Below are 114,657 nucleotides of genomic sequence, written 5' to 3' on the forward strand. Positions count from 1 at the left end.
CTGTTCTCCTGCGTCAGGTTGTTTCTTTTCCGGCGGAGGTTCATCAGGAGTTTCGGGAGCGGATTCTTGCGCCGCCGGCTCGGATTCTTGCGCGGCATCGGCGTCCGCCTCGGATTCAACACCATGGGCAAGCGCGTCGGATTCCGCGGTGCCCCCGATGTATTCATCCTCATAGGGATCGACCTCATAATCATCCTCGATTTCGAGGTCGTCGGCATTTTCGGTTTCGTCGGACTCGGACGCACCGCCATCATCCGGGGCATCTTCGCCCCCGGTTGCGGCGGCGGTTGCCGCGGCGCCGGCGGCTTCGTCATAAACGCTCGTGTCTTCGGGCGTGGTTGTGGCGGAGTCCGCCTTGATGCGTTTTTTGGCGGGCGCGGGCGCGTCCTCGAGCGCGCGCTTGATCTGATCCTCGACCCCCTCGCGGGCGCGCTTGAAGTCGCGCAACGACTTGCCCAGTCCGCGCGCGAGCTCGGGCATGCGTTTGCCGCCGAACAGAACCAGTATCAGCACGAAGATGAGAAGCATCTCCGGGCCGCCTACATCGAGAAACGCAAGGACTGGTGTTAAGGTGGGCATGATTAGGTAAAATGGAAACATGGCATTCCTGTCGGGCGTTTGTAACGAAAAACAAACGCCCGGTTCGCGGAGTGCCGGGAAAATCAGCCCACGTCAACCTCGACCACAAAACTTTGTGTCTGCCCCGGCATGACCCAGTGCATGCCCACGCCATGGGTCGGCGCATTCGGCGGCCCCATCCACGGCTCGACGCAGAAGTAGGGCACCTTGTCATCGAGAGTCCATGTCACAAAAAGCGAGTCAGGCTCGGGCACTTTGCTTGTGCCGAGCTTCACGCTGACTTGTCCCGGTTGTGTTTTCGGGCCAAACGTCACCGTGTTGTCTGTCAGCGCGGTGTGAAACGTATCGAGCAGCACCGGGTTCGCCATAGATTCCTCCGCCTTGAACTTGGGGCCGGGCTCGACGAGTTTTCCATCGGTGAAATCCTGCTTCATCGTTTTTCCGGCGGGAATGCGAATCGCGTAATCCCCGCGCGCGAGGCCCTCGTTCCAGGGAAGCGTGAAATAGAAATGGTGCCCGGCGCTCCATGGAAGCGGCTGCGTGTCGAGATTGCGCAGGGTGTATTCGCAGGAAAGCTTGAGCGGCTCGAAGCGATAGCTGACGACAAACTCGTAGTCGAACGGATAACTCGCGCGGTTTTCGTCATCAAGGATGAGCTGCGCGGCGAATCCGCGCTCATCGCAACGCAGCACGTCGAATTTGCTCTGGCGCGCGATGCCGTGGATGGGCATTGGCCGGCGCACGCCATCGGCGGCCTTCCAGAAATGGATGTCGCCGTTGTCAAAAGTGCGCCCGCAAAACGGAAAGAGCACGGGATTGCCGCCCTTCACGACCGCGAAGTCATTGAGGTCGGTCATCTCGGGCCAGTAGAGCACGTCGCGCACCGTGCCGTCGCCAAGCGTAACATGCCAGTTCATGAGGCGCGCGCCCATTTCGGGCATGCCGAGAAACGTCGAGTTGCCAACCTGCCAGCGCGTGAGTTCTTTGCCGAGATAGGGGACTTTTTCCATAGTCCTACTTGTTACGCCCGCGGCATGACGGCTGGCAAAATATTTCTGTAAAAAAATCCTCTTTTTCCTTCTACAAATATGCGGCACGGGGCTTGCGTTGTGCTGCGCGGCCACACAACATTCGCGACACGTTCATGCTTCGCACCCTGATCACAGCTCTCCTCGCAACACTGGCGCTCGCAACCGCCTGTCCCGCGCTCACTAACCGATCGTCGAAACCCGAGACACCCAAGACGCCTCCACACAAGGCCGTCGCAGCCACCACCGACGGCGGAAAAACTCGCGTTATGGTGATCGATGTTCGGGGCGCGATCGACGAACCGGTGCTCTACATATTGCGTCGCGGCCTCAAGGAGGCGGAGGAAAACAAAACCCAAGTCGTCGTGCTCAACATGAAAACGCCCGGCGGCGCGGCCGGTGTTGCGATGGAAATGATGGAGGCACTGTCAAAGTTTTCCGGCGAAACAATCACCTACGTGAACGACGAGGCCATCTCCGCGGGCGCGTTTATTTCCGCCGCAACGGACGAAATTTGGTTCGCTCCCGGCGGCGTCATCGGCGCGGCCGCCGCCGTCAACTCCGACGGGCAGGACATTCCCGAAACGATGCGCCTCAAGATAAACAGTTTCTTTCGCGCCAAAATCCGCGCCGCAACGGAAGCGCACTCCTATCGCGGCGAAGTCATCTCGGCGATGATCGACAAGGACTACGAGCTCATCATCGACGGACAGACCCTCAAGGCCAAGGGCGAGCTCCTCTCGCTCACCGCCACCGAGGCAATGAAACGCTACGGCAGTCCGTCCGAACCGCTTCTCGGCGCGGGCATCGCCAAGAGCATCGATGATCTGCTCCAGCAAAAATACGGCTCGTCTAATTTCAGCATCACCCACCTCGAAGTCACTTGGTCGGAGCGCCTCGCGCAATGGCTCAGCATGGTCAAGCCGCTCCTCCTCGGCCTTGGAATGCTCGCGCTGTTCATCGAATTCAAAACACCCGGTTTCGGTTTCTTTGGCATCGCGGGAATTGTGCTCATGGCGGTTGTGTTTCTCAGCAGCTACGCCGCGGGACTTTCCGGATACGAACCCATGATCGTTTTTGTGATCGGGTTTGCGCTTGTTATATTTGAACTGATCTTTTTTCCCGGAGTCATCGTGCCCATGGTCACCGGCCTGCTCATGATGCTGGGCTCGCTTGTTTGGGCCATGGCGGACTTCTGGCCGGGCGACCCGATCTCGGTCGCGTGGACAACCGACGCACTCGTCGCCCCGCTCGTCAATCTCGGCATCGGCCTTGCCATCGGCGGCGTCCTGATTCTCGCGCTTTTGCGCTACATGCCCAAAAGCTGGTTCTGGGACCGCATCGAACTTGCCAGCGAAATCGCAGGGGCCGCGCAAATCGCCGGCCTTGATCCCGAGGCCGCCGGCGTGCTCGGCGCGCTCGTGGGCCGGCGCGCGCGAGTCACCACGCCGCTGCGCCCGTTTGGGCAAATCGAAATTGACGGAAAAATCTACGAGGCGCGGCTCCCGCTAGGCTCCGCCGAACGCGACACCGTCGTCATCGTGCGCGGACACAATGACTTTTCGCTCGATGTTGAATCCGTCGATAAATCAGGGGGAGGCAACGCATGACGCTCATCGTCACCCTCTTTCTAATCGGGCTGGTTTGCCTGTGCTTTGAAGTCATCACGCCCGGGGGAATACTCGGCGCGATCGGCGGCATCTTCATGCTCATCGGCTGCGTGCTCGTCTGGAGCACCTATGGCGCGACTGCCGGCCTGACCGCAATCGTCGCCGTTCTTATTTTGGCCGGCATTCTCGTTTACATCGAAATCTTCGTGCTTCCAAAAACGCGAATCGGCCGCGGCATTTTTAACAACTCAGCAATCACGGGGGCAAGCCAGCCCCCGCCCGCCAGCGAGAAGGATGTCGTCGGTCGCGAATGCGTCGCCCTCACCACGCTCGCCCCCACCGGCTATGTGCTCCTCGACGGCAAACGCTACGAGGCGCGCAGCCTCAGCGGCTACATCGAAAAAGACGCTCTCCTGATCGTTTCATCACTCGACACTTTCACACTGCAAGTAACCAAAAAATAAACACACACACAATGCAATCCATCGGTATTCCCATCCTCATTGTCCTGATCGTAATTGGCATCATCCTGATCGCCATTATCGGCTCATTCTTCTCCGTGTGGCTGCGCGCCCTCCTTGCCAAGGCGCCCGTCAAAATGTTCGGCGACCTCGTCGCCATGCGCCTGCGCCGCGTGCCCTACGCGCTCATTGTTGACGCCCGCATCACTGCCAAGAAGGCTGAAATCGAGATTCCCGTTTCCGACATTGAGGCTCACTACCTCGCGGGCGGCAACGTTGTCCCCACTGTGCAGGCCCTTATCGCCGCGCAAAAGGCCAACATCAAGCTCGACTGGCGCCGCGCCTGCGCCATCGACCTCGCAACCAAGGGCTCCGGCAAATCCGTCGTCGAGGCTGTGCGCACTTCCGTTGATCCCAAGGTCATCGACTGCCCCAATCCCGACCAGGGACGCGTCACCATCGACGGCGTCGCCAAGGACGGTATTCAGGTGAAAGTCCGCGCGCGCGTGACCGTGCGCACCAACCTCGATCGCTTCGTCGGCGGCGCGAAGGAGGAAACAATCATCGCCCGCGTCGGCGAGGGCATCGTCAACACCATCGGCTCGGCCGAGTCCTACAAGGCCGTGCTCGAATCGCCCGACTCCATTTCCAAAAACGTGCTCGCCCGCGGTCTCGACGTCGGCACCGCGTTCGAAATCCTCTCCATCGACATCGCCGACGTTGACATTGGCGAGAATATCGGCGCCAAGCTTCAGGAGGCTCAAGCCATGGCCAACAAATCCATCGCGCAAGCGCAGGCCGAAATCCGTCGCGCCGCCGCCGTCGCGCTCGAGCAGGAAATGAAAGCCAAGGTGCAGGAGATGCAGGCCAAGGTCGTCGAGGCGCAGGCAGAAGTCCCGCTCGCCATGGCCGACGCCTTCCGCAAAGGCAACCTCGGCGTGATGGACTACTACCGCATGCAAAACGTCCAAGCCGACACCGACATGCGCTCCACCATTGCGAAACCCGAACAGAAGAAATGACCGGAAGTAGCGAGTAGCGGGTAGTGCGTAGAAAGACCACTGCTCGCCACCTGCGGGCGCAGCCCGTCGCTGACATCCTACTCGCTACTCACTACCCGCTACTCGCTACTAAAAAATACCATGCTCGACTGGCTCCTTAAAAATCCGCAGATCGTAATCTTCCTCCTTTTCGGTGTGATCGCGCTCTTTGGACGCGTTGCGCAGATGCAGAAAGAGGCAAAGGAAAAACGCGAACGCCAGATGCGCTCCGGCAGGCAGCCGCCGGAGCAGTCGCGTTCGCGCGATGATGTCGCGGAGGAAGCCGAGCGCACGCGCCGGCTTCAGGAGGAAATCCGGCGCAAAATCCTCGCCCGCATGGACCGCGCCCAAACCCCGCAATCCATGCCGCGCGGATCAGCGCCGCCCCCCTTCCCCGCGGACAGGCAAACCGCCGCCGCCAAACCGCCGCCAATTCCCTCCGAGTCCGCGCAACCGGCATTCAGCGAATCGTCCGGCGCCTATCAATCCGCAATGGACAGGCTCGCGGAAATGCAGGCAACCGCCGCCGCCGCCAGCGCAAACATGGAAGAGATTTCCGCATCGCAGGGAACAAGCCATGTCACATCGCCGGCGGTCAGCGAGGCACTCGCCTCCCTGCGCGACACAAACTCTCTCCGCAAGGCATTCATCCTCCGCGATATTTTGGACAAACCCGTCGGGCTGAGGTGAGAAACTCCCGGGACGGGGCGGTTTGCGTTCAGCAACCCCCGCCGCGCGCGCCCTGCTCCGCCGGTGTTTTTCGCACCATCCGCAGCATCGATTCGTCGGGATTGACTCGCGCCACATCCGCGAGATCGACCCACGCCAGTTCCTTCGACTCGCTCGTTATCACAAGCGGTTCGTCCGGATCCGCCTCGACCAAAAAGCGCACATCGTAATGCCAGTGCTCCGGCTCCTCGCCACGGCCGGGAATGCGATGCCGGTCCACGTCGAAAATTTTCACCGCGCCGTCCGCGTCCGTGACAAGTCGCAATTTTGTCAGCCCCGATTCCTCGCGCGCCTCGCGCATCGCGACCGAGGCGAGATCAAGCTCTCCATCGGCGTGTCCGCCAAGCTGCAACCACATGCCGAGCTTGCGGTGATGGGTGAGCAAAGTGCGCCGTCTCGCCGCATCCACAATCCACGCCGAGCCGGTCAAATGACCAGCGAGCAGCGAGCGTTCCGCGCAGTTTTCGTGCGCCTCGACAAACCGGATCATGTCAGCCGCCATCGCCGCCTCGTGCGCGTCGATTCCAGTGGACGCATGGGCCCCGAGCATTTTCAAAATCGGCGCGCGCTTCATCGTCAGCTTTTCTTGTCGTTGGCCCAAAGACTCTCCGCCTCGAACGCCGGCGCGTTTGCAATCAGCGGCCAGATTTCATCGACCGAGTTTGCCACCGAATAAAGCGTGCACATTCCCGGTCGTTTGAAGTTTTCACGCACCATGCGTTCAAAGAAGCGGAGTAGGTCGTCGTAGAATCCGTCCTGGTTAAAAATCACGACGGGTTTTTGCGACAGATTCAGGGAGCGCTCCGTGAGCACCTCGCTCAGTTCCTCCAGCGTGCCGATGCCGCCGGGCAGCGCGAGAAACGCATCCGCGCGCTCGGCCATGATGCGTTTGCGCTCGCGCATCGTCTTCACGACCACGAGCTCGTCTGCCTCGCGATAGGCGAGTTCGCGCTCGATCATAAAATCCGGAATGATGCCGGCGACGCGCCCGCCGTCACCCTTCACCGTCCGGGCCACCGAGCCCATGAGCCCGGCGTTGCCGCCCCCATAAATCAAATCCCACCCCGCCGACACCATCGCATGGCCGATTTGCTCGGCGGCGGCATAATATTTCGGATCAAGTTTTGCGCTCGAGGCACAATACACACAGAGGAGTTTTGACATGACATCGGACATGCCTGCGAAGAAAACCCTTCGGCGGCGCGCCCCGCAAATCAAAATATGTAGCCAAGCGTCGTCGTGATGCGCTGGAAGTAGCGAAGATCGCTTGCGAGCAACTTGTTGTATTCCAGTTCAACGCGCGTGGTGATGTTGAACGTGTTCGTTATCTTTCCCGTCAGCCCCGCGTTGAAATTGTATTTCTGGTCATTGGTGTCGCTGGTATTTAACACGGCGATAAAATCCTGTGTCAGCGAAAATCGCCTGTTGATGGTCCAGCTTACGTCCTGAAAAACATTTATCACCGCCGATGTGTCATTGGGAGTCTTGGCGGCGCCACTGCTCGGGCTCATGTATTCCCTGTGCCGCATGGCCGCGTCCAGGCCCGAGGCGATCACGAGCTGTTTGCCCGAAAGCACATTGTAACCCATGCCAACACCCTGCTCCACATCGCTGCCAACAAGCGTTATCCGGTTGCGATCATAGCGGGTGTTGCTTTGAAAAAAGAGCCGTCCCGAAAGAGTGCGCCTGAAACGGAGATTGGACGAAATCGAATCGGCGGTGCGCGCGTCATTTGTTTCACCATAGGTGTATCGATTCAGGAAACGCGTTTCGGTCTTGGGCGTGCGCCGGTTGTTTTCTGTGCGCAAATAGATGTCCAGCTTGTCAACGCGCCCCGTCTGGCTGGTCAGGCCAAACTCGATGCGGTTGACCCACCCGGTGTCGTCAACCTTGGTGGAACGGGTCTTTTTTGCGTTGGCACGCAAGTCTCTGAAATCAATGGCCGAGAAACTTGCCTTCGTTTTGTCGATGGCCGGTTTTTTCGGGGTCGTTTCCGCCGTCTTCTTTTTCTCCTCGGCAGCCTTGGCCTCGGCGATGCGCTTCTCCTCGGCGGCCTTGGCGGCAAGCGCGGCTTTTTGCTCGGGCGTCAGCTCAACCTCCACGCTGGCCTTGGTTGTCGCCACAATGATATCGCCAAGAATATCCGACTTGAACGTGATCATGCCGTCGATGTTCTGGACAAGTTTGCCCTTGAGCTTGTCGCCGTTTGCCAGCGTCAGGACATCCGCGCGCACGACCGCGCCCGTTGTGCAAAACAGGACGGCAAAAATGGCCAGCATGCGCGAAAAAGAAACCATGTCGTTCGTGTGACAATGCTTCGAAGTGAATGTTTGAAAAATCTCCACGTCTTGGAAGCAACGTCAAGCGCTACGGCTGAAATATTTACGCGCGGCAGCGCCGGAATAATCGCGCGACGACCGCGCAAGAGCGGCGCGGGGCGAACTTGGAGCTTGAAGAGGGCGGACGATTCCGCGCACTTTTGACGTTCATCCACATCCTTTCAACGACAACAAACATACTCACCCACTATGGCAGGTCTCGGAAAATTCCTTAAACAAGCACAGAAAATGCAGCGCCAAATGGAGTCGCTCCAAGCGCAGCTCGAAGCAAAGGAACTCGATTTCACGCACGGCGGGGGCGCGATCAAAATCAAGGTCAACGGCGCGGGCAAATTTCTCGCGCTCGACCTCGACCCCGAATTCCTGAAGGAGGACGCCAAGTTCGTCGCCGACACAATCCTCGCCGCAGTGCAGGACGCCGCCAAGCAGGCAAAGGATTTTAACGACGAGGAGGTGAAAAAAATCACCGCCGCAATCCAGATGCCCGGAATGATGTAACGCCGCGCCGCCGCCGCTCGCCGCGGCCGACGGGTTCACCAGCGCGAAGCGCGTATAATGACTCCCGCATTTGAAAAATTGCAAAGGCAGCTCAAGCAACTGCCCGGGCTCGGATTCCGGTCGGCGGAACGGATTGCGCTGCACCTGCTCGTTGAAAAACCGGAGCAACTGCCCGGGCTCGTGGGCGCGCTCGAGGAGGCCTCGCGCTCGGTGAGGCGTTGCGCGCGTTGCGGCAATCTCGCCGAGGGTGACGGCGACGAGGCGCTGTGTCCGATCTGCGCCGACGACCGCCGCGACCATTCAGTGGTGTGCGTAGTCGAGCATGTTCCCGACCTCGTGGCGATGGAGCGCTCGGGCGCGTATCGCGGCGTGTATCACGTGCTCCATGGGAAACTCTCGCCAATCTCAGGCGTGGGCCCCGAGCAACTCAATTTCGCGCCGCTGCTTGAGCGCGTAAAAAACGGCGAGGCGCGCGAACTGATCCTGGCATTGTCAAACGATGTCGAGGGCGAGGCGACGTGCCACTACATCACGCAGCATTTGCCCGCGACCGATGGCGCGGAAATCGTAAAAACAACACGCATCGGTTTCGGCCTGCCAAGCGGCGGCGGCGTTTTGTATGCGGACTCGATAACGCTCAAAAGCGCGCTCGAGGGCCGTCGCGAGTATTTGTGATGCCCGCGTTCGGGCTGGATTCTTTGAGAATCAGCCGTCCGCTTTTTTGCTTTTTGCATCCTCGCTGAAATGTCCGCTTTCAGCGGCGCGCACAAAACCCTCCGTCACGCTCTTCAATCCCTCCCAGCGCCTGCGGATGTTCTTGGCCTCGGTCGCGCTCACTTGCTGGTCAGCGGACGCGCTCGCGATTTCATAGAGCATGTCGGCAAACTCCTGCACAATCGCGTTGGTCGCGGGGATAAGATTTGTCCCCTGCGCTTGGGGAAGCGCAGGGGCGTTCTTGATATAAAAACCGTTCGCCTGCTCGCACACCCATTGGGCGATGCGCGTGTCGCCATGCGGCGCTGCCTGATTGCGCGTCGCGGCCAAAAGTTGCGCCACTCGATCCAGCGGATTGTTTGACGAATTGGTGTTGGCTCCCTGCGGCACAGTCTCCGTCCAGCGGTAAATCAGCGAAAGCGACAGACCCATGTCCGCGGCAATCTGCTTGGCACTCGTTGTTTTCAGGACTTCTTTGAGGACTTCGTAGGACTGCATGGAAATAATGTAAAAATGATATTTTTTGCAGGATTGGGCAATATTTGAGTCACCTCAAACGTAAATTTTTTATAACAAGTCAAAATGTGCGCGTATTTTGTCCCAATGTGCGCGCCGATTTCTCATTTTTAGCGTGCTTCCCAGTTTTGCACACGATAACTTGAGTTACTTTTTTCCATGAATATCCACGAATACCAAGCAAAAGCCCTTTTTGAAAAGTTCGGCGTCCATGTCCCCAAGGGCGTCGCCGCCAAATCCGCAGCCGAGTTTGACTCCGCGCTCGCCCAGCTTCCCGAGGGCAAAATCGTCGTCAAATCGCAAATCCACGCCGGCGGACGCGGCAAGGGCACCTTTACCGACGGCTTCAAGGGCGGCGTAAAACTTTGCCAGTCGCGCGCCGAGGCGAAGGAAATCGCCGGCAAAATGCTTGGCAACACGCTCGTCACCCTCCAAACCGGCCCCGCCGGGCGCAAGGTGCAGACCGTTTATTTCACCGGCGCCGATTCCATCAAAAAGGAATACTACCTCGCCATCCTCCTCGACCGCGCCACCTCGCGCCCCGTCATCGTCGCCTCCACCGAGGGCGGCATGGAAATTGAAAAAGTGGCGCACGAAACGCCCGACAAAATCTTCAAGGTCTTCATCGATCCCGCCTACGGCCTCGCCGATTACCAAGTGCGCGAACTCTGCTTCAAGCTCGGCTTCAACCCCGCCGAAATGAAAAACGCCTCCAAACTCATCCGCCAGCTCTACACGATGTTCTGGGAGTGCGACGCCTCGATGGTCGAGATCAACCCCCTCATCAGCACGCCCTCCGACGAGGTTTACCCGCTCGACGCCAAGGTCTCTTTCGACGACAACGCGCTCTACCGCCACCCCGAGATCACCGCCCTGCGCGACCTCAACGAGGAGGACCCCAAGGAAATCAAGGCCTCCGAGCACAACCTCAGCTACATCGCGCTCGACGGCAACATCGCCTGCCTCGTCAACGGCGCCGGCCTCGCCATGAGCACGATGGACATCATCAAGCACTACGGCGGCAACCCCGCCAACTTCCTCGACGTCGGCGGCGGCGCCTCGAAGGAGCAAGTCATGGCCGCCTTCGAGATCATCCTCACCGACCCGAACGTGAAAGGCATCCTCGTGAACATCTTCGGCGGCATCATGGACTGCGACGTCATCGCGCACGGCGTGGTCGCCGCGGCGAAGGAGATCGGCCTCACGCTCCCCCTCGTCGTCCGCCTCGAGGGCAACAACGCCGACGCCGGCAAGGCCACCCTCGCCGCTTCCGGCCTCACTATCACCTCCGGCACCACCATGGCCGACGCCGCCCAAAAGATCGTCGCCCTCGTATCCGGGAAATAACAAATGCGGAATGCGGAGTTCGGAACGCGGAATTAAAAAACACCGCGCTCCCTTCTCCGCACCGGAGCAGTGGCTCCCCCATTCCGCATTCCGCACTCCGAAATCCGCATTCAAAAAAACCTTATGCTTAAAATCAAAGACATCGCCTTCACAGCGTATCCCGTGACGGACGTCTCCCGGGCCCGCGCATTCTACTCCCGGGTTCTCGGCCTCAAGGAAACCATGGCATACGAATTCGGCCCCGGCAAATGGTGGATCGAATACGACATCGGCCACGGCACGCTCGCCCTCCACAATATTATGGAACCCGCCCCCGAAGGCAAAGGCGCCAACATCGCCCTCGAAGTCGAGAATCTCGATGACGCGCTCACGCACTTCAAAACGCTCGGAGTCGCCCCGCACGAGATCAAGCCCGGCACCGTCATCATGGACAGCCCCGCCTGCCGCTTCTTCTTCATCAGCGACCCCGACGGAAACAACATCAACATCCACCAATGCAAACATCCCGCGCATTGATCGCGGCACCCTCCTCACAACCATGAGCATCCAAATCTCCGACATCGCCTTCATAGGCACACCCGTCACCGACATGAAAGCGGCCCGCGCCTTTTACGAAGGCGTGCTCGGCCTCGTTCCCTCCCACGTCTTCGAGTGGGACGGCAAATCGTGGATCGAATACGACATCGGCCCCGGCAAAAACACACTCGCCATCACCGACAGCGCGCCCGAGTGGAAACCCTCGGCCGCCGGCACCGTGGCCGCGCTTGAAGTCGCCGACTTCGACGCCGCCATCGCGCACCTCAAGGCGAACAACGTCACCATCCTCGGCGAGCCCTTCGAAACGCCCGTTTGCCACATGGCGCACATCGCCGATCCCTCCGGCAACACCATCACCATCCACCACTGCAAAAAAGGACATCACTGATATTAAATGCGGAATTCGGAATACGGGGTGTGGAAATAAAAAACACGCACACGAATCCACGCCTCCGCGCACCGCATTTCACCATCCACACTTCACCCTTCACTCTTTCCAAAAATGGCTATCCTCATCAAACCCGACACCAAAATCCTCATCCAAGGCATCACCGGCTCCTTCGGCGGAAAACACGCCAAGCTCTCGCTCGACTACGGCACGCAAGTCGTCGCCGGCGTCACCCCCGGCAAAGGCGGGCAAGTCTTCGAGCACAACGGCCACAAAGTGCCCGTCTTCAACACCGTCGCCGAGGCCGCGGCTAAAACCGGTGCGACTGTCTCCGCGGTGTTCGTGCCGCCGCCCTTCGCGGCCGACGCCATCCTCGAATGCGCCGACGCCGGGCTCGACCTCGTCGTCGTCATCACCGAAGGCATTCCAATCAAGGACATGGTCCGCGTTAAACGCGCCATCGCCGGAAAGAAAACCCGCCTCGTCGGCCCCAACTGTCCCGGCCTTGTCTGCCCCGGCCCCGGCGAGCAATCACACGGCGGCTGCCGCATCGGCATCGCCCCCGGCTACATCAACAAACAAGGCCACGTCGGCGTCGTCTCCCGCTCGGGCACCCTCACCTACGAGGCGGTTTATCAACTCACCGAAAAAAACATCGGCCAAAGCACGACCGTCGGCATCGGCGGCGACCCGGTCAACGGCACCTCGCACCTTGATGTCATAAAAATGTTCGCGGCCGATCCCGACACGCACGGCATCATCATGATCGGCGAAATCGGCGGCAACGCCGAAGTCGAGGCCGCCCGCTGGATCAAGGCCAACTGCGACAAACCCGTCGCCGGCTTCATCGCCGGAGCGACCGCGCCCGCCGGACGCCGCATGGGCCACGCCGGCGCGATTGTCGGCGGAGCCGAGGACACCGCCGCGGCCAAGATTGCGGTCTTCAAGGAATGCGGCATCGAAGTCGCGGAAACCCCCAGCGACATGGCCGACGCCCTCCTCCGCGCCGCCAAGGTCAAAGGCGTGACACTGAGCTGACGCGCGCCGGCTGCCCAGCCCGTGAGATTGATGCGCACTTCCAGGCTTCGGGTGATCCATATCTTTTTGTTATGTTTTGTGGCTTTGGTTTGTTCACCTTGCCACTTACCATGAATCGTTTTGGGGCTGAACTTTTCCTTCGCCACCTAATGCGCTCAAAAACACGGGGAGGCTGTCGGTGCCACTTGACCATTGCCACGCTCAAACCATCATTGCCATCTTCGTAGGCACCCGCTTTCTCGTTGGATGCGAACTCTGTTAATCCAAGTAACTTTGCCATGAAAAGAAATTCCCGCCCCCATGCATTCGCAATCGCCATTATTTTCACTATTCTTGCCGCGCCGCTTTCGCTTGCTCCACTGCGGGCCACAATAGCCACCAGCCTCGACAGTTTCACGGAGTGCGAGCCTCCCCAATCCATCTATTACCCCCTGCTTGGCTCCGGCACGTTTGTTTCGGAAGCCTATGCCGGCAGCCAGACGGATCAATCCACTGGTGTCATGCGCATGGCTTTTCGCTATCGCAACGACGCCACCGCACAAGGCACTTGGTGGGACGGCGACGGCAACACTGCGAATACCGACCGCCAGCGATCCGAAGTCAAGGGCCTCGGTGCAAATCAACGAAACAAAGAAACCTTCGAATACTCCACCACATGGCGTTGCAATCCGGATCTCGTAACCACGGGAAGTTTTTTCCATTTCTTTCAACTTAAATCAATCGACGGCTCCAACGACGGTCGCGACACCCCGCTCGTCGCCGTGGGAATCGTTGCCACGGGCACCGCCGCCGTGAGCTACAGCTCGGGCAAAAACAGCAAACACACCGTCGTGCGCGAATTTCCCTACACGCCCGGCACATGGCAGACCATCACCCTTCGCGTCACCACCTCCGGCTCCGACCAGACCACCGGCGCCGTGCGAGTCTCTGTCGATGGCGACGCTTTCACCGGCACAAGCGACATCTCCCTCTACCGCGACCAAACCTTCGTCTACCAGCCAAGATGGGGTATTTATCGAGGCATTTCCTCCACTGCCGCCGACACCGCCCTCGGCGACGCCTACATCGAACACCTCTACCCGACCGCCAATCGTTACTCCGAGAACAGCGCGCCAAGGATAGTCTCTTTTCGACCCAAGGCTGCGGTAGCTGGCTCCATCCTCAGCATCTATGGCATCGGGTTGAACAAGTCGGCAGTCATCACCATCAACGGCGTGACGGCACCCGTCGTTCCAGCGGGCAACACCACAGGCTTCTATATCATGGTTCCGGACAACGTGACCGGCGGTCCCGTTGTCGTTCGGACAGACAGCGGCATTTTCGTCGCCCAAGAACAATTCACACTCAATACAACCACGCCCGCGCCAATCGTGACCGACGTCTCGCCTCTCGACGCAAAAACCAACGATACCATTACCATCACCGGCACAAACCTGACCGACGCCACTGCCATCATCGGCGGCGTGATAGCGCAGTCGCGCACCATCCCCAAGGACTCAACACTCACGGTCACCGTTCCCGCTGAGGCGACTTCCGGCACGATTGTTGTCTCGACTCCCGGCGGCACCGTCACCGCCACACAAACCCTCAACCTCTCGCCAATCATCACCGATGTTTCGCCCACATCCGCGAAAACCAGCCACCCCATCACCATCACCGGCGTAAACCTGACCGGAGCCTCCGTCACCATCGGTGGCGTGAAGGCCAATGTGGCGAACAACTCCAACACGACGATCCGAGTCACTCTCCCCTACAATGCGATCAGCGGCCCGATTGTTGTCACAACACCCAACGGCTCCGTCACCGCCGCGCAAACATTCACACTCATTCCCACTCCGTCCGTGAACCGCATCTCGCCGGCGTTCGCGCAAATCGGCGATACCATTACACTCCACGGCACAAACTTGGGCAGCGTGACCACCGTCACCATCGGCGGCGTTGACGCGCCTGTTATTTTCAACGACGGCACAACCATCAAAACCACCGTCCCCGCCGGAGCGGCCCATAGCAATATTGATATCAAAGACTATGACGGCGCACATGTTTTTTGCCCCTCCTCCATCGTCATCATCACCGATGAGCCCTCCATCACCATCGAACCCCACACCGCCCTCGTCACACTCGCTGGCACACCGGGTGTCAGCGGCACTGACAACGGCCCCGCCTCCAACGCTCTTTTCGCCGCCCCAAATGGACTCGTCACTGACAGAGCCGGAAATCTCTACATCGCCGATACTGGCAACCACGTCATCCGCCGTCTCGCGCCCGACGGACAAGTCACCACCCTTGCCGGCACTCCCGGTCTCAGCGGTGCCACTGACGGCCCTGCCGCCAACGCCCTCTTCAACTTTCCTAGGGGCCTCGCCATCTCCCCGGACAACACTACGCTCTACGTCGCCGACCCAGGCAACTTGACCGCCCGGGCTATCAATCTAACCACCAACCAAGTCATCACCATTGCGAGTATCGAACTCTACCCCTATGGACTCGCCACCGATCCCGCTGGCAACCTCTACATCTCCGACCTCCTCGGCCCCCCGGCCAGCAGATCCATACCTTTAACATCATAAAAATCGCCGCCAACACGGGTGCCCAAACCACCATCGGCGGCAGCTCCCGCTTCAAATACTCAATGGGACTTACCGCCAGCCCCGACGGAACCACACTCTACGGCACTGCTCAAAACCTCGGTGCCATCTATGCCATCAACCTGGCGACCCACGAATTAACACTCGTTGCTGGCGATTTTAACCAATACGGAGCCGCCGACGGCGCGCCCGACGAGGCGCGCTTCGCCAGCCCGGCAGCCCTTGTCACCGACGCCGCCGGCAACCTCTACGTCACCGATGCCGCCAGCAACCTGATCCGCAAAATTACCGCGGACACCCGCACAGTCACCACCCTCGCCGGTGCCCCCTGGATTAAAGGCTCACTCGACGGCTCCGGCACGCATGCCCAACTCAATACCCCCGCTGGCATCACAATCTCCGACACCGGCGACATCTACGTAGCCGACACCAACAACCACACCATTCGAGTCCTCCAGATCGGCCCCGCCATCATCACGCAACCCACCAGCCAGACAGTGCACGCCGGCTCCCCCGCAAAGCTCACTGTCGTCGCCAGCGGCGCACCCACCCCGGCTATCAATGGTTCCGCGACGGCACCGCCATCACCAGTGCGACCACTGCCACCTACAACATCCCCAAAACCACCACCGCCAACACCGGCACCTACACCGTAGTCCTCACGAATATCATGAACACTGTGACAAGCGCCCCCGCAACCCTGACCGTGACCTCGCCGCCCTCCACCGGTGACAACAATAGCGGTGGCGGTGGTGGTGGCGCATCAAGCATCTACTGGCTGGCTGCAATAGCCGTGATGCTGGGCCTGCGCTTGCGCCGCTACACAAGATAACACAAATAATTCTTGTCTGTCGCCGCCGATTACATCGCTTTCGCATTCACACCACCTTTATCATTTTACATCCCATGAACCGACGCCAAGCCCTCAAAACCATCGCGGCAACCGGCACGCTCGCCGCCCTTTCCCGCATGATGCCCTCCGCCCGGGCCAACTCGGCATCTGAAAACTCAAACCCAAAATCCGACATGTCCCCCGCCCTCCGCCACTCCGTCTGCGCATGGTGTTACATCAAAAAAAATCCGCTTCCCGAATTCGCCCCCGCCGCAAAAAACGTCGGCATCGAATCCATCGAGCTCCTCAACCCCGACCAATGGCCCGTCGTCCAAAAACACGGCCTCGCGTGTGCCGTCGCCAACGGCCCAAAATCCAGCTCGATCAAGCGCGGCTTCAACCGGCGCGAACACCACGCCAACCTCGTCCCCGATTTCCTCGCGCGCATCAAGGAATGCGCCGCCGCCGGCATCCCCAACCTCATCTGTTTCTCCGGCAACCGCGACGGCCAGTCCGACGAGGAGGGCCTCGAAATCTGCGCCGAGGGTCTGAAGAAAATCGTCTCCGCCGCCGAGAAGGCGCGCGTCACGATCATCATGGAGCTCCTCAACAGCAAGGTGAACCACAAGGACTACCAATGCGATCACACCGCCTGGGGCGTTGAGCTGGTCAAGCGCGTCGGCTCCGAGCGGTTCAAGCTCCTCTACGACATCTACCACATGCAAATCATGGAGGGCGACGTGATCCGCAACATCCGCGAAAACGCGCAATACATCGCCCACTACCACACCGCCGGAAACCCCGGCCGCAACGAGTTCGAGCCAACCGACACGCAAGAACTCAACTACCCCGCCATTATGCGCGCCATCCGCGACACCGGCTACCGCGGCTACATCGGCCAGGAGTTTCTCCCCAAGCGCGATCCGTTAACATCCCTCGCCGCCGCGGTGAAAATTTGCACCGTGTAATAAAAAAACTCCGCGCTCGCGCCCATCAATTCTCCATTAATAACCAATAGTTCATTCCACCAAACACATCATGAAAAAAATCCTCATCCTCCTTTGCGCCATGACTCTCGCCGCCGTGCACACAAACGCCGCCGAAAAAAACATCGGCCTCCAAATGTATTCCCTTCGCACCGAGATCGCCAAGGACTTCAGCAACATCGACACCATCATCGCCGCCATCGCCAAGGCCGGCTACAAATACGTCGAAACCGCCAACTACAGCGGCGACGGCAAAATCTACGGCATGGAGCCCGCCGTTTTCGCCGAAAAACTCCGCGCCCACGGCCTCCACGCGCTCTCCTGCCACGTCCAAAAACGTTTCAAAAAGACGCCCACCCGCGCCGAGCTCGACGAAGCACTCTCGTGGTGGGACAAGTGCATCGCCGACCACAAGGCCGCCGGCATGAAATACGTCATCATGCCCTCCATGCCCAGGCTCACCAAGGTCGAGGACATCCAGGCCTTCTGCGAATACCTCAATAAAATCGGCGACAAGTGCAACGCCGCCGGACTCAAATTCGGCTACCACAACCACGCCTTCGAATTCGAAACCAAGCTTCCCAACAAGCTCACCAAGTATGAATACATGCTCCAAAACACCGACCCCGGAAAAGTCTTTTTCGAAATGGACGTTTACTGGACGGTCATGGGCCGTTTTTCCCCCGTTGAACTTTTCAAGCAATATCCGGGTCGCTTCCTCGTCCTGCACATCAAGGACCAAAAGGAACTCGGCCAAAGCGGCATGGTCGGCTTCGAGGCCATATTCAAAAACATCGACGGCTCCGGCGCCAAATACCTGATTGTGGAAGTTGAAAAATACAACATGCCCCCGATCGAGTCCGTCACCGCCAGCCTCAAATACCTCAACGACGCCCCCTACGTTAAGGCCGACTACTCGAAGTAATTAAAACCCGCACCGGGAACGCCTCGGCGTTCCCGGCTTCACGTTTCTTATTTGCCACAACAAAAACCCACGCGGAACATTTCCCCGCATCCACCACACACCATCTCCCGCATTTTCAGCCCTTCAGTCCTTCAGCCTTTCAGCCCTTCCCTTCCACCATGACCCGACGCCAAGCAATCAAAACCATCGCCGCCACCGGCGCGCTCACCGCCCTCTCCCGCATCGCGCCGCAAGCCCGCGCCGCCACCACCCTTCCCGCCCGGAATTCCTTCCACCACTCCGTCTGCCCCGGCCCCTACCTCAAGAAAAACGCGGATGATAAACGCCCCGGACGCCTGCCGCTGCCCGAGTTTGCCCAAGCCGCGAAAAAACTCGGCATCGAGTCCATCGAGCTCACCGGCCCCGAACAATGGCCCGTCATCCAAAAAGCCGGACTCACCTGCGCCGTCTCAACCTTCCCCAGAAAAGTCACCTCGTTGATGCGCGGACTCAATCGCCGCGAACATCACATCGAAATCGTTCCGGCCTACCTCCAGCGCATCCGCGAATGCGCCGACGCCGGCATTCCCAACCTCATCTGTTTCTCCGGACGCCGCGACGGACAATCCGACGAGGAGGGCCTCGAAATCTGCGCCGAGGGTTTGAAGAAAATACTTCCCGCCGCCGAAAAAGCCCGAGTCACACTCATCATGGAGCTGCTCAACAGCAGGACCAAGGGACACGTTGACTACCAATGCGACCACACCGCCTGGGGCGTCGAGCTGGTCAAGCGCGTGGGCTCCGAGCGCTTCAAGCTCCTATACGATATTTACCACATGCAAATGATGGAGGGTAACATCATCCAAACCATCCGCGAAAACCACCAATACATCGCCCACTACCACACCGCCGGAAATCCCGGTCGCAACGAATTTGAGCCCGGCGACATGCAGGAACTCAACTATCCGGCCATCATGCGCGCGATCCACGACACCGGTTTCCGCGGCTACGTCGGCCAGGAATTCTCCCCCAAGCGCGACCCGCTCACCTCCCTCGCCGCCGCAGTAAAAATTTGCACGGTGTAAACTTGGGAGCGCCGAGCCCCAGCTCGGCATGGGGCGCCTTCGGCATCACATGATCCGCAACATCATTGTTTTTTGCATTCTCTGCCTCGCTTGCCAAGCAACCGAGCCGAAGCCCCTGCTTGTTGTCGCCACGTATTACGCTTGGGGTGGCGACACTCCAGACGGAGGAAGTCCATCCTTCGTTCTTTACGACGACGGCACGATTATTTGCTACCACAAGCCTGCATACGGCGAATGGCCCCAAATTGAGAAACTCTACACCACCCGCAAAGTCGTTGATGCAAAAAAGAAAAGTGAAGAGCTCCTTTCTTTCGATCTTTCTGCTGCAAAATCCGATTACGCACTCACTGCGGCAACCTGCCAAAACGAAACCATCATTTGGACACCTGCGAAAAAAATCAAAATCTACGGGGAATGGAAAGAGCCTCGAAGATTTGACCCTAGCATGAAAAACAATCCAAAATTTGCCGGCCTGATCAAACGGGAAAACGAACTCTGGAAAACGTTGCCTGATGGAATTCGCCAAACCCTGTTGAACATCGAAAAAGAAATCCTTATCGCGGGCACGCCTTGGCTCCCGGAAAAAATCGAAATCATACTCAGTTCATACGAACATTCCCCTGCTAAATCCGTCAACTGGCCAAAAGATTGGCCCAGCCTAAATGATAAATCCACCATCAAACACTCAGATTCCAATTACCGCATTCTTTTCCCAACAAAAAGACTGGCCGAGTTGGAGACATTCCTCGCATCGCGGGAAATCAACGGCCCTGTTTTAATCGATGGACGAAAAATGTCCGCACTCTATCGCTTCCCGCTTCCCCTTGATGCACTCTGGACACCCGAACCTTTAGAATCATTTCAAGAATAGTCCGTTCATCTTTGCCTCTTGTAGTCCCCGCGTTTTCCGCATTTCAACAACGGCACAAACGCATGACCAAATCCGCCAACACGCCTGACCGCGCCACTGCCTCCGCCATTTCGCACACTGCGCGCGTGCTCGATTCCCTCCGTCCCGGGCTCCACGCCGACACCGCGCTCCGCAATTATTTCGCCTACTGGCACCGCCTCGGTCCGCGCGAAAAACGCGCCATCAGCCGCGCCACCTTCGCCTATTTTCGATGGTTCGGCTGGCTCGACCGCAAGGATTCTCCGCAAAAACAAATCGCCGGAGCCCTTGATCTCCAATCCCGCTTCGACAACAACCCCGCCTCGATCAAAACCGAGGCCATCGCCGCGCGCGCCATTCCCGAATGGTCGCGCGACGAGGTCGCATGGCCCGCCGAAACCCTCCGGCTTCTCCAGCACGATCCCGTCCTCTGGCTCCGCGCAAAAACATCCGGCATCGACACGCTCGCCGCGCAACTCGGCGACTGCGAGCCCGCCTCAAACACGCCCGTTCCCGCGCCCGACGCGTTTCGTTACACCGGCAGGCAGGATCTTTTCCGCACACCGCAATTTCACGAGGGCCTCTTCGAAATCCAGGACCTCGCATCACAACTCACCGGCCACGCCTGCGCGCCAAAACCCGGCCAAACTTGGTGGGACGCCTGCGCCGGCGAAGGCGGCAAGACGCTCCACCTCGCCGAGCTCATGCAAAACAAGGGCATGCTCTGGGCGAGCGACCGCTCCTTCCGGCGCCTACAATCACTCAAGCGCCGCGCCGCGCGCGCAAAGGTTTTTAACTACCGCGCCGCCGCGTGGGACGGCTCCGCCAAGCTTCCCACCAAGACCAAGTTCGACGGCATCCTGCTCGATGCCCCTTGCAGCGGACTCGGCACCTGGCAGCGCAACCCGCACGCGCGCTGGACAACTACGCCCGACGACGTCCGCGAACTCGCCGCCGTGCAAACGCAGCTCCTCGCCAATGTCGCGGGTTCGCTCAAACCGGGCGGACGCCTCATCTACGCCGTCTGCACGCTCACGCGCAGCGAAACGACCGCCATCGCCGACGCCTTCACCACCGCGCACGCCGATTTTGAGCCCGCGCCCGTTTTTGCCGCCTCCGGCAATCCGTCCGCGCAAACCACCCTCTGGCCGCACGAGCACGACTGCAACGGCATGTTCATCGCCGCATGGCGAAGGAAATAATTTTTCCCGCGCGTCCCCTAAAACGCCGGCATCCTTCGCACGCATCCACGCGCATTTCCACAAAGTGTGTTATGTGATTGCGCCGGATTAAAACAGAATCGTTTAATTGCGCCCACAATGAGCCGGGAAGGCAAAATCACATCCGATGAAAAACGTCCGCTGGCAGGATCGCTTCTGCTGGCGCATCCGTCGTTGAACGACGGCATTTTCAGGCGCTCCGTGATTCTGCTCCCCGCGCACGATGAAAACGGCTCCATGGGCATCGTGCTCAATCACCCGCTGCGCAAACGCATGGCGGATATCAGCAACGACCTGGCGTTCAGCCCGCTGGCCGATGTGCCCGTTTACCAAGGCGGCCCGGTGGCGAGTGACAAGCTGCTCATCTGCGCATGGCGCATGCACCCGCAAGGGCTGGGGTTTCAACTGATGTTCGGCATCGAGCCGGACAACGCGATCAAGCTCCGAGAGGAACAGGGCATGGAATTGCGCGCGTATTACGGTTACGCGGGCTGGTCGGCCGGACAACTGGAAGGCGAGTTGCGGCGCGACACCTGGGTTGTCACTCCGCTCCTGCCGCACCTGCTGGTCAACGAGGACGGCGGCGAATACGACGAGAGCATGTGGCGAAAAATCCTCGGCGACATGGGCGACGAATGGCGCCTCGCCGCCGGCGAGCCCGACGACCCCGCGTTGAATTAAACTCGCGCGGGACACCGCTTGCGCCGCCCCGCGCGAACGCAACATGTCCTCACTTGCCGGCTGCCACCAAGTGCGTCGAAAGAAACGCGGCGATCTCGTTCATGAGTTCCTCATTGAAAAATCCGCGCAATCCATGCCCCGCGTCCTGAACCCGCCGCAATACCGTTGGAACGCCGGCCGACTTCAAGGCGTCGTTGAGGCGTTCGCTTTGCGAAATGGGCACGCGTGTGTCCTTCGTGCCATGGCAGATCAAAAAGGACGCGGCTCCCTTGCCCGCATGCGTGACGGGGCTCGCGGCAACCGCCACATCCCGTTTTTCCGCCAGGCTGCCTCCGAGCAGTTTCACGCGGGTCTCGTAAGCAGGCTCCCACATTTCCTTCGCGGTGAAATCCGCGGGGCCATAAAAATCCACCACTGCTTGAACACGACTGGAGGTTTTCAGGTTTTCGCCAACGTCAAATTTCCGAACATCTCCGGTCACTCCGAGCAGAGCTGCGAGGTGCCCGCCCGCCGAGCTTCCCCACGCGGCAAAGCGATTGGGATCGAGATTATATTCCCCGGCACGGGAGCGCAGCCAGCGCACCGCCGCCTTGCAGTCCTCGATTTGGGTGGGAAAAGGCGCGGCCGAGGTGTAACGATAATTGATGCTGGCGATTGCGTATCCCCGTTTCGCGAAATCCATCCGCAGGGGAAAGCATGATGTCTTGCTCCCCTTTTCCCAGCCGCCGCCGTGAATCCAAATGATCAGGGGAAACGGTTTTTTCGCGCCGGCATTTTTCGGAACATAGAGATCGAGTGTCTGGCGTTTGCCGCCCCCGGTCACGTAAGGCATGTCTCGATAAGCGGTGACATCGGGCGGTGTCGCGCCGGCCTTTTGCGCGGACAAACCGGCGGGGGCGCATATTCCCGCGATCAATGCCGCGGCGATTACAGGGACGGCTCGTTTCGATTTCATGGGGATCGGGGTAACGCCGATGGTTTACGCGCCCGTGTTACCGCGCGCCGCGACCCAGTCGATGATCATCCTGTCGTTGTCGCCCGCGCGCCAGACGAGGCTCAGGAATTCCTGCGGCAAAATATCGTGCTGCATGAAAAACCGGCGGTCGCCGCCGCAGCAATACATGAGCGACGACGGCAGTTCGCCGCGCAGCTTCGCGCGCGCTTTCGGCATCAGGCGCGGCAGCCATTCGATTCCGTCGACGGCGTCGGTTTTCGCGGGCATCGAGTCCATGTCGAGCACGACCGTCGACCGCTTGCCGCCCTGCGCGTTCAGGAAATAGTCGCGCCGCACGAGTTCGATGCCGAGCGCGATGTCGTAACCGGGCTGCCCGTCGTAGTTGTTATGATCCTCCGCGTAGTCATACATGTTTTGCGCCGTGATTCCGTTGGCGGAAAGAAACGCAAGCTCGTCGCCGGAAAAAAACGCATCCGTTCCGCGCCGGCCCTCCGCGTAGAGCGAAACCGCCTTGTCGTAAATCGCGCGAAATTGTTTGGAGAAGTCGTAGTGTTTCATGGGAGTCTGGATAAATTGTTTTCCGAAAAATAAAAGACAAACCAAACGATGCCTCCCTTGTTTTGGATTTTGCCACGGGCGCCGGGTTTGTCAGCCGGCCCGAGACTGAGGTGTTGCGGATTTTCGATTCGCGTTTTCAGATTTTGAAAATGCCGCCGCTCCCCACAATCGTCCACCTCGATGCCGATGCGTTTTTCGTGTCGGTCGAGCAGGCGCTTGACCCGTCGCTCAAGGGGAAAAAAGTCGCGGTCGGCGGGCGCGAGCGCGGCATCATTTCATCGGCGAGCTACGAGGCGCGGGCATGCGGCGTTTACACGCCGATGCCAACGGCGCGCGCGCTGAAGGTCTGCCCCGATTTGATTCTTGTGCGCGGCTGCGGCAGATACGGCGAGTTCTCGCGGCGGCTTTTTGACTTGTGCGAGGAACTCACGCCGCTGGTCGAGCGCCGCTCAATCGACGAGGGTTACATTGACCTGACTCCGTGCGGTTTCAAAACGCGGGAGGCCGTCGTCGCGGCGGTGTGCAGATTGCAAAAAAAAATCACCGACACGATTGATGTGTCGGTGTCGTTCGGCCTGGCGACAAACAAACTAGTCTCGGCCCTTGCGAGCAAACTTTACAAACCGCGCGGTTTCATCGTCGTGGCCCCGGGCGACGAGGCGGCGTTTGTCGCGCCGCTCGCCATCGGCAAGCTGCCGGGCATCGGCCCGAAGACGGAAAAGGCGCTCAAGGAGCAGGGCATCGCGCGTGTATCCGACGTGCTGGCCCTGCCGGAGAGACGGTTGCAGGCGATCTTCGGCGACGGATGGCGCGACATGCTCGCGACGTGCCGCGGCGAGGACGACAGTCCGGTCGTCACGGAATTCGAGGACGCGAAATCCTACTCCCAGCAAGAAACCTTCGCGCGCGACATCGGAGATTTTGCCGAGATCGAACGTGTCGCCAAGGGAATGATCGACGCGCTCATGCGCGAGATTCGCGCCGACGGCAAACGCGTGCGCACAATCACCGTGAAGGTGCGCTATCCGAATTTCGAGCAGGCCTCGGCGGGCCACTCGCTGCCGCAATCGACCAACCTGGAGCAACCGGTTTACCCGTGGGTCGCGCCGCTGTTGAAACAGGCGTGGCAGAAACGCCGCGCGCCCTTGCGCCTGGTGAGCGTGAAGCTGTCCGGCGTGGACAACGGCCCCGAGCAGATGGATTTGTTCGGGGCGCAAACCGACGAAAAACGCCAGCGCCTCGCCGGAGTCGTCGACGCGCTCAACGCCGCCACGCGCCGCCACGGCACACCGGCCGTGATGCACGGCAGCCAGCTGAAAAAACCGTGACCGCGGGCTTCGCGACGCCGCTTCCGCGCGGTGCGCCCTCATCAAAACAGCCCTGTAACCCAATCCCACAATTGGTTCATCACAACGGCCATCGTCGCGCCGAGAAACACAAGATAAAACACGCCCGCCACGAGCACCGCGTGCCCCAGCATCACAAACACGCCGTCGCGCCCGATGAGCCCGCTCGCCACAAACATGATCGCCCACGCCGGAAATGTGTTCGAAAACGGCACTGGCAGCGGCAGCAGCAAATACACCCCCGCGAGCAACAACCCGAACACATGAAGGCGCTCGCGCGCCGGCGTGGCGAGGATCACCGCGGCGCGCCCCGGATGCAGCCAGCGCTCGATGCCCTTTGATATTCGCGCCGAAAAACGCACGAGCTTGTCGTGCACCGACGGCGAAAAACGGGCGTTGAGAATTTTTTCCGAGAACCGCGGCTCGCGCCCGCGCAAAAGCGAAATCGCGACCACCACAATCGCGAACCCAAATGGCGCCGATACGGGAATCGGATTGGGAACGGTGAAAAGCAGTGCGAGCAAAATGATGAGCAGCAGCGGCGCATGCGCGCCAAGCACGCCGACCATGTCTCGAAACAACATCGGCTTGCCCGCAAACACATTGTGCAGATAGGCCAGTTGCTCGGACAACTTGGCGTCCTTCGGAAACGGCGGATGCCGCGCAGCCTGCGGTTGTTCTGCGGATGCCTCGCTCATGCCGTGGTCAACGAATGCGCGCCAAAAAAAAACGCGCGTCCGCCCCGGCGGACTGATAATCGCCGGTTCGTTTGCGCGCGCGCATCTGTGGGTTCCGTGTTTTCACGCGTTGCCGCGCGCGGCACGCCAGATTGCAAGGCAGCTGTCGAGCAAGGCCGCCAGTTCGCCCAGCGGCACCATGTTGGGACCATCGCTGATCGCCTCGTCGGGATTCGGATGCGTTTCGAGGAACAGTCCGTCCGCGCCGGCGGCGAGCGCCGCGAGCGCAAGCGGCCGCACAAACTCGCGTTGTCCCCCGCTTTTGCCCCCGCCCGCGCCGGGCAGCTGCACGCTGTGCGTGGCGTCAAAAATCGCGGGCAGCCCGTTGGCCTTCATAATCGCAAATGAGCGCATGTCCACGACGAGGTTTTGATAGCCGAATGTCGTGCCGCGCTCCGTTTGCCAGATTTCGCGCCCAGGATGTTGCGCGTTTTTTTCGCCGCGCAGCTTTGCGACCACATGCGCCATTTCCTGCGGCGAAAGAAACTGCCCCTTCTTCACATTCACCACGCGTCCCGTTTCGGCGGCGGCGGCGAGCAAGTCGGTCTGGCGGCAGAGAAACGCCGGTATCTGCAACACGTCGCACACCTCCGCCACGGGCCGCGCCTGTTCGCGCTCGTGGATGTCGGTGAGCACGGGAAACCCGTATTCGCGTTTGATGAGCGCGAGCAAACGCAACCCCTCGTCCATGCCGGTGCCTCGCGGACCGGAAATCGATGTGCGGTTGGCTTTGTCGAACGACCCCTTGAACACGATTCGCAAATCGGGCCGTGCCTTTTGCATGCGGGTCAATTCCTCCGCGACCGCGCGGCAAATACCCTCGCTCTCAAGCGAGCACGGTCCGGCAATGAGCAATAATTTTTCAGGATCAAAAATCATGACCACAAACCTCGGAGCAACTTGGGAAAAAATGCAAGAGCCGAGCCGCGGCAGGCGGGTGGATGCGCCGTTTTGAGCGTTAGAGCCAATTCGCCAACCGCCCCACCCTTCGCACCACTTCGCGGAAAAGCGCGCTACCAGCCGGCGCGCAGCAAGTCGTCAATATTGTCCGACTCGGCGCTGATGTCCGTGAAAAGCCATGTTGAAAGGTAACGCTCGCTGCACGAGGGCACGATCACGACGATCAGCTTGCCTTTGTTTTCAGGGCGTTTAGCGACTTCCAGCGCCGCCCAAATCGCCGCTCCCGAGGAAATGCCCACGGGGATGCCATCGGTGGTGTTCACCTCCTTCGAGATGGGCGCGGAATCGGTGTCCTTCACGCGAATGATTTCATCGTAAACTTTTGTGTTGAGCACGGCGGGCACAAACCCCGCGCCCAAACCTTGCAGCTTGTGCGGCCCGGGCCGGCCTCCCGACAAAACAGGCGACGCATCCGGCTCGACCGCGATTATCTTCACGCCGGGTTTGCGCGACTTGAGCGTCTCGCCGATGCCGGTGATCGTGCCGCCGGTGCCGATGCCCGCCACGACAATATCGACCTCGCCATCCGTGTCGCGCCAGATTTCCGCCGCGGTCGTTTTGCGATGAATCTCGGGATTCGAGGGATTGGAAAATTGCTGGAGAATCACACTGTTTGGAATCTTCGACGCGAGCTCCTCGGCCTTTGCAATCGCGCCCTTCATTCCCTTCGGCCCCTCGGTGAGCACCACGCGCGCGCCAAGCACTTTCAAGAGCTTGCGGCGCTCGATCGACATCGTCTCGGGCATCGTGAGAATGAGCTTCAGTCCCTTGGCGGCGGCGACAAACGCGAGCGCAATGCCGGTGTTGCCCGAGGTCGGCTCGATGAGCACACTGTTCTTGTTGATGCGCCCGCTCTTGAGCGCGTCGTCGATCATCGCAAACCCGATGCGGTCCTTGACGCTGGCAAGCGGATTAAAAAATTCGAGCTTGAGCACGATGTCCGCAAGCGCGCCATGCGCCGCCGCAGTCCGGTTAAGGCGGACGAGCGGAGTGTTTCCAATGGTCTCGGTGATATCGTTGTATATTTTTTTTGCCATGAGTATGTTTTCCAGAGCAGCCGCCGGCGCGGAAGATTTTATAAAAAGGACGCAACGTCCAAATGTTTATAAAAAGTAAATTTCAAAATTGATTATTATTTATATAAATGAATACTATTAATCAAACGGGACCACCATACACTCAAAACGTGATCTGCGCGCGTGTCAGGATCACTTTCTCCCCTTTTTTAAGAACGGTGCCGGTGGGCGCGGCGAGGCCGCTGTCCTTGGGATCGGTTTGATTGTAGTCGACCGAAAACCGCACGGCCCTTGTCAGATACCAGTTAAGCCCCACGCCCCACGACGCCGCCTCCGTGGCGCTTTCCGCGGGGTTGGCGAGAATCGGAAAAACATCGTTGTCGACGTCGATGTGATCATAGCGAGCAACCAGCTCGAACGCTCCCCATGTGCCGCGCTCCACGCTGAACGGACGCGCGGGAGTGACGCCGTCGTAGCTGGCATTTTCCCCCGTGAGCACCCAGCCCGACGTGACCTGCCAGGCCTTGTTTGTGATTCGCATGGCGTCCTGCCCGGCGTTGGGACGAACGTGCGTCGTGGATGTTACATACTCGGCGAGGAGCCCGAACGGGCCGTAATAATAATACGCCTGCGGCGAAATACGCCAGATTTCGCCGGTGTGCGTTGGAAGCGATGTGTCGTAATTGCCCGCCCCGTTGTCCGACGCATACGTGAAAAGCGTCTGCTGCCCGCTGGTGCGGTATCCGGCGGTGAGGCCCTGCCTGGTATTCTGCCGCCCGTGGCTGCCTGCGATGCCGATGCCGAGCCCCGCAAGCGGCGAGTCTTTTAACGATTTAAATGGATGCGCAAAAATCCGCGCGTAGACATCCTTGTCGTCATCGGAATCAGTGTTGTCCTGATTGCTGCGCCCGTCGCCCACGCCATTAAAAACGCCCACTTGATAGTCAAGCGCGCCGCCAAAAAAACTGCCGCCGAGCTGCACGCCGATGTCACGGCTCGGCGCGATCTGCGCGATAAACGACGGCTCGGTAAGCGCCGCCCATGCGTCGGACTGCAACCGCGCGAGACCGAAAGGCGCCTTAAACTTGCCGATCTTCAGTTGCGCCGAGGGCGCAAAATCAATCGCCACGTTCGCATCCATCAAAGTGAAACTGCTGCCGCCGTATTCGGGGACGAATTGGAACCGGAAAATATTGGAAAATTGCCCCTCGAGCATGACGCGCGCGCGCCGCAGCACAAAGCTGTCGCGCCCCTTCGCGCCGCCGTCGCCATACCAGCGCGAATCGGCCTGCATGAGCCCGCGCAAACGCAGGCGGTTGGAATCGTCCGCCGATGCCAGCGTGAATCCCTTGTCGTCCACAATGACCTTCGCCTTTGCCGTGGACTCGGCGGAGGGTTGTGCGGGAGCTGCTTGCGAAGCCGCGGCCGGTTGCGCGGCGACTTGTTGCGTTACCGCAGTCTCCCCCTTGCGCAATGCCTGCTCGCGCTCGAGCACCTGCAACTTCTGATCGAGCGCGTTGATCATCGCCCGCAGTTGTTTGATTTCCTCGTCGCGCGAATCCGCGAACGCTTGCGAAGGCCCAAAAACGGCAACTGCAAAAAATGCGAGCACCAACGCGCACGACATGCCAAAAATCGATTGTTTTCTGAGGGAGGTAATCATTTGTGATAAAACGAATTTTAGTTTGGTGGAGAATAATAACGATGTCACAACACCACTCGCAAGCCATCGTGCGCGGGAGCGACGTTTTTCGGCAACTGCGATATCAGCTCCTCGTGACCGACCAGATGCGTAAGGTGCGTCAAATAGGTTTGCGGCGCGCCGATTTGCCGCGCCACGGCGACGGCCTCGGCGGTCGTCATGTGCGAGGGATGCGGGCACGGACGCAACCCGTCCAGCACCACCACGTCGGCGCCTCGCGCCAGTTCAATTGCCGCCGGCGGCACCTCCTTGCAATCCGTGTAATAAACAAACTTTCGTCCGCTGCTGCGCTCCGTGAAAACCAGGCCGAGCGTGTTCAGCGCGCCATGGGGCAACGGCACGCTTTCGATCACGCCTTGCGGCAATTCCATTTTCGCGGGCATTTCCCTTAAATCGAAGGCGGCGTAACCAACGGCGGCGGGACGGTCGCCAATCGCATAGGGGAAAATGCTGCGTATCCGCGCCATCCCGTCCTCGCGCGTCGTGTAAACCGGCAGCGCCGTGCCGCCGCGCAAATCGCAAAACCGCCGCAAATCATCCATGCCGGCGATGTGGTCGGCGTGGCCGTGCGTAAGGATGAAAAAATCCATCCGGTTGATGTTTTCCCGCAGGCACTGCACGCGAAATTCCGGCGACGCGTCCACCTGCACATGCAGCCCGTCCATGACCACATGAATGCTCGAGCGCGCGCGCCGGTCGCGCGGATCATCCGACGTGCAAACCTTGCAATCGCACGCGATCATCGGAACCCCCTGCGAGGTGCCTGTGCCTAGAAAAATGACTTCCATGCGTTCAACGCAGTTCGCCAACCCGAAAACAGTCAAGCCTCCGCACGGCGCCCCGCCCCAAAAAGAATCACGTCACTTTATATTTCAGCAACAGCGTGTCGGACGAAAGCCGTTCACAATCCAGCAAGGCCAGCTTCACATCAACCGCCTGCGTTGTCAGTGGCACGCCCGCGCCAAAAATCCGCGGCTCCACGGTCAACCAAACTTCATCGACCACGCCCGCGGCCAGAAACGCGCCGTAGATTTGTCCGCCGCCGAGCAGCGCGCATCGCTTTTTCCCCCGCGCCTTCAGTCCCGCGATAATTTTTTCCGGCGACTCGCGGGAAAACTCCAGCACGCCGGAAACGCTCCCCCACGGGTCTGTCGCGCCCGATCGCCGGGTCATTATTATTTGCAGGCGGCCGTCGTCCTTGCGCCCGCGTATTGCCTTTTCGGACACACGAAAGGTCTCCCCGCCCATCACGCTGCAGTCAAACCCGCGCAGCACCTCGCGGAAATACTGCCGGTCCGCCGCCGAGGCAAACGTCGCCCCTTTCACATCATGAAAAGTGATGCGCCCGTCCAGCGATTGCGCCGCGATTAAAATGACCCTCAAAGACATGCCCGCAACGCTGCCAACCCGCGCGCTTTTGCACAAGCGCGCGTTTTCGCGCCCCGCTTTTATCGCCAAAAACACTTTTACCTCCCCTCTTGTTTTCCACCGCGTTTTTTCCCAACATGTGCGCAATCATGTTTCAACCGACCAAATTCATCCGCGCCGGCCTCCTGCTCGCGTCCATCATTTTTGCGGTCAATTTCGCGCCCGCGCAAAGCCTCAACGTCGAAGTCGCCAACATGCGCCAGGAGCTCATCCGCCTCCGCGAGCAGGTCGGCGAACTCCAGCTCGAGGTCGAGTCGCTCCGGCGCGAAGTCAGCGAAACGCGCGCCTCGGCCGCAGCCGGAAAGCAAAGCTACGCCACCGTCAACCAGCTCCACGACGCCATCGCCGAGATCAACCGCCTCATCAAGGACTCCGGCGTCGCGACCAAGGCAGACACACTCCGCACCGTCAGCACGCAAATGGACAAGCTCGTCAAGCAAACCAACGACGCGCTCAACACCATGGCCAAAAACATCAACAGCGGACGGCGCACCGGCAACAACGCACCCGCCACCGTGCCCACGTTCTCCGACAACTATCCGAAGGACGGCATCAGCTACACCGTCCAGCCCGGCGACAACCTGAGCGTCATCGCAAGAAAAACCGGCGCCAAGACCAGCGACATCATCAACGCAAACCGCATCGCCGATCCCACCAAACTCATGCCCGGCCAGAAACTTTTTATTCCCGGCGCCAAGGAACCCGCCCCGGCCTCCCCCGTCGCCCCCGCGGTCAACTAAAACATATTTCGCAACCCAATTCATTTTAACATGGCTCCCAAAAAAAATCGTTTAGGCCGCGGACTCGGCATCGGCGGACTCATCGCCAAGGCCGCCCCGAAAAATCCGCCCGCTGCAACCGCGCCGGCAAAAACCGCCGCGCCGGCATCCACGGCGCCCGCCGCGCAACACCAAGGCATTCCCGGGTTCATCGAAATCGCCGTCACCAGCGTCGTCCCCAGTCCCACGCAAGCCCGCCAGGACATCACGCCAAACGAATTGCAGGAACTCGCCGACAGCATCCGCGCCGAGGGGCTTCTCCAGCCAATCGTCGTGCGCAAGCAAGGCGACAAATACCAGCTCATCGCCGGCGAGCGCCGCTGGCGCGCGTTCCAGATTCTCAAGCTCAAGACCATCCCCGCGCGCCTCACCACCGCGAGCGACACCTCCGCCGCCGTCCTCGGCCTCATCGAGAATCTCCAGCGCGAGGGCCTCAACCCGATCGACGAGGCGCAAGGTTACGCCAGCCTCATTCGCGACTTCAAACTCACCGCCGAAATCGTGGCCGACCGCGTCGGCAAAAAACGGCCCACCATCGCAAACGCGCTCCGGCTCCTCCAGCTCGACGCCGAGCTGCAGGGCTATGTCGCCACCAACCGCCTCAGCGTCGGACACGCCAAGGTGCTGCTCGGTGTTGACGATGCCGCGCAACGCGCCTTGCTCGCCCGCCGCGTCATCGCGGAGGCGCTCAATGTCCGCGACACCGAGCTGCTCGTTCAAAAACACAAGCACGCCGCAGCGGCAACCGGCAAGGGCGCGGCCAAAAACAAAACCGCGCCCGCCGACGCCGCCACCGTCGCGACCATCGAGCGAAAACTCACCTCGCATTTCGGCTCGCGCGTCGCCGTCCACCACACCGCCAAAAAGGGAAAAATCGTGATCGAATACGCCGGCAACGGCGACCTCCAGCGCATCCTCGAAAAACTCGGCGTGGAAGCCTGAAAAAATTAGAAAGTAGAGATTAGGAATTAGAAAACCAAACACCGGCGAACCCAAACGACACTGTGGCGCGAAAGCGCCCCGCTTCCTAATTTCTAACTCCTACTTTCTACTTTTTCACCATGCCTGACGCGCCCGACACACTTCTCGAAGCCACGCAGGCATACGGTGCCAAGGTGTTCAAACTGCGCATGCCCTTTGTCGGCGAGCTGCGCAAGTATTCGCTCGACAAGTTCAAGCACGACCTGATCGCGGGCGCCACGCTCACACTTGTTTCGATTCCGCAGGCAATCGGTTTCGCGCTCATACTCGGGCTGCCGCCCGGCCCCGTCATCACCTCTGTTGTTATCGGCGGTTTCATTGGCTCGCTTTTTTTCACGTCGCGTTACCACGTTTTCGGCCCCACGAGTTCGATCAGCCTTATCACCGCGGCGACCATCACGACCGTTATCGCCGCGAATCCGGGACTGGAACTTTCCGCCATCCAGCTCGCCGTGCTAATGGCGTTCATGATCGGTGTGATTCAGTTTCTTGCGGGACTGTTTCAATTTGGCGAGGTCACTCGATTCATTTCGCTCGCCGTCGTCGTCGCCTATGGCACCGGCATCGGCCTGCTCCTCATGTCGAGCCAGCTGCATCATCTCTTCGGACTTCCCTCGGCGCGGGGCGGCACCTTCGGCGCCAATATTTGGGGCGTGGTCAAGGGCATTGCCCAGGGGCATGCGTCATGGATTCCGCTCGTTATAGGACTCGCCACATGGCTCGTCTTTGAAATCTTGAGCCGCTTGAAACCCAAATGGCCCGAGGCGCTTTTCGGCCTCGTGATAATGGGCTTCGCCGGATGGATATGCTCGCGCGCCATGGGCACCGTGCCCTTTGCCCTCATCAGCGGCGAGGGCGCGCTCGCCGCGCAACTCCCCGCCTTTGCCGGACTGCATATTTCCGCCGCGGAGGTTTCCGTCATGCCATCGCTCTTCGGCACCTGCGTCGCCATCGCGATCCTCGGCATGCTCGAGGCCACGTCGATCACCAAGAACCTCGCGGCCAAAAGCGGCCAGTCCGTCGAGCCGCGACAGGAACTCGCCGGCATGGGCGCGGCCAACATCGCCTGCGCGCTCTTTAGCGGAGTGCCGGGCTCGTCGTCGTTCGCCCGGTCCGCAACCAACTACCAGAGCGGCGCGGCCACGCAGTTGGCCTCCATGTTCAGCAGCGTCATCGTGATCGTCATCGTGCTCTTCATCACGCCCGCGTTCGGTTACATCCCCGTCGCCGCGCTCGCCGCGCACCTCATTCGTGTCGGCCTCAAAATGATCAACCCCTCGCAAATCCGCATTGCGTTTCGCTCCACCCGCGCCGACGCGATCGTGTTCGCGCTCACGCTCCTTTCCTGCCTCTTCCTCCAACTCGACACGGCGATCTACATCGGCATCGGCGTTTCGCTCGCGCTCTTCCTTCGCAAGGCCAGCGCCCCCTCGCTCGTCGAATACACCTTCACCGAGGAGGGCGCGCTCACCCAGCTCGAGGAGGGCGAAAAACGTCGCAACGACGCCATCTCCATCGTGCACGTCGAGGGCGAGCTCTTCTTCGGCGCCGCCGATCTCTTTCAGGAGCAAGTGCGCCTCATGGCCGCCGACAGCAACATCCGCGTCGTCATCTTGCGCATGAAAAACGCGCGCCACCTCGACGCCACCTCGGTCATGTCGCTCCTCCAGCTCCACGAGTATCTGCAAAAAACGCACCGCCACCTCATCGTCAGCGGCATCAATCCCGACGTGGAGGACGTCCTGGTTTCAAGCGGCGCGATCAAGGAAATCGGACGTGAAAACGTCTTCCCCGCCGAGGCCAACCTCACCGCCAGCACCAAGAAGGCGCTTCTGCGCGCCTCGCACCTCCTGCAAACCGACTCCCCCGACCTGCGCCTTTTCTACGACAAACGCCGCGAGCAACTCAAGGCGGCCAGCACGCCCGGCAACCCCGCAAACGGCCCTTCCCCGACAAGCGATTATTCGATTTGAAATCGCATCAGCGATTGTTCCACGGCATTCGAGCGAGCAGGATGCCCATCCCGCATGTGTCGGTGATTCCCGCAAAAATCAGCCCCGCGCCAACAAACACTGGCAGCGCAATCCACGCCGGATGGACAAAATACCCAAGCGCCGCGCCGATGAACACCAGCGCGCCCGCGGCAATCCGCACCTGCCGCTCCAGCGAAATCGCCTTGCGCCCGCGAACGAGCGGCAGTCCGGCCGACTCCCAAGCCGCAACGCCTCCGTCGAGAACGCAGGTTGCCGCGAATCCGTTCGCCGCCAGTTTTTCAGCCGCCTTCCGCGCCCGTCCTCCCGAGCGACAAATCAACACGCACGTATCCTTGCCCTCGGCAAGTCTCGCGATGATTTCGGCATCCAGCGAGGAAAGCGGACTCAGGATTGAGCCCTCGATATGCGCCTGATCAAATTCGGCGGGCGTGCGCACATCGAGGAGAAGCGATGTTGTCAGTTGGACGTCATTCGGCGCGACGGCCCGCGAGCCGGATGCGCTTGACGCCGAATTGGCGAAAAAAGCTTTCATGGGCCGCAGGGTGAAACTTGGTTGCGATATGTTCAATCAAACCGATGCAAACAAATTATAAAAAAACTCAATACTTTCACCAAATAACGAAGTTTCGAAATCACATCACCCGTATCAAAATCATATACAACGCGGTGCCGGTGAATATGCTGATGAGCGGATTGCGTTTCCAGAAATGCAGCGCGGCGGTCACGACCACACCCACGACCACTGGGATCGCGCGCGCGATGTCATGCCACTCGACATCCTTCAGGCAATACGCGACGAGAATCACCATTGTCATCGGCGGAATGTAGCGCTGCAGATACGCGATTCCGGGAGAGGGCGGCCGGTTTCGGAAAAATAGAAACGGCACAAGTCGTGTGAAAAGCGTCACCCCGGCGGCCACACAGGTCGCAATAATGACTTGGGTCATGTTCAGCATGGCTCAACCCGCTTTCTGAAAATCATGATGCCCGCAACCGCCAGCACGAACGCGAGGATGAGCATGTGCCGCGGCCCGGCGATGAGGATCGCAGCTACCGCGCACACGGCGGCGATTAGAAACGGCAGTTTGTTGGCGCAATGTTTCCATTGCTCGACGAGCAATACCGTGAACAACGAGGTAAGCGCAAAATCGACGCCCTCAAAATCAAACGGAATCGCCGCGCCGATGAAATAACCCGCCAGCCCGCCGAGAATCCAATAGAGCTGGTCGAGGAGCGTGATGTAGAAATACGTCTTCGGCCGGTCGAGCGACGCGGGCACGTTGACGGTGCTGAGCAATCCGAACGTTTCGTCCGTGAGCCCGAAAATCAAGTAGGGCGTGTAGGGTTTGGTGCCCTTGAATTTTTCAAGCAGCGAAAACCCGTAAACCATGTGGCGCGAATTGATGAGAAACATGGCGATGGCGATATCGAGATAGCCGGCGCCGGCGGCGAACATGCCGGCGATGGCATATTGCGCCGCGCCCGCGTAGATCAACACGCTTGTGAGCAGCACCACATACCACGGATATCCGCAATTGTGCACAATCAACCCGAACGCGCAGCCAATCGTGGAATAGCCGAGCAGGATCGGAATGGTGGTTTTTGCGGCAAAGGATTTTTCGGACATTGAGTGAAAACATCCATGTCCTCCAAATCGCGGCGAAAATTCAAACATCAAAATTATTCCGCATCAAAACTCGGAACCGCGAAGCCGCATGCCGCGATTTTCGATTCTTCAAATATTGCCCGGCGTGTTTGCCATGATGCGTGTGAAAATTTACACATTTTTTCGGTTTGTTACATTCTGCGAATGAAGATTACCGCCGGAGTGAAAACTCCGCTTGTTTTCTTCAAACAAAAAAGCAACTTTTCATGACTCTTCCCGTCTAGCCGCTATTCGCATTTTTCTCACGCATGAATATGCGAGGTTTTTTTGAGTAATTTTTCCCAATGTCCCTAAATCGTTATCTCAGTTGCTACAAATCAGTTATATTTAGCATCGCGGTCGCCGCGATGTTCTCCCTCGTCGGGTGCGGCGGAAAAACCAAACAGGGGGACTCGGCAAAATCGGGTCCCAAGGGAGGCGGTCAAATTCGCATGCAACCGGTCGAGGTTGCCCAAATCCAGCGGCGCGATCTTGTCGAAACGCTCAATCTCGTCGGCTCGCTCGCGGCCAATGAAACCGCGCAAATCCGAGCCGAGATCGCCGGCCAGATCCGCGAGGTGCTTTTCGACGAGGGCCAGTTTGTGAAACAGGGACAGTTGCTCGTGAGGGTGGACGACGCCGAACTGCGCGCCCAGCTCGCCCAGTCCGAGGCCAAGCGCGCCCTCGCCTCGCAAAACCTCAAGCGCATCCAGAGCCTCGTCGCCCAGCAACTCATCTCCGAGGCCGACGCCGACCAGGCCCGCTCCGACTTTGACGCCGCAACCGCCGAGGCCGAATACCTGCGCGTGCGCGTCAGCAAAATGGAAATCAAGGCGCCCTTCGACGGCATCGCCGGCGCGCGCACCGTTTCACCGGGCGATTACGTGACCGCGTCGGTCACCGCCACGGCAATCACCACAATCGACGACTTGAGCCGCCTGAAAATCGAATTTCAAGTGCCCGAGCGCTACAGCTTGCGCGTAAAACCCGGCACTAAATTCCGCGTGCGCGCCCGCACGACCGAGGGCGAGGCGCAGGCGGATGGCGAGGTGTATTTCGCATCGGTCATCATCGACCGCGCCACGCGCTCCACGCAGGTCAAGGGTTACCTCGACCAGATGATCGATGGCCTCCGCCCGGGCATGTTCGTCAACATCGAGCTCGAGCTTTCCACGCACAAAAACGTGCTCGTCGTGCCCGAGGGCGCCATCCTTGTCACCGCGTCCACCGGCCCGCAAATCGTCGTCGTGCGCGAACGCGGCGGTGAGTATTTCGCCGACTTCGTGTCCGTCGAAATCGGCCTGCGCACTCGCGGACTCGTTGAGATCAACATAATCAAGGAGGGCAACAACAAGGCGCCCGTCGATGAAAACTCCCGCGTCGTCGCCTCGGGCGTGGGCGCGTTGATTCTTTATCAGGATGGCAAGCTCGATCCCCGCCCGTTGCGCAAGGAATTCAGGCTCGGAGGGGACGAACTATGATTCTGTCCGACACATCCATCAAGCGTCCCGTCGTCAGCCTGGTCGCCTCGATTTTTGTCGTGTTGCTCGGCGTGCTCAGCTTCATGAGCCTGCCCGTGCGCGAATACCCGATGACCGACACCGCCGTCATCTCAGTGCGCACAAGCTACCGCGGCGCCTCCGCCGAGGTCGTCGAGACCAAGATCACCGAGCCCATCGAAAAGGAGTTGGCGAGCATCGACGGCATCCGAAACATCCAGTCCACCTCGCAGGAGGAAAGCTCGCGAATCACCATCGAGTTCAACCTGGACCGAAACATCGACGAGGCCGCCAACGATGTGCGCGACCGCATGAGCCGCGCGCGCCGGCGCCTGCCCGACGACATCGACGAGCCGATCATCACCAAGGCCGACCCCGACGCCACGCCCGTCATCACGCTCTCCTTCAACTCCGACCGCTATTCGCGCCTTGAGCTCGTCGAGCTCGTCGAACAGCTAGCCATCCAGCGCATCCAGACCGTGCCCGGCGTCGGCTCCGTGACCGTGCGCGGGCCGCGTTTCGCGATGCGCATGTGGATTGATTCCGACCGGCTCGCCGCCTACGAGCTCACCGTCGCCGATGTGGAGGCGGCGCTGCGCGCGCAAAACGTCGAGGTGCCCAGCGGGCGCATCGAATCGAGCGCGCGCGAGTTTCCCCTGCGCATGGAAGGCCGCATGCAGGAGGTCGTGGATTTTGAAAACCTAGTCCTCGTCACGCGCGGCGATTATCAGGTTAAGTTTTCCGACATCGGCCGCGTCGAGCTCGGGCCCGAGGATTACCGCTCCGAGACTTACTTCAAGGGGCACCTGACCGTGAGCGTCGCCGTCGTGCGCCAGCCCAACGCCAATCTGCTCGACGTCGTCAACGGCGTGAAGGCCGTGATCCCCGCCGTGCGCACCGACCTGCCGCCCGGCGTGAACGTGCAGGTGGCGTTCGACAACTCCACCTTCGTCGAGCGCTCCGTGAAGGAAGTTTACAAGACGATCCTCGAGGCCTCCGCGCTCGTCATCCTGATCATCTTCCTCTTCCTGAGAAACTGGCGCGCCACGCTCGTGCCCCTCGTCGCGATTCCCGTCTCGATCATCGGCACGTTCACAGTGATGTCCATCCTCGGCTTCTCGATCAACATCCTCACGCTGCTTGCGCTCGTGCTCGCGGTCGGCCTCGTGGTGGACGACGCCATCGTGGTGCTTGAAAATATTTACCGGCGCATGGAGCACGGGGAGAACGCGATCCACGCGGCGATCTTTGGCACGCGCCAAGTGGCGTTCGCCGTCATCGCCACCACGCTCACGCTCGCCGCGGTGTTCCTGCCCGTCGCGTTCCAATCCGGCCAGACGGGGCGTTTGTTTTACGAGTTCGGCATCACGCTTGCCGTCGCCGTGCTCGTGTCGGCGTTCGTCGCGCTCACGCTCACGCCCATGCTTTGCTCGCGGGTGCTGCACCCCGTGAAAGTTGTCAACGGCGTCAAGAAACACGGCTGGCTCTACGACAAAACCGAGCCGTTCTTCGTCTGGTTCAACAAATGCTACGAACGGCTCCTGCGCGTTGCCACGAACAACAAAGCGCTCGTGCTTCTCGCCGCGCTCGCCTTCTCCTGCGCGGGATTCTGGCTTTACACAAAACTCCAGCGCGAACTCACGCCCGCCGAGGATCGCGGCGTGTTCACCGCCCGGCTCATCTCCCCCGTCGGCTCCACCGCCGAATACCTGCGCCTCTACTCCTACGATATGGAGCAAATGGTCCTCAAGGTTCCCGAAATCGACCGCACCTATCACCGCACGGGCGACGGCGGGCGCGCGTGGATCTACACCACGCTGGTTCCTTGGGAGGATCGCAAACGCAAGACGCAGGATGTCAGCGCCGATCTGCGCCGGCAGTTCGCCCGCGAAGTCACCGGAGGCCAGGCCATCGTCAGCGCCGTGCGTTCATTTGGCGGCGGACGCGGCGCGGCGGGCGTGACCATGGTTCTGCTCGGGAGCGAATTCAACGAGCTGCAACGCCTCGGCGCGCTCTTCGTGAAGGACATGCTGGAAAGCGGGCATTTTGTGCAGCCGCGCGTGGATCCCTCGCCGACCAAACCCCAGCTCCAGTTGCGCATTGACCGTGCCAAGGCGGCCGACATGCGCGTGAAAGTGAGCGACATCGCGACGACACTCGAATCACTCCTCGGCAGCCGCCGTGTCACCGAGTTCCAGCGCGGCAACCAGCAGTATTACGTTGTCGTGCAAATCGAGGACGCCAAACGCGCCACGCCCTCCGACCTCGCGCGCCTCTATGTGCGCTCGACCGAGGGCAACCTTGTCCAGTTGAGCAACCTCGTCAGCTGGACCGAGGACACCGTCGCGGAAAGCTACCGCCACTTCGACCGCATGCGCTCGGTGGTCGTCTCCTCGCAACTCTCGCCGGGGTTCACAATCGGCGACGCGGTTGATTACCTCAACGCGAGGGGCGCCGATCTCCTCACGCCCGGCTACACCATCGCGTGGGACGGCGAGACGCGCGAATACATCGAGAGCGGAAACGACACCTACATGCTCTTCGGCCTCGCGCTCCTGTTCACATTCCTGATTCTCGCCGCGCAATTCGAGTCGTGGATCCACCCCGTCACAATCTTCAGCGGCGTCGTGCTCGCCATCGCGGGCGGGCTGATGGTGCTCTGGTCAACGCGCTTCTGGTTCGCCACCCCGATGACGGACAACCTCTTCTCGCGCTTCGGCCTCATCATGTTGATCGGCCTCGTGGCGAAAAATGGCATTCTCATCGTCGAGTTTGCCAACCAGCTCCAAATCGAGGGCAAGGACGCGTTCACGGCGGCGTTCCAATCGGCCACGATCCGCTTCCGTCCGATTCTGATGACCTCCATCGCAACGATCCTCGGCGCGGTGCCGATCGCGTTTGCGACCGGCGCGGGCGCGGAAACGCGCAACCCGATGGGCATTGTGGTCGTGGGCGGGCTTACGCTTTCGACGGTGATCACGCTCTTTGTGATTCCCGTGCTCTACATTTTGCTGGACCGCATCTGCGTGAAAGTCACCGGCAAATCGAGCGCCTACGGCCTCAAGCGAGCCGAGGAAATCGACCGCGAAACCCGGACGATTGGCTCCGGCGTCCACGAATTCGAGCACGCCGAAAAACAGTGATTCAAAAATCAAAAATTGATTTTCGTTTTTGAACAAGGGGGCGCAACACGCGCCCTTTCTTGTCGATTGATGCGACCTTGCACAAACGCGGCGCTTGTGAAATGAACGCCTGTTTTCAAATGACCGATTCTGGCGACACACCTGATGCAAAACCAACCGGCCCGTCCGGCGATCCGCGGCCCAAAACCGTGGTGCTGCAGCAATATGCGGGCATCGGCGACCTGATCTGGCACATTCCCTATTTTCGCGAAATCGCGCGGCAAAGCCGCGGTGGCAAGGTATCCGTCATCTCCCAGCCATCCTCGCTCGCGCGCGAAATCCTGTCCGTCGAGCCGTGGCTTGACGAGGTGATCTATTATGATCACCGCCGCCGCAAAAACGACCGCGCAACCAAGCGCAAACATGGCGGACTCTCCGGCATGTGGAAAATGGCGCACGAACTTCGCGAGCGGCACTTTGACCGCGCAATGCTTTTCACGCACAGGCCGAATCGAGCCATCATCGCCTGGCTCGCCCGCATTCCGCGCCGCACTGCCTATGGTTTCGGCTGGCTGCAGCGCCTCTTTCTCAACGAAGGCCCATACATCAAGCCCTACAAGGGGCCGTCGCTCGAAGTGTATAAAAACGCCACCGCATTTGCCGTCGCGCATGGCGTGTGCGACGGACCGATCGTGCCGCGCATGACCATCCCCAACGAACTGGTGGAAAAGGCGCGCGAAGTCGTCGCGCGACTGCCGCGGACATTCTACGCATTCTCAATCGGAACATCGGAACCCGACAAACAATGGGGACTGGACAACTTTGCCGCGCTCGCCACTGAGATCGCCAGGCGCGGCCAGGGTGTGCTGCTCTCCGGCGGACCAAATGAGGATGCCTTTGCGCGCGCAATTATCGAAGCCGTGCCGGAAACGCTTCGCGGAAACATCATGCAACTCACGCATGCGCCCATTTTGGAAAGCGCCGCGGCATTGAGTTTGGCGCGCGCATGCATCGGCAACGACACAGGCGCCGTCAACATGGCCGCCGCCTGTGGGCGTCCGGCAATTGTCGTGCTCGGCGCCCGCAAACGGATCGACCACGATCCCTTGGTGCGCATGCTCACCGCGCCAACGGTGGCGGACATTTCCGTGGCCGACGTTCTCGCACAAATGGAAAAACTTGAATCGGAACAAACCAAGTGACCTCCCCCGTAACCAACACCCGGCCAGATGCCGCGCCTGGCTCGATCTGCATCGTCCGGCTCTCGGCGCTGGGTGATGTCGTGATGGTCGCGCCGCTGATAAAAATGATCCGTCGCGAATGGCCATCGACGTCAATCACATGGATCATCGGCAAGGCTGCCCACCCCGCCGTGGCCTCACTGGAGCGATTGGGCGTCGAGTTTGTTGTCATCGAAAAACCGCGCGGCATCGGCGACTACCTCGCGCTTCGCAGGCAAATGAAGGGACGCTGTTTCGACGCGCTGTTTTGCCTGCAAGCGAGCTGGCGCGCCAATTTCATCTATCCCTGCATTCGCGCGCGCCGCAAAATCGGCTACGGCAAGGGCGCCAGGGACATGCACTCGCTCTTTGTTCGCGAAAGCGTGCCCGAACCGTCCGCGCCCCCGCATATCGCGGATCGCTTTTTGCAATTTGCCGAGGCGCTCGGCGGAAATCTCAACGACGCGGACACCAAAGGCCCGTGGGGATTGGAGCCACCGCCGGACGCTCAGGCATGGGCGCAAACCGCGCTCCCCGCCGGACGCTGGCTCGCCGTTTCGCCCTGCTCCAGCAAGGCCGAGCGCGACTGGCCCGCCGAATCCTACGCGGAAGTCATCAACGCCACATGGCGCGCGCACGGCCTGCCCGCGGTTTTGCTGGGCGGCCCCTCCTCGCGCGATCGCGCCATGGCGGACGCCATCCGCGAAAAACTCGCTCCCGAAACCCGCGTGATCGACCTAACCGGACAAACAACCGTGCCGCAACTGCTCGCGGCGCTCAGCCGTTGCGCCGCCCTGCTCGCCCCCGACACCGGCGCGGTTCATATCGCGCGCGCATTTGCCCGGCCTGTTGTCGGCCTGTATGCGGTGGCTCCCGCGAGCCGCACGGGACCGTATCGCGCCGCGGAGTTTTGCGTGGACAAATTCGCCGAGGCCGCGCGCCTCGTGCATGGTCGCGATCCCGAAACCTTGTCTCGAAGCGCGCGTGTCCACGACCCACGCGCCATGAAACTCATCACCCCGCAAGAAGTGCTGCGCCAAATCGACCGTGCGCTGGCGCAGGTTTGAACTCGCACCCGCGCTCCATGCTTCCAAAATAAACACGATAAACTCTGCATCCTCATCCAAATACTCACATAAAAATCATGAGAATCTTTGTGGTAAACCTTCCCCACCGCACGGACAAGCGCGCCGAAATACTCGCGCAAGGCGAAAAATACAACCTGCCCCTTGAAATCTTCGATGCAGTGAACGGGAACGCCATTTCCGACGAGGAGATCAAAAAAATCGTTTATGATTACCCGGCCTGCCACATGACCAAGGGCGTCATAGGCTGCTCGCTCAGCCACCTGAAAATATACAAAAAAATGTGCGACGAGAACATCGATCTCGCACTTGTGTTGGAGGACGACGCCCTGCTTATGGATGACCTCCCGCTCGTCCTCGGCGAATTGGAGAAAATCGACAAAAACGAAGTTCCGAAAATCTACTTCGTCTCCTCGCAATATTACAAACAGTCATCCGGTCAAAAAATTGCCGGTGGTTACGCCATCCGGGATTACATAGACGGCGGAAACAGCCACGCCTATGTGGTGAACCGAAAGGCGGCCGAGTCGCTCCATGCAAACCTGTGGCCCATCAAGTGGGAGGCCGACAAATGGTATTATTTTCTGGAAATGGGACTGGTTTCGTTTTCCTGCGTTGTCCCCCATGTGGTCGGCGTCGATGGCGTGCCGGAAAAATCCGACCTCTACACCGAGCGCGCGCTGACAAACAGAAAACGCCGCCACTATTTGAACGGATTAAAGCATGTGGTTCGCCGCCGACGCCGCCTTGTCAAAATACTTTGGAAAATATTCAGAAAACCGTTTGTGAAAAAAAGTTAATATAGTTTTTACTGTTGCGGGGTTCCGTCGCAGGCAAGCGTAAGATAAAAATCAAAAATAGATTATGACATCCTCCATTCCGTGTTTTCTGGCAATCAATGACGCGTATGTCAGGCACGCCTGTGTCATGATCGCCTCGGCGGCGTGCAATTCCAAATCCCTTCTCAAATTTTATATATTAAACGCCTCGCTGTCCGCCGAATCAAAAAGCGAAATCGAATCAGTCCGGAAAATTCACAACTTCGAGGTTGAATACGTCCGGATAGACAAGCGTCTCATTGAGGACGTGCAGATAAGGGATGAGCATATAACCATTGAGACATGCTACCGTCTTTTGATTCCGACCATATTTCCCGAAATGGAGAAGGCTATATACTTGGACGCGGACATGGTGGTGCGGCACGATCTGGCGGAGTTATGGGCGGAGGATGTCGGGAGTTTTTACGCGGGTGTCGTGGAGGATTTCATTCATGTTAAAATAAAAAACTACGACTCCATCTTTCCGTCGCGGCGCTATTTCAACGCCGGTGTGCTCCTGCTCAACCTGCGGAAAATACGGGAGGATATTCCCTTTGCCCGGTTTGTCGAAATTGAAAGCCGCCACCGGGATTCGCTCAGGCACCAGGACCAGGATGTGCTGAACATCGCGCTCGGAAACAATGTCAAATACCTCCCGTTGAAATGGAATGTTACGTTTCTCTACTTCAATCCGCGCCGCAGATTTCCAAAAACACTCGGCTTCACAAAGACGGAGGTCATCGCGGCCCGGGAGGATCCGGCGATCGTGCACTATATCGGTTCATTGAAACCGTGGCGCGTGCCTTGCGGGTTCATGGCGCCGCCTTATGTGAAAGAGTATTTCAAGTATTTGGACATGGTCACGGGACGAAAAAATTACGCAGAGGCCGTTAAAAAATTTCCCCGCGTGCGCGACTTTTTTTCATACTGGTGGCGGCATCCGTTTTTTTTCATGCGCCCCAAAACCTACGCCCTCATGAGGGCGCGACGGAAGTTTCCCATTGAAAGTGTTTAAAATCCCGGCATATCCGGCATGCCTCCATTGCACATGAATTCAAAAAAAACAATCCGACTGGCTCTCCTCGTTGACGAGTATTTTGGCGCCCTTGGCACCGCCTTTGGCGGCTACGGGTTTCTAGCCCGGCGTTATGTGGCCAAATACCTGCCCTGCGAGGATATTCAGGTGGACGTTTTGATACGGCGAAAAAAGAGCCTGCTATTCGCAAAAAAAGATGTCGTTGACGGCGTGAATGTCTGGCATCTTCCCCGCTATGCTTGGCTGGCGAGGCGCTGGTTGAGAAAACAGAACTACGATGTTTATTTGAGCATAGAACTCACATCGGCCTCCGCCCGGATAATGAAGATCGCCCCCGATGGAAAACTGATCCTTTGGATTCAGGACCCCCGGCCCAAAGCCAGGTGGGATGATGAAATCGGCACGATGAGCATGATCAAGGATCCCTGTTTTTATGACAGTCGCATCGCGCCACTGGTCAACCGCCTAAACGACGAAAACCGGCTTGTTTGGATTTCACAGGGACGCTCGCTAGTGCCGCTCGCAAAGGAGCTTTATGAAATCGAACAGGATTTTAATGCGCGCTATCTTCCCAATCCCATCGAAATTGATTGGGATTTCGATCTCGAACGCTGTTCCAAGAAAAACAATATAGTGTTTTTGGGACGCTTGGAGGCTCAAAAAAGAGTCTGGCTCGTCTGCGAGGTCGCGAAACGGATGCCTCAATATAATTTTTATATACTGGGTCAATTTTTCCGCCACAGGGAGGAAAACGAGGCGACCGTGGAAAAATACAAGCGCGAGGAAATCCCCAATTTGCACTGGGCCGGTCATTTGGATGGTGCCGAAAAAAATGAGCTTCTGCGGACAAGCAAAATTCTCATCAACACCTCCATTTGGGAGGGTATTCCAATCTCATGGCTGGAGGCCCTGTCTTACGGAACGCTGCTCATGAGCAATCTCGATAATGAAAATCTGGTCAGCCGTTTCGGCGTCTGTTCGGGACAAAATCTCGGCGACGGCTTTGACGGCATCGACGCCTATGTTTCAGCCATTGAAAAAATAATGACAGACGAGGCCTTTCGCCGCGAGCGGGCCGCCGCCGCGATCGCATATGTCAGGGAAACGCACAGCGTCGAACGCTTTGTGCGCGACATGAGGGAAGTTGTTACAGAGGCGGCACGTAGAAAAATTGATAAATAAGGTTTCAACCGGTTAAAAATCGTTTGTTTCAATTTTGAACGCACAGCCACAAACGGTTGTCAAAGTTTCGCGTATATGCCAGGTGGTGAAAATTTACTTGTTCGGTTTTTGAAAGAGCCAACTCAGGTTCGCATTAAATGTTGCTATCATTAACATGGCCCAGAACGAGCTTCCTTTTATAACATATGTGATAAATTTGGACCGCTACCCGGATCGGTTCACCGCCATGTCGGCCGCGCTGGCCCGGGAGGAAATCCCCTGCGAACGCATACGGGCCATTGATGGTCGCTCCCGTGTTTTTACCGAAGCCGAAATCGATCTCAAGGCCTACGAGAAAAACCACGGCAGACCGCCGGGCATTGGCGTCGCCGCCTGCTACATGAGCCACCTTTCGGCTTACAAAGCGCTGCTGGACACATCGTATGAATTCGCCCTGATATTCGAGGACGACATGGTCATCCACCCCGGACTCAGGCAGTTGGTGATCGATTCCATCAAGATTAAGGACTCATGGGACGTGCTGAGGTTTGCGGGGTTCCACTCCGGCTTTCCGGTGCGTCGAAAGATGATCAACGCCACCCATTCGATGTGCTATAATTTCACCTCAAGAACCGGCGGCGGCTGTTATATGATAAACCGGAAGGCCGCGAAGAGTTATCTGGGGCAGATGCTGCCCATCACGGTGCATATCGATCACGAATATACCAAGTCGTGGAAATACAATCTTCGCATATTTTCCGTTTATCCCGCCCCGTGCGTCGATGCTGGATTGCCAACATCCATTGAATATGCTGCCGCAAAAAAACTAAAGAGACGGTGGTATAAAAAATTTCCCACATTGTGCTACAGGTCGAAAACCGCCCTGCGCCAAATCTGGCACGGCATCACGCACGGATATTGTTTTCCGGGAAAATAACTTCAACGACATAGTCGTTGTCGCAGCTAAATAACGTTACATTTAGTTGTCCTGAATTCTGACACCTTTTATAAACCCAATTTCCCAATCCCCGTGACGTTCCCATTCGCAAAAACAAAAAAATGCGTTTTCCCTTAAAATATGCAGCAATGCGTCGGGCTTGTCATTGTGGAACTCTATAACAACCACGTCTATCTTGCTTAATACGCCGCATCCGGCCAAATGCGGTATAATATCATATTCCGCACCTTCGCAATCGACCTTCAAAAATATTCGCTCCTTGCCGAAATGACTCTCGATTATTGGGACAAGGGCAGTTCGGGCATCCTCAATCATGATGTTTTCCAACGTATATTCGGAGAAGCACCCGTCGAAAGTGGACTTTGATGATACCGACATGGCTTGGTCCAGATTGAATTTCACTTGCATGTGCTGTTTCCTGTCACCCAATCCGAAGTTATAAGGATTTATCTTGTCTCTCAGGCCGGCGTTAAGACTTAGATTTTCCTTAAAAAACTCAAATGTAGGCCCAAGAGGTTCAAACGCATACACCTTTCTTACGTTGGACTTGGAGGCCAGATACAAACTGGAAATGCCCACATTGGCTCCTATGTCCAGGCAAATATAACTATTGTCTGGATCAAAAAAATTATATTTTTGAAAATATAAATTTTCGACAACGATCAGGGGTAGGTTTTCAAAACAGTTTTTAATTTTTAGGCCGGAAAGTTCCACGTATTTTGAATTCACCGTGCCACCCATTGCCAGGATTTTGTTCACCAATTCCTCACGCTGAAATCCTTCCGATTCCTTGGAAAGGAGTTTTTTCAGCGACTTGTAGTTTATGTATGCGTAATAAGGGAAAAGAAATATTCCCTTTATGTAATTTATAATTTTTTTCATATTGTAATATCGATAAAGTTGGTGACTGTAAAAAGTTTTTCCGTGCTTTTAATATTATAAAAATATTTTACTAAAATTAATTGAGACTAGCGTCATTCTTTTGAAAGCATACTCAAATATTCCTGCAATACGCTCATGAATCTTAGCATTTCCTCCGGTTGGATGTCCCCGATGTTTGCGATGCGGAAGGTTTTGGCGCCGGATACTTTTCCGGGATAAATGGTAAAGCCCCGCGCCTTGGCAAAGTCATGCATGCCCTCAAAGTTATACCGCGGATGATCCGGCTCGATAATTGTCGTGATAAGACGCGACTGGTGCTCTTTCTCCAGCAACAGGCCCAGGCCCATTTTTGCACGGACTCCATCAGGATATTCCAACATGCCGTGTATCTTTCATAGCGGCGCTGAATGGTTTCATTTTTGGCCTCAATAATGGCCTGGCGCAATGCGTAAAGTGTCTGAACGGGCGGCGTGAACCTGGTTTGGCTTGTTTTATTAAAGTTGATATATTGATCGTAGAGATTGAGGTAGTAGTTGCGCATCGGGATTTGCCTCGTTTTTTTGAGTTCCTCCCTGTTGCAAATCACAAAACACACGCCCGCCATTCCCTGGATGTTTTTGTTGGAGGTGGACGCCATGAAATGGATGTTTTCCTTTTTCATATCAATGGGCAGTCCCGCATACGCGCTCACTCCGTCAACAATTGTTATAATGCCATGCTTTTTACATAACGCGCCAATGCGTTCCATCGGGTTCAACAGCCCCGTCGTTGTCTCGTGATAAACCACGGCCAGGTGGGTGTATTTTTCCCCGCTTAGCGTGCTTTCCAGTTTCTGCAAATCAAGCGGTTCGTATGGGGGGGAGGCAAAATCGGTGTGACGTATGCCGTAAACCTTTGCAATTTTTGCCATGCGCTGCCCGTAGGCTCCATTGTTTATTATCAGCAGATTTCCGTCATCAGGCACGCAGGATGAAATCATGGCCTCGTCGGCGGCGGTGCCGGAGCCTCCAAAAATCACCGTTTCATATTCGACAACATCACCCACGATCTCCGTGAGCTCCCGGCAAATCCACTTCATTAGATCTCCAAACTCTTTTTCCCTGGGGCAAATGTCTGCCACGACCTGCGCCCGTTTAACCGAATCAGTGGTGGTTGCCGGTCCTGGGTTCAAGAGCACTTCTCGCCGAATGCCTCGCAATGATTCATTTTCCGTTATGCGCGGCAACACCTCCTTTTGCGCGCGCTCAAGATGCCGTTCATCATCAATTTCGCACCAGGCGAGATAATTTATTTTTCGAACCGAAATGTTTGTTGTCTTTGAAACCGCCACCAATGCGGCCTCATACTCCATCATGGGTTGTTCGGCGCGATGGGTTTTAGCATGGTCGCACATGCGGTCCAATGCCTCCTTGGAAAGCTTGGAGATGCCGACCAGTTCTCCATGGATCTCGCCAAGCGAGGTTTTGTCCTTGGAGAGATTTGCGAGTTTGCCGCGGGCGTCCGTCTGAATATAAACTTCATCACCTGATGACGTGGGCCCGGATGCCAATATTACATTTTCCCCGGTGTCATTGCACAGGACGTGCAGCCCCATGTCGTCATAAACCAAATCGGATTCGAGCAGAAGAAAATCCCCGGTGACCAAGCCGGCGCACACCTCCAGCGTTCCCATGCTGCCTGTCGTGGCGTAGTTCTCATTTTTAACCGTCACGATCGAATTATACTTTTTGGCAAGTTCCTCATACCAGTGCGCGCAATGTCCGGTTCCTATGATTATTTGCTCCACGCCGCAGGCTATTAATTTTTGCACCGACTTTTCCACGATGTATGAACCGTCCAAGGACAGGAAGCCCTTGGGCTTGTCGCTTGTTTTGTCCTTTAAGCGCGAGCCCAGTCCGCCGCCCAGTATTACCGCTTGTTTTATCATGATGATGATCTGAAATGTTTTTTATTTCCCTTGTATATATGTAGAAAACCTCTTGGCGACCTCGCGCGGCTTTGTTTTTGGGCGCTCCAAATTTTCAAGCGTTCCCTGCGCGATTTTTGCATGGATAAACATCATGCCGCCGTTTGCATTCCAATCCGCCAGGAGTGATTGCAACTCATCCTTCGTCGCGACCGTTTTGACCGTCTTGTAACCGCAGGATTTTGCCAGCCCCTCATAATCCATGTTGCAGGACACGTTGAACTGGCCGCCCGTTGACTCATGCGCCTGGTTGTCGAATACAATATGGCAGAAGTTTTTCGGTGCATAATATGCGTTCACCGCAAGCGCCCCCATGCGCATCAACAGGGCGGAATCCCCGTCGAAAACAACCACCTTTTGGGACGGCTTGGCCAGGGACAGGCCCAGCGCCAGCGAGGATGCGCAGCCCAACGAGCCCACCATGTAAAAATTATTCGCGCCGTCCTTGATTTGAGAAAGCTCCCGCCCCGTAAACCCGGTTGTCGCTATGAAGGCCGTGTCGCCGGCGCATGTATTCAACACCGTTTCAATGAGCTCCCCGCGCTTGGGCAAACCGGCGTTGGGCTCATTGTTTTTATTCAGCAAAACCTTTGAAAATGTGTTTTTCCGGACAACAAAAAAGAACGACTTGTTGGCGTTTATATAATCATCCGCCTTTTCCAGTTGTTTTTGCGCCTCCTCAAAATCAGCGGACAAATAATCCCAGTCTATCTCCATCGTCGCGAGCATCGCCTCGGTGATCCGGCCCATGAGCTCGTGCTGTGGCTCGTCGGGTATTCCCTGCTCGCCGCGCAGGCTCACGAAACCCAATACGGGAATATCGAACACCTTGTTGAGGGAGGTGAGCGGCGAGACTGCGTTTCCCAGTCCCGAGTTTTGCATGAGCAAAACGTTTTTTTTCCCCGCAAGACTCGCGCCCGCGCAGATCGCGGCGGCATCACCCTCGTTGGCAGCCATGACGTATTCGCATTCGTTGATGGCGTAATTTATCAAATCCTTTAAAAACGAGCAGGGCACGCCGCTATAGAAGGTATAACCCTTTTGCTTCAGAAAATTGCCATATTGTCGAGTATCCAGCATTTTTGCCTCCTATTTTGTCCCGGGAATAAGTTCCAGAATTTGTTTCACCGACATGCAGTATTTGTCGGCCTCAAGGGATCGCCCGTTTTTTAATATACACTTTGCCGTTTTAAGCATTGCGGGATAGGAGGAGCGAAGGAGGTGGTTTGCATAAATCACAATGGTCGCGCCCCATCGCTGAAGCTCCTTTTCGGTTATTTGATTATACGTGGTGGGAACCACGACAATCGGAACGGTCTTGTAGTGAGCCCTGAACAAGCGGCAAAACGACTTTATATCCCGGCCCGATTTTTCCTTGCTGTGAATCATGACGCCGTCGGCCCCCGCCTTCACATACGCGAGCGCCCTCGCCAGCGCATCCTTGACGGGGAAGCCGGCAATGAGACTTTCGAGTCTCGCAAAAATCATAAAGTCCTTTGTTACCTGCGCCTTTTTCCCCGCGCTTATTTTTTCGCAAAAATCACCAACCGGGGCAAGCTGTTGGATGGCGGACGTGCCCAGGAGTGAATTCTTTTTCAACCCCGTCTTGTCCTCGATAATAATCGCCGAGATGCCGTTTCGCTCCAGCGTGCGAACGGTGAACACAAAATGATCGGGCAATCCCCCCGTGTCCCCGTCGTATATTATGGGCTTGGTGGTGCACTCCAGTATATTTGTCAAATCCTGCAATCTTGTGGTCAGGTCCACGGCCTCGATGTCCGGTTTTCCCTTCGATGTCGAATCCGTCAAACTGGAGGACCACATGCCGTCGAAATATTGTTTTCCGTTTTCCTTTTCGATCTCCACATTTTCAGCGATAAGGCCGGAAAGCCCCGAGTGCACCTCCAGGATGCGGAGAAACGGCTTGGCCTCCAGCAAGCGGCGGAGCATTCCGAGCCTGATTTCCGGGGTCGTGCCCACGGTTTTCATATTCTCGACAAGCTGCGATGAGTTTATGCCCTGCGTGTAGGGAATTTCTATGACCCGGCGGCCCGCCTTTTTCATAAAGGCGATAACGCGCGCCCGCTCCTCGCTCATGCGGCCCTTCTTCCAGTCGTCGCCATGAATCACATAATCGAATTTGTATTTTTTCAGGTTGGGAATGTCGCTCCAGTGCTCCTGGGGCAAGACGCGCGCCACTCCCTTTATGTTTTCCACCACGCTTTTTCGCTGGTCGAATGTCAGATAGGGCAGGCGCTTGTGGGTTAAGATGGCCGAGTCGGTGAGCAAGCCCACCGTCAGCTCCCCGTATTCGGCCGCTTTTTTTATAATGTTAATAATTCCAGGATGAATAATATCCCCGGTGATGCTCAGATATATTGTTTTCATTTTTATAAAATGCTTTCGACGTCGTTGATGGTTCGCCGTGCCGGTTTGTCGATTATTTGCGCTCCTTCAGCCACCGCAGGTGCCCGGAATCTCCGACAGGCGTCATATAATCGGGCCCATACCAGTCCCTCAGGTATTGGTCATAATTATGCGGCGCCGGATAACTGCCGCCCTCAAACTCCACGGTTCCGAGCGGGAAAAAATCCTTATATGGTGTCGTCGGAATCTTGCGCAGCGTCGCGTAACCATAATATTCCGCGTCCGGAGTCGAGAGCTTCCGCATTTGCGCCTCAAACAGTTTGTAATGCAGGCGGCCCGAAAACACGCGCACGGGTTTTAGCAGAACACTCGCGCGCTTGCTTTTTTTCATCATTTCGCGCGTCGGGTAGGGATATCTTTGGAACGGGAAAATATCCAGAAACGGATGCTGCCCCCTGACTCGCCGGCAGCCCAGGATTCGATACTCCTTGTCGCCCATCGAGCCCGTGTCGACAATGCGAGGCGAGCCGTGGTGGTGGCTCCAGTGCGTTTCCCTCGACATATAGACGGCATCGGCGGGAAATGCCGCCGATGATTTTTGCAATATTTCATTGATGCGCGGGTAGTCCTCCATGCGCACGCCAATATCAATGTCATCGTCCCAGGGAATGAATCCCTTGTGGCGAACCGCGCCGAGCAGCGTGCCGCTTTCGAGCCAGTAGGGGATGTCGTGTTTCTTAAATATTGCGTCGGTCGCCTGAAGTATTTTGAGCAGCCGGAGCTGGACTTCCCTGAGCGTTCGGTTCGCCTTTGTGTTTTTGTTCATCCGTGGATTATTTTCAGTGTTTTTGCGCGCCAGCGTCATGCTCGCAGCACGCGTTGCAACCCGCGATGGAGCCCGGGCCGCTTCCCGGCACAAAACCAGACCGAAGCAAATTGATGCGCGCCGCACTGGACGGCTCGGCGACCACGAGCATGTCGGGTTTCGCGCCGTTGTCCAAACCGGTAAAATGAAAATTTAAAAAATACATTGGAGAAAAACAAAAATCAGAAGGGTCCAATGAATTACAAGCCCGCCAATTATGAACTCAAGAGCAAAGGCCATGGCATAAACAATTCCCCTCGTTGATTCACAGGACGAAAATCGCCATGCGCCAAATCTGGAGCGGCATCAGTCACGGCTATTGTTTTCCAAGGAGAGAAACCCAACCTCGCGCTTGACAACATGCCAAACAGCCGCATCTCTCGACGACGTTCATCAATGACTCTCTCCGTCAACAACGCTCTCGCCAATCTCGTCGCCCTCGTGGTCGTCGTAGTAGTCGTGCGTTGCGCACGCCAAGAGGGCCGTTGGTAAACACAACCACTTTTGCCCCCTCTGGCGTGATCGCCGGAGGGGGCTTTTTTTGGCTCCGCGACGGTGAAGCGAACAGGGGCGGGTTTCTTTCTCCAACCAAATGAAACCAAAAACACCGCTCACCACCATGACCAAAAAGAAATACACAGGCGCCACGCTCCTGACCGCCTTGCTGGAACGCCAGGGCATTCGCCAAATGCCCGGCATACCCGGCGGCGCGATTCTGCCGTTCTACGACGCACTCCACACAAGCCCCATCCAGCATATTCTCGCCCGCCACGAGCAGGGCGCTGGCTTCATTGCTCAGGGAATGGCGCGGGTCACCGGACGCGCCGCGGCCTGTGTTGCCACTTCCGGCCCCGGCGCGACCAACCTCATCACCGCCATCGCCGACGCGCGCCTCGACTCGATTCCGCTCGTCGCCATCACCGGCCAGGTCGCGCAATCGCTCATAGGCACCGACGCATTTCAGGAGGTCGACTTCTACGGACTCACCGTCCCCATAACAAAACACAATTATCTCGTGCGCGATGTCCGCGAACTCCTCCACATTGTTCCCGAGGCGTTCACTCTCGCCGAATCCGGGCGCCCTGGCCCCGTCGTGATCGACATTCCCAAGGACGTGCAAATCGCCGCCATCGAACTTTCCGATGACGAACTCCCCGCGCCCGGCGGATGCCGCCCCACCCCGCCGGCAAAGGACGCCGAAATCGACGCGCTCGCGCGCATGCTCGCCAAGGCGCAGCGCCCCGTGCTTTATCTCGGCGGAGGCATCATCGCGGCCAACGCCTCCGCGCTCGCGCACGAACTCGCCAAACGCCTCGACGCGCCCGCCGTCAGCACGCTCAACGCCCTCGGCGCAATCCCCGCCGACAGCCCGCACAACATGGGCATGCTCGGCATGCACGGCACTCGCGCCACCCACACACTTCTCGATGAATGCGACCTGATCATCGCCATCGGCGCGCGTTTCGACGACCGCGCCACGGGCAAGGTCGCCGAGTTTTGCCCGCGCGCCGCCATCGCGCACATTGACATCGACCGCGCCGAGTTCGGCAAAATCAAACGTCCGCATCTTTCCATCGAAGCCGATGCCGCCGAAGTCCTCCAGCGACTGCTCGCGCATCCGCTCCTTCACGCCGAGCCCGGCACTCCCCGCGCTTCCGGATGGCTCGCCCGCGCCACAGCGCTCCGCGATGCGCATCCGCTCCGTCATCCTTCGCGCGAAACCGCGCCGTTGCATCCGGTGAACATCTGCCGGTTCCTCGCCGAAACGCTTCCGAGCGATGCGATCATCGCAACCGACGTCGGCCAGCATCAAATGTGGGTTGCGCAAGCCTATCCATTCCGATCGCCGCGCACACTGCTCACCTCCGGCGGACTCGGCACGATGGGTTTTGGCCTGCCAAACGCCATCGGCGCGGCGTTTGCCGCGCCCGGAAAACGCATCGCCTGCGTCAGTGGCGACGGCTCCCTGCTCATGAACATTCAGGAGCTCGCCACGCTCGCCGACCACGAACTGTCCGTCGCCGTTCTTGTTTTCAATAACGCGCATCTGGGCCTCGTGCGCCAGCAGCAGGAGCTGTTTTATGGACGCCGCTACGAGGCGTCGCGCTTTGAGACCACGCCCGATTTCGCCGCGCTTGCGCGCGCCTTTGGCATTCGCGGACACAGCATCGCCGCCAATTCCGCCGATCCGCTCGGCGACATCGCCGCCGCGCTCGCCCAGCCCGGCCCCTGCCTGATCGACATCCCGATCATCGCCACCGAAAACGTGCTTCCCATGGTTCCTCCCGGCGCTGCCAACAACCAGTCAATCGAGCATGCCGGGGCCATGTAAGCATCCAGTGGAAGTGCAACCTGTCGGGTTGCACTTTTCGAAAACAGTAAACCAACCGTTCCAATCGCTGAAAACACCAAGTCACAATTAACATGAACGCCTCCACTATCGCACAAACACACATCATCGACCTCCGCGTGCGCAATCATCCCGGAGTTATGTCGCACATCACAGGCCTCTTTGCGCGCCGCGCATTCAACCTTGAGGCGATTCTTTGCGTGCCCGTCTCCGGGAACGACGAAAGCCGCATGCTTCTCCTCGTAAACGACACGCCCAAGCTCGAACAAATCGAACGCCAGCTCGCCAAGCTCCACGACGTGCTCGCCGTGCGCCAGCGCACCGATCTGCCGCCCGATTATTTCGAGCGCCTTGGAAAAAGTATCTGAGGCAGACACCTAAATTTCCCCGCGCACGCCCTTCATGGCGGAACGGTTTCACCATCACAATTCCAGCGTGAAATCGTGCGCAGGCTCGTCGAGCCGCATGACATACCAAAGCGAGCAGGTTTTGACTGCGACGGTTTTGAGATCGGCGTTGGAGCCCGCGCGACCGTGATTCCCTCAATCTTCGTCTTTAGTTGGGGTCAGCAAAAACCCATTTTGCGAGCATCATTTTGAGGCGGTGGATTTCTGAGGCGACTTCGCGCGTGTCGATGGGATACTTGCCAAGCGTATCAACGATGCGCCTACCATCGGCATCCCGGATGCCCTTGGTCGCGAGAACTCGCGGACAAACATAAACAGCATCCGCAGTTCCGGACGCCCCGTCCATTTCGGGCTTCTATTTTTCCTTACGACCCGTCAGCGTTCGCCTTTCACATTCAGTATTCCGAAATCAAAACTCCACAGTCCAAATGACCTTTAACAACCGCATCGCACTCGTCACCGGCGCAGGCCGCGGCATCGGCAAAGCCATCGCCGAAATGCTCGCCAAGAACGGCGTCACAGTTATCTGCGTTTCCAAGTCGCCCGAAAGCTGCGGCTCGGTCGCCGCCGCCATCACCGCCGCCGGCGGCAAGGCCGAGGCCGTGCCCGTTGATGTGTCCGACGGCCCCGCCGTCGCCAAGGCAGCCGAGGCGCTCCTCGCCAAATACGGCAAAATCGACATCCTCATCAACAACGCCGGCATCACCCGCGACGGCCTCATAGCCCGCATGTCCGAGGACGACTGGAACGCCGTCATCCAGACCAATCTCTCCAGCTGCTTCCACTGGTGCAAGGCCATCGGCTGGCCCATGTGCCGCGCCCGCCATGGTCGCATCGTCAACATCGCCTCGGTCGTCGGGCTCATCGGCAACGCCGGCCAGGCCAACTACGCCGCGGCCAAGGGCGGCATGATCGCCATGACCAAGTCGCTCGCCCGCGAATTCGCCAAGCGCAATGTCACCGTAAACGCCGTCGCGCCCGGTTTCATCCAAACCGACATGACCGCCGCCCTAAGCGAAGAAGTTCAAAAAGTCGCCGTCGCCCAAGTTCCCATGCAGCGCATGGGCACCCCCGAGGACGTCGCCAATGTCGTCGCGTTCCTCTCCAGCGAAGAAACTGGCTACATAACGGGCCAAGTTTTTACGGTTGACGGCGGCATGGCAATGTGACCCTTTACCAAACCTCAGTAATCTAACTAACATGGCCGATCAAAAAACCATCGAACAACGCGTTAAGGAAATTATCGTTAACCAGCTTAACGTTAATGAAGAGCAGATCACTCCGCAGGCATCCTTCTTGGATGACCTCGGTGCCGATTCCCTCGACACAGTCGAGCTCATCATGGCTTTCGAAGAAGAGTTCAAGGATGAGATTAAGGGAGAAATCCCTGAATCCGACGCCGAGAAGCTCCAGACAGTCGGTCAAGTGATCGACTATATCAAGAGCAAGGCTGGAGCATAAACTCCTTCGCAATCAGTAAATTATAACTAAATCGACGTTTTGCCGGAACCTCACAAGTTCCGGCAAAACGTTTTTTGCATACCCCGCAAACCGCAAAAACGCACTTTCCCTGCATTTTTGATTTCCCCGTTGCGCCCCAACGCCCACACTCACCGCTCCATGCGAATCACCCTCGTCCATCCCGCCGGCTTTAATTTTGTTCCCGGCCAGCCCGATATCACCACGCTTGCCAACCGCATGGCGCCCATAGGCATCCTTTCGCTTGCCGCCTGGCTCGAAAAACACGGCCACAACGCCACTGTGCACGACTGCCTCGGCCCCCGCGCGCCGCGCACCCTCGAGGCCAACGCCGACGCCATCCTCGCCACAAACCCCGACATGGTCGGGTTTTCCGCCACCACCGCCGGTTTCATGGATGCCGCCGATATCGCCGCCATCATCAAATCCCGTCGCCCTGAAATCAAAACCATCTTTGGCAACGTCCACGCCTCCGCCATCGGCCCCAAGCTCCTTAAACATTTCCCCGAAATCGACTACCTATGCGTCGGCGAGGGCGAAGGCCTCATGCTCGACCTCGTCGAAGGCCGCGCCCTAGCTGAAATCCCCAACCTCGCCTACCGCGACACCTCCGCCCCCGACGGCATCCGCTTCAACCTCCGTCGCTCCCGCATCCAGGACCTCGACTCGCTCCCCTTCCCCGCCTACGAAAAACTCGACGGCTTCCCCTCAGGTTATCACCTGCCGCTTTTTTCCTACATAAAACGTTGGGGTGCAACCATGATCACCTCGCGCGGCTGCCCATACACCTGCTCGTTTTGCGATCGCACTGTCTTTGAGCGACTCCACCGCTACAATTCCGCCGCCTACATCTACGACCACATGCGGCACCTTCGCGATCACTTCGGCGTTTATCACATCAATATTTACGACGATCTCTTCACCGCGCACAAAAAACGCGTTTACGAACTCTGCGAGCTCCTCATCAACAAACCGCTCGGAGTCGGCTTCAACTGCGCCATCCGCACCGGCCACGACGACCTCGAAATGCTGAAACTCCTCAAGCGCGCCGGCGCGCTCATGGTTTCGCTTGGCGTGGAGTCCGCCGATCCCGAAATGATGCGTCGCCACAAAGCCGGAGTCACCCTCGATGCCGTCCGCGAAACCGTTGATCGCATCCACATTGCCGGCCTTCGGGCCAAAGGGCTCTTCATTTTCGGCCTCCCCGGCGAAACCCCCGACACCGTCCGCGCCACCAGCGACTTCATCCTCTCGCTCGATCTTGACGAGATGAACATGACCAAGTTCAGCCCCCTCTACGGCGCCCCCATCTGGGATGAATGCGCGAGCGGCGCCGAGGGCGCGTTCACCGAGGACTGGCGGCTGCTCAACTGCCTCAATTTCACCTTTATCCCGAAAGGTTTTTCGAGCCGCGAGGAAATGGACGCCCTCTACAACTGGCACATCCAGCGCTACTATAACAGCAAACCCTACCGCCGCCGCTTCGCGAAACACATCTGGCAGCACCGCTGGAGCCTCTGGCACCTCGTCACCCACCTGCCCCGCACCGTGCAGGCCGCCCGCTATTTCTACGCCAACCGCGAAAAACTTGAGGCGATGAAAAAGGATTTTCCCCTGCACCCGCGCCAGCCGGTCAACCTCCGCGCCACACTCGGCCCCGAGTTGCAGGCGGACTTGAATGCGTGATTTTACAACGCGATGAAAAAATTTTTATTTCCAAGCTTTACAACGTCCCAACGCTTTCTCTTACTTCGCGGCTCTTCACTACTGGAAACAACGCTCAGGTGGTGGAATTGGTAGACACACACGTTTGAGGGGCGTGTGCCGTGAGGCGTGCAGGTTCGAGTCCTGTCCTGAGCACCAGTTGAAAACTGAAAAAACCGCTAACCAAGCGGTTTTTTTGTGTCCGCTCCCCGCCACCGCGGGCTCGGCACACACTTTGCGTATTTCGCACCGATTTCATCGCGCCTTCACACGCACTTCACGCGCCAAACGCATGCTCTGGCGCAATGAACACCGACACACCGCAACCGCCGCAAATCTCCCGCGCCTCCCAAGACGCACTCGTCACAATCCGCAACTGGTTCGCCAAGCGCGCGCTCTTTTTCAAAATCATCCTCATCGGTTTTCTCGCGCTCGTCCTGCTCATACCGCTCGGGCTCGTCAGCGACACCCTGTCTGAACGCCAGTCGCGATATGCCGAGGCGGTCGCGTCCATTGTCGCGCCTTGGGGCGGCTCGCAACGCATCACGGGGCCCGTTCTCGCCATACCCTTCACGCACAAGGTGGAAACCGAGGAGTGGGTTGTCAGCGGCACGCATCGTTTCAAGGAAAAGAAATCCCATGAATGCACCGTCGTCGCCTATTTCCTGCCCGACCATCTCAACGTCAAGGGCACGATCGAGCCATCCGCGCGCAAACGCTCCATTTACACCGCGCACGTGTATTCCGCCCTGCTCCAAATCTCCGGAAAATTCGCCCGCCCCGATTTTAATTTCCCCGGCTACAAGGATATCACGCCACAGTGGGACCAGGCCCGCGTCGGATTTCTCATCAACGACCTGCGGGGCGTTCGCGAATCGCTGACACTCGCGTGGGATGACGAACGATTCGCCATGCAACCCGGCGACGGGATCTACGCCGAATCCGGCCTGCATGCGCAACTCTCCGCGCAAGCCGCGCAAAACGGCGGCGATTTTTCACTCTCGCTCACGCTCAACGGCAGCAACGCCTTTGAAATCACACCCCTGGCGCGCAGCACAAAAATGGCACTCAACTCGCCCTGGCCCGACCCGAGTTTCTGCGGCGACTACCTGCCCGTAACGCGCAATGTCACACCCGAAGGTTTCGAGGCGCGTTGGGAAACCTCTTTTTACGCGCGAAAAGCCCCGCAGCAATGGACCGGCAATCAAAACACCATCCCCGCGCGCGAACTGGCCAAGGGGTCCTTCGGCGTCCGCATGATGCCCGCGATCAGCGCTTATCGCATCGTCGAGCGATCCATCAAATACGGCGTGTTGTTCATCGCACTCGTTTTCACCGTTTTCTTCCTGTTTGAAATCGTCGCGCGCGTCCGCCTCGGCGCCCTGAACTATCTCCTCGTTGGCGCGACGCTTTGCGTGTTTTTTCTCGGACTGCTCGCCCTTTCCGAATTCGTCGCGTTCGGCTTGGCCTATGCCGGCTCCGGCGCGATCGCCACACTCATGATCGGGTTCTATTGCGCCCGAATTTTACGCAGCGCAAAACGCGCGCTCGCCGTCGGTGCCATGCTCGGCGGCGTGTATGCGTATCTGTATTTTGTCCTGCGCATGGAGGATTTTTCCCTCATCGCCGGAACCGCGGCGCTGTTCGCCGTGCTCGGCGCCGTCATGTATGCCACGCGCAATCTCCGCAACGGATCGCGCGCCGGCCGGGACGACTCCGCGTGAAAACGGATTTTTCGAAATTCAAATTTGAAACCTGAAATTCTTTGAAATCGAACGCGTCGGGGTATCTTCTTCCATCAAACACATCCGCACACATGCCGCCCGCATCCTCCGAATCCACCACTCTCATGATCGGCACAACCACGGTCGCCTCGCGTGACGAGGCCGACGCCCTTGCGCGCGGCCTCGTCGAGTCGCGTCTCGCCGCGTGCGCGCAAATCGACGGCCCCGTGACCTCCGTTTATCACTGGCAGGAAAAACTCGAAACCACCGCCGAATATCGCCTCACAATCAAGTTCCTCTACGCCAACGCCACCGCGCTCGAAACATGGCTCCGTGCCCATCATCCCTATGAAACGCCGGAGTGGGTCGCGGTGCGCGCTGAAATCGTTGCAGAAAAATACTTGTCATGGGCGCGCTCGAACTCCACCTTCTTGCCTCTTTAACAACTCTCAAGCACTTTTCATAACGTCATGTCACAGCACAAAAGTCTCCAAGGTTCCAGCGGTATCGTTGTCAAGCGCAACGTGTTAAAGCGTTTTGAGCGCGTCGAGCTGCTCAAGAAGCGCGGTCAGTGGAAGGAAGGCGACCGCGTTCAAGGTCTCCGCAAAACCAAGCCCGACGTCTAATCACGGGGCCATTTTTCCTTTCTGCACTTTCCGAGGCAGGCGACAAACATCGTCTGCCTTTTTTGCAAACCAGACCCGTTTTTTGGCGGCATCGCCACCGCAAAGCCCCTTTCCACGCAACCAATCCAGTCCGCGCATATCGTGAACACCGACACCTCAGCAGTCGCAGCCGAACCCACCGGCGGCCCGGCCAAAAAGCCCAATATCGTCAAGCGCCTCTACAACTGGGTGCTGCACTGGGCCGACACCAAATACGGACTGCCCGCGTTGTGCGCGATCTCGTTTGTCGAATCGTCGTTTTTTCCGATCCCGCCCGACGTGCTGCTGATCGCCCTGTGCATGGGCGCGCCGAAGCGCGCGTTTAAGTTCGTCTTTTATTGCGCGCTTTTTTCGGTGCTCGGCGGAATCCTCGGCTACTACATCGGCTACGCGCTCTACGAGGAAGTGGGCCGGCGCATCATCGAATTTTTCCACTACCAGGAAGCCTACGCCTACGTGGGGAAACTCTACGGTGACAATGCGTTTCTCGCCATCCTCACCGCCGGCTTCACTCCCCTGCCCTACAAGGTGTTCACCATCGCCGCCGGCGTGTTTCACGAACAAGTAGGCCTGATGACGCTCATCACCGCATCCGCGCTCGGACGCACCGGGCGCTTCCTCCTCGTCGGCGCCGCGATCTATTTCTTCGGCCCGCCCGTGAAACGCCTCCTCGACAAGTATCTGGAAATTTTCTGCGTGATTTTCATGGTGCTGCTCATCGGCAGCTTCTTCATCGTGAAGTGGCTCGCCAAATAAACCGCTCCCACTCGACCAAACGCCTGACCGGAACTAACGGAGTGTGAGGGCGCCATCCTGTTAATCGCGCTAATCCTGTCTTCCAAAAATGATCCTCCGCTGCCAGCCCGGTTATGAACTTTTGCTCGAACGCGAATTGCGCCCGCATGGTCTCGCAATGGGCGCAAACGGCGGCGGCTGGCTTGCAACGGCAAACACTCAGGAAACTGAAAACGCATGCCCTGATCTCTGCTTCGCCCATTCCGCGCTTCTCGCCCCGAGGGAAATCACCGGTGAATCCGTCAACGCACTCGCCGCCCGTATCGCGGAATATTTTCTCGAATCCGCGCGCACCGAACGCTTCGACGCGCAATGGCCGCTCGCCTTCGATTGCGCCGCAAACCTCGACGGACTCGGGCGCCGCGCCGACGCCGTCGAAAAAGCATTCAACGAGCTCCTGCGCAAACGCATGTCGCGCGTCGCAAAACTCGCCGCACTGCCCTCCCGGCTCTCCCCTTTCAGCCCTTCCCCGCTTCGCGGCCTCTTTGTATATTTCACCGACTTCCAGCGCGCGCACGTCGCCCGCGAAAGCATCAGCTACGGCCAGCGCCGCATGGCCGACGATCCGCTCGCGCCCTCGCGCTCCTACCTGAAAGTCGAGGAGGCCTACGGTGTCATCGGACGCGAACCCGCGCCCGGAGAAACCGTCGTCGATCTCGGTGCCGCGCCCGGCGGCTGGAGTTACAGCGCGGCCAAGCGCGGCGCGCGCGTCGTTGCCGTTGACAACGGCCCGCTCAAAGCCGGCGCGCTCAACAACCCGCTCATCACGCACCTGCAGCAAGACGCGTTTCATTTCGATCCGACCCAGTCGGACGCAACCTCAAATGCCCCCGCCGACTGGTTGTTTTGCGATCTTGTCGAGGATCCCCGCCATGTGCTCGAAAACATTCTTCTACCCTGGGTTGAACGCCGCTGGTGCAAACACTACATCGTAAACCTCAAGTTTGGCCGCACCGACCCCGTCGCGCTCTTGAGCGAGGCGCGCGCGCGCATCCCCGCCGCGCGCATCCGCCACCTCTATCACGATCGCGAGGAGTTCACACTCGTCGCATCCCTGTAGAGGCGCATCGCGCGTGCGCGTGCCTATGGCTCATACCGATATCCCACGCCGTGCACGGTGATGATCGCCACCGGCTCGTCGGGTTTGCGCTCCACCTTTTTGCGCAACTGCGCCACATGCTGGTCGAGCGTGCGCGTGGTGCCGTAATACTCGACGCCCCACACCGCGTTCAGCAGCGCGTCGCGCGCGAGCACCTCGCCGGGATGCGCCGCGAATATCTCCGCGAGTTTCATTTCGCGCGCCGTGAGAGACTCCTCGTTTTTTCCGAGCGTCACCGTGAATTTTTTCCGGTCAACAAGCGCATCGCCGAGCTTGAACACGGCGGGCAAATCGGCCGCGGCGTCCACCGTCGCCGAATCCAGCCGCGCGCGCCGCAGCAACGCCTCCACGCGCGCGATCAGTTCGTGCACGCCGAACGGCTTTGTCATGTAATCGTCCGCGCCGAGCTTGAGTCCGACGACCTTGTCGATCTCCTCGCCCTTGGCCGATAAAAACAGCACGGGCACGCGGGCGTCCTTGGCGCGGATTTCGCGGCACACATCGTAGCCGCTCATCTTGGGCATCATGATGTCGAGGATGACGAGATCGTATTTGCCCTGCGGATACAACTTGAGCGCCTGCGCGCCGTCGCCGGCCGCGGTCACGTCGTGCCCCTCGCTTTCAAGCGTGGTCATCAGCCCGAGGCGGATATTCGGATCATCTTCAGCAATGAGTATTTTTGCTTTCATAGATAACAATTCACTCCTTCGGATTCACCACACGCCCCATGAACAAAATGCATCCGGTCGCATTATCCTGAATCAAAAATATGAATGGATGATCTGCGCGGAAAACAGGTGGCCCCGCGCGACTATCGATACCTAAAAGAACGACATCCAAGCCACTGCTTGCCGCCGCTTCCGTGCCCTCTTCGCTAACATCCACAAAAGCCGATTGAACAATATCGGAAATGAAAATTTCTTTTGTCCCATTCATTCCACTGAAATCAGCGGCTCTGGAATTGAACGCATCTCGCAATCCAATGCTTTTCAGTGGTTTAACAAGCGAACTCGGGCCAAAGTTCATTTTAAATCGAGGCATAAGCAACCGCACTTTTTGTTCTTTCACTTGCCTTCGCCACTCCATTATTTGCGCTGACGAAAGCTTCTCTTCGATTTCAGCCAATCCTTGTTTTGATTTATCAATGGGTAAAACGATCAGCATCGACATTGTCCTGCCGCGGTAACGAAGTTCGATTATTTGAGAATCCTTGGTTCTCACGTATCTGAAAGTATCAGTTTGCCGCATCAGCGGCACCTGGGCGTCGGCATCATTCCACGTATAAAATGGTTCGCTCCTTGTGTCTGCCGCCTCAAACGGATTCCTCCATTTTCCCTTAAAATAAACGGCGTTGCTAAGCACCAATCGGGTATGCGGCGGCAGCGGATTATCTATGATATTGGTTATCTTTCCCTTTGTCGCGTCACCCACCCATTGGTTGATCCGCTCACGCGCGTTTGGTTCGTCATTCACAAAATCCACGGGCGTGATTTCCACACCATAGTTTTTTCTCACGAGCGAAAGATAATCCACAAGCAGCGGCGCGCCTTTTTGCGGCCATAGGGAATTGGCGATGTTCAGTTGCACGTTCCCCGAGGCATTTACACCGTCGAAATGTTTCAGCAAAGCCGCGAACGCCGAATGAGTTTCCGTCTGCGAATCGGGGAAGCGCAGCACTTTTTGCATTTGCGCAGCGGTGTCGCCTTTTGCACCGGCATAAGTCATGGCCAGCGCCGACGAAACGCTGAATGGCGAGAAAAACAAATTACCCTCGGTGTCCCTCAGCTGCGCATAAAGATCGCACGCAAAATCATTGCTGGAGGACGCAAGCGCAGCAGCAGACCTCGGCAGCCTCTCCGCGGACACTGCAAGCGTCAGCGTAAAACCAACGGCGATGTTGAGAATCAAATGGTGGAGTTTCATGGGGATTTTGATGTTATATGGTTGTTGTTTTTTTGCGCGACGGCCATGTCGATGCTGCGGATTCCGGTAGCCATGACCAGCCAGCGCAATGGCTTGAAATACATGAAAGGGATTTTCACGTTTTTAAGAAAAAGCCTCACGCGAATCGGCAGCGTTCGCAAAAAATAACTCCGGTTCGGCGCGCGCTTCTTTTCATTGAGAATTTTGCTCAGTGTGAGCGCGCTGCCCATCGCGTGGCTGATGCCTTCCAGCGAACTCGGGCTGATGAATCCCGCGGCCTCGCCGATCAGGAATCCGCCGTTTTTTCCGGCGCGACAGTCGAACAATCCCGAAGGCCGCAACACCATGCACGCCTCCGTTTTCAGGGGCTCGCCAAAGTGAAAGCCAAATTGTTTCGCGCGTTCCTTCAGTTGCTCGAAACGCTCGCGACAACGCTTCTGAGGAAACGCGCCGCCGAATATAAAATGCTCATTTTTGGAAAGTCCCCACGCGTAACAATCGGTCGTGTCCGGGTCGAAGATGCACGAATAAAACGGCTCCGCGTGCTCGTCGCGAAACCATTGCTGGATCGCAACGTAGTGCCGGATGTTTTGCCTCGCGCCATACAATGCGCTTCGCACGGCGGATGACGCGCCATCGGCCCCCACGACATGAGTTGCGTCGGCCTTAAAATCCACACCGCCTTGATGAAAAGTGACGCGATATCCGGCTTCGTTTTTGACGAGCGATTTGAAACTGGCGCCCTTTCGCACCTCGACGCGCGCCGGAATCAAACCGACCAGCCATTGGTCGAAACGATGACGGTCGAGATTGAGATAAAACCGCTGGTAGTAGCGAGTCTGGCGCGTGTCCGTGTCGATGGTTTTGACCGCAAAAATCTGCGGACTGACGAGCACATGCGACGGCAGTGTGAGCCCGAAGCGCGCGAGGACATTTTGCGCATCAGGCGCGAGAAGTCCGCCGCAAGGTTTTTTGAAACTCCGGTCCTCGTCATCCGTTTTTTTGTCGATTGCAAGAACCCTCAAATGCGGCCCCAACAATCGCGCCAGCGTCGCCCCCGCCGGACCGAGGCCGACGATAATGATGTCGTAGTGTGACGATGGTGTGTCGCGCCGGCTCATTCTACATTATACATTTTTCATTCTGCATTAGCTCGCGCGCAGCGTGAGCGTAAACTCGCTTCCGCCGCCTTTGCGCGGGGAGCAAGTAAGGTCGCCGCCGAGGCCGCGAGCGAGCTGGCGGGCTATGCTCAGGCCGAGACCCGAGCCGCCTTGCGACGCGGTGAGCGTGTCGTCAACGCGGTGAAACTTGTCGAAGATTTTTTCGCGGTGCGACGACGGGATTCCCGGGCCGCGATCGGCGACGGTTATGCTTAAGGCGGCATGGGCATCCCGCCCATGTTTTGCCGCCCCGGTCACGGGCTGGAAACCCTGGCTACTCACCAGCACCTCGCCGCCGCCCGCGGCGTATTTGCAGGCGTTGTCGAGCAGGTTGATGACAATTTGCTCGACGGCATCCAGGTCGGTTTTCACCACGCACGGTTCGTCGGAGATTTCCCGCTCCAACTTTATGCCCGCCTCGGCGAGTCGCGGCGCGTGCCGGTCGAGGAGGCGGTTGAGCTCGGTGTTCAAATCGTGCTCCGCGAGATCAAATTTTTTGCGTCCCTGTTCGAGGCGCGAGAAATCGAGCACGTTGTTGACGAGTCGGGCGAGGCGCTGCGTTTCGCGCGAGATGGTTTGCAGCGACTCGGCGCGCCTGTCCTCGTCGCGGATGCGACCCTGCTCGAGCAGCTCGGAATAGAGGCGGATCGTGGTGAGCGGTGTTTTGAATTCGTGCGACACATTGGCGACGAACGATGTCTTTTGCGCCGACTCCGCCGCGCTGAGCCGCGCCTGTCGCATGAGAAGCGAACCGCCGCCGATGATCGTTAGGATGAAAAAGCCGATCAACAACGCGCTCGCGAGCAGAAACGCGCTTGTGTTCAAGCTGCCCAATTCGCCGGCCATCGCAAAACCCGCAACGCGCCAGCCGGGCAGCATGAGCGGTTGCGAGTAGGCTTGCTCCGCCGTGGTGTCGGCGTTCATGCCGACCTGCGCAATCCGCGCCCCGGTGTCCTTGAACAGCACATAGGCCTCGTCCGGCTCGATGACTTGGGGCAAAATTTCCCGCAGGCGCGACGCGATGGCCTCAAGGTTGACTTCGACAACCAGCACGGCGCCCTGCGTGGTGAACCTCCAGCCGAACAGGTGCAACACGCCCGCCTCGTCACGCCATGGAGCCCAGCCGGTGAGTTCGGGGGGCGGCGTGGCCGCGTCAAAAATCGCCGGGATTTGCATGTCCATTTTTTTTGACCCGAGAGTGGCGGCATCGCGCGAAACCGTCGGAACCGGCACAACGGATTCCGAAACCTTGGCCTGCGACATGGCGGCGCTGCTGGCGCTATTGGTGCGAGTGGCGCGGGCGCGTTTGTCCGCCGCAACAGGCGGGGCGATTATTTTTTCATCCACCGCCACGGTCATGCTTTTTTCAAGTTGGATTTCCTCAATCGCCTCCACTTCGGAAATAGCGGACAGCGGCGGCGGTGTCGGCTCAATCCGTTTTGCGACGTTCACATTGTAATTTGCCATGCTTTGCATGGCGACGCGCGCGGTTTGATAGCTACTGGCATTGCCTTGCAGTTTCCCCTCGGAAAATGGAACAGGGATGTCGTCCTTCGCAACGGACGCGCCCGCGGCATTGGTTTCTTTTTTTGTGACAGAAAACTGTTCCAGTGAGATCGTCGAATCCATGTGGAAATCCCCCGCGGCTGTCGTTGCCGGTTGTGATTTCGCCGCGATGCGCGATTGCGTTGTTTGCCGCGGGCTTGGCTGCGCAACCGAGACACGCCAGGGCGCGGTGGCGAGCCACGCGACGACGGAATCGTTTCGCGCGCCCCAGCGAAGGACGCCGCCGCTATTCGCGTAATACACATCGTGCACGAGCGGGTTTGTGCGGCGCCAGTTGTCGAGGTAGTTGCCGGCGTTCGACGAGGGCGCGTCGAGCAGGGTTGTCATGAGGCCGCTCTGCACATCGCCCAGGACCAGGTCGATGTTTTCAGCGATGAGACGCGTGCGCGCCTGCACCGCCGACTGGCGCGCCGCCACGGCCGCGGAAGCCTGCTCCCGAATGTGAACCTGCTCGCGCCCGAGAAGCCAGAGCGCCGCCGCGCCCACGACCAGCGTGGAAATGATGAGAAGCAGCCAATAGATAAAAATGCGTCGTGTGGAGGCGGTCATGGGGACGGGCGCGGTTGCGACTGGTCGTTCATGCTGGTGAAAGGCGATGCATTGAAAAGGATGAATATCATTCGTTGGCGGCGGCGCGGCGCGGATTGCGGGCGACGTTTGCGACACCCTTGCGCGCAAGATTTTCTTATCGGCATGATGCTGGAACACCGCCGACGCCTTTTGAGGCAGGGCGAACCGTCCCGGTGAGCCGGAAATGTTGCGGCTCACCCTGAGGGTTCGCCCTACCAAAACACATCACTTCGAGTCTTTCGACTTCGGCGCGTTTGTGCCAGTGCTGGAAGCGCCGTCGATCGCGTTGCCTTGTTGCATGGTCACTGAATTGTAGGAGGCGCGGTATTTTTTGCGGTCGGCGTTGGCAATTCCCTCCGACTGAATCCGAACCGCCTCGGCGGAGTTCGACTTGGCAAGATCCAAGACCTCCTTGTTGCCGTAGGTGACGGCAAACTGTTCCATCATCAACGACTCCTCGCTCAAGAGTTTCGCTGCCTCGTTGATTTTCCCGGCGTCGGCAAAGACGACCGCTTGCGCCTTGGCCTCGGCGAAACGATTGTCGGCATATTCCGCCTGCACTTTTAGGTTGGCCGACTTCACAATCACAGTCTCGTCGTCGCTGAAACGCGCGCGGGTGGCCGCCGTGAGCGTGGCGGGTTTATTGGCGACGGCATCCTCGAAGGCGATGCGCGCGCGGGCGATTTCGCGCTCGGCTCCGGCGCGGGCGCGGGGCGTTTCGATTTCGACAAGCGCGTATTTTTCCTGCCCGCCGTAAATCTGGTTGAGCGTGAGCTCGGCGTTTTGTCCGCGAATGCTGCCCTCGCGTCCGACAAAGCGAATCGGGCGCACGCCCTCGGGAAACTCGATTGTGACGACGGCCTTGCGCGCCACGATGCTGAGCACGTCGCCGAGCTCGGCGTCGAAGATTTTTGCCAGATCGCGCGCATTCTCGGCGAAGTAGGTGTTGCCGTCGCTCTTGAGCGCAAGGCGCGCCATGAGGTCCTCGTCGTAACCGAGACCGAGTCCGATCGTGGTGACGGAAATTCCCTCCTTCACTAGCGCGGCGCCGAGGCGTCCGAGCTCCTCGGGCGTGCGAGGACCGGAGTTGGCCTGCCCGTCAGAGAGAAGGATGATGCGATGCACGTAGCGCGAGTCCTCGATGTTGCGGCGGATTTCCGACGCGCCCTGGCTCACGCCGGCGAAGAGCGCGGTGGTGCCGCGAACATTTATCTCGCGAATGCGACGCTCAAGTTCGGAGCGATTGGAGCCGACGCGCACGGCGGGGATGAGCGTCTCGACCCTGCTGTCGAAAGTGACGAGTGAAAAGATGTCGCCGTTGTCGAGATGGTTGAGCGCCTCGATCGCGGCGGCCTTGGCCTGCTGGATTTTTTCGCCGCCCATGGAGCCGGAGCGGTCGAGCACGATGGAAAGGTTGACCGGCGGGCGCTCGCCGGTGCGCGGCAGGCGGCAGCCGTCGATTGCAATTTTGACAATGGCGCGGTCGGCGGTGTCGGCGGGAAGAACGGAGCGGTCGAGTTCGACGCGAAGTTTTATCGGCTCCGAGGACGGAGCCGAAAGGGCTGAAGGACTGAAGGGCTGAAAGGCTGAAACGAACAGCGCGAGAGCGACGGCTGTGATGGCGAATGGTGATTTGTGTGTGGCGGGTGTTTTCATGACGCCGCAAGAAAACCACAAATCGCGCCCGCGTGTGTCAGCGGAGCGTCAGGAAATTGTCAGGGATTTGTCATGAAACCCAAAACACGCATCAAAAAATGACACGCGGTTTGGCATGTGCGAATCACACCGCGGGGGCGGGATCGGGTTTCACCGTCTTGGGTTTGGCGGGCGATCGGTAGAGCCAGAGGCCGGCGATGAGAAGCAGGACGATGGAAGCCCACGCCAGCACACTATTGACCGCGCCGACAAACGGGGCGCTCGTTGTCACCTGCCCGGTTCCGAGCGGCACCACGGTGCCGTCTTTCACGACGAGTTGCGTGCCTTCGGCGGCGCTCAAATTGTGCACGGTGATGACTTTCCCAAGCGTCTCGGTCCTCGTGGTGGTGGTGCCGTCTGGCGCGACGGTCACGGTTGTGCGGGTGGAGGCTGGTTGCAGTGAAAACGCCATGGCGGCGATTTTCCAAACCAGCGAAACCGAGGCCACGGCGAGACAGAGAATGGCGATGAACTTTTTCATAAATGTTTTCAGATTGATTTTGGGCGAGGGAGACTCGTCGCGCACCCGATCAAACCGGTGTCAGGCGCTCCGGGTCCCAACATGCGCATAATAAGACAGACTGCACGAAAAATATCGAAAGCCATCCGCTTGCGTCACAACAACCGTCCCTGCGAAAACCTCAATTCCGCGCGAGTGCCGCGTTCGCCATCCTTGCGATTTGCGATTGTTGCGACGCCGCCGTGCAAATGCGCGATTTCACGCACCAGGCTGAGGCCCAGTCCCGTGCTCTTCACTCCCGAGCGCGGACGCGCAAGCGAATAGAATTTTTCGAACAATCGCCCCGCCGCGTAATCCGGAATCCCACTGCCATTGTCCTCAACGATTGCGACGATTTCGTGCGTTTTGGCATCCGTTTCCACTCGCAACACCACACGGCCGCCCGCCGGCGTAAACTCGATCGCGTTTTGCAACAGGTTGCCAAGCGCCTGCGCGAGCAGGGCGCGGTCGCCCCTCATCGGCGCGGGCGCGGGCGCGTCAATCAAAAGCTCCACCCCGCCGGTCTGCGCCGCGGGTTGAAACACGGCGAATGTCTCGCGCGCAACCGATGCCAGGTCAAGCGCGACCATTTTGGCGTGAGCCTTGCGCGCCTCGAGCGACGCGAGTTGCAGGAGTTGGTCCACGATGCGCTGGATGCGTCCGGCCTCGGTATTGATGTTGCCGATGAAACGCGCGCGCTCCGCCTCAGGCGGATTTTCGCCCAGGATTTCCGCCGCGCCACGGATGGCGGAAAGCGGCGATTTGATTTCGTGCGTGAGCGTTTGCACGTAGCGCTCGACGTAGGCTTTGCCTTCGATCGCAGCGCGCATTTCCTCGAACGCCTTCCGGAGTTCGCGCACTTCGCGGCCCTCAAAATTGGCGAGTTTCGGCATTTTTGCGGAGCGGCCATCGCGCACAGCGCGCGCATATTGGGTAAGGCGCGTGATCGGCGCCGTCACCCACATCGAAAATGCGATGCCGAGCAACAAAATCATGCCGCCGCCCGCCAGCCCGGCAAGAACCACGCGTTTGCGAGCGGCGCTCACCAGTTCATTAATGCTGTCGGCGGGCTTGCCGAGCGACACAATGCCGATGAGCCGCGAGCCGTCCCGCGACCGGATGGGCGCGGCCATGTAGAGCATGAGCGAATGCGGATCACCCTTCACCTCGTGCGTGGCGCGCGCGCCGTATTCGCCGCGCAGGGTCAGGATCACGTCGCGCCATTCGTTGCGGTAGCTTTTTCCCTCGTCGCGCCCCTCGCGCGAATCGTAGAGCACGATGCCGTCGGCGTCGGTCACGTAAACGCGGGCGTTCACTTGCGTCTTGTTGAGCGAATAAATCAGCGCGTTGAACCGGCGGCGAAACGCGCCGTCGAACATCGTTTTTATTTTCGCGGGATCAAGCGTGTCGTCCCTCGTTTCGCTTTCAATGACGGACGCGAGTATGTTGACGCTGTCCACAAGCGCCTCCTCCATCGACTCAAGATAACGCGGCGCAAGCTCCGAAAGGTTGCGGTTGATCAGATAATAAAACCCGCCTCCCACAACGAGCAGATACGCGAGGAGAATGTAGGTGCGGATCGTCATGACGCCGTCATACCCTCAACGAATACCCCATGCCGCGATGTGTCTGGATCGGATCGATTTCCGGCGCGGCCGCGCGCAATTTTGCGCGCAGGGTTTTGATGTGCGCATCGACCGTGCGGTCGAGACTCGCGCCGGGGTCTTCCCACGCGCGCGTCATGAGTTCGTCGCGCGAAAACACGCGCCCCGGACGCGAAAGCAGTGTTTTGAGCAAACGATATTCGTAGCGAGTCAGGTCGAGTCGCGCGCCGTTGTAACGGATTTCGCAACGCTCGCTGTCGTGCGCAAAACCGGTTTCACGCCGTTCGGCCTGCTGGAACGGCGCCGCGCTTGATGACGGCGTCGATGAGACCGGCGCGGGCGGCGCCATGTTTGCGCGCCGCAAAATGGCCTTCACGCGCGCGCTCACTTCGCGCGGACTGAACGGCTTGGTGACATAATCGTCGCCGCCGATTTCGAGCCCCACGATGCGATCAACCTCCGAGCTGCGCGCCGTCAAAAACAGCACCGGCATTCGCGGCGAACGCAGCCGGATGATTTTGCAAAGTTCAAACCCGTTCGCATCCGGCAGCCCCACGTCGAGAATCACGAGGGCAAACATTCGGGAGCCGAGCTCATCAAGCGCCTCGCTTCCCGTTGCGCGCCACACCGGCTCGAAGCCCTCCGTGCGCAACGCATACACAAGCGTGTCGGCGATGGCCGGCTCGTCCTCGACAATCAAAATATTGGCGGGAGGCTGCATGTTTCGTGCAATGGGGCTGTCGCAAAAAACGCGGGAATCATCGGCCCCTGCGTTTCTCGCGCCTCGCCGCGGTTATATTTTTGCCTCCTCGCTCAAGCGCGCCACGACCGCGGGCAGCAGCGCGTGCTCCGCGGCGTGCACCCTGGCTTCCAGCGACTCAAGCGTATCCGTTTTTTCAATACGCACAGCCGCCTGGTCAATGATCGGGCCGCCATCGACCTCCGCGGTCACGTAATGAACCGTGCAGCCGGTAATCTTCACACCGCGCCGCCATGCCTGCCCGATGCCATCGAGCCCGGGAAAACTCGGCAGCAGGCTCGGATGCAGGTTGATAATCCTGTTCGCGAACGCGTCGATGAACCGCGGCTTCAAAATGCGCATGAACCCCGCGAGCACGATCAAGTCGGGTTCGCATGCGTTGATGGCCTCAATGTAACGGACCTCGCCCTCATCGTCGAATTTCGTCTTGAACGGACCGGGGTCTAAAAATGAGGCGGGCACGCCGTATTTGGCTCCGTGCGCGAGGATGCCCGCGTCCGGCTTGTCCGAAAAAATCCGCACGACTTCGGCGCGGCCGAGCTGCTTTTGTTGCAGGGCGTTGAGAATGGCCTCGGCATTGCTGCCCCGGCCCGAACCTAAAATGACGACTCGCATGTTGCCGCGCAGTGAAACAGATGCCGCGCGGGCGACAAAGCGTTTTTTATGAAATCGCTCCAACGCCGTCGAAGCGGAGCACGACGCGTGATTCGCGGCGCGTGGCTTCGAGGTCGAGAGTGAATCGCGCCTCCCAGTCGTTTTGCTCGTCGGTGTCGGCGAGCACTTGCGCAATGCTCGCGCCGTCGTCTCCGAAATACGTGTGCTTCGCGGCGCGGCCCTCGGGATCGAGACGGAAGCGTCCGCGCGCGTCGAAATACGGGGCGAATTGCCGCTCGATGAAACGCGTCCTCGAAGGTGGCACAGACATTCCTGTCTGTGCGGTTTGGAAAGTTTGCGCGAGGGTTGTTTCGCCGTCGGCACAGACAGGAATGTCTGTGCCACCTTGCCAGGCCATTCGTTCCGCCGCCGACTCGTAATCGCGCGCGGCCACGTCCTGCAAAAAGCCGAGGATCGCCGCGCGCGCCAAACGCCGCAGCGCAGCCGCGTCGCGCGTGATATCGAAGTTCGACGGGCGCGCGGGTTTGCCGCCCTTGTCATCCGCGTCCGCAACCGCGAAATTCGGATCGCGCATCTTTTCCCACTCCTCGAGCAGGCTGCTGTCGATGCCGCGGATCAGTTCATAAAAATACGTTTCCATTTCGCGGACATCCTCGTTCTTGGCGGTGTCGGGAACGGTTTGCGCGAGCACTTTATACACTTGCGAGAGATGTCGCAGCAGCAGGCCCTCGCTGCGCTCGATGCCGTAATCGCGCACGTATTCGGCGAACGACTGATAGCGCTCATACATCTCGCGCGCAATGGACTTGGGGCGCACGTTTTCGTTTTCCACCCACGGGTGCGCGGCGGCAAAGGCGTTGAATGTGTCGTATAAAAATTCGCGCAACGGCTTCGGGTATTCAAGTTCGTCGAGTTTCGCCATGCGCTCGTCGTAGGGAATGTCGGCGGCCTTCATGCGCGCGAGCTCGTCGGTTTTTATCCGGTCGAGCTGGCGGCGCAAAATGATCTCCGGATTCTCCACGATGCTTTCGCAGAGCGTGAGCACGTCGAACGCATAGTCGGGCGATTCACGGTCGAGCAGCGGCAGTGTGTCGAGCAGGTAGAGCGAGAGCGGCTGGTGCAGCGAAAAATCGTCCTGCAAATCGACGTTCACACGCAGTTTTTTCCCATTCGCGGGGCGCGCATCCCCCGGAATCCACTCGATGATTTTGCGCTCGAGCAGCGCGCGAAACAACTGCCATGCACGGCGGCGGTGCGCTTTTTTGCGCACGTCGGGCTCGTGCGAGTCATTGATGAGCCGGCGCATCACGCGGCAGCCGTCGGCGTCGCGACTGAGGACGTGCAGCAGCATGCCGTGCGAAACGGCGAAGCGCGATTGCAGGCCCTCGGGCGGCGCGGTCATTAGTTTTTCAAACGTCCCGGCGTCCCAGCCCGGCGTGCCCTCGGGCGCTTTTTGCTTTGGCGCGTTTTTCTTTTTGCCGCTGGATTTCGCCGCCTTTTCCGCGGCGATTTTGTTGGCGATCACATGCTCGGGCGCCTGCACAATCACGTGGCCGGTGTCGTCAAAACCCTTGCGCCCGGCGCGGCCCGCGATCTGGCGGAAATCACGCACGTTGAGGATGGCGGCTTTTTGCCCGTCGTATTTCCAGAGTTTGGTGAAGAGGACCGTGCGGATGGGCACGTTGATGCCGACGCCGAGCGTGTCGGTGCCGCAGATGAGTTTCAGCAGGCCGCGTTGCGCGAGCTGCTCGACGAGGATGCGGTAGCGCGGCAGCAGGCCCGCGTGGTGCACGCCTATGCCGGCGCGCAGCCAGCGTTTCATGTCGCGCCCGTAGGGGCTGTTGAAGCGGACGTTTTCAAGCGCGGCGGCGAGCGCGGCCTTTTCATCGCGCGTGCAAATGTTGGCGAGGCTCGTCAGGTCCTGCGCGGCCTCGGATGCCTCGCGCTGCGTAAAATGCACGAGGTAAACCGGCGCGCGTTTCAGCGCGAGCAGATCGGCGACACGCTCGGTGAGCGGCGTTTCGGAATACTCGAATTGCAACGGCACCGGGCGGCTGTCGCTGCGAACCGTGACCGCCGGCGCGCCCGTGAGTTTCACCAGCGCTCGCTCAATCGCCTCGGTGTTGCCGAGCGTCGCCGACATGAGCAGGAAACGCGCGCGCGGCATCAGGAGCAGCGGCGTTTGCCAGGCGACGCCGCGCTCGTTGTCCGAGTAATAATGAAACTCGTCCATGATCACGGCGGCGACCGACTCCGCGCGTTCGCCGCCGGCGAGCGCGATGTTGGCGAGGACTTCCGCGGTGCAGCAGAGCACGGGCGCGGACGGGTTCACGCTCGCGTCGCCCGTCATCATGCCGACGTTTTCGGGGCCGAAGTCGCGGCAGAGCGCGAGGAATTTCTCGTTCACGAGCGCCTTGATCGGGCAGGTGTAAACCGAGCGGCGCGGCGCGACGGGTGTGTGCGCGCAGAGCTCCTTGAAATGCAGCGCGGCGGCGACGAGCGACTTGCCGGAGCCGGTGGGCGTGGCGAGGATGACGTTGTTGCCGGCGAACAATTCCAGAATCGCCTCCTCCTGCTCCGGGTAAAGCGTCATGCCGCGCGCGGACATGGCGTCGAGAAACCGCTCCATGACGGCGTCGTTGGAGCTGTGCGGCGGAAGAGGTGTGAGCGGTGCGTTTGACAAAACGGAAAAAACAAAGACGCAGCTAGCCGCCGCGCGCAACGCCGCGTTTCACACAACTGATATCGCGCGAATGTTTCGCGCCGCCCTATTGCGAATTAAGCGTCACGGAGGCGTCGCATTTTTTTGCGACGCCCCTGCGCGACAATGTTGCCTCACTTGCCCTTGCCGAGCAGGTAGGCCGGGTTGAGTTTGTGCAGCGACTTGGGAACGAACATGCCGTCCTTGCGGATCAACTTGCCGTCGAACCAAATCTCGCCGCCGCCGTATTCGGGGCGCTGCATGCACACCATGTCCCAGTGAACTTGGGACTTGTTGCCATTGCCGCAGTCCTCGTAGGCGTTGCCCGGCGTGAAGTGGAACGAACCCGCGATTTTCTCATCGAATAGAATGTCGCTCATCGGGTTCAAGATGTGCGGATTGAAGCCGAGCGCAAACTCGCCGATGTAACGCGCGCCCGCGTCGCTATTGAGAATTTCGTTCAGGCGCTTGGTGTTGGTCGATGTGGCCTCGACGATTTTGCCCTTGCTGAAAACAAGACGCACCTTGTCGAACGAACAGCCGAGGTAAACCGTGGGCACGTTGTATTGGATGACGCCCTCGACGCTGTCCTTGACCGGGCACGAATACACCTCGCCGTCGGGAATGTTGCGCAGGCCGCCGCATGGCACCGCGCCAATGCCCTTGATCGAAAACTTCAAGTCGGTGCCGGGGCCCTTGATGTGCACGCGGTCGGTGTTTGTCATGAGTTTCACGAGCGCGTTCATGCCCGGAATCATGCGCGCATAGTCGAGCGTGCAGACGCGGAAATAAAAATCCTCGAACGCCTCGGTGCTCATGCCCGCCTGTTGCGCCATCGCGGAGGTGGGCCAGCGGAGCACGACCCATTTGGTGTTGTTCACGCGATGCTGGAGCACGGGACGCATGAGCCGGGCGACCAGTTGCGCGCGCTCGGGCCGCACGTCGGACGCCTCGAAAATATTGTCGGAACCGCGCAGCGCGATGTAGGCGTCCATTTTTTTCATGCGCGCGAGCTCGACCTCGGCGTGCGCGGCATACTGGGATTCCTCGGCGCCGAGCGTGAGCTCGCGCGTGATGCGGGCGCGGTTGATATTAACGTAGGGATGCGCGCCCCTGGCCTTCGCCGCGCGGATGAGTTCGATCACCATTCCGTCGGGAATATCGAAGGCGTCGATGAGCACCCGCTCGCCCTTCTTGAGCGAGCAGGAGAAATTAATAAGACCTTGGGCGAGTTTTGTGAAACGAGGATCGGTAAGCATTGTGAGGAAATTATATCAGCGACGGAACGCACCCGCGCAAGAGGGAAACTCGCATCCACGCTCCGGATAGTTTTTGCGCGTGGCGTCCCAACAAAACCGCGCTTTCGCTTGCGGATGACGCTCTTCCAAAGATGCTGTTGGCCGTTTGACATCGGTTCCAAAAGCATGATTTCCACCGCCGATGGGTTCGGCCGCTGGTGATGCGGAAATGTTCAAAATTAAATACCCTTTTTTCGGCATATTTTGGTTTCACTTCAGGACAAAGTGTGCTTCCTTACTGGCGTAACAACACACGATGAAAAAACAAAACGTTCCCTCATCGGCCAGCGACAATAACAAGCTTATTGTTCGCGGAGTGCATCTCGACCTAACCGACGCCCTCAGGGCTTTCATTGAAAGCAAATGTGAAAGGCTCCTGCGTCACCAAGCCCGGATAATCCGAATACGCGTCGACTTGGAATACGACAAATTACGAAAAGGGAAACCCAGGTTTCTTGCGAAGGGGCTCATCGAAATCAGCGGTCCGGACATGGTTGTCACCATGGAAAGCGATGATGCCTACAAGGCCATTGATTTGATGTCGCAGAAGTTGGACCGCCTTCTGCGCGTGCGCGCCAGTGCCATGAAGAAAAAGAAACTTCACCCGCACTCCGTGGACCTCGAGGCGGAACTGCCCAAGGTGTCCGCGACAGCCTGATCTAGCGTAAACCAATCAACAATAACCGAAAAAGCCGGATTCATCGCGAATCCGGCTTTTTTCATGCGCGGAGCCCCGTCATGCGGTTTTTATTTGTGCGATTTCCTTCTTGGTTTTGCACCGGCGGGCGGCCAAGTTAGACGCCCTACAAATCATGAAAATCTGCTGCATTGGAGCTGGATATGTTGGAGGCCCCACAATGGCCATGATCGCGCTCAAGGCGCCTGATATTCGCGTGACCGTCGTGGATATGAACGCCGCGCGCATCGATGCGTGGAATTCCGACGCGCTGCCCGTCTATGAGCCGGGACTCGATGACATCGTGAAACAATGCCGGGGGCGCAACCTGTTCTTCTCCACCGATGTCGCCGGAAACATCCGCGAGGCCGACATTATTTTTGTCTCGGTAAACACTCCCACAAAAACCTATGGCGTGGGTGCCGGACGCGCGGCGGATTTGCGTTACGTGGAGTCCGTGGCCCGGACGATCGCCGAGGTCGCCGAAGGATCCAAGATCATCGTCGAAAAATCCACCATTCCGGTCAAAACCGCCGAAACAATCAAAACGATCCTCGCGGCCAACACGAACGGGCTGAAGTTCTCCGTGCTTTCCAATCCCGAGTTTCTCGCCGAGGGCACGGCCGTAAACGACCTGATAACGCCCGACCGCGTGCTCATCGGCGGCGAGCGCACGCCGGAGGGCGAGCGCGCCGTGCAAACGCTTGCCGGCATCTATGCCCGCTGGGTGCCGCGCGAACGCATCATCACCACAAATCTCTGGTCGTCCGAACTTTCAAAACTCGTCGCCAATGCCTTCCTCGCGCAGCGCATCTCGTCAATCAACTCGATTTCGGCGCTTTGTGAGGCGACCGGCGCGGACGTGGACGAAGTTGCGCATGCCATCGGTTGCGATTCGCGCATCGGGCCAAAGTTCTTGAAAGCCTCGGTTGGTTTCGGCGGCTCGTGTTTTCAGAAGGACATCCTGAACCTTGTTTATCTTTGCGAAAAATTCGGCCTGCCCGAAGTCGCCGAATACTGGGAGCACGTGATCAGCATGAACGACTACCAGAAATCGCGTTTCGCGCAGCGCATCGTGCACAGCCTTTTCAACACCGCGGCCGGCAAACGCATCGCAGTTCTTGGTTTCGCATTCAAGAAGGACACCAACGACACGCGCGAATCCCCCGCGATTTATGTTTGCCGCGATCTGCTCGCCGAACAGGGCAACGTGGTCGTTTACGACCCGAAGGTGCCCGCGAGCGCCATTTCGGAAACCGTGCTTGGCAAGGATGCTCCGCCCAACCCGAACCTAAGCGTGGCGGAAAACGCATACGAGGCTTGCCGGGGCGCGCACGCAATCGCCGTCCTGACCGAATGGGACGAATTCAAAACGCTGGATTTTCAAAAAATCTACGACTCCATGTCCAAGCCCGCGCTGATCTTTGACGGGCGCAATGTCCTCGACCTCGCAAAGCTCAAGGCCATCGGTTTTCAAGCGCACGGCATCGGTCGGTCGTTTGAATGAGATTCGACCAAACAAAAAAGGCCGCGCAATGCGGCCTTTTTTGTATTCTTGGTATTACGAGAACGATCAGCGCATGTGCGCTTCGATAAACCAAAGCGATTTGTCGAGGGCGTTTGAAACGCCGGTCAGCAAATCCGATGTGTCCGCGTCGCCGGCGTCGGCGGTGGAATCGACTTTCTTGCGCACGGCTTTCGCGCAATCGGCATATTGCTTGGCAAGCGCCTTTGCGTAGGCGAGCGGATCGGAATCCGCCGCCTTGTCGGACACTTTGAGTTCGGAAAGGCTGCTGTTCTTTGCGGTCATGCGCACGGTGCCTTCCGCGACGCCGCCCAGTTGCACGATGCGCTCGGCGATGCCGTCGATCGGTTCCTCCACAGCCGCGGCCACGTCATCGAACAATTTGTGAAGCGTGTAAAAATACGGACCGCGGACATTCCAATGGGCCTGCTTGGTTTGCGAGTAAAGATCGCTCACATCGGCGAGGGTCTGGTTGAGCGCGTTGATTGAGAATGCGCGGGTTTTGGCGGGGAGGTCATTCATGGTTGTTTGTTTTTTCATAGGAAAATAAGTGTATTTATAGACAAACCATATTTGGGCTAAACGCAACTTCCCCAGCACAAAAAAGCGAATCCCCGGAAGAATTCGCTTTTGTTTTACATTTTAAGATGGTGCGATCGCGCTTACCCGCCGCCGAGCGTCGAGATGAAGTAACCGGCGGCGACCGCCGTGCCGATCACGCCGGCAACGTTCGGCCCCATGGCGTGCATGAGCAGGTGGTTTTGCGGATCGTATTTCTGTCCCTCAACCTGCGAGACGCGCGCGGCCATCGGCACCGCCGACACGCCCGCCGAGCCAATCAGCGGATTGATCGGGGTTTTCCTTGAGACCAAATTCATGAGCTTGGCGACGATCACACCGCCTGCCGTGGAGAAGCAGAATGCCACGACGCCCAGCAAAATGATGCCGATTGTCTGGCCGCTCAGGAAACTCTCGCCGCTCATCGTAAGCCCCACGCTCGTGCCGAGGAAGATGGTGACCACGTTGATGATTTCGTTTTGCGCGGACTTTACGAGGCGCTCCGTGACACCGCACTCGCGAAGGAAATTGCCGAGCATCAACATGCCGATCAACGGCGAAGCCGCCGGCACAAGCAGGATGCACACAATCATGACCACCACCGCAAATATGAGTTTTTCCAGCTTGGAAACCTTGCGGAGCGATTTCATGCGGATGCGGCGCTCCTTCTGCGTCGTGAGCAGGCGCATGATCGGCGGCTGGATAAGCGGCACGAGCGACATGTAGGTGTAGGCCGCGACCGCGATCGCGCCGAGCAAATGCGGCGCGAGTTTGTTGGACACAAAGATCGAGGTCGGGCCGTCCGCACCACCGATGATGGCGATTGACGCGGCCTCCTTGGATGTAAACAACCCCGACAGTGTCGCCGACATGAAGGTAAGGAAAAGGCCCAGCTGCGCCGCCGCGCCCAAAAGCAATGTTCGCGGCATGGCGATCAACGGTCCGAAGTCGGTCATTGCGCCCACACCCAAAAAAATGATCGGAGGGAAGAGTTCGAGTTTGATGCCCTGCGAGATGAAGTCATAGAGACCGCCCTCGACTCGCTCCACTTTCACGGTGCCGCTCGCCGGTGCAGTCTGTGTGACAGTTCCGTCGGGCGCCACTTCAACAGTTGGCGCCGTGTAGTGTTCCAGTTTGCCATCAATCTTGAACGTCGCCGTTTCGTAGACACCGTCAGGACGCATTTCCGCTGTGAGCACGCCCTCGGTCGGCAGGTTGGCAAGCAATGCGCCAAATGCGATCGGCACGAGCAGCAGTGGTTCAAATTGCTTTGCCACGCCAAGGTAAAACAAAACGACAATCACCCCCCACATGACCACCATTTTCCAAGTGATGTCATGAAATCCGGTTGAGCTGAGATAATCCAAAAATCCTTGCAACAAATTCATGATGTTTAAAGCAGTTGATGTTACGTTGTTAAAACCAGTCGTATGCGTGCGCGATCAACGCACCTTGTGTGACCTGAAAATATCCCGTCTGCCCTCGGCGGCCCACTCGGTGCCGTGTGCCGGAACATTAATTGCGAGCACACGGTGCCGCCTTCCGGCAAGCGCTGTGTGAACGGATGCGGAAATCACAGCGATCACTTCGGGTGCAATCCCTTCTGTTTGACCGGATGTGGAAGTCGTGCCAATCGCGGCTGCGGCGGCTGCTGAAGCGCGCGCCTCGGCTTTCTTTTTCTCAACAAGGGCGCCATGCCGTTTGAAAATGGCCCCGGTAATTTCAAACAATATCCAAAGCCCTCCAAGAACCGTAAACACTATCATCAATCCGTTAAATTGATAAACGAGTGTTTCAACTAACGACGGCTTTTCAGGCAATACTCCCAACAACAAGGGTGACAGTATCATAGCGTGTTTATTTTTTGGGTTGCGTATCTGGCTGACGAAAAAAGCAAACTCAGAAAGTCGGGCGGCGGACGGGGGATGAAAGTATGTTATATCGTCAAGGGTTTGGGAACTTGCGCAAGCAAAAGCGACACCCTGATGGCAAATATATTCGTTTGGCGTTTACAATTTTTCACAGGAGAAAATCCTGATATTTCAACACCCTTGCAACAGGGGGCTGTATTTACTCCCGCATTACGTAAAATATAATAATACTACACGTCAGCGGGACGACCATTATCGGACGGCCCAAAACCGAGAATTACCGTCGCCGCGCGCTTTGCCCAGTCCCCGGGTTTTTGATACGAAGCCGCGCCGTCGCCCGAGCTTTGCCGGAGCATGTCGGTGTCGATCACACCCGGATTCAACGAAACCGCTGCCATGCCCGCCGGAAGCTCTTCCGCCAACGCGCGCGTGAGACCCTCGACTGCCCATTTCGACGCGCAATAGGGAGCGACTTCAGGCGACACCGACCTGCCCCACCCCGAGCTGAAGTTCACAATCACGCCGCGCCCGGTCTTTATCATGTCCGGTGCAAATGCGCGGATGACGTTTGCCATGCCCTTCACGTTCACGTCGATCACCCTGGCAAAATCCTCGGGAGGCACTTTCCAAAGCGGCGCGGGCTTGTTCATGAGGCCGGCGTTGTTAATGAGAAAATCAGGCGCGCCATGGATGCCGGTCACACGCTCGGCCCAAAGATCGACCTTTGCCGGCGCGGAAACATCCACCGCCGAAAAGTCATGCGGCGAGGAATACGTGAAACGCAGATCAAGAATTCCGTCCGCCCCGCGCCCGCAACCGATGACCGTATGCCCGAGCCGGATGAATTCCTCCGCCAGCGCCCGACCAAGGCCGCGTGTAACTCCTGTGACAACGATCTTTTTTGCAGTATTCATAATATGTAATCCGTGCCGTTTATTTGTGCTGAGAGGGTTTTCCGAAACATGCCGTCCCGGCTCTTTTGATCACAACTGCATCGCATCGGAAAACCCAGTTTCGGAAACATGCTTAACCAATTGGGGAAAAAACTCGGCGAAGTCATTCGAAAACGCCTCGCGGACACGCTCAAACACGGGCATCGCCACCGACAGGTCAACAGGCCGCCGCAAGTGCGAGCCCATGCGTTGCAATGCGAGTCGAATTTTTTCGATGTCGCGATATGAAACCAGCCAGTCATGCTCGCACATGAGGCGAAGACGCGAACGGGCGGCGTCGGGAAGTTCGTGCTCGAGCGCCCTTATCCCATCATAAATCTGCGCGGCAAAATCCGGCAGCGACACGGCGGGCGAGTATTTTTTCCAAAAACAATCCTGCGCGAGCAGATGATCGTAAAACATGTCTGTGAGCACGCCGCCCATGTGACGCAATTCCGGCACGCCCGCGAACCGGGAGATGCTCCGATGCACGACCGCGTGCGAATCCGTGAAATCGTCAATCGCGTGATGGCACGCCGCCCCGCGCCTGTATTCGATATCCATGCTCGAAATCGCAGCCGGCCCGATGATGTCCGGTAGCACGTTGCCAATGCGAAAACGCGGCGACGGTTCCGAAAGCAAAAAATGCGCGAGCCAGTTCATGCGCAAAGCGGGGTTCCGTTAATGCAAAAGCAAAATGCGCAACGCGGGCCGCAACATGGCTGGTTTTGATTTCCCATGAATATGCGAAAGCGTCCGGATTTCATTCATGTGAACGTAACTATCAAAACCAAGATGTCGCAAATCCCAAAATCCCAAAATCGCATTTGGAAGGCGCGCCCGGCACGGCACTATTGTGAATCAATGTTTCGGGGAATCAATCGAGCGGTCGCTGGAATTGAGAGAAACATCACCGGCCCCAAGACGCGCGGTGAGACGATCGAGCTGCTCGCGCGCCAGCGCAAAATCGGGAGCGATTCGCAGCGCGGCATTTTCCGCGGCGACAGCCTCCTCGATGCGCCCAAGCGCCGCAAGCGCGCCGGCGTAATTGTGATGCGCGGATGCCTCCCGTGAATTAAGGCGCAACGACGCCTCGAAGTGCGCGATGGATTCCTCCGCGCGACCGGTGTTGAACAACGCCACAGCGAGGTTGTGATGACAGAGGGCGGTCGGTCGACTCGCAATCGCCCGCTCAAAATGCGAAACCGCCTCCGCCGGCCTTCCGGAAAGCATGAGGGCGGTGCCTAGTCCGAAATGCGAGGCGCCCGCATCGGGGGATATCGGGAGCGAGGCCTCAAAATAAGGAACCGCCTCCCCGGGCCGTCCAAGCGCGAGCAAATAGCGCGCCACATTGTCAACCGCGGCCCAGAGCTTCGGATCGAGCTCGGCGGCGAGTTTGTAGCAGCGCAGCGCCTCGTTCGTGTCGGTTCCGAGCGTCGAAAAGACATTGCCGCGATTGTTCCACGCCGAGGCGAATTTCGGATCAATGTCCACGGCCTTGTCGAGCATGGCAAGCGCCTCGTCATAACGCCCGAGGCTGCAAAGCACATTGCCATAGTTGCTGAGCGCCGTCTCGTAGTCGGGACGGATTTTAAGGGCCGCGATAAAATCCGCCGCCGCCTCATCCAAACGGCCCAGGCAAAAAAGTGAATAACCGCGATTGGCAAGCGTGACCTCGAAGCCGTGCTCCCGAAACCCCAGCGCCTTGTCATAATAGGCAAGCGCCTCCTGATACCGGTCGAGCTTGGACAAAGCGTAGCCGTAATTGTTGTAGGCTTGGGCAAAATTGGGATCGAGCTCGATGGCCCTGCGGCAATGAATCAGCGCCTGCTCCGCCATGTTTTCCTCCGCATAGAGGTTGCCAAGATTGTTGTGCGCCCGGGCGTTGCCGGGAACCCTTGCCACGACATCCCGCCATAAACCCAACTGGTCGCCATAGACCGTGTTGCGCTGGAATGTCGCGACCGCAAGCACCGCCGCCGCCGCAACCAAAAGCCATTGCGAACGCCGACCCGCAAGCAACCACATCGCGACAACAATCACACTCACCACCGCGGCCAGGGGCAAATACATGCGATGCTCGGCCATGGTTTGCGTGGCCACCGGAATCACGCTCGACGAGGGCGCAAGCACTGCAAAAAACAAAAACCCCAGAAACCCAAACATCGGCTTCCGGATGAGCGCCCACACCGTCGCCCCGACCAACGCAACCAACAGCAACGCCTGCGGCCAGACACTGGAAACGCGCGTGATCACACCGGAGCCATAATCAAAAACCTGTCCGCGCGGCCAGACAACGAGGCGCAGATAATGGGGAATCGCCTTGATTTGCGTGAGCGCGTAAGTCCACACCGTTGTTTCCGTGCCGAAGCCCGCGGTGCCGCCACGCCCGCCCGCGCGCCAGACCAACCAGCCGAGCAGCAACAATGTGGACGCCAGCAACACGTGGTAAATTTTCCGGCGCTTCCAAGCCTCGCGGAACGAACCGGCAACAAACGTCCGATCATAAAGAAAAACCATCAGCGGCGCTGAAACCATCACCTCCTTGGAGGCCATGCCGAGCAGGCACGCGGCGACGGAGAGCGCGAGCCAAAATGTCCGCGCCCCGGCGGAATCCACGCCGCGCACAAAACAATACAGCGTGAGGATGTAGAACAGCGCCATCAACGACTCCGCGCGCTGCACGATGTAAGTGACCGATTCGGTTTGCAACGGATGCAGCAGCCAAAGCGCCGCAATGACAAACGCGACAAGCGTGGATGCGTCCCCGCCAAAATACGCGCGCAACACGGGCCGCAACAACGTGCGACGCGCCAGGCCGAATAGCGACAGCCCCGCGGCAACATGGATGAGGAGATTGCCGAGATGATAGCTCCAAACCTCCTTCCCGCTGATCTTATAATTGATGGCAAAACTAAAGTTCAACAGAGGCCGCCCCGAAACGGTTTCGCCAAAAGCACTGGGCGGCGAAAATGCCGTGCTCAATTGCCGGATGCTTTCATTGCGTGGAATCGACCAGATGTCATCAAAGAGGAACTCTCCCGAAAACGAGTTGTGATACGCCGCCGCCGTGGCCAACACGAGCGCAAGCACAGCCGCCCAAATCCGCCAGCGGTGAGCCGGCGCGCGGGCTTGGGAGGTGACGGTGGTGTCATGGATATTCGTCACAGGGCGATTCGGATGAAAAGCACTCCAGCATTTTTCACGCAAAACGAAATAATACTTTTTCAACAATGTGACATAACAAACAGAAGGCATTCCGTGGTCACCCAAGCTGGTTGAAACACGCATTGAGCTTTTCGAAAATTTTTCGATTTACAAGGAACCTCGCGCACCTAGCGTCACGTTCTTGCGCGCATGCGCAAACCATCCGGGCCAGGATGGCGGAATTGGCAGACGCAGCGGACTCAAAATCCGCCGCCCCCTAAAGGCTTGCGGGTTCGACCCCCGCTCCTGGCACCATGACTAGCGCACTACCCCGCCGATTGTGCGATACCATTTGCGAATGGGGTTTATTCTTTAGGCGCGGTCAATGGCAGGCCGATTGGCAGACTGTCGCTAACGCGCGAAACACCGTTACCGGGCGCGCTCAACATCCGCCAACCGCCGCGGCTGTCCCTCGTAATTCTCCGCGCGGAGGCTGGAGTCGTGCCGTCGATTACCGCTTGAACTCGATCACCGTCATTTCGGTTGCGTCGAGATCTCGGGTATCGGCCACGGGGACGTGAAGGAGCGATGCGTTTATCGGCTTGTTTTCCAATCGGGTAAACCTGGCGATTATGTCCTCGGTGGACACTTTGCGGAGGGGGCGCAGTTGCACGTCCTTTGTCCATGCGAACACAGAGTCCTCAATAAGGGGCGCGGTGTTTTGCTCCGCGGAAAAACTGGTGACCACCGGAAGGCGAAAACGCTTGGGTTGCGGCTGCACGGGGATCGCCGCGGGCGCGGGTGTTTTCCGGACGGGCGCTGCAATCACAGCGGCGACCGCCACCGATGGTTGTGCGTCGGAAGCAAGCGCGGGGCTTGTGGCTACGACGGGCGCAAGCGCGGGCTGGGTATGCGAGGGCGTCGCGCGGTGAATGACAAAGACCGCCACGCACGCGGCCATAGCCGTGGCAAGTCCGCCGATGGCGAACGGGTTGCGCCACCACGAGGAGGGCGTGCGAACTGGTGTGTGTGTGATTTTGCGATTTGCGCTGGCAAGCGCGCGAGCGAGGCGGGGCGTCGCGGGGGCGTGGGCGCGCTCGGACTCGAAGAGTTGCGAGCAGGCTTTTTGCATGCGGCAATACTGCAGATAAGTGCGCTGGCGCGCGGGATTGGCGTGAAGCTCGGTCTCAAGTTCGCGGGCTTCATCGGGGGTAAGTTGGTGATCAACGCAGAGGTTGACCAATTCGATGAATCGTTTGTCTTTCATTTGAATTCAGCTCCCATCTTGGCCCTGAGGCTTTCGCGCGCACGGGCGATGCGGCTTTTGACGGTGCCCACGGAAATGCCGAGCGCGCCGGCGATTTCTTCGTAGGACAGGTTTTTGATGTTTCGGAGTATTAGGATTTCGCGGTGTTTTTTGTTGAGCCGTTCCATCGCGGCCGCGATCTGGTCAACAAATTCCTGGTTGATTGTGACATTGTCGGGAGTGTCCATCTCGTCTGTCACAAACACATCGGCAAGCGGCGTTTCATTGTCATCGCCGACGGGCTGGTCGAACGAGATGGTTTTGTCGCGCTTGCGGCGCCACCAATACCAATACCGGTTGCGGGCGAGGTTGGTGGCGATTTGGTAAAGCCATGTCGAGAAGGCGGACTCGCCGCGGAAGTTTTCTAGGCCGCGATGGGCACGGATGAAGGCGTCTTGCGTAACCTCCTCGGCATCTTGCGGATTGCGGAGAAGTTGGTGCACCATTGCGTAAATGCGGTCCCAGTAACGGGACACCATTTCATCAAAAGCGGAGTGATCGCCATTTTTAAAGCGGCTCACCAGCAATTGATCGAGGGCAACATCCTGAGCTTTCGTCGACATACGTTCAACGGAAGTTTGATGCGCGTATTTTTCGATTGTTCCCACTTTCTTCAGTTGAAATTGTGTTGGTGCGCGCGAGGGGCGCGATTTTTTTGCCAGACGAGTTTTTTATTGGATGTATTTTGCGTTTTGCGTGGATAATCCAGTGTTTTTCGACGCATGCCAGAAAAATGCCATCAGTGTATTTCAATTAGTGTGGAAAAAACTCTTGCAAAGGTGTCGTGAGAAAACCTTATTCCATCCCCTTTCAACGCTTGGGGGTTGATAGCTCAACGGTAGAGCAGCGTCCTTTTAAGTCGTTGGTTCAGGGTTCGAATCCCTGTCAACCCACCAGCGTGAAAATCAAAGAGCTGAAGAACTGAACGGCTGAAGCGCCGAAGGTTGCGCAGCCAAAACTTTCGGAATCCCAAAAAAATCCAACATGGCTATCGATTTCGGCTGGTGGAAAAAAACGCCCGAGGACGGCAAATTTCAAATCAACGTGAGCGTTCACGGCGGCAACATCGAGTGGACGCGCAAACAGGGGCATTTCAAGCAATGGGAAACCTACGCTCCGCCCACCGACGAGGATTGGGACCGCCTGCTCTACGAAGCCGAAAAACGCGTGCCCCGCCGGTTGATTTCGCCAAAACAATTCGCGGCGATCAAGGCGTTGCGACCGCAGTGAAAATCGCGCTCGCCTCCACACGCCGCAAAAGACGCAAAAACGATTGCCGTGCACGTGGATGTTTTTTGCGCAGCTTGTGACTTCTCACAGTTATTGATTTTGGCTTGCGCTTGGCTGCATGGCGGGTTTCCTCCCTGTTTCTCAATTTCAGCGCCGAGCTAGCTCAGTTGGTAGAGCAATGCTTTCGTAAAGCATGGGTCGTCGGTTCAAGTCCGATGCTCGGCTCCATTCTAAAGGCCTCGCAATCCATAGGGTTGCGAGGTTTTTTTGCGCATTAATTTTCGCGCCAGTTTATGACGCATAATATCGTGAAATGTCGTTTTTGGCTAACTTTCGATTCCGCCAACAATCAACCAAACTCCATCCTTTTCACCGTTCACTCTTCACTCTTCACTCTTCACTCTTTCCCTCACCGTGCCTCTCTCAACCGATCTCTTCGACTACCAGCTTCCGCCGCGCCTCATCGCGCAAACGCCCGCCGGGCGGCGCGATGCCTCGCGCCTGCTCGTCGTTGACCGCACAGCGCGCACGCTCACACACGCCACCTTCGCCGATCTGCCGCGTTTTCTCCGGCCGACCGACACGCTCTTTCGCAACAACGCCGCGGTTCTGCCCGCCCGCCTGCGCGCGCAACGTCCCACCGGCGGAGCGGTCGAGTGTTTCCTGCTGCGCCCCGAGCCCGCGCGCGGAGAAAACATCTGGTGGTGCCTGCTGCGTCCCGGCAAGAAGCTTCCCGTCGGCGCCACGTTCGCGCACGGAACCGAGTTCACCGGGCATATCCTCGAAAAAAACTCGGAGGGTGGCGCGCTCATCCGCTTCGAAACCGCTGGCAACGAGTCAATCATCGCCGTCGCCAACCGCCTCGGCGAAATTCCCCTGCCCCCCTACATCAATCGCGACGCCGCGCATAATTCGCCCGACACCCGCGCAGCCGATCGCGAGCGATACCAAACTGTTTACGCCGCGCGCGACCGTCAGGTCGCCGTCGCCGCGCCCACCGCCGGCCTGCACTTCACGCCCGAACTCCTCGCGCGTCTCGGCGCCGACGGCGTTGCCATGCGGGACATCACACTTCATGTCGGCCTTGGCACATTTAAACCCATAGAAACCGCAACCATCGAGGAACACCCGATCCACCGCGAACTCTACGAAATACCCGCCTCCACGCAAAGCGCCCTCCTCTCCCCTCGCGGCCGTCGCGTGGCGGTCGGCACAACAAGCGTTCGCACCATTGAGGATTTTTTCCGCAAACACTCCGCCGGGACAACCGCCCCGACTTCCGCGTTCGCCGATGAGGCCGCGCTCTACATTTATCCGCCATCGACCTTCGCCGGGGTGGACGCGCTCATCACCAACTTTCACCAACCCCGCTCGACCCTCCTGTGCCTCGTCGCCGCATTCCTCTCGCCCGGCACAAGCGACGGGATCGCATGGATCCGCGAGATCTACGCCGAGGCCATCGCCAAGGAATACCGCTTCTTCAGCTACGGCGACGCCATGTTGATTGTGTGAATAGCCAGGGTGTGATTAAAGTGTGATTGGCGCAGTTGGCAGGCTGTCGCCAACCGCCGTGGCAGCCCCTCATAATTCTCGGCGCGCACGACCGGCCACACCCTCCACTTGGCCGGGGATTTTTTATGTCTTGGTAAACCCGACGTGATTGTTTATGCACATCGCCCGTTATGTCTCTCGATTTTGATCCCTCCCAAGTGAAACTAGCCAGGTTCCGGCCCAAGATTCTGGACTGCCTGCGCGACTATTCGCGGGAAAAGTTCATCAAGGATTTGATGGCGGGGTTGACGGTCGGTGTGGTCGCGCTGTCGCTGTGCATCGGCCTCGGCGTGGCATCGGGCGTGGAGCCGCAAGCGGGTTTGTATGCGGGCATAATCGGCGGTTTTTTGGTGTCGCTTTTAGGCGGGTCGAAGGTGCAGGTCGGCGGGCCGGCGGGGGCGTTTGTCGGACTTCTGGCAATCATCGCGGCAAACTACGGTTTCGCAAACTTGCTGCTGTGCACAATGATGGCGGGGGTGATGCTGTTTGCGATGGGATTGTTTCGCTTGGGGACGTTGATCCGGTTTGTGCCCCAGCCAGTGATCGCGGGTTTTACCTGCGGCATTGCGATCACGATTTTGCTGACGCAGGTGAAGCCGTTTTTCGGACTGCAACTGGACAAGGAACCGGGCGAATTTCTACCGCGCATCGCGGCCCTGATACAGGCGGCGCCGTCGGTCAATTGGTTCACCACGGGACTGGGTGTGATGTCATTACTGGTGCTTTTTCGGTGGCCGGCACGCTGGGCGCGTTATGTGCCCGGCTCGATTGTCGTGGTGGTTGGCGGCACGCTGCTCGTCTGGCTGGCACAGCTCGAATGGGTGCAACAATTTTTCACGTTCAAGGTGGCGACCATCGGCTCGGAGTTTGGCGGGATTCCCCGGGGATTGCCGAGTTTCGCGTGGCCCCGTTTTGACTGGCAGCAATTGGGAAACCTCGTGGTGCCGGCGGCGACGATTGCGATGCTGGGCGCCATCGAGTCGCTGATGTCAGCGGTGGTGGCGGACGGCTTGACGGACGACCGGCACGATTCGAACCAGGAACTGATGGGACAGGGAGTGGCGAATTTCGTGACGCCGTTGTTCGGCGGAATCCCTGTGACGGGCGTGATTGCGCGCACGGCGACAAACATCCGCAGCGGCGCGCAAACGCCGGTGGCGGGGCTGGTGCACGCGGTGTTTTTGCTGGCGGTGTTGTTGATCGCCGCGCCGCTGGCGAAACATATCCCGCTGGTGACGTTCGCGGCGGTGCTGGCCGCGGTGGGATGGAAGATGGGCGAATGGGAAGAGTTCACCCGTCTCAAAAAACGCCTGCGCGGCGACGCGGCGGTTTTTCTGGTCACATTTTTCCTGACGGTGTGCGTCGATTTGACGGCTGCGGTCGGATTCGGAATGCTTTTGGCATGCGTCTTGTTTGTGAAACGCGTGGCCGACACGGCGCAAGTGCAGTCGATGATGGGCAACGAAAGCGACGCGGGGCAGCCAGGCCACGAAAAGCACGAGGAGCTGTCCGAAAAATTGCCGAACGGCGTGGTGATTTACCGCGTGTTTGGCGCGTTGCTTTTCGGCGCGGCCGACAAGCTCGACATGGTTTTGCGCCGTGGAATCGAAGACACGCAGGTTGTCATTTTTCACATGGCGGCAGTGACGGCAATGGACTCGACCGCGCTGGACCGGCTGGAAAATTTGCACGCCAAGTTGAGCAAGCACAAGAAGCACATGATTCTTTGCGGGCCGCACACGCAGGCTTATTTTATGATGGAGAAGGCGGGGTTTTTGGACGCTGTGGGGCATGACAATGTCGCAGCTGATTTGCCGTCGGCGGTCGAGCGAGCCAAGGCGCTGCTTGCCCGCGATGCGGCAGCTTCCGGGGGAAAACCCAAGCAGGGCGGCGCGAGCGACACGCCTACCGAGTGAAGTTGAAACGCGCGACAACGGGGCGATGATCACTGGCGTCCCGCACGCCCGGGCCGTCGTGGATTCGGGCGGCGTTGTCTTTCACGAATCGTTTCAGCGATGGTGAAACGAGTATGTGGTCGATGCGCGAGTAGGTGTCCTGCCTCCCGTAAAAATGCGTCCAGACTTCGCCGCGCGAATCGGTTGCGCGCAACAGGTGCATGACCTCGGCGCGTTTTTCCCTGGTCAGGGTTCGGAGGGCGGGGCTGGACCTGGAGTCATTAAAATCGCCGAGAATCATAAAGAGGGCGTCGGGCGCGTCGGTTTTTGGAAAAACGGAAAACACGCGGTCGCGCACGACGCGCGCCTCCGCGGCGCGGCGTTGAGTCGACTCGGGATCGTCCTTGCGGTCGGTGAGCCGGCTTTTCAGGTGCACAATGAAGAGCGCCAGTTCGCCGGCTGCGGTGTTCACGCGCACCTCGAGCAGGCCGCGCTTCACGGTTTCGGTGGTGTCGAAATACGTGAATTCGAGATCGGTATGCTTGCTCACGCGTGTAAACGGCTTGCGGGAAAGCACGGCCACGTGCCGGGCTTCGTCGGCCGCGTCGAGCACGATCGCATGGGGATAATCAACACCCTCGGTTTTCAGGTCGCGCCGCAATTCATCAAGGAAGGGCTGCGCTCCCATTTCCTGAAGCGCGATAACATCGGCGTCGAGCGCCTTGATGACTGCGCGCAGTGCTTGTTTTTCGTTTTCCGGCTTGGGATAACCGCGCGTGTAAACGCCATCAACGAATCGCCCCGCCAGCGTGTAGTTAGCCGTGTTGTAGGTGGCGACCGTGAGGGTTTCAGCGGAAAGGCCGAAGGGATGAAGGACCGAAAGGCTGAAAAGAAAAATCCATGCAATGCGGCATTTCATGGGAGAATGGAGTTTTTGTTTTTAATTTTTGTTCAACGCGGTTTCACGTTCGACAACTGTCGGGTGCGAATAATAAAAACGGCTGTAAAGCGGGTGCGGCGTGAGGTTCGAGAGGTTCTTTTGCGCGAGTTTTCGAAGCGCGCCGATGAGCGGCGAGGGGCCGTTCATTGCGTCACGCGCGAAGGCGTCGGCCTCGTATTCGTGTTTGCGCGAGAAATAGTTTCCGACGGGCGTGATCCAGAAAAGCACCAGTCCGCTCAGCAGCGAGAAAAGCAGGAAGGCCGCCGCCAGGTCGCCCGTGGCAAAACCGAACGCCGGGTTGAACCATGCGCTGTTCGCCAGCCACGCAATGAGCGCGAAACCGCCGAGCATCATGAGCGAGCTTGTGAACAGTGTTTTCGGAATATGTCCGCGTTTGTAATGGCCGACCTCATGGGCGAGCACGGCCTCAAGCTCCTCGGGCGCGAGTTGTTCGATGAGTGTGTCGAAAAGCACAATGCGGCGGAAACGCCCAAAGCCGGTGAAAAAGGCGTTGGAATGACCGGAGCGCTTGCTGCCGTCCATGACCTGAATCGTGGACGCCTTGAATCCAGTGCGATCTGAAAGCGCCATGAGACGGTCGCGCAGCCCGCCCTCGGGCAGCGGGGTCAGCTTGTTAAAAAGAGGCAGGATGATCTTGGGGTAGAGAACGAGCATCAGTATTTGAAAACCGAATACGAGCGCGAAGCCCCACACCCACCACCACGCGCCTATCCAGTGGACAAGCGAAAGCAGCGCCCATAGCAGCGGCGCGCCGATGATGAGCGTGATCACCAGCCCCTTGATTTTGTCACTCACCCAAAGGCCGGGCGTGCTTTTGTTAAAACCGAAACGCGCCTCCAGACGAAATTGCCCCCACCAGTCGAACGGCAGCGAAATCACGCTCAACGCAATGCCTACCCCGAGCAGAAAAATAACCTGCGCCCAAGTGCCCGCGAGAAAAGTGCCGGCCAGCGCCGAGGTGACGCATCCGTAGGCCCAAGGCAACACGCCGCTCGCAAACAACGCCACCAGCACAAGCGAATCCCACACCCGCTCGATGTTGCCAAACCCGGCCTTGGCGAGCGTGTAGGCGGTCGATTTTTGATAGGTTTCCGCGTCCATGATTGCGCTCGCCGCCGCGGGCGCGACCGTCATGTGCTTCCGCACTTCCGCGCTATTCAGGCGGCTGAGCCAGGTTTCCGCACCCAACTTGAGCGCGACAAGAATGATAATGATTAGCAGGGCTGTTGTGCTGGTTATCATGAAACGCGAGTGCAACGATTTTTGCCGCCAGCGCGAGGGGAAAGCTCCGCGAAACCGCAACCCTGTTTGCAATACACGGAAAAAATTGCGGACACTTGTCCAAAAGCATTGACGCCGGCCCTTTCGATGACGACGCTTCCGGCCTTTCCTCATCCAGCAATTTGCCCTTAAGCCATTTTTGCCGAGTTCCCGTAGCCCCGTTTATTTTCACCAGAAAAACAAAACAGCCATGCCGAAACATTCGCTGATTATTCTCTGCCTCGCGGCCACCGCCCTTGCCGCCACAATCGGAGCCGCCCCGGAAAAGTTCTCGGGATCAACGCCCCTTCAATGGTCGGTGCGCTACGCAAACTCCGAGGCCTCGCGCCTCTCCGCCACCAATGAATACGGCATGCCCAAAGGCAAGTGGAACTACGCCAATTTTCTCGAACTGCGCTCGATGCTCTATCTCGACGACCGCCTCGCCGAACCCAAGCCGCGCTACCGTGCCTTTGTCCAAGCCACCACCGATTCGTTTCTCTCCGATGACGGCAGGAGCGTGGCCAGGTTCAAACCCGGGGAATACAGCATCGACGACATCGCGCCCGGCGTGACTGTGCAGTATCTTTATCGCACCGACAAAAACGAGCGCTACCGCAACACCATCGAACTCATGCGCCGCCAGCTCGACCCCGGCAAACATCCGCGCGTGAGCGAGGGCGCATTCTGGCACAAGAAACGCTACCCTCACCAAATCTGGCTCGACGGTCTCTACATGGGTTCGCCCCTCTACGCCGAATACACCGCAACCCTCGAAGCTCCCGAAAAACGCCAGGCCGCCTACGACGACATCGCCCTGCAATTCCGCATCAGCGCCAAGCACACCCACGACAAAAAAACCGGACTCTATTACCACGCGTGGGACGAATCCCGCGAACAAGGCTGGGCCAACAAGGAAACAGGCCAGTCGCCCAATTTCTGGAGCCGCGCCATCGGCTGGTATTCCATGGCGATTGTCGATGTGCTCGATTTTCTTCCCGATGAAACCGCCGCCGACAAGACCCGGCGCGCCGAGCTTATCACCATCCTGAAAAGCGTTCTCGACGGCGTTATCAAATATCAGGACCCCGAGTCCGGCTGCTGGTGGCAGGTCACCGACCAGGCACATCGCCGCGGCAACTACCTCGAAGCCACCGCCACGGCCATGTTTGCCTACACGATGGCCAAGGCCATGAATCACGGCTACATCGACCGCGCTACCTACGAGGCTCCCGCGCTCAAGGCCTACGGCGGGCTCATCGAAACGCTCGTCAAGGTCAACGCCGACGGCTCCATTGATCTCACGCAATGCTGCGCGGTCGCCGGCCTCGGCTACGGACGCGACGGTTCATACGAATACTATCTCAGCGAACCCATCATCAACAACGACCCCAAGGGCTCCGGTCCGTTTATTCTCGCCGGCATCGAATTCGACCGGCTCCTCGACATCAACGAAACGCCAAAAACACTTCCCTCCAGCCCCGTTTTTAAAATCGGCACCATCCGCGCAACTCCGCAGAAACGCCTCTCGCGCGAGGAACTCAACGCCGTCGCGGCCGCCGCGAACGATCCCTGGGCTCGCGTGCCCGGCATCCTCTCACGTATCAACGCACCGGGTTTCCCCGACCGCGTGTATTCAATCGTTGAATACGGCGCGCCCGTTGACGGCAAGGGCGACTCGACCGAGGCGATCCGCCGCGCCATCTCCGCCTGCAACACCGCCGGGGGCGGCACCGTGCTCGTCCCGCCCGGCACTTTTGTCACCGGCCCGATTTACCTGAAGAGCAACGTCAACCTCCACCTCGAGGGCGGTTCGCGCCTCCTTTTCAAAACCGATCCCGACGCCTACATGCCCGTTGTCTTCACGCGCTGGGAAGGCGTCGAGCTGATGAATTTCTCGCCGCTCATCTACGCCTATGAGGAAGAAAACATCGCGATCACCGGCGACGGCGTTCTCGACGGTCAGGCGGGCAATGAAAACTGGTGGCCGATGAGCGACATCGCCAAGGGCAGGCGCCCCGGCGTCGCCAGCCGCAAAAAACTCATGCGCGAGGCTAATGAGCCCATTGAAAAAATGGATCCCAACAAACGCGTTTACGGCAAAGGCGAAACACTCCGCCCGCCGTTCATCCAAACCTACAAATGCGAAAACATCCTCATCGAAGGCATCACGCTCAACCGCATGCCATTCTGGGGAATTCATCCCGTGCTCTGCACCAACACCATCATTCGCGGAGTCAAAATCGTCTCGCACGGTCCCAACAACGACGGCATCGACCCCGAGTCCTGCACCGACATGCTCATCGAAAACGTGCATTTCGACACCGGCGATGATTGCATCGCAATCAAGTCGGGTCGCAACAACGACGGCCGCCGCCTCAACGCGCCCTCGCAAAACATCATCATCCGCAACTGCGTGATGAAGGACGGCCACGGCGGTGTTGCCATCGGCAGCGAAATCAGCGGCGGCTGCCGCAATGTCTACATTGAGGACTGCCGCATGGACAGCCCCAACCTCGAACGAGCCCTTCGCATCAAAACCAACGCCGTGCGCGGCGGCGTGATCGACAACATCAACATGCGCAACACCCGTGTCGGTCGTGTCTCCGACTCCGTCGTAAGCATCAACTTCTGGTATGAGGAGGCGGACAAGGGCGGGCACATGCCAACCGTGCGCAACATCACCGTTCAAAACATCACCAGCCAGTCCAGCCCGCGAGCCCTCACCTTCAAGGGATTTCCCGACAACCCAATCCGCTACGTGACCCTGCGCGACTGCACCTTCAATGGAGTCGAAGGTGCTGACATCATCCAGCACATTGAGGGGCTTGTTCAGGAAAACGTGACCATCAACCGCATCACCGCCGCGAACAAACCTTCGGCCTCCAAAAAGAAAAAGTAATAATGAGGCAAAGCGCAGAAACACCATTCTTATCACTCAACTCAAACCATCCCAATCGCATGTAGTCCAAAATGACCATAACCCGCACTTGCCCTCCCTACTGTAAATAGTCCCACTTTCCACAACCCGCAACTAACAACCCAACACAATATGAGCCAGCCCTCCCAACCCGCGCAAAAGATGACAAATTACCGATGGGCAATTTGCATCCTTTTGTTCTTCGCCACCACAATCAACTATCTCGACCGGCAAGTTCTTTCGCTGACTTGGGATGAGTTTATCAAACCTGAATTCCACTGGAACGACGATCACTACGGCAACATCACCGCCGTGTTCTCCTTCGTGTATGCCTTCTCGATGCTTTTTGCGGGGCGCTTCATCGACTGGATGGGATCCAGGAAGGGATATCTGTGGGCGATTGGATTCTGGTCGGTCGGTGCCTGCATGCACGCCGTGTGCGGCGTCATAACAAAAAACTACGTGGGCATGGGCAGCAAGCTCGAGCTCATCCAAGCAACGGGCGACGTCGTCGTGGTGATCGCCACCGTCAGCATGTGGGCGTTTATCGTGGCCCGCTGCGTGCTCGCCATCGGCGAGGCGGGCAACTTCCCCGCGGCCATCAAAGTGACCGCCGAGTATTTTCCGAAAAGGGACCGCGCATTCGCGACGTCCATCTTCAACGCGGGCGCTTCCGTTGGCGCGCTCTTCGCGCCCCTGAGCATTCCCCTGCTCGCCAAGGCGTGGGGATGGGAACTGTCCTTCGTCATCATCGGCGCGCTTGGCTTCATCTGGATGGGCTTCTGGGTGTTCATGTATGACTCCCCCTCGAAAAACAAGCACGTGAACAAGGCCGAGCTTGAATACATCGAGCAGGACGGCCAGCCCGCACCGCAAGCGGACGAAAAAGTGCCGTTCACAAAACTCTTCAAATATCGCCAGACTTGGGCATTCGCTGTCGGCAAATTCATGACCGACGGCGTGTGGTGGTTCTTCCTGTTCTGGACGCCCTCGTATCTGAACGCACAGTTCAATATCAAAATGTCGGAAGGCCTGGGCATTGCGCTCATTTTCACGCTCTACGCCATCACCACAGTCCTGTCCATCTTCGGCGGAAAACTGCCGACGCTCATCATCAATAAAACAGGGCAGGACCCCTACTCCGCCCGCATGAAGGCGATGTTGATATTCGCGTTCTTCCCGCTGGTGGTGTTGTTTGCCCAACCGACTGGCACGATTTCCCCGTGGTTCCCGATTCTCCTGATCTCCATCGGCTGCTCGGCTCACCAATCATGGTCGGCGAACATCTTCTCAACGGTGGGCGACATGTTCCCCAAGAAAGCAATCGCATCCATCACCGGCATCGGCGGCATGGCCGGCGGCATCGGCTCGATGCTCATGCAGAAAGGCGCCGGAAAAATGTTCGTGCACGCCGACGAGACGCAGATGGCGTTTCTTGGATTCGTGGGCAAGCCCGCCGGTTATTTTGTGATCTTCTGCATCTGCGCCGTGGCCTACTTGGTTGGCTGGTCGATCATGAAAACACTCGTTCCGAAATACTCCCCGATCACGGATTTGTAATCCGCCGTATCAAAACCAAAAGAAAAGCACTCTTCCCTCTCCGAAGGCCGCGCATGAATGCGCGGCCTTCGTTTTTGACGCATAACGAAATCTTCATTCAGCAAAAACAACCTGTCGCAACTTCGGACTGCACAGAAACCCCGGTCTCCGCTATGGCATTATTGAAATACTGTGACCGTTCTTCAGTGGGGCGGTTGTAATTCGGAAATACTCAACGCGCTTGGCCAGCGCCAGCATGCCCCGCCCAATGCGACTGCAGTTTCTTTTAAATGGGCCAAGTGCCCATGCGATTCATTGTTGCGGCAGGCGAACTTCGAAGGCGGTGCCCCGACCTGGTTCGCTGCGGGCTTCAATCGTGCCCCGATGGTTTTCGATAATACGCCGGACGATTGCCAGGCCGAGACCGATGTGCGGGGCCTGATCGGCGTTGTGCGTGCGGGCTTTGTCGGCCCGGTAAAAGCGATCAAATATGTGCGGCAGGTCTTCGGCGGCGATGCCGGGACCATCGTCCTCAACGATGAGGCAGGTTTGCTTGTTTTCGTTGATGCCTGTTTTCAGTCGAATGTGTCCGCCCGCGCCGGTTTTGCCCGCGACATGATGGTGCTGAATGGCATTGGAAATGAGATTGGTGGCAATAATTCCGAGAGTGGCGGGATCGGCGTTCAAGGGAGCGGGCGAGAGAGCGGTTGTATCGATTTCGATGTGACGCTCGGCGGCGAGAGGCGCGAGCTGGCGGGCTGTGTCGCGCATGATGTCGGCAAGGTCGCAGGAAACCCGTGTCTGTGTGTTGAAGTTTCGCCCCGGCGCTTCCTGACGGGCGAGGAGGAGCAGCGCTTCAACGAGGTGTCGCATGCGCGCGGCAGTGTCAGCGCAAGTCTGGAGGGTTTCGCGATATTCGGCTGACGTGCGATCGCGTTTCAAGATGCGCTGCGTTTCAGCAATGAGAATCGAGATGGGTGTGCGCAGTTCGTGCGAGGCGTCGGAGGTGAAGCGTTTTTGCTGCTCGATGGATGCGTGGAGGCGCGCGAAGGTGTCGTTGAGAACGGTGGCGAGCTGGCCGAGCTCGCTTTCGGCGTCGCGGGTGTCGATGCGTTCGTCGAGGTTGCCCTCGGCGATGCGGGTGGCCGTGTGGCTGATGGCGCGAATCGGGCGAATGGCGCGCCCTGCGATCCACCAACCGCCTGCCAGACCGAGAAGCCAGATACCAAGGCCGGCGGCGGCGAGTTTCCACGCGAGACGGTTCATTTCGGCGAGTTCGGGCGTGATGTCGCGCCCGGTGAGAATGGCGGCTCCTTCGGGCACGCCACGAATGGCCTCGCGCCGTGTCCTGAGTGTGCGAAGCGGCTCGGGGCGGAGCGTTTTTCATCGTTTCCCTGCGCGCTTGTCCTGCGGGACGGGGGCGGAGGAAACACAAAGTCATCGGGCACATTCTGCGACTGGAGAAGGATGGATCCGTCGTGGTTGCGAATAACGAAGTAGCCGTAACCGGGGGCGGTGTTTGCGAAATATTCATCGAGTTCGGGGGAAAGCGTGACTGGACGATTTCTATCACGCATCCGAAGCATGAGGTCGGCCGGTGTGGGACGGGGCCGGGTGTCCGTGTCGCTGGTTGTCGCGTCGTTGGATTCAAAGTTGTCCTGCCCAAACGCGGAAATCATGAGACCGCGAAAAAGACGGTGCTCGGTGGCGCGAAGGTCCCTGTCGATGCGACGCTGAGTGGCATCCCATGCGAGACGCCACGCGGTGAAACAGAAAGCGACAATCATCACGAGGAGGATGAGTCCGTGCCACGCCTGGATGCGCCAGCGAATGGAGTGAAGAAAGGAAGCCATGGGAAAGAAGAAACAGTATCTAGGAATTAGAAAGCGGGTTACTGTGCGGTTGAAAAGTGACGTCTAAAACCGGAAAAAAGTTTGAAGTGCTTTGTGATCTGGATGCGCACGCGGGAATTGAATTTCTGATTTATAAAATTCCAACCTCTACTTTTCCACGCTGTATCCATGGCCGCGACGGGTTTGGATGATGTCGGAATCGAGTTTTTTTCGAAGATTGGAAACATGAACATCAAGAAGATTTGAGAAGGTGTCGTCGTCCTCGTCGAAGAGGTGCTCGTAAAGAGTGGTGCGCGAGACAACCTCGCCCCGGTGCAAAGCCAGGTATTCAAGAAGTGAATACTCGCGCGCGGTGAGAGGAATTTCCACGCCGCCCGCGTTGGTGACGCGGCGCGCGGCGGTGTCGAGCGTGATGCCGCCGGAAAGGACAACGAGGGATGAAGTTTGCCCGGCACTGCGGCGTATCAAGGCGCGGATGCGCGCGAGGAGTTCGTCGATGTCGAAGGGTTTTGTGAGATAATCGTCGGCGCCGTGATCGAGTCCGCGAATGCGATCGGGCACGGTGTCGCGCGCGGTGAGCATCAGGATCGGCGTTTTTGAAATCGCTTCCGCCCCCGGTTTGGCGCCCGCGCCCTGGGGTGTGGCGTTGTCGCGAAGCGCGGCAAGGACGCCCCAGCCATCAAGCTTGGGAAGCATGACATCGAGGAGAATAACGTCGTAGGTATTTTCCCGCGCCTTGTAGAGTCCGTCCTCGCCATCGCTCGCGGTATCCACGGCATAGTTTTCCTCGCGCAACGTGGCGGCAAGACTGCGCTGAAGCGCGGGATCATCTTCGATTACAAGGAGGCGCATGGTGGAGGAAGAGTGAAAGGTGAATGGTGAAGAGTGAAAAAAGAATACGCCGGCAGACGGTGAAGGCAGGATATGTGTTTTTTGAATCCGGATAATAGCACGGCAAACCTTTAGCGTGGATGAAGAAAGGGCTATGCCCTCCCTATTTCCTTCATCCGGGAACGCTATTTGAAGCGGCTGAAGTCGGGTTTGCGTTTTTCGGTGAAGGCGGAGAGCGCCTCTTTTGCCTCGGGGGAGGAGAGGCGGCGCAGGAAGACTTCGGTTTCGCGTGCGATGGCGTCGGTGAGGGCGGGTTTGGTTGTTTTTTTCAACAGGGCCTTGGCGTCGCGCACGGCGGAGGCGGGTTGCGCGGCGAGTTTTGCGCAGCGGGCAAGGGCGAACTCCATCACGCCGCCTTCGGTGACCATGTCGTTGATGAGGCCGAGCGTCAGCGCTTTTTCCGCGGTCAGGGGTTCGCCGAGCAGGATTAACTCGGACGCTTTCGCGCTTCCGATGCGTTGCGCCAGCAGGTGGCTCGAACCGGCCTCAGGGCTCAGTCCCAGGCTCGTGAAGGGCAGGATGAAGCGGGCGTTCGGCGCGGCGTAAACCAGGTCGCAGTGCAACAGGAGCGTGGTGCCGATACCGACCGCGAATCCTTCGACAGCGGCTACGAGCGGTTTTTCAAGGCCGGCGAGGCATTCGAAAAATTTGAAGACGGGCGCGTCGTTTTTGGCGGGCGGGTTTTGAAGGAAATCGCCGAGGTCGTTGCCGGCGGTGAAATTGCCACCGGCGCCGCCGAGCAGCATCACGCGGACGTCGGGGTTTTGTTCGCCGTCGAGCAGGGCGCGCGTGATCGCCGAATACATTTCGGAGGTGAGCGCGTTTTTCTTTTCGGGCCTCGTTATTAGAATTTGCAGGATGCCTTGGTCCAGGCTGGCGGCGATGTTGTTGTCCATGCCGCACAGTTTGAGGAAAGACTGAAGGACGGAAAGCCTGAAGGCTGAAGCATACAGAGCATCGTGATTTGCCGCGGTTCTGAATTCAGCCTTCAGGCTTTCAGGTTTTCAGCTCTTCTATTCGTGGCGGAGGGCGTCGATGGGGTCGAGTTTGGCGGCGCGGCGGGCGGGGGTGAATCCGAAGAGGATTCCCACGGCGGCGCTGAAGACGACGGCGATGATGTTGATTTGGGCGTTGAAGGTCACGGGGACGTTGATGAGCATGCCGAGTCCGTAGCAGAGCGCGATGGCGAGGGCGATGCCGAGGAGTCCGCCGATGCACGAGATGGTTGTCGCCTCGACGAGAAATTGGAGCAGGACTTCGCGGGCGCGCGCGCCGATGGCGAGGCGGATGCCGATTTCGCGGGTGCGCTCGGTCACGGAGACGAGCATGATGTTCATGATGCCGATGCCGCCGACGAGGAGCGAGACGCCGGCGACGGCGGCGAGGAGCATGGTCATCATGCGCGTGGAGGAGCTGAGGGTTTCGGCGATTTGGCGGGTGTCGAATACGTTAAAATTGTTGTCCTGGTTGGGCTGGAGGTTGCGGCGCTGGCGCATGAGAGCGGTGATTTCGGTGATCATGCGGTCGCTGCTGGCACCGTCTTGCGCGGAGATGCTGATCATGGTGATGTCGTGCGCGCCGGTGTGGCCGGTGAGGCGGCGCTGGAGCGTGGTGAGGGGGACGATGATGGTGTCGTCCTGGTCGCCCATTCCCATCTGTCCTTTGGCGGCGAGCAGGCCGATGACCGTGCAGGAGGCGTTGCCGACGCGGATTTTTTGCCCGATGGGGCTGTCCGTGCCGAAGAGTTCCTTGCGGACGGTGTTGCCGATGACGCAGACGGCGGCGCCTTCGCGGTAGTCGGATTTGTCGAAGAGGCGGCCCTCGGCGAGCGTCCATTTGTTGATGCTGAAATAGGATTCGGTGGTGCCGGTGACACTGGTGGCGCGCGCGTTTTGGAGGTAGGCGGTGCTCATGGAGGAGCTGCGCACGGGGGCGATGGAGGCGATGCCGGGGACTTGCTCGGAGATGGCGGTGACGTCGCCCTCGGTGAAGTTGGGGATGTTGGGCTGGCGCGGGCCGAAGCCGGCACCGGGGCGGAGCATGAGGAGGTTGCTGCCGAGGCTGGAGATTTGGTTTTCAACCGCCTTGGTGGTGCCTTCGCCGAGCGTGACCATGGTGATGACGGCGGCGACTCCGATGATGATGCCGAGCATGGTGAGGAAGGCACGCGTGACGTTGCGGCGGATTTCGCGGAGCGCGATGTGCAGGGCGTTTAGTGTGGTGGAGAACATGGTGTGGGAATTTTCGATTTTGGATTCTCGATTTTGGATTGGGAGCTTCCGCTCCGTTTTCGCTTTCGATGTCGCGCGGTAGCGCGCAATCGAAAATCGAGAATCCAAAATCGAAAATTATCTGAAATGTGGTGAGTGGCTTCCAGGGCGTGTGAAATGTGATTTTACAGGCGGTTTGTGTCCGACTCGATCAGGCCGTCCTTGATGCGGACGATGCGTTTGGCATAGGCGGCGACGTCGTCCTCGTGGGTGACCATGATGATCGTGATGCCGCGTTCGGCATTGAGGCGCGTGAGGAGTTTCATGATGTCAACGGTCGTGGTGGTATCGAGGTTGCCGGTGGGTTCGTCGGCGAAGAGCGTGCTGGGTTCGGTGACGATGGCGCGGGCGATGGCGACGCGTTGTTGCTGGCCGCCGGAGAGTTCGGCGGGGGTGTTGCGAAGTTTTTCACCGAGGCCGACGGAGTCGATGGCGGCGAGCGCTTTTTCGTGACGTTCGCGGCGGGAGAGTCCGCGGTAGAGGAGCGGGAGTTCAACGTTTTCGACGGTGCTGGTGCGGGCGAGGAGGTTGAAGCCTTGGAAGATGAAGCCGAGTGCGTGACGGCGCAGGAGTGAGCGTTGGTCGGCGGTGAGGGTTTCGACGGCGATGTCCTCGTAGCGGTAGCTGCCGCTGGTGGGCGTGTCGAGGCAGCCGAGTGTGTTCATGAGCGTGGATTTGCCGGAGCCGCTGTGTCCCATGATGGCGACGAACTCTCCGCGCTGGATGTCGAGGTCGATGCCGCGCAGGGCCTGAAATGCGGCCGCGCCCGTGCCGTAGGTTTTCGTGAGCTGGCGGAGTCTGATTAGTGGAGAAGGCATTGTGTGTCGGATGCTACGAGTTGCTTGATGCGATAAATGCAGGGGCGGTGGTGGAAGAGGCCAGGCGACCAGAGGCCAGAAGGCCAGAGACCAGAGGGCCAGAGAGTCGGAGTGGAGATGTGTTCTTTGCGGTATGTATTCTGGCCTTCTGGCCTCTGGTCTTCCGGCCTCTTGTTTTCTATCTGGCGTTTGTGATTATTTGCATGCCGTCGGCGAGGACTTCGCCGGAGACTTCGGTGTGGCGGCTGTCGGAGATGCCGACTTTCACCGTGACGGGTTGCGGGTGACCGTCCTTGAGGATGTGGATGCGGGCGGTGCCGTTGGCGGCTTTTTCGGATGCGTCGCCGTTGGCGGCGGGACGGGCGCTTTGGCGGCGCGGAGGTCCGGGCATGATGCTTTGGACAAAGGATTTTGATTGTTTGCCGGAGCCTTGTGGCGCGAGGGTCGACGGGTCGAAACGGAAGGCGGCGACGGGAACGAGGAAAACGTTTTTGGCCTCGGCAACGCTGATGTCGGCGGTGGCGGTCATGCCGGGGCGCAGGCTGAGGTCGTTGTTGTTGACCTCGAGCTCGGTTTCGTAGGTGACGACGTTGTTGGTGACGGCGGAACCGTAGGCGACTTTGGTGACGCTGGCGGTGTAGGTGCGGTTGGGCCAGGCGTCCACGGTGAAGGAGGCTTTCTGGCCGGCGGCGACGCGGCCGATGTCGGCCTCGGCGATGGTGACCTTGAGTTTCATGTGCTCGAGGTTTTCGGCGATGACGAAGAGCTCGGGCGCGGTGAAACTGGCGGCGACGGTCTGGCCGGGCTCGATGGAGCGGGTGAGGATGATGCCGTCGATGGGCGACTTGATGATGGCCTTGGAGAGGTCGGTTTCGTTGATGTCGAGCTGGGCCTGGGATTGCGCGATGGAGGCCTTGGCGGCGAGGACATTGGCGGCGGCTCGGTCGGCGGCGGCGATGGCGGTGTCCATGTCGGCGCGCGAAGGAATGCGTCCGTTGCTCACGCGCTGGAGTTCCTGCTGGCGGGCGAGCGTGGCCTGGGCCTCCTTGAGCGTGGCTTCGTTTTGGGCGAGCGTGGCCTTGGCGGAGGCGAGGCTTGCGCGACTGGACTCGGTTTGCTGGGAGAGCTTGGTGGTGTCGAGTTTGAGGAGGGGCTGGCCCTTGGTGACGCGGTCGTTGGTGTCCACGTAAACTTCGAGCACGGTGCCGGAGAGCTCGGAGCCGACGGTGACTTCGTTGGTGGGCTCAAGGTTGCCGGTGGCGGTGATGTCGAGCGCGAGGTCGCCGCGGCGGAGAGTCTCAGTGATGAAGGGCGGCTCCTCGGCGGCGGCGCGTTTTTGCACGGAGCCGCGATACCAGATGATAGCGGCGACGACTGCGGCGAGCACGGCGATGACGACGATGATCCAGGTGCGGCGCGAGCCCTTGCCTTCCTTTTGGATGATGGCGGAGAGGTTGCCGGCGGCGGACGGGTTTTCGTTGGCGTTGGATTTCATGATAAATGTGGAATGAGATTTGGCGTGATCAGACTGATAAAATGGGAGGCGGTCGGTTTTAGTTTACGTTGCCCCAGCCGCCGCCGAGGGCCTTGTAGAGTTGAATTTGGGCGTTGGTGTAATCGGCGGTGGCGGAGACTTGCTGTTCTTGAATGGAGAGCTCGGTGCGCTGCGCGTCGAGGAGCGTGGTGATGTCAACTTGTCCGGCCTCGTATTGGATCGCGGCGAGCTCGGCGGCCTCGCGGGCGGCGGCGTTGGCGCGGTCGAGAATGGTGATGCGCTCGGTGGTGCGCTGGATCGAGACGAGCGCGTTTTCAACGTCGGTGAGCGCGGTGAGCACGGCGCTCTCGTAGGCGATGAGCGACTGCTTTGTGAGCTCGTTTTGGATGGCGATGTTTTGCTTGATGCGCCCGCCGGCAAAGATGGGCGCGGTGAGGCTTCCGAGCGCGCTGGCTACGGTCGTGGAGGGATCAAAGAGGTCGCCGGCCCTGAGGGATTCGAGGCTGAGCGAGCCGGTGAGTTTGAGCGAGGGAAGGCGGTCGCGCTCGGCGGCTTTCAGACGGGCGACTGTGGCGGCGAAGGCGTATTCGGCGGCGCGGATGTCGGGGCGCTGGCGGAGCGTGTCGGCGGGAATGGCGACGGCGGGTGTATCCGATTTTGGGATACGCGAGGCGTGGGCGTCGGCTTTTGGCATGGCCGAGTCGGCCATGCGACCCGACCCCACGGGCGAGTCGCCCGTGCCACCCAACCCGGCGAGCAGTTGATCAAGCGCGCCGGGGGCGAGGCCGGAGAGGAGCGTGAGCTGGTTGCGGGCCTGCGCGATGTTTTGCCGGAGCGAGGGAATGGAGGCGCGGGCTTGCTCGAGCGTGCTTACGGCTTGCTGGAGCTCGAGCGCGGAGGCGTCGCCGGATTGGGCGCGCCATTGCGTGATTTGCGTGGTCTCGGCGCGTGTGCGCAGGCTTTCCTCGACCACGGCGAGCTGGGCTTCGGCGGAGCGGAGCGAGACGTAGGCGGTGGCGACCTCGGCGGCGAGGGAGACTTGCGCGGCGTGAAAGTTTTGCTCGGTTTGCGCGAGGTCGGCATCGGCGGCCTTGAGCGACTGGCGGGTTTTGCCAAAGAGATCGATTTCCCAAGAGGCGTCGAGCGAGGCGGAATAACTTTCGCCGCTGGTCGTGGTGTGCGGGCTTGTGGTGTGGTCCTTGGTGCGCGAGGTGCGCGCGTCGGCGCCGGCGGAGAGCGAGGGAAGGAGATCGGATTTCGTGACGCCGCGGGTGGCGCGCGACTGCTCGATCTTGGAAAGCGCGGTGCGAATGTCAGGGCTGGTTTGGAGCGCGCCGTTGATGAGCCGAGTGAGGATGGGGTCGTCGTAGCGCGTCCACCAGGCGGATAAATTGTCCGCGGCACTTGTCTGCGCGGGCCGGGTCGAGCTTGTCTCCGAGGTGTTTTGCCAGGTTTCCGGAACGGCGACAGTGGAGTCACTGAGAGAGCGAGGGCCGGAAGGCGTGGCGCAGGAGGCGAGCAGGAGCAGCGAGGCAGCGGCGGTGCCGCGGGTTAAAAGGAAAAGAGTCGTGTGTTTTTGTTGGGCGCACATGGCGTAAATCGCGTTGAGTGTGCGCAGAGATTACACGAACGAACCTTTAGGAATTATTAAGGCGCCGGATTTTTTTGAAAGATGGCGCTTAATCCTCAGTTTTTGAAAATAAAAAGCCTGTGTTCCCCTATGGTCGCCAACGCATCAAAACGGCGCGGGCTGTCTGCGCCGCAACAATGGCGGCAACAAAACGCTCACGCGAACCAACTCAGGCAAACGCGCGACTATTCGGTAATCGGACCGTGACTGCCGCTCCAGTTGAGTTTTTTGCGCACCACGGAAAAGTGCGCGTAATCGGCGTGCTGCACAAGCGGCAGTCGCATGGGCGCGAGCGTGATTTCGAAGGGCTTGCTCTCGCAGAGGATCGGGTTCTGGCGTCCGTCGGCGGCGACGAGAAGCCTGGCCTGCGGGTCGCGGTTGCGTATGCGCAAGCGCACGTCGTCGCGAAAAATGATCGAGCGATTGGATAACGTGTGCGGGCAGATGGGCGTCATGGCGATGACGGCGGCATCGGGATGAATGAGCGGGCCGCCAGCGGAGAGATTGTAGGCGGTCGAGCCGGTGGGAGTGGACACGATCAGGCCGTCGCTAAAATAATCGGTGACGAGCTGGTCGTCCGCATAGACTTCGAGGCGCACGAGCTGCGAGTTGCGCTCGTCCTTGATCACGATGTCGTTCAGCGCCGTGAGCGTGAGCGGGGTATCGTCGCAGTCGATGCGGCACTGGATGAGCGAGCGGTGGGATATTTGAAATTTACCCGCAAGGATTTCCTGAAATTGCCGCGGGGCCTCGTCGGCGGAAAGTGTGGTGAGAAAACCAAGGTATCCGCGATTGACGCCGATGATGGGGATTTGCCCGCGGGCGGCGTCGGCGGCAATGCCGAGCAGCGTGCCATCGCCACCAATCACGCAACACGCGTCGCAGTCGGCCAAAAAATTCTGTGGAACGGGAAACTGATCCGTCGAGCGCACGGTGACGCCGAGCTTGTCGGCGGTGGCAAGCAGGCTTTGCGCGAGGTCGGCGGCGCCTGTTTTCCGGGCGTTGACGACGAGTGCGAGTGAACGGATTGCTGCTGGCATGATGGGCGGAATCAAACCGTTTGCGCACGTCGTTGCAAACGCCAAACATGCGTTTCCCTTCGCGATATTTTGTTTTCTTTGCGGGACAAACGCGGCGCGATTCGTCAACCTGCCCGTTTTCAAACCATGCCCGCAGCAAGCAACAACACTCCCGGCAACACCGCAAACGACGCATCGCCGCGCTCCGTCGCGCAGGATTTCGCAACGGTGTTCGCGCTGCTCAAACCGCAGATGACGCGCCTCGACGCCTTCCTACGCGAACAAATGACCGGCTTTGAGCCCGAGATTCGTCCGATGGCGGAATACTGCATCGACACCTCGGGCAAACGCATCCGCCCCGCGCTTGTTTTTCTGGGCGGCTGGACGGGCGACGCCGAAGACGCACCGCAAGAGCTGATTCGCGCCGCCGCCGTTGTCGAGCTCGTGCACCTGGCCACGCTCGTCCACGACGACATCATGGACGGCGCCGAGCTGCGCCGCAACCGCCGCACCGCCGCGCGCGAATACGGCGCGGAGGCCGCCGTGCTCCTTGGCGACGCCCTTCTCGCGCACGCCGTGCACATCGCCGCCCAGTTTCCCACCACCGAGGTCTGCGCCGAAGTCTCCAACGCCACGCGCAGGGTCTGCGCCGGCGAAATCATCCAGACCATGCGGCGCGGCACGCTCGAAATCACACTCGAGGACTACCAGCGCATCATCGACCTGAAAACCGCCGAGCTCTTCCGGGTGTCCTGCTACCTCGGCGGACGCCTCGCCGGCCATCCCCTGCCCTACTGCCTGGCCGCCGCCGAATTCGGACGCCGCCTCGGCGTGGCGTATCAAATCTACGACGACCTGGCCGATTTCTTCGGCGACGAAAAACGAATTGGCAAAACGCTTGGCACCGACCTTGCCAGCGGAAAAATCACCCTGCCGCTTATCGAGCTTTTCAAACGCCTGTCCTCCGATGCCGACCGCGCCGCGCTCACCGACGAAATCCTAAAGCGCGCCGCCCCCCGCCCCGACCTCCGTATCCAGCAAATGAATACGCTCGGAGTGTTCGAGGCGGTTTCGGACGCAATCCACGCAGAGCTCCGCGCTGCCGAGGCCGTCCTCGCCCCGCACGCGACGCTTCCGCCCGCGCCGTTGCTCCTGCGCCTGCGCGGCGTGCTGCACGACCAGGTGATGACGTTGAAAAAGGACTCGTAAGATACACGGACGCCCGTCCAAAGATTCGCATTCGAGAATCAAATACTCAAACGAAGAGCGCGATGTCCGTCACGAGGCGGCCGACAAAAAATCGCGCACCGTTTCAAGCACACCGACCTTGGGGATTTCCTGCTCCGTGCGCGTGCCCATGTCACGGATTTTAACCACGCCCTTGGCCAGTTCGTCACTGCCATAAATGAGCGCGAGCTTTGCGCCGGATTCCGCCGCCGCCTTGAATTGTTTGCCGAAGGCCATTTCCCGCATCGGATAATCAACGCGGAAACCAGCGGCGCGAATTGCGTTAATGTCGGCAAACGCGGCAAGGCGTTCCTGCTCGCCGCCAATGATCGCATACACATCGGGCGCCTGCACGAACGCCGGCATCAGCCCGCGCTGTTCGAGAAGAAGGCCGAATGTCATGTCGCCGATCGCAAAACCGATCGCGGGCATGTCCGCGTAACCGAGCTTGCCGACAAGATTGTCGTAACGCCCGCCGCCCGCAAGCGCGCGCAACTCACCCTTGCGATCAAACGCCTCAAAAACAAAACCGGTGTAATAGGCGAGGCCGCGAACAACACCGAGATCGACCGAGATATATTTCTCCAAGCCCATCGCGGCGAGATTGCCCAGAAGCTTTTTCCAGTCCGCAAGCCGCGCGCCGAGCTTGGCGGCGGTGGCCGAGTGCGGGGCGAGCACGGCCTCAAGTGCGTCGAGCGATTTGATTTTCAAAAACGCGAGCACCTTTTCCTTGAGCGCCGCGTCCAACGGCGCGCCGAATTGATCCGCGTAGCCCTTGAAAGCATCGTCGCCGGCCTTCTCGTATTTATCGACGGCGCCGAGCACCGCGCGCGAGCGCGCCTCGTCAAGTCCGAGCGCCTCAAGATAATAGAACCAAAGATCGCGATCGCTAAGGCGCACGTAGAAATCCTGCTCCGTCAGTCCGAAGCCGCGAAGACATTGCGTGAGAAGCGCGATCAACTCGGTTTCCGCCTCGACACCGGGCTCGCCGAAAATGTCGGCGTTAAACTGAAAGAAGCAACGCCCCCTTCCCTTTTGCATGCGCTCGTAACGATAAAACTCGGCAATGCTGAACCATTTGACCGGACGCTTGAGCGTGGCCGCCTTGTCGCCGACGAGCCGGCAGACGGTGGGCGTCATCTCCGGGCGGAGCGCAACCTCGCGGCCACCCTTGTCGGTGAAGTTGAAAAGCTGCGACTCGATTTCCTCGCCGGATTTCGTTTTGTAAAGATCGAGCGGTTCCAGCACGGGCGCGTCGTATTCAAGAAAGCCGAACGCGTTTGCTGTATGCCTCCAGACGCGGAAAATGTGATTCCGGCGCGCAAGGGCGTCGGGATAAAATTCGCGAAAACCGGGAAGTGTCTGGAATGCTGGCATGTGAATAATCGTGATACGGAAACCCAAGACGCTGAAAAATGCGGACGCCGGGTGCGATGAAAAAATGCGCACAAATCATCCTTGTCAGTCGTGGGAAGACCCCGCTTTATTTGCGCGCGCTTAGCAACGGACGCTTAGCTCAGTTGGTTAGAGCATCTCGTTTACACCGAGAGGGTCGGGGGTTCGAGTCCCTCAGCGTCCACCATGTCTGAATGTAATTCCGTCTGGAATAACGCAACCATCACATGCAAGCCGGGAACAACGAGATCGGCGGAAAGTATTTGCGGGCTGCCTATTCCAACAACACGCATGCCGGCTCTTCGCGCAGCCTCGACTCCCGCTTCGGCATCCTCAAAAACGACACACTCTGCCGGAGCAATGTCGAGCTCCCGGGCGCCAAGCAGAAATACTTCAGGATCGGGCTTGGCCGCCCGAACTTTGTTTCCGTCGATAATCGCATCGAAGAGACTGGCTATGCCAAGTTTTTCAAGAATCAATGGCGCGTTTTTACTTGCCGAGCCCAGAGCCGTTTTTTTGCCGCACTCGCGCAGCAATTCGAGGTATTCGCGCGCACCGGGAAGAATTTCCGAGCGTGTCATGCGCGAGATGTATTCCACATACCATTCGTTTTTTTGCCGCGCTAGGTTCTCTTTTTGCTCGCTCGAAAATGCGCGCTCACAATTGCCAATCTCCAGCAAAATTTCGAGTGAGCGCATTCTGCTCACGCCTTTGAGGCGTTCGTTGTCTTGTTCCGTAAAGTCAAAGCCAAGTTCTGCCGCAAGGCGTTTCCATGCGAGATAGTGATAACGAGCTGTGTCCACGATCACACCGTCGAGATCGAAGATTGCCGCGCGCGCAGTTTTCATTGGATCAATCATGATAATTTTTCTCCCGGCGAAAGCGCGCGGCATTTTCCGGCAACGCAAAATGCAACGGGGGCAGTGTTGGCGCTGTCGGCGGTGATAATGGCCTGCCCGGGCGTTATGCACACGGAGAACCACTGGCATCGCCACTGGAAGCGGAACACCAGTTTGCTCCATTTCTTAGGAAGCGAAGGGTTGAGAATGATGTGCTCACGCCCAATGCGAAGACCGGCGAATCCTTGCACCGCAACCATCCATGCACCGCCATTTGCGGCGGGATGCGTGCCGCCGATATAGTGCGCGCCGAGAAATTGTTTTGATTCACCCGTAAGGTCTATTGTCGCCGTGCGGAGAAAATAATCATACGCCCGCTCCCCGCCGCCCGTGGCAGCGGCAACGAGCGCGTGGGCGCATGCGCTGAGACTGGAGCCATGTTCGCAGCGCGATTCGTAGTATTCCCAATTGGCGCGCTTAACCTCATCCGCATACTCATCGCCGAAGAGGTGCAGCATCAGGACGACGTCGGCCTGCTTGATGACTTGTGTCGTCGTTGCAAGACCGTGGCCGCCGCCCCAGTATTCATGTTGTTTAAGGATGCGCTTTTTCAACTCATCGACGCCGATATCCTCGAGTTTTAGATAGCCGTCAAATTGCGGAATGATGCCCGTGACTTTGTCGGGCGCGGGCATGTGCAATTTATCAATCATGTCGCGCAGGCGAACGAGGTCGTCCTCATAATCGAGGCGCTTGATGAGTTTTGCTTGGAATGACGCGTCGATTTCACCAAGGGCATTTATCGCATCCAAGGCGATGCGCAGCGTCGCTCGCACCATGACGTTGGTGAATGCGTTGTTGTTGACGCGCTCATGGTATTCATCGGGACCGACAACATCGAGGATTTCGTAGCGATCTTTTTCAGGCTTATACCAAGCGTAAGAGATAAAGAAGCGGGCGCATTCGAGGATAACCTCGGCGCCGCCGTCGAGGAGAACACCAGCGTCACCCGTCATGTGATAGTGGCGCCAAATGGCGAGGGCGACATCAGCGCTAACGTGGATTTGTTTGTCGCGAAAATAAGTGCGCATCGGACGCTGCGTGAAGACATCGGTGACATTAAAATGCGTGCAGGCGTCATCGCCGGTGTCCTGGCTTTCCCACGCATAAAACGCGCCGCGACAACCATATTCGGCGGCTTTGCGACGCGCGCCGTCGAGCGTCCGGATGCGATACCGGACAAGCGCGCCGGACAACGCGGGTTGCGTGTGATCGAAGAACGGCAGCATGAAAATTTCGGTGTCCCAAAATATTCCGCCCTTATAGACTTGGCCGGACAGGCCCCTTGCGGGTATCGATGCGCGGTCAGTTTGCGGCGCAACGATGAGGAGATTGTATATACTATGCCGCATCCCCAATTGCGCCACTGCGTCACCGTCAATTTGCACGTCGGAATTGGCCCATCGCCTGTCCCAAATTGCGCGCGACGCGCCAAGCATTGTGTCATAGCCAATGGCGAGCGCCCGGCGACAGGCGGCGACCGCATCCTGTCTCGCGTTTTGTCCGAAACTGAAGGCGGCAAACTTCGTAAAGCTGCAAGTGTGTCCGGCCATTGCTTCGATATCAAAGCGACGGACGATCGAGTTTTCCGCATTGAAACTGAAAACGCCCGGAGAATGCGGATCGCGCTGGACCGCCTGTGCGACAACCACGGGGATGGCGTTTTCGTGCGTGAGCGCGCAAAGGGTGTCGATCTCATCTTCCTCATGCGCCTGAAAATGCGTCAGGTGCGGGCCGTTTAAATCCCAGGTGTCGCCGTCAATGCCGAGTTCCACGGTGAGTTTGCAAGGGCGATCCGGCGTGATGCGGATGCGCGATGCCCCGAGACTGGTGTCATCAAGGCTAAGCCAGCGTTCGGACTGCACGCGAAGCACGATCCCGGCGGACGTTTGGAAAACGGTGTCACGCGCATGAACAGCACCGCGCATGTCAACAGACTGCGTGTGGCGCAGGACTGTGCATGCGGAGTCGAGCACGGACACGGGTGCCCCGTCGCAGGTGATGCGCAGGAAAAACGGATTGGGCGCGTTTACAGGCTCGCGCCAGAGATCGCCGACCTTGTCATAGAGGCCGGAGAGCGTGCAGG

The 114,657-nt window shown here is 58.7% G+C and carries 106 protein-coding genes, 5 tRNA genes and 1 pseudogene (2 of these 112 cut by a window edge); 55 read left to right on the forward strand and 57 right to left on the reverse strand.

Annotation, left to right across the window (positions count from 1 at the left end; genetic code table 11):
- Together CKA38_RS13485 and CKA38_RS13490 are read right to left on the reverse strand one after the other, a co-directional pair.
- Nucleotides 1–579: the 5' portion of a twin-arginine translocase TatA/TatE family subunit gene (locus CKA38_RS13485; RefSeq protein WP_108826594.1), read on the reverse strand. Its footprint begins 24 nt before the window's first position; 579 of the gene's 603 nt are visible here — the first part of the coding sequence; it begins with the start codon at nt 577–579; the stop codon falls past the left edge of the window.
- Nucleotides 580–662: 83 nt separating this feature from the next.
- Nucleotides 663–1,589, reverse strand: coding sequence for an aldose epimerase family protein (locus tag CKA38_RS13490; RefSeq protein ID WP_108825990.1), 927 nt, complete (start codon nt 1,587–1,589; stop codon nt 663–665).
- Between the two features lie 134 nt (nt 1,590–1,723).
- Between CKA38_RS13490 and CKA38_RS13495 the strand changes: the two genes are divergently transcribed.
- From CKA38_RS13495 to CKA38_RS13510, 4 genes are all read left to right on the forward strand, one after another.
- A complete protein-coding gene (locus CKA38_RS13495) occupies nt 1,724–3,217 on the forward strand; it encodes an NfeD family protein (RefSeq protein ID WP_108825991.1) in 1,494 nt (497 codons plus the stop codon).
- Nucleotides 3,214–3,681, forward strand: a complete 468-nt coding sequence (locus tag CKA38_RS13500) for an NfeD family protein (RefSeq protein WP_108825993.1) — start codon at nt 3,214–3,216, stop codon at nt 3,679–3,681. Before CKA38_RS13495 ends, CKA38_RS13500 begins: the two co-directional genes overlap by 4 nt.
- A gap of 11 nt (nt 3,682–3,692) precedes the next feature.
- Nucleotides 3,693–4,700, forward strand: a complete 1,008-nt coding sequence (gene floA, locus CKA38_RS13505; RefSeq protein ID WP_108825995.1) for a flotillin-like protein FloA — start codon at nt 3,693–3,695, stop codon at nt 4,698–4,700.
- Nucleotides 4,701–4,820: 120 nt separating this feature from the next.
- Nucleotides 4,821–5,408 (forward strand): hypothetical protein, encoded by a 588-nt coding sequence (locus CKA38_RS13510; protein WP_108825997.1) that lies wholly within the window; start codon nt 4,821–4,823, stop codon nt 5,406–5,408.
- Between the two features lie 28 nt (nt 5,409–5,436).
- Here the strand turns inward: CKA38_RS13510 and CKA38_RS13515 are convergent, their stop codons facing one another.
- Genes CKA38_RS13515 through CKA38_RS13525 form a run of 3 tightly spaced genes read right to left on the reverse strand, consistent with a single transcriptional unit; the run spans nt 5,437 to nt 7,726 of the window.
- Nucleotides 5,437–5,997 (reverse strand): NUDIX hydrolase, encoded by a 561-nt coding sequence (locus tag CKA38_RS13515; protein WP_236919044.1) that lies wholly within the window; start codon nt 5,995–5,997, stop codon nt 5,437–5,439.
- Nucleotides 5,998–6,023: 26 nt separating this feature from the next.
- Nucleotides 6,024–6,611: an LOG family protein gene (locus CKA38_RS13520; RefSeq protein ID WP_108826595.1), complete on the reverse strand. Its 588-nt coding sequence runs from the start codon at nt 6,609–6,611 to the stop codon at nt 6,024–6,026.
- A 50-nt stretch (nt 6,612–6,661) separates the two neighbouring features.
- Nucleotides 6,662–7,726, reverse strand: a complete 1,065-nt coding sequence (locus tag CKA38_RS13525) for a DUF481 domain-containing protein (RefSeq protein WP_152032877.1) — start codon at nt 7,724–7,726, stop codon at nt 6,662–6,664.
- A gap of 249 nt (nt 7,727–7,975) precedes the next feature.
- Between CKA38_RS13525 and CKA38_RS13530 the strand changes: the two genes are divergently transcribed.
- Both CKA38_RS13530 and recR read left to right on the forward strand, forming a co-directional pair.
- Nucleotides 7,976–8,284 (forward strand): YbaB/EbfC family nucleoid-associated protein, encoded by a 309-nt coding sequence (locus tag CKA38_RS13530; RefSeq protein ID WP_108826003.1) that lies wholly within the window; start codon nt 7,976–7,978, stop codon nt 8,282–8,284.
- A gap of 57 nt (nt 8,285–8,341) precedes the next feature.
- On the forward strand, nt 8,342–8,959 hold the full coding sequence (gene recR / locus CKA38_RS13535; RefSeq protein ID WP_108826005.1) for a recombination mediator RecR: 618 nt from the start codon (nt 8,342–8,344) through the stop codon (nt 8,957–8,959).
- Between the two features lie 30 nt (nt 8,960–8,989).
- On the opposite strand, the gene CKA38_RS13540 is transcribed toward recR, so the two are convergent.
- Complete coding sequence (locus CKA38_RS13540) at nt 8,990–9,496, reverse strand: phage regulatory CII family protein (RefSeq protein ID WP_108826007.1); 507 nt, start codon at nt 9,494–9,496, stop codon at nt 8,990–8,992.
- A gap of 177 nt (nt 9,497–9,673) precedes the next feature.
- Between CKA38_RS13540 and sucC the strand changes: the two genes are divergently transcribed.
- The 13 genes from sucC (at nt 9,674) to CKA38_RS13600 (ending at nt 22,009) form a co-directional block, all read left to right on the forward strand.
- A complete protein-coding gene (gene sucC / locus CKA38_RS13545) occupies nt 9,674–10,861 on the forward strand; it encodes an ADP-forming succinate--CoA ligase subunit beta (protein ID WP_108826008.1) in 1,188 nt (395 codons plus the stop codon).
- A 123-nt stretch (nt 10,862–10,984) separates the two neighbouring features.
- Nucleotides 10,985–11,377: a VOC family protein gene (locus CKA38_RS13550; RefSeq protein ID WP_108826010.1), complete on the forward strand. Its 393-nt coding sequence runs from the start codon at nt 10,985–10,987 to the stop codon at nt 11,375–11,377.
- A 22-nt stretch (nt 11,378–11,399) separates the two neighbouring features.
- On the forward strand, nt 11,400–11,786 hold the full coding sequence (locus tag CKA38_RS13555) for a VOC family protein (protein WP_108826012.1): 387 nt from the start codon (nt 11,400–11,402) through the stop codon (nt 11,784–11,786).
- Nucleotides 11,787–11,900: 114 nt separating this feature from the next.
- The gene (gene sucD / locus CKA38_RS13560; protein ID WP_108826014.1) at nt 11,901–12,824 is read left to right on the forward strand and encodes a succinate--CoA ligase subunit alpha; all 924 of its coding nucleotides are present in this window, start codon (nt 11,901–11,903) and stop codon (nt 12,822–12,824) included.
- A 278-nt stretch (nt 12,825–13,102) separates the two neighbouring features.
- Nucleotides 13,103–15,394, forward strand: coding sequence for an IPT/TIG domain-containing protein (locus CKA38_RS13565; RefSeq protein ID WP_108826016.1), 2,292 nt, complete (start codon nt 13,103–13,105; stop codon nt 15,392–15,394).
- A gap of 62 nt (nt 15,395–15,456) precedes the next feature.
- On the forward strand, nt 15,457–16,068 hold the full coding sequence (locus tag CKA38_RS13570) for an NHL repeat-containing protein (protein WP_108826017.1): 612 nt from the start codon (nt 15,457–15,459) through the stop codon (nt 16,066–16,068).
- Between the two features lie 14 nt (nt 16,069–16,082).
- Nucleotides 16,083–16,244 (forward strand): hypothetical protein, encoded by a 162-nt coding sequence (locus tag CKA38_RS15805; protein ID WP_161554915.1) that lies wholly within the window; start codon nt 16,083–16,085, stop codon nt 16,242–16,244.
- Between the two features lie 74 nt (nt 16,245–16,318).
- On the forward strand, nt 16,319–17,212 hold the full coding sequence (locus tag CKA38_RS13575; protein ID WP_108826019.1) for a hydroxypyruvate isomerase family protein: 894 nt from the start codon (nt 16,319–16,321) through the stop codon (nt 17,210–17,212).
- A gap of 70 nt (nt 17,213–17,282) precedes the next feature.
- Nucleotides 17,283–18,155, forward strand: coding sequence for a sugar phosphate isomerase/epimerase family protein (locus CKA38_RS13580; RefSeq protein ID WP_108826021.1), 873 nt, complete (start codon nt 17,283–17,285; stop codon nt 18,153–18,155).
- 158 nt (nt 18,156–18,313) lie between these two features.
- Nucleotides 18,314–19,219 carry a hydroxypyruvate isomerase family protein gene (locus tag CKA38_RS16770; protein WP_108826023.1) on the forward strand — a complete coding sequence of 302 codons (906 nt, stop codon included), beginning with the start codon at nt 18,314–18,316 and terminating at the stop codon, nt 19,217–19,219.
- 49 nt (nt 19,220–19,268) lie between these two features.
- The gene (locus CKA38_RS13590) at nt 19,269–20,090 is read left to right on the forward strand and encodes a hypothetical protein (RefSeq protein ID WP_108826025.1); all 822 of its coding nucleotides are present in this window, start codon (nt 19,269–19,271) and stop codon (nt 20,088–20,090) included.
- A gap of 62 nt (nt 20,091–20,152) precedes the next feature.
- A complete protein-coding gene (locus tag CKA38_RS13595; protein ID WP_108826027.1) occupies nt 20,153–21,310 on the forward strand; it encodes an RsmB/NOP family class I SAM-dependent RNA methyltransferase in 1,158 nt (385 codons plus the stop codon).
- Nucleotides 21,311–21,427: 117 nt separating this feature from the next.
- On the forward strand, nt 21,428–22,009 hold the full coding sequence (locus tag CKA38_RS13600; protein ID WP_236919046.1) for a YqgE/AlgH family protein: 582 nt from the start codon (nt 21,428–21,430) through the stop codon (nt 22,007–22,009).
- A gap of 49 nt (nt 22,010–22,058) precedes the next feature.
- On the opposite strand, the gene CKA38_RS13605 is transcribed toward CKA38_RS13600, so the two are convergent.
- On the reverse strand, nt 22,059–22,964 hold the full coding sequence (locus CKA38_RS13605) for an alpha/beta hydrolase (protein WP_108826029.1): 906 nt from the start codon (nt 22,962–22,964) through the stop codon (nt 22,059–22,061).
- 24 nt (nt 22,965–22,988) lie between these two features.
- Nucleotides 22,989–23,522: a DUF5069 domain-containing protein gene (locus CKA38_RS13610; RefSeq protein WP_108826031.1), complete on the reverse strand. Its 534-nt coding sequence runs from the start codon at nt 23,520–23,522 to the stop codon at nt 22,989–22,991.
- Nucleotides 23,523–23,671: 149 nt separating this feature from the next.
- On the opposite strand from CKA38_RS13610, the gene CKA38_RS13615 reads away from it, so the two are divergent.
- Nucleotides 23,672–24,850 (forward strand): Y-family DNA polymerase, encoded by a 1,179-nt coding sequence (locus CKA38_RS13615; protein WP_108826597.1) that lies wholly within the window; start codon nt 23,672–23,674, stop codon nt 24,848–24,850.
- A 41-nt stretch (nt 24,851–24,891) separates the two neighbouring features.
- Here CKA38_RS13615 and CKA38_RS13620 read toward each other — a convergent pair whose 3' ends face one another.
- The 6 genes from CKA38_RS13620 to CKA38_RS13645 all read right to left on the reverse strand — a co-directional run bounded on the left by CKA38_RS13620 (nt 24,892) and on the right by CKA38_RS13645 (nt 30,672).
- Nucleotides 24,892–25,566 carry an exopolysaccharide biosynthesis protein gene (locus CKA38_RS13620; RefSeq protein ID WP_108826033.1) on the reverse strand — a complete coding sequence of 225 codons (675 nt, stop codon included), beginning with the start codon at nt 25,564–25,566 and terminating at the stop codon, nt 24,892–24,894.
- Nucleotides 25,567–25,668: 102 nt separating this feature from the next.
- On the reverse strand, nt 25,669–26,484 hold the full coding sequence (gene kdsA / locus CKA38_RS13625; RefSeq protein WP_108826035.1) for a 3-deoxy-8-phosphooctulonate synthase: 816 nt from the start codon (nt 26,482–26,484) through the stop codon (nt 25,669–25,671).
- A 134-nt stretch (nt 26,485–26,618) separates the two neighbouring features.
- Nucleotides 26,619–27,602: a cysteine synthase A gene (gene cysK, locus CKA38_RS13630; protein ID WP_108826037.1), complete on the reverse strand. Its 984-nt coding sequence runs from the start codon at nt 27,600–27,602 to the stop codon at nt 26,619–26,621.
- Between the two features lie 142 nt (nt 27,603–27,744).
- Complete coding sequence (locus CKA38_RS13635) at nt 27,745–29,244, reverse strand: OprO/OprP family phosphate-selective porin (RefSeq protein WP_108826039.1); 1,500 nt, start codon at nt 29,242–29,244, stop codon at nt 27,745–27,747.
- A 44-nt stretch (nt 29,245–29,288) separates the two neighbouring features.
- Nucleotides 29,289–30,071: an MBL fold metallo-hydrolase gene (locus tag CKA38_RS13640; protein ID WP_108826040.1), complete on the reverse strand. Its 783-nt coding sequence runs from the start codon at nt 30,069–30,071 to the stop codon at nt 29,289–29,291.
- Nucleotides 30,072–30,138: 67 nt separating this feature from the next.
- Complete coding sequence (locus CKA38_RS13645) at nt 30,139–30,672, reverse strand: dihydrofolate reductase family protein (RefSeq protein ID WP_152032878.1); 534 nt, start codon at nt 30,670–30,672, stop codon at nt 30,139–30,141.
- 128 nt (nt 30,673–30,800) lie between these two features.
- On the opposite strand from CKA38_RS13645, the gene CKA38_RS13650 reads away from it, so the two are divergent.
- The 3 genes from CKA38_RS13650 to CKA38_RS13660 all read left to right on the forward strand — a co-directional run bounded on the left by CKA38_RS13650 (nt 30,801) and on the right by CKA38_RS13660 (nt 34,444).
- Nucleotides 30,801–31,451, forward strand: a complete 651-nt coding sequence (locus tag CKA38_RS13650) for a LysM peptidoglycan-binding domain-containing protein (protein WP_236919048.1) — start codon at nt 30,801–30,803, stop codon at nt 31,449–31,451.
- 30 nt (nt 31,452–31,481) lie between these two features.
- Nucleotides 31,482–32,432: a ParB/RepB/Spo0J family partition protein gene (locus CKA38_RS13655; protein ID WP_108826044.1), complete on the forward strand. Its 951-nt coding sequence runs from the start codon at nt 31,482–31,484 to the stop codon at nt 32,430–32,432.
- A gap of 119 nt (nt 32,433–32,551) precedes the next feature.
- Nucleotides 32,552–34,444, forward strand: a complete 1,893-nt coding sequence (locus CKA38_RS13660; protein WP_108826046.1) for a SulP family inorganic anion transporter — start codon at nt 32,552–32,554, stop codon at nt 34,442–34,444.
- 7 nt (nt 34,445–34,451) lie between these two features.
- Here CKA38_RS13660 and CKA38_RS13665 read toward each other — a convergent pair whose 3' ends face one another.
- The 3 genes from CKA38_RS13665 to CKA38_RS13675 form a co-directional block, all read right to left on the reverse strand.
- Entirely contained in the window at nt 34,452–34,997 is a 546-nt protein-coding gene (locus CKA38_RS13665; RefSeq protein ID WP_108826048.1) for a rhodanese-like domain-containing protein, read from the reverse strand.
- A gap of 100 nt (nt 34,998–35,097) precedes the next feature.
- On the reverse strand, nt 35,098–35,412 hold the full coding sequence (locus tag CKA38_RS13670; protein ID WP_108826599.1) for a branched-chain amino acid transporter permease: 315 nt from the start codon (nt 35,410–35,412) through the stop codon (nt 35,098–35,100).
- A 2-nt stretch (nt 35,413–35,414) separates the two neighbouring features.
- On the reverse strand, nt 35,415–36,092 hold the full coding sequence (locus tag CKA38_RS13675; protein ID WP_161554917.1) for an AzlC family ABC transporter permease: 678 nt from the start codon (nt 36,090–36,092) through the stop codon (nt 35,415–35,417).
- 15 nt (nt 36,093–36,107) lie between these two features.
- Here CKA38_RS13675 and CKA38_RS15810 point away from each other — a divergent pair, with 15 nt between their 5' ends.
- The 9 genes from CKA38_RS15810 (at nt 36,108) to CKA38_RS13715 (ending at nt 46,988) form a co-directional block, all read left to right on the forward strand.
- The gene (locus CKA38_RS15810; protein ID WP_161554918.1) at nt 36,108–36,341 is read left to right on the forward strand and encodes a hypothetical protein; all 234 of its coding nucleotides are present in this window, start codon (nt 36,108–36,110) and stop codon (nt 36,339–36,341) included.
- A 74-nt stretch (nt 36,342–36,415) separates the two neighbouring features.
- The gene (locus CKA38_RS13680; RefSeq protein WP_108826052.1) at nt 36,416–37,591 is read left to right on the forward strand and encodes an efflux RND transporter periplasmic adaptor subunit; all 1,176 of its coding nucleotides are present in this window, start codon (nt 36,416–36,418) and stop codon (nt 37,589–37,591) included.
- Nucleotides 37,588–40,752: an efflux RND transporter permease subunit gene (locus CKA38_RS13685; RefSeq protein WP_108826054.1), complete on the forward strand. Its 3,165-nt coding sequence runs from the start codon at nt 37,588–37,590 to the stop codon at nt 40,750–40,752. Before CKA38_RS13680 ends, CKA38_RS13685 begins: the two co-directional genes overlap by 4 nt.
- A gap of 119 nt (nt 40,753–40,871) precedes the next feature.
- On the forward strand, nt 40,872–41,933 hold the full coding sequence (locus CKA38_RS13690) for a glycosyltransferase family 9 protein (RefSeq protein ID WP_161554919.1): 1,062 nt from the start codon (nt 40,872–40,874) through the stop codon (nt 41,931–41,933).
- A complete protein-coding gene (locus CKA38_RS13695; protein WP_152032879.1) occupies nt 41,930–43,018 on the forward strand; it encodes a glycosyltransferase family 9 protein in 1,089 nt (362 codons plus the stop codon). The genes CKA38_RS13690 and CKA38_RS13695 overlap by 4 nt, the downstream gene beginning before the upstream one ends.
- A gap of 77 nt (nt 43,019–43,095) precedes the next feature.
- The gene (locus CKA38_RS13700; protein WP_108826060.1) at nt 43,096–43,836 is read left to right on the forward strand and encodes a glycosyltransferase family 25 protein; all 741 of its coding nucleotides are present in this window, start codon (nt 43,096–43,098) and stop codon (nt 43,834–43,836) included.
- Nucleotides 43,837–43,900: 64 nt separating this feature from the next.
- Nucleotides 43,901–44,869 (forward strand): glycosyltransferase family 8 protein, encoded by a 969-nt coding sequence (locus CKA38_RS13705; RefSeq protein ID WP_108826062.1) that lies wholly within the window; start codon nt 43,901–43,903, stop codon nt 44,867–44,869.
- Nucleotides 44,870–44,902: 33 nt separating this feature from the next.
- On the forward strand, nt 44,903–46,072 hold the full coding sequence (locus CKA38_RS13710; RefSeq protein ID WP_108826064.1) for a glycosyltransferase family 4 protein: 1,170 nt from the start codon (nt 44,903–44,905) through the stop codon (nt 46,070–46,072).
- Nucleotides 46,073–46,259: 187 nt separating this feature from the next.
- The gene (locus CKA38_RS13715; protein ID WP_161554920.1) at nt 46,260–46,988 is read left to right on the forward strand and encodes a glycosyltransferase family 25 protein; all 729 of its coding nucleotides are present in this window, start codon (nt 46,260–46,262) and stop codon (nt 46,986–46,988) included.
- Between the two features lie 42 nt (nt 46,989–47,030).
- Here CKA38_RS13715 and CKA38_RS13720 read toward each other — a convergent pair whose 3' ends face one another.
- The 6 genes and pseudogenes from CKA38_RS13720 to CKA38_RS13745 form a co-directional block, all read right to left on the reverse strand.
- On the reverse strand, nt 47,031–47,891 hold the full coding sequence (locus CKA38_RS13720) for an FkbM family methyltransferase (RefSeq protein WP_108826068.1): 861 nt from the start codon (nt 47,889–47,891) through the stop codon (nt 47,031–47,033).
- Between the two features lie 92 nt (nt 47,892–47,983).
- A pseudogene (locus tag CKA38_RS13725) lies at nt 47,984–49,818 on the reverse strand (2-aminoethylphosphonate aminotransferase).
- 21 nt (nt 49,819–49,839) lie between these two features.
- Nucleotides 49,840–50,937 carry a phosphonopyruvate decarboxylase gene (aepY, locus tag CKA38_RS13730; RefSeq protein ID WP_108826070.1) on the reverse strand — a complete coding sequence of 366 codons (1,098 nt, stop codon included), beginning with the start codon at nt 50,935–50,937 and terminating at the stop codon, nt 49,840–49,842.
- A 9-nt stretch (nt 50,938–50,946) separates the two neighbouring features.
- The gene (aepX, locus tag CKA38_RS13735; protein ID WP_108826072.1) at nt 50,947–52,245 is read right to left on the reverse strand and encodes a phosphoenolpyruvate mutase; all 1,299 of its coding nucleotides are present in this window, start codon (nt 52,243–52,245) and stop codon (nt 50,947–50,949) included.
- 52 nt (nt 52,246–52,297) lie between these two features.
- Nucleotides 52,298–53,050: a LicD family protein gene (locus CKA38_RS13740; RefSeq protein ID WP_161554921.1), complete on the reverse strand. Its 753-nt coding sequence runs from the start codon at nt 53,048–53,050 to the stop codon at nt 52,298–52,300.
- Between the two features lie 13 nt (nt 53,051–53,063).
- A complete protein-coding gene (locus CKA38_RS13745) occupies nt 53,064–53,255 on the reverse strand; it encodes a hypothetical protein (RefSeq protein WP_108826076.1) in 192 nt (63 codons plus the stop codon).
- 426 nt (nt 53,256–53,681) lie between these two features.
- Between CKA38_RS13745 and ilvB the strand changes: the two genes are divergently transcribed.
- Together ilvB and ilvN are read left to right on the forward strand one after the other, a co-directional pair.
- Complete coding sequence (ilvB, locus tag CKA38_RS13750) at nt 53,682–55,421, forward strand: biosynthetic-type acetolactate synthase large subunit (protein WP_236919049.1); 1,740 nt, start codon at nt 53,682–53,684, stop codon at nt 55,419–55,421.
- A gap of 92 nt (nt 55,422–55,513) precedes the next feature.
- Entirely contained in the window at nt 55,514–55,807 is a 294-nt protein-coding gene (gene ilvN, locus CKA38_RS13755; RefSeq protein WP_108826078.1) for an acetolactate synthase small subunit, read from the forward strand.
- A gap of 187 nt (nt 55,808–55,994) precedes the next feature.
- Here ilvN and CKA38_RS16605 read toward each other — a convergent pair whose 3' ends face one another.
- Nucleotides 55,995–56,192, reverse strand: coding sequence for a hypothetical protein (locus tag CKA38_RS16605; protein ID WP_108826080.1), 198 nt, complete (start codon nt 56,190–56,192; stop codon nt 55,995–55,997).
- A gap of 82 nt (nt 56,193–56,274) precedes the next feature.
- Between CKA38_RS16605 and fabG the strand changes: the two genes are divergently transcribed.
- The 9 genes from fabG (at nt 56,275) to CKA38_RS13805 (ending at nt 63,273) form a co-directional block, all read left to right on the forward strand.
- Nucleotides 56,275–57,015, forward strand: a complete 741-nt coding sequence (fabG, locus tag CKA38_RS13765) for a 3-oxoacyl-[acyl-carrier-protein] reductase (RefSeq protein WP_108826082.1) — start codon at nt 56,275–56,277, stop codon at nt 57,013–57,015.
- A 31-nt stretch (nt 57,016–57,046) separates the two neighbouring features.
- Nucleotides 57,047–57,307: an acyl carrier protein gene (gene acpP / locus CKA38_RS13770; protein WP_108826084.1), complete on the forward strand. Its 261-nt coding sequence runs from the start codon at nt 57,047–57,049 to the stop codon at nt 57,305–57,307.
- 159 nt (nt 57,308–57,466) lie between these two features.
- Nucleotides 57,467–59,011 (forward strand): B12-binding domain-containing radical SAM protein, encoded by a 1,545-nt coding sequence (locus CKA38_RS13775; protein WP_108826601.1) that lies wholly within the window; start codon nt 57,467–57,469, stop codon nt 59,009–59,011.
- A gap of 92 nt (nt 59,012–59,103) precedes the next feature.
- Nucleotides 59,104–59,188: transfer RNA gene (locus CKA38_RS13780), tRNA-Leu, on the forward strand.
- A 146-nt stretch (nt 59,189–59,334) separates the two neighbouring features.
- Nucleotides 59,335–60,753 (forward strand): cell envelope integrity protein CreD, encoded by a 1,419-nt coding sequence (gene creD / locus CKA38_RS13785; RefSeq protein ID WP_108826085.1) that lies wholly within the window; start codon nt 59,335–59,337, stop codon nt 60,751–60,753.
- A gap of 92 nt (nt 60,754–60,845) precedes the next feature.
- Complete coding sequence (gene cutA / locus CKA38_RS13790; protein WP_108826602.1) at nt 60,846–61,196, forward strand: divalent-cation tolerance protein CutA; 351 nt, start codon at nt 60,846–60,848, stop codon at nt 61,194–61,196.
- A gap of 27 nt (nt 61,197–61,223) precedes the next feature.
- Nucleotides 61,224–61,379: a small basic protein gene (locus CKA38_RS13795; RefSeq protein ID WP_108826087.1), complete on the forward strand. Its 156-nt coding sequence runs from the start codon at nt 61,224–61,226 to the stop codon at nt 61,377–61,379.
- 141 nt (nt 61,380–61,520) lie between these two features.
- On the forward strand, nt 61,521–62,174 hold the full coding sequence (locus CKA38_RS13800) for a YqaA family protein (RefSeq protein ID WP_202863915.1): 654 nt from the start codon (nt 61,521–61,523) through the stop codon (nt 62,172–62,174).
- Between the two features lie 88 nt (nt 62,175–62,262).
- On the forward strand, nt 62,263–63,273 hold the full coding sequence (locus tag CKA38_RS13805; RefSeq protein ID WP_108826089.1) for an SAM-dependent methyltransferase: 1,011 nt from the start codon (nt 62,263–62,265) through the stop codon (nt 63,271–63,273).
- A gap of 23 nt (nt 63,274–63,296) precedes the next feature.
- On the opposite strand, the gene CKA38_RS13810 is transcribed toward CKA38_RS13805, so the two are convergent.
- From CKA38_RS13810 to CKA38_RS13860, 11 genes are all read right to left on the reverse strand, one after another.
- Nucleotides 63,297–64,001: a response regulator transcription factor gene (locus tag CKA38_RS13810; protein ID WP_108826091.1), complete on the reverse strand. Its 705-nt coding sequence runs from the start codon at nt 63,999–64,001 to the stop codon at nt 63,297–63,299.
- A 10-nt stretch (nt 64,002–64,011) separates the two neighbouring features.
- A complete protein-coding gene (locus tag CKA38_RS13815; protein ID WP_108826092.1) occupies nt 64,012–65,235 on the reverse strand; it encodes a serpin family protein in 1,224 nt (407 codons plus the stop codon).
- Nucleotides 65,232–66,356 carry an FAD-binding protein gene (locus tag CKA38_RS13820; RefSeq protein ID WP_108826093.1) on the reverse strand — a complete coding sequence of 375 codons (1,125 nt, stop codon included), beginning with the start codon at nt 66,354–66,356 and terminating at the stop codon, nt 65,232–65,234. Before CKA38_RS13820 ends, CKA38_RS13815 begins: the two co-directional genes overlap by 4 nt.
- Before the next feature lie 27 nt (nt 66,357–66,383).
- A complete protein-coding gene (locus tag CKA38_RS13825) occupies nt 66,384–68,510 on the reverse strand; it encodes a sensor histidine kinase (RefSeq protein WP_152032880.1) in 2,127 nt (708 codons plus the stop codon).
- Between the two features lie 246 nt (nt 68,511–68,756).
- Nucleotides 68,757–70,187 (reverse strand): vWA domain-containing protein, encoded by a 1,431-nt coding sequence (locus CKA38_RS13830; protein WP_108826095.1) that lies wholly within the window; start codon nt 70,185–70,187, stop codon nt 68,757–68,759.
- A 124-nt stretch (nt 70,188–70,311) separates the two neighbouring features.
- Nucleotides 70,312–70,707, reverse strand: a complete 396-nt coding sequence (locus tag CKA38_RS13835) for a hypothetical protein (RefSeq protein ID WP_108826096.1) — start codon at nt 70,705–70,707, stop codon at nt 70,312–70,314.
- Between the two features lie 134 nt (nt 70,708–70,841).
- Nucleotides 70,842–72,311 carry a two-component system sensor histidine kinase CreC gene (gene creC / locus CKA38_RS13840; protein WP_108826097.1) on the reverse strand — a complete coding sequence of 490 codons (1,470 nt, stop codon included), beginning with the start codon at nt 72,309–72,311 and terminating at the stop codon, nt 70,842–70,844.
- A 7-nt stretch (nt 72,312–72,318) separates the two neighbouring features.
- Nucleotides 72,319–73,050 carry a two-component system response regulator CreB gene (gene creB, locus CKA38_RS13845; protein WP_108826098.1) on the reverse strand — a complete coding sequence of 244 codons (732 nt, stop codon included), beginning with the start codon at nt 73,048–73,050 and terminating at the stop codon, nt 72,319–72,321.
- Between the two features lie 72 nt (nt 73,051–73,122).
- A complete protein-coding gene (gene purN, locus CKA38_RS13850; protein WP_108826099.1) occupies nt 73,123–73,704 on the reverse strand; it encodes a phosphoribosylglycinamide formyltransferase in 582 nt (193 codons plus the stop codon).
- 46 nt (nt 73,705–73,750) lie between these two features.
- Entirely contained in the window at nt 73,751–76,333 is a 2,583-nt protein-coding gene (locus CKA38_RS13855; protein ID WP_108826604.1) for a DEAD/DEAH box helicase, read from the reverse strand.
- 206 nt (nt 76,334–76,539) lie between these two features.
- Nucleotides 76,540–77,664, reverse strand: coding sequence for an aminopeptidase (locus CKA38_RS13860; protein ID WP_108826100.1), 1,125 nt, complete (start codon nt 77,662–77,664; stop codon nt 76,540–76,542).
- Nucleotides 77,665–77,959: 295 nt separating this feature from the next.
- Between CKA38_RS13860 and hpf the strand changes: the two genes are divergently transcribed.
- Nucleotides 77,960–78,361 carry a ribosome hibernation-promoting factor, HPF/YfiA family gene (hpf, locus tag CKA38_RS13865; protein WP_108826101.1) on the forward strand — a complete coding sequence of 134 codons (402 nt, stop codon included), beginning with the start codon at nt 77,960–77,962 and terminating at the stop codon, nt 78,359–78,361.
- 154 nt (nt 78,362–78,515) lie between these two features.
- On the forward strand, nt 78,516–79,886 hold the full coding sequence (locus CKA38_RS13870) for a UDP-glucose 6-dehydrogenase (protein WP_108826102.1): 1,371 nt from the start codon (nt 78,516–78,518) through the stop codon (nt 79,884–79,886).
- Between the two features lie 66 nt (nt 79,887–79,952).
- On the opposite strand, the gene dps is transcribed toward CKA38_RS13870, so the two are convergent.
- The 6 genes from dps to CKA38_RS13900 form a co-directional block, all read right to left on the reverse strand.
- A complete protein-coding gene (gene dps, locus CKA38_RS13875; RefSeq protein WP_202863916.1) occupies nt 79,953–80,444 on the reverse strand; it encodes a DNA starvation/stationary phase protection protein Dps in 492 nt (163 codons plus the stop codon).
- A 122-nt stretch (nt 80,445–80,566) separates the two neighbouring features.
- On the reverse strand, nt 80,567–81,850 hold the full coding sequence (locus CKA38_RS13880) for a sodium ion-translocating decarboxylase subunit beta (RefSeq protein WP_192881139.1): 1,284 nt from the start codon (nt 81,848–81,850) through the stop codon (nt 80,567–80,569).
- Between the two features lie 54 nt (nt 81,851–81,904).
- Nucleotides 81,905–82,312, reverse strand: a complete 408-nt coding sequence (locus tag CKA38_RS13885) for an OadG family transporter subunit (RefSeq protein WP_108826103.1) — start codon at nt 82,310–82,312, stop codon at nt 81,905–81,907.
- 251 nt (nt 82,313–82,563) lie between these two features.
- Nucleotides 82,564–83,247 (reverse strand): SDR family oxidoreductase, encoded by a 684-nt coding sequence (locus CKA38_RS13890; protein ID WP_108826104.1) that lies wholly within the window; start codon nt 83,245–83,247, stop codon nt 82,564–82,566.
- A 69-nt stretch (nt 83,248–83,316) separates the two neighbouring features.
- The gene (locus CKA38_RS13895) at nt 83,317–83,928 is read right to left on the reverse strand and encodes an acyl carrier protein phosphodiesterase (protein ID WP_108826105.1); all 612 of its coding nucleotides are present in this window, start codon (nt 83,926–83,928) and stop codon (nt 83,317–83,319) included.
- A gap of 198 nt (nt 83,929–84,126) precedes the next feature.
- Nucleotides 84,127–86,433 carry a tetratricopeptide repeat protein gene (locus CKA38_RS13900; protein ID WP_161554922.1) on the reverse strand — a complete coding sequence of 769 codons (2,307 nt, stop codon included), beginning with the start codon at nt 86,431–86,433 and terminating at the stop codon, nt 84,127–84,129.
- A gap of 206 nt (nt 86,434–86,639) precedes the next feature.
- Between CKA38_RS13900 and CKA38_RS13905 the strand changes: the two genes are divergently transcribed.
- A tRNA-Leu gene (locus tag CKA38_RS13905) sits at nt 86,640–86,727 on the forward strand.
- A 196-nt stretch (nt 86,728–86,923) separates the two neighbouring features.
- Here CKA38_RS13905 and CKA38_RS13910 read toward each other — a convergent pair.
- Together CKA38_RS13910 and CKA38_RS13915 are read right to left on the reverse strand one after the other, a co-directional pair.
- The gene (locus CKA38_RS13910) at nt 86,924–87,679 is read right to left on the reverse strand and encodes an anti-sigma factor family protein (protein ID WP_108826107.1); all 756 of its coding nucleotides are present in this window, start codon (nt 87,677–87,679) and stop codon (nt 86,924–86,926) included.
- Nucleotides 87,676–88,281 (reverse strand): RNA polymerase sigma factor, encoded by a 606-nt coding sequence (locus CKA38_RS13915; protein ID WP_108826607.1) that lies wholly within the window; start codon nt 88,279–88,281, stop codon nt 87,676–87,678. Before CKA38_RS13915 ends, CKA38_RS13910 begins: the two co-directional genes overlap by 4 nt.
- Nucleotides 88,282–88,539: 258 nt before the next feature.
- Here CKA38_RS13915 and CKA38_RS13920 point away from each other — a divergent pair.
- The 5 genes from CKA38_RS13920 (at nt 88,540) to CKA38_RS13940 (ending at nt 92,415) form a co-directional block, all read left to right on the forward strand.
- Nucleotides 88,540–88,614, forward strand: a tRNA-Lys gene (locus tag CKA38_RS13920).
- A gap of 88 nt (nt 88,615–88,702) precedes the next feature.
- Nucleotides 88,703–88,948: a hypothetical protein gene (locus CKA38_RS13925; RefSeq protein WP_108826108.1), complete on the forward strand. Its 246-nt coding sequence runs from the start codon at nt 88,703–88,705 to the stop codon at nt 88,946–88,948.
- 152 nt (nt 88,949–89,100) lie between these two features.
- Nucleotides 89,101–89,176: transfer RNA gene (locus CKA38_RS13930), tRNA-Thr, on the forward strand.
- 186 nt (nt 89,177–89,362) lie between these two features.
- Complete coding sequence (queA, locus tag CKA38_RS13935; RefSeq protein WP_108826109.1) at nt 89,363–90,460, forward strand: tRNA preQ1(34) S-adenosylmethionine ribosyltransferase-isomerase QueA; 1,098 nt, start codon at nt 89,363–89,365, stop codon at nt 90,458–90,460.
- Nucleotides 90,461–90,630: 170 nt separating this feature from the next.
- A complete protein-coding gene (locus CKA38_RS13940; protein ID WP_108826110.1) occupies nt 90,631–92,415 on the forward strand; it encodes a SulP family inorganic anion transporter in 1,785 nt (594 codons plus the stop codon).
- Here CKA38_RS13940 and CKA38_RS13945 read toward each other — a convergent pair.
- Nucleotides 92,405–93,313, reverse strand: coding sequence for an endonuclease/exonuclease/phosphatase family protein (locus tag CKA38_RS13945; RefSeq protein ID WP_108826111.1), 909 nt, complete (start codon nt 93,311–93,313; stop codon nt 92,405–92,407). The two genes, CKA38_RS13940 and CKA38_RS13945, sit on opposite strands and share 11 nt — an antisense overlap.
- 21 nt (nt 93,314–93,334) lie before the next feature.
- Nucleotides 93,335–94,597 carry a M48 family metallopeptidase gene (locus CKA38_RS13950; RefSeq protein ID WP_108826608.1) on the reverse strand — a complete coding sequence of 421 codons (1,263 nt, stop codon included), beginning with the start codon at nt 94,595–94,597 and terminating at the stop codon, nt 93,335–93,337.
- Between the two features lie 229 nt (nt 94,598–94,826).
- On the opposite strand from CKA38_RS13950, the gene CKA38_RS13955 reads away from it, so the two are divergent.
- Nucleotides 94,827–97,517: a glycoside hydrolase family 88 protein gene (locus CKA38_RS13955; protein ID WP_108826112.1), complete on the forward strand. Its 2,691-nt coding sequence runs from the start codon at nt 94,827–94,829 to the stop codon at nt 97,515–97,517.
- 150 nt (nt 97,518–97,667) lie between these two features.
- Nucleotides 97,668–99,095 carry an MFS transporter gene (locus CKA38_RS13960; protein ID WP_108826113.1) on the forward strand — a complete coding sequence of 476 codons (1,428 nt, stop codon included), beginning with the start codon at nt 97,668–97,670 and terminating at the stop codon, nt 99,093–99,095.
- Between the two features lie 291 nt (nt 99,096–99,386).
- Here CKA38_RS13960 and CKA38_RS13965 read toward each other — a convergent pair whose 3' ends face one another.
- From CKA38_RS13965 to CKA38_RS14000, 9 genes are all read right to left on the reverse strand, one after another.
- A complete protein-coding gene (locus CKA38_RS13965) occupies nt 99,387–100,397 on the reverse strand; it encodes a sensor histidine kinase (protein WP_236919051.1) in 1,011 nt (336 codons plus the stop codon).
- Nucleotides 100,337–100,927 carry a hypothetical protein gene (locus tag CKA38_RS16610; protein ID WP_236919052.1) on the reverse strand — a complete coding sequence of 197 codons (591 nt, stop codon included), beginning with the start codon at nt 100,925–100,927 and terminating at the stop codon, nt 100,337–100,339. The genes CKA38_RS13965 and CKA38_RS16610 overlap by 61 nt, the downstream gene beginning before the upstream one ends.
- 147 nt (nt 100,928–101,074) lie before the next feature.
- Nucleotides 101,075–101,779, reverse strand: coding sequence for a response regulator transcription factor (locus tag CKA38_RS13970; protein ID WP_108826114.1), 705 nt, complete (start codon nt 101,777–101,779; stop codon nt 101,075–101,077).
- A gap of 164 nt (nt 101,780–101,943) precedes the next feature.
- Complete coding sequence (locus CKA38_RS13975; RefSeq protein ID WP_108826115.1) at nt 101,944–102,714, reverse strand: enoyl-CoA hydratase; 771 nt, start codon at nt 102,712–102,714, stop codon at nt 101,944–101,946.
- A gap of 117 nt (nt 102,715–102,831) precedes the next feature.
- Nucleotides 102,832–104,049 carry an ABC transporter permease gene (locus CKA38_RS13980; protein ID WP_108826609.1) on the reverse strand — a complete coding sequence of 406 codons (1,218 nt, stop codon included), beginning with the start codon at nt 104,047–104,049 and terminating at the stop codon, nt 102,832–102,834.
- 164 nt (nt 104,050–104,213) lie between these two features.
- Nucleotides 104,214–104,906, reverse strand: a complete 693-nt coding sequence (locus tag CKA38_RS13985) for an ABC transporter ATP-binding protein (protein WP_108826116.1) — start codon at nt 104,904–104,906, stop codon at nt 104,214–104,216.
- Between the two features lie 178 nt (nt 104,907–105,084).
- On the reverse strand, nt 105,085–106,401 hold the full coding sequence (locus CKA38_RS13990; protein ID WP_108826117.1) for an efflux RND transporter periplasmic adaptor subunit: 1,317 nt from the start codon (nt 106,399–106,401) through the stop codon (nt 105,085–105,087).
- Between the two features lie 58 nt (nt 106,402–106,459).
- The gene (locus tag CKA38_RS13995) at nt 106,460–107,992 is read right to left on the reverse strand and encodes a TolC family protein (RefSeq protein ID WP_108826118.1); all 1,533 of its coding nucleotides are present in this window, start codon (nt 107,990–107,992) and stop codon (nt 106,460–106,462) included.
- A gap of 224 nt (nt 107,993–108,216) precedes the next feature.
- Nucleotides 108,217–109,071, reverse strand: coding sequence for an NAD(+)/NADH kinase (locus CKA38_RS14000; protein WP_108826610.1), 855 nt, complete (start codon nt 109,069–109,071; stop codon nt 108,217–108,219).
- A 126-nt stretch (nt 109,072–109,197) separates the two neighbouring features.
- Between CKA38_RS14000 and CKA38_RS14005 the strand changes: the two genes are divergently transcribed.
- Nucleotides 109,198–110,259 carry a polyprenyl synthetase family protein gene (locus CKA38_RS14005; protein WP_108826119.1) on the forward strand — a complete coding sequence of 354 codons (1,062 nt, stop codon included), beginning with the start codon at nt 109,198–109,200 and terminating at the stop codon, nt 110,257–110,259.
- 69 nt (nt 110,260–110,328) lie between these two features.
- Here CKA38_RS14005 and hisS read toward each other — a convergent pair whose 3' ends face one another.
- Nucleotides 110,329–111,654, reverse strand: coding sequence for a histidine--tRNA ligase (hisS, locus tag CKA38_RS14010; protein WP_108826120.1), 1,326 nt, complete (start codon nt 111,652–111,654; stop codon nt 110,329–110,331).
- Between the two features lie 128 nt (nt 111,655–111,782).
- Between hisS and CKA38_RS14015 the strand changes: the two genes are divergently transcribed.
- Nucleotides 111,783–111,859: transfer RNA gene (locus CKA38_RS14015), tRNA-Val, on the forward strand.
- Here the strand turns inward: CKA38_RS14015 and pgmB are convergent.
- Together pgmB and CKA38_RS14025 are read right to left on the reverse strand one after the other, a co-directional pair.
- Nucleotides 111,816–112,520 (reverse strand): beta-phosphoglucomutase, encoded by a 705-nt coding sequence (pgmB, locus tag CKA38_RS14020; protein WP_108826611.1) that lies wholly within the window; start codon nt 112,518–112,520, stop codon nt 111,816–111,818. The genes CKA38_RS14015 and pgmB overlap by 44 nt on opposite strands.
- Before the next feature lie 8 nt (nt 112,521–112,528).
- Nucleotides 112,529–114,657: the 3' portion of a glycosyl hydrolase family 65 domain-containing protein gene (locus tag CKA38_RS14025; RefSeq protein ID WP_108826121.1), read on the reverse strand. Its footprint extends 145 nt past the window's final position; 2,129 of the gene's 2,274 nt are visible here — the last part of the coding sequence; its start codon lies beyond the right edge, outside the window; its stop codon occupies nt 112,529–112,531.

The sequence above is a fragment of the Ereboglobus luteus genome, from assembly GCF_003096195.1.
GTDB lineage: Bacteria > Verrucomicrobiota > Verrucomicrobiia > Opitutales > Opitutaceae > Ereboglobus > Ereboglobus luteus.

Coding starts and splice junctions, on each gene's coding strand:
- CKA38_RS13490 (WP_108825990.1), bottom strand. CDS start 1,589: ATGGAAAAAGTCCCCTATCTCGGCAAAGAACTCACGCGCTGGCAGGTT.
- CKA38_RS13495 (WP_108825991.1), top strand. CDS start 1,724: ATGCTTCGCACCCTGATCACAGCTCTCCTCGCAACACTGGCGCTCGCA.
- CKA38_RS13500 (WP_108825993.1), top strand. CDS start 3,214: ATGACGCTCATCGTCACCCTCTTTCTAATCGGGCTGGTTTGCCTGTGC.
- floA (WP_108825995.1), top strand. CDS start 3,693: ATGCAATCCATCGGTATTCCCATCCTCATTGTCCTGATCGTAATTGGC.
- CKA38_RS13510 (WP_108825997.1), top strand. CDS start 4,821: ATGCTCGACTGGCTCCTTAAAAATCCGCAGATCGTAATCTTCCTCCTT.
- CKA38_RS13515 (WP_236919044.1), bottom strand. CDS start 5,997: ATGCTCGGGGCCCATGCGTCCACTGGAATCGACGCGCACGAGGCGGCG.
- CKA38_RS13520 (WP_108826595.1), bottom strand. CDS start 6,611: ATGTCAAAACTCCTCTGTGTGTATTGTGCCTCGAGCGCAAAACTTGAT.
- CKA38_RS13525 (WP_152032877.1), bottom strand. CDS start 7,726: ATGCTGGCCATTTTTGCCGTCCTGTTTTGCACAACGGGCGCGGTCGTG.
- CKA38_RS13530 (WP_108826003.1), top strand. CDS start 7,976: ATGGCAGGTCTCGGAAAATTCCTTAAACAAGCACAGAAAATGCAGCGC.
- recR (WP_108826005.1), top strand. CDS start 8,342: ATGACTCCCGCATTTGAAAAATTGCAAAGGCAGCTCAAGCAACTGCCC.
- CKA38_RS13540 (WP_108826007.1), bottom strand. CDS start 9,496: ATGCAGTCCTACGAAGTCCTCAAAGAAGTCCTGAAAACAACGAGTGCC.
- sucC (WP_108826008.1), top strand. CDS start 9,674: ATGAATATCCACGAATACCAAGCAAAAGCCCTTTTTGAAAAGTTCGGC.
- CKA38_RS13550 (WP_108826010.1), top strand. CDS start 10,985: ATGCTTAAAATCAAAGACATCGCCTTCACAGCGTATCCCGTGACGGAC.
- CKA38_RS13555 (WP_108826012.1), top strand. CDS start 11,400: ATGAGCATCCAAATCTCCGACATCGCCTTCATAGGCACACCCGTCACC.
- sucD (WP_108826014.1), top strand. CDS start 11,901: ATGGCTATCCTCATCAAACCCGACACCAAAATCCTCATCCAAGGCATC.
- CKA38_RS13565 (WP_108826016.1), top strand. CDS start 13,103: ATGAAAAGAAATTCCCGCCCCCATGCATTCGCAATCGCCATTATTTTC.
- CKA38_RS13570 (WP_108826017.1), top strand. CDS start 15,457: ATGGGACTTACCGCCAGCCCCGACGGAACCACACTCTACGGCACTGCT.
- CKA38_RS15805 (WP_161554915.1), top strand. CDS start 16,083: ATGAACACTGTGACAAGCGCCCCCGCAACCCTGACCGTGACCTCGCCG.
- CKA38_RS13575 (WP_108826019.1), top strand. CDS start 16,319: ATGAACCGACGCCAAGCCCTCAAAACCATCGCGGCAACCGGCACGCTC.
- CKA38_RS13580 (WP_108826021.1), top strand. CDS start 17,283: ATGAAAAAAATCCTCATCCTCCTTTGCGCCATGACTCTCGCCGCCGTG.
- CKA38_RS16770 (WP_108826023.1), top strand. CDS start 18,314: ATGACCCGACGCCAAGCAATCAAAACCATCGCCGCCACCGGCGCGCTC.
- CKA38_RS13590 (WP_108826025.1), top strand. CDS start 19,269: ATGATCCGCAACATCATTGTTTTTTGCATTCTCTGCCTCGCTTGCCAA.
- CKA38_RS13595 (WP_108826027.1), top strand. CDS start 20,153: ATGACCAAATCCGCCAACACGCCTGACCGCGCCACTGCCTCCGCCATT.
- CKA38_RS13600 (WP_236919046.1), top strand. CDS start 21,428: ATGAGCCGGGAAGGCAAAATCACATCCGATGAAAAACGTCCGCTGGCA.
- CKA38_RS13605 (WP_108826029.1), bottom strand. CDS start 22,964: ATGAAATCGAAACGAGCCGTCCCTGTAATCGCCGCGGCATTGATCGCG.
- CKA38_RS13610 (WP_108826031.1), bottom strand. CDS start 23,522: ATGAAACACTACGACTTCTCCAAACAATTTCGCGCGATTTACGACAAG.
- CKA38_RS13615 (WP_108826597.1), top strand. CDS start 23,672: ATGCCGCCGCTCCCCACAATCGTCCACCTCGATGCCGATGCGTTTTTC.
- CKA38_RS13620 (WP_108826033.1), bottom strand. CDS start 25,566: ATGAGCGAGGCATCCGCAGAACAACCGCAGGCTGCGCGGCATCCGCCG.
- kdsA (WP_108826035.1), bottom strand. CDS start 26,484: ATGATTTTTGATCCTGAAAAATTATTGCTCATTGCCGGACCGTGCTCG.
- cysK (WP_108826037.1), bottom strand. CDS start 27,602: ATGGCAAAAAAAATATACAACGATATCACCGAGACCATTGGAAACACT.
- CKA38_RS13635 (WP_108826039.1), bottom strand. CDS start 29,244: ATGATTACCTCCCTCAGAAAACAATCGATTTTTGGCATGTCGTGCGCG.
- CKA38_RS13640 (WP_108826040.1), bottom strand. CDS start 30,071: ATGGAAGTCATTTTTCTAGGCACAGGCACCTCGCAGGGGGTTCCGATG.
- CKA38_RS13645 (WP_152032878.1), bottom strand. CDS start 30,672: ATGTCTTTGAGGGTCATTTTAATCGCGGCGCAATCGCTGGACGGGCGC.
- CKA38_RS13650 (WP_236919048.1), top strand. CDS start 30,801: ATGTTTCAACCGACCAAATTCATCCGCGCCGGCCTCCTGCTCGCGTCC.
- CKA38_RS13655 (WP_108826044.1), top strand. CDS start 31,482: ATGGCTCCCAAAAAAAATCGTTTAGGCCGCGGACTCGGCATCGGCGGA.
- CKA38_RS13660 (WP_108826046.1), top strand. CDS start 32,552: ATGCCTGACGCGCCCGACACACTTCTCGAAGCCACGCAGGCATACGGT.
- CKA38_RS13665 (WP_108826048.1), bottom strand. CDS start 34,997: ATGAAAGCTTTTTTCGCCAATTCGGCGTCAAGCGCATCCGGCTCGCGG.
- CKA38_RS13670 (WP_108826599.1), bottom strand. CDS start 35,412: ATGACCCAAGTCATTATTGCGACCTGTGTGGCCGCCGGGGTGACGCTT.
- CKA38_RS13675 (WP_161554917.1), bottom strand. CDS start 36,092: ATGTCCGAAAAATCCTTTGCCGCAAAAACCACCATTCCGATCCTGCTC.
- CKA38_RS15810 (WP_161554918.1), top strand. CDS start 36,108: ATGTCCTCCAAATCGCGGCGAAAATTCAAACATCAAAATTATTCCGCA.
- CKA38_RS13680 (WP_108826052.1), top strand. CDS start 36,416: ATGTCCCTAAATCGTTATCTCAGTTGCTACAAATCAGTTATATTTAGC.
- CKA38_RS13685 (WP_108826054.1), top strand. CDS start 37,588: ATGATTCTGTCCGACACATCCATCAAGCGTCCCGTCGTCAGCCTGGTC.
- CKA38_RS13690 (WP_161554919.1), top strand. CDS start 40,872: ATGACCGATTCTGGCGACACACCTGATGCAAAACCAACCGGCCCGTCC.
- CKA38_RS13700 (WP_108826060.1), top strand. CDS start 43,096: ATGAGAATCTTTGTGGTAAACCTTCCCCACCGCACGGACAAGCGCGCC.
- CKA38_RS13705 (WP_108826062.1), top strand. CDS start 43,901: ATGACATCCTCCATTCCGTGTTTTCTGGCAATCAATGACGCGTATGTC.
- CKA38_RS13710 (WP_108826064.1), top strand. CDS start 44,903: ATGAATTCAAAAAAAACAATCCGACTGGCTCTCCTCGTTGACGAGTAT.
- CKA38_RS13720 (WP_108826068.1), bottom strand. CDS start 47,891: ATGAAAAAAATTATAAATTACATAAAGGGAATATTTCTTTTCCCTTAT.
- aepY (WP_108826070.1), bottom strand. CDS start 50,937: ATGCTGGATACTCGACAATATGGCAATTTTCTGAAGCAAAAGGGTTAT.
- aepX (WP_108826072.1), bottom strand. CDS start 52,245: ATGAAAACAATATATCTGAGCATCACCGGGGATATTATTCATCCTGGA.
- CKA38_RS13740 (WP_161554921.1), bottom strand. CDS start 53,050: ATGAACAAAAACACAAAGGCGAACCGAACGCTCAGGGAAGTCCAGCTC.
- CKA38_RS13745 (WP_108826076.1), bottom strand. CDS start 53,255: ATGTATTTTTTAAATTTTCATTTTACCGGTTTGGACAACGGCGCGAAA.
- ilvB (WP_236919049.1), top strand. CDS start 53,682: ATGAAACCAAAAACACCGCTCACCACCATGACCAAAAAGAAATACACA.
- ilvN (WP_108826078.1), top strand. CDS start 55,514: ATGAACGCCTCCACTATCGCACAAACACACATCATCGACCTCCGCGTG.
- CKA38_RS16605 (WP_108826080.1), bottom strand. CDS start 56,192: ATGGACGGGGCGTCCGGAACTGCGGATGCTGTTTATGTTTGTCCGCGA.
- fabG (WP_108826082.1), top strand. CDS start 56,275: ATGACCTTTAACAACCGCATCGCACTCGTCACCGGCGCAGGCCGCGGC.
- acpP (WP_108826084.1), top strand. CDS start 57,047: ATGGCCGATCAAAAAACCATCGAACAACGCGTTAAGGAAATTATCGTT.
- CKA38_RS13775 (WP_108826601.1), top strand. CDS start 57,467: ATGCGAATCACCCTCGTCCATCCCGCCGGCTTTAATTTTGTTCCCGGC.
- creD (WP_108826085.1), top strand. CDS start 59,335: ATGAACACCGACACACCGCAACCGCCGCAAATCTCCCGCGCCTCCCAA.
- cutA (WP_108826602.1), top strand. CDS start 60,846: ATGCCGCCCGCATCCTCCGAATCCACCACTCTCATGATCGGCACAACC.
- CKA38_RS13795 (WP_108826087.1), top strand. CDS start 61,224: ATGTCACAGCACAAAAGTCTCCAAGGTTCCAGCGGTATCGTTGTCAAG.
- CKA38_RS13805 (WP_108826089.1), top strand. CDS start 62,263: ATGATCCTCCGCTGCCAGCCCGGTTATGAACTTTTGCTCGAACGCGAA.
- CKA38_RS13810 (WP_108826091.1), bottom strand. CDS start 64,001: ATGAAAGCAAAAATACTCATTGCTGAAGATGATCCGAATATCCGCCTC.
- CKA38_RS13815 (WP_108826092.1), bottom strand. CDS start 65,235: ATGAAACTCCACCATTTGATTCTCAACATCGCCGTTGGTTTTACGCTG.
- CKA38_RS13820 (WP_108826093.1), bottom strand. CDS start 66,356: ATGAGCCGGCGCGACACACCATCGTCACACTACGACATCATTATCGTC.
- CKA38_RS13825 (WP_152032880.1), bottom strand. CDS start 68,510: ATGACCGCCTCCACACGACGCATTTTTATCTATTGGCTGCTTCTCATC.
- CKA38_RS13830 (WP_108826095.1), bottom strand. CDS start 70,187: ATGAAAACACCCGCCACACACAAATCACCATTCGCCATCACAGCCGTC.
- CKA38_RS13835 (WP_108826096.1), bottom strand. CDS start 70,707: ATGAAAAAGTTCATCGCCATTCTCTGTCTCGCCGTGGCCTCGGTTTCG.
- creC (WP_108826097.1), bottom strand. CDS start 72,311: ATGACGATCCGCACCTACATTCTCCTCGCGTATCTGCTCGTTGTGGGA.
- creB (WP_108826098.1), bottom strand. CDS start 73,050: ATGCAGCCTCCCGCCAATATTTTGATTGTCGAGGACGAGCCGGCCATC.
- purN (WP_108826099.1), bottom strand. CDS start 73,704: ATGCGAGTCGTCATTTTAGGTTCGGGCCGGGGCAGCAATGCCGAGGCC.
- CKA38_RS13855 (WP_108826604.1), bottom strand. CDS start 76,333: ATGGAGCGGTTTCTCGACGCCATGTCCGCGCGCGGCATGACGCTTTAC.
- CKA38_RS13860 (WP_108826100.1), bottom strand. CDS start 77,664: ATGCTTACCGATCCTCGTTTCACAAAACTCGCCCAAGGTCTTATTAAT.
- hpf (WP_108826101.1), top strand. CDS start 77,960: ATGAAAAAACAAAACGTTCCCTCATCGGCCAGCGACAATAACAAGCTT.
- CKA38_RS13870 (WP_108826102.1), top strand. CDS start 78,516: ATGAAAATCTGCTGCATTGGAGCTGGATATGTTGGAGGCCCCACAATG.
- dps (WP_202863916.1), bottom strand. CDS start 80,444: ATGAAAAAACAAACAACCATGAATGACCTCCCCGCCAAAACCCGCGCA.
- CKA38_RS13880 (WP_192881139.1), bottom strand. CDS start 81,850: ATGAATTTGTTGCAAGGATTTTTGGATTATCTCAGCTCAACCGGATTT.
- CKA38_RS13885 (WP_108826103.1), bottom strand. CDS start 82,312: ATGATACTGTCACCCTTGTTGTTGGGAGTATTGCCTGAAAAGCCGTCG.
- CKA38_RS13890 (WP_108826104.1), bottom strand. CDS start 83,247: ATGAATACTGCAAAAAAGATCGTTGTCACAGGAGTTACACGCGGCCTT.
- CKA38_RS13895 (WP_108826105.1), bottom strand. CDS start 83,928: ATGAACTGGCTCGCGCATTTTTTGCTTTCGGAACCGTCGCCGCGTTTT.
- CKA38_RS13910 (WP_108826107.1), bottom strand. CDS start 87,679: ATGAAAGACAAACGATTCATCGAATTGGTCAACCTCTGCGTTGATCAC.
- CKA38_RS13915 (WP_108826607.1), bottom strand. CDS start 88,281: ATGTCGACGAAAGCTCAGGATGTTGCCCTCGATCAATTGCTGGTGAGC.
- CKA38_RS13925 (WP_108826108.1), top strand. CDS start 88,703: ATGGCTATCGATTTCGGCTGGTGGAAAAAAACGCCCGAGGACGGCAAA.
- CKA38_RS13940 (WP_108826110.1), top strand. CDS start 90,631: ATGTCTCTCGATTTTGATCCCTCCCAAGTGAAACTAGCCAGGTTCCGG.
- CKA38_RS13945 (WP_108826111.1), bottom strand. CDS start 93,313: ATGAAATGCCGCATTGCATGGATTTTTCTTTTCAGCCTTTCGGTCCTT.
- CKA38_RS13950 (WP_108826608.1), bottom strand. CDS start 94,597: ATGATAACCAGCACAACAGCCCTGCTAATCATTATCATTCTTGTCGCG.
- CKA38_RS13955 (WP_108826112.1), top strand. CDS start 94,827: ATGCCGAAACATTCGCTGATTATTCTCTGCCTCGCGGCCACCGCCCTT.
- CKA38_RS13960 (WP_108826113.1), top strand. CDS start 97,668: ATGAGCCAGCCCTCCCAACCCGCGCAAAAGATGACAAATTACCGATGG.
- CKA38_RS16610 (WP_236919052.1), bottom strand. CDS start 100,927: ATGGCTTCCTTTCTTCACTCCATTCGCTGGCGCATCCAGGCGTGGCAC.
- CKA38_RS13970 (WP_108826114.1), bottom strand. CDS start 101,779: ATGCGCCTCCTTGTAATCGAAGATGATCCCGCGCTTCAGCGCAGTCTT.
- CKA38_RS13975 (WP_108826115.1), bottom strand. CDS start 102,714: ATGGACAACAACATCGCCGCCAGCCTGGACCAAGGCATCCTGCAAATT.
- CKA38_RS13980 (WP_108826609.1), bottom strand. CDS start 104,049: ATGTTCTCCACCACACTAAACGCCCTGCACATCGCGCTCCGCGAAATC.
- CKA38_RS13985 (WP_108826116.1), bottom strand. CDS start 104,906: ATGCCTTCTCCACTAATCAGACTCCGCCAGCTCACGAAAACCTACGGC.
- CKA38_RS13990 (WP_108826117.1), bottom strand. CDS start 106,401: ATGAAATCCAACGCCAACGAAAACCCGTCCGCCGCCGGCAACCTCTCC.
- CKA38_RS13995 (WP_108826118.1), bottom strand. CDS start 107,992: ATGTGCGCCCAACAAAAACACACGACTCTTTTCCTTTTAACCCGCGGC.
- CKA38_RS14000 (WP_108826610.1), bottom strand. CDS start 109,071: ATGCCAGCAGCAATCCGTTCACTCGCACTCGTCGTCAACGCCCGGAAA.
- CKA38_RS14005 (WP_108826119.1), top strand. CDS start 109,198: ATGCCCGCAGCAAGCAACAACACTCCCGGCAACACCGCAAACGACGCA.
- hisS (WP_108826120.1), bottom strand. CDS start 111,654: ATGCCAGCATTCCAGACACTTCCCGGTTTTCGCGAATTTTATCCCGAC.
- pgmB (WP_108826611.1), bottom strand. CDS start 112,520: ATGAAAACTGCGCGCGCGGCAATCTTCGATCTCGACGGTGTGATCGTG.